We start from the raw sequence: 113403 nt of genomic DNA, 5'->3' as shown, positions 1-113403 counted from the left end.
CGCTCGTCAGTGGCTGGGTCCTGGTCAGCGTGCTGCGCCGCCCGCTCATCGCCGACGGCGCCGAATCGCTGGCCGTCGCCCGGGCCCTCCGGGTCGAGGCGATCTACGCGGCGTCACCGCTGATGGCGGTCCTGCCGCTGGTGATGGACCCGCTCCTGGGGAACCACCAGCCGCCGTCGTTCACGCCGTGGCTGGCCGGCTACGTCGCGCTGGTGCTGGTCCTGCAGGTGGTCGGCTACGTCCGGCACCTGCGCCGCTCCCGGACGCTGCCGCCGGGCCACTACGGCACGCCGCTGCCGGACCTGGACGTCCCCGTCGACTGGTCACCCCCGCAGGAGGCCCGATGATCGAGGTGACCGCGGCGACGGAGTCGGCCGCGCTGAGGTGGCTGGCGGGCCACGGTCAGCGCGTCGGCCGGCCGGCGCCGGTGCTGACCGCGCTGATCGCCACCAGGCAGCCGTCGCGCTGGTGGCGCTACTTCCTCTACATCGTGGTCGCCAGTTCCGCCGGGGTGGCTTATTCGCTGTTGTTCGGTCGCGGCATGACCGAGAGCGTCCCGATCTACTTCCTCTACTTCGGGATGCAGCTCTCGATGTGGGACGGCTTCCGCCGCAACGACCGGGCCCTGCGCGCGTGGGGCCCGTCGTGGAAGCCGGCGGAACTGTGGTGGCAGGTCGTCGGCGGCTGGTTCCTGGTGTCCCTCGTGGTCGCGTTCGGCGGCGGGATCGCGCTCGCCGTCGCGATGTACGCGACGGCCCGCACGTACGCGGCGAGCTGGCTGGGCCTGCTGATCTTGAGCGCGCTGTGCACCGGCTGGGTCCTGATCGGCACCCTCCGCCGTCCGCTCTTCGCCGAAACCGCCGAATCCCTCGCCGTCGCCCGGGCGTTGCGCGCCGACCAGGTCTACGTCGTGACGCCGATCCTGGTGGTCGTCCCGCTGGTGGTGGACCTGCTGGAGGACAGGCTGCCGCCGGGATTCGCGTCCTGGCTGGCCGGCTACGCCGCGGCGGTGGTGCTCCTGCAGGTGATCGCCATCATCCGGCATGTGCGCCGGTACCGGAGGCTGCCACCGGGCGACTACGGCACGCCGCCGGTCCCGGATCCGGGCACGCCCGTCGACTGGTCACCACCGGCACGATGAACCGATGACCGACGCCGAGTGGCGTCCAGCCCGGCTCGAACCGGACCGGACGCCACCGGGCAGCGCTAGCGGTTCGACGCCTTCTTGACGAACTTCCCGAGGTCCTTGGCCTGCTGCACCCGGGTCGGCTCGTGGACGTACATCATGTGCCCCGCCGGGTAGTACGCCGTGTCGATGTTGTCGCGCAGTTCCTCCGGGATCTGCAGGTGCGCCAGGACGTGCTCGGCCGCGAAGTACGCCGTCGCGCCGTCGTAGTGGCCGAACGCGACGTGGACCTTCAGGTGCGGGTTCGCGCGCATCGCCGCGCTCACCGAGTCGACCACCGAGATCGAGCGGCCCTCGAACTCCTTGTACGACCACGCCTTGAACGTGTCCTCGTGGATGATCTCGTACGGCAGGTCGTTCTCGTAGCCCAGCTCGGCCCGCACGTAGTGGTTGAACGCCGCCGAGTACGCGCCGATCACCCGGGAGATCGACGGGTCGTCGCTCATGTGCTCGCGGCCGCCGTCCGGCTCCCACGTCGTGAACCGGCCGTCCATCCGGCCGACCGTGAGGCCGCGGTCGCGCAGCAGCTCGGTGAAGAACCGCACGTGCTCGATCCGCAGGTTGACCCGGTCCACATAGGACTCGGTGAGCCCGGTCAGCGACGCCAGCGTGGCCACGGCGTCGGCCCTGTCCTGTGTGGACAGCCGGGCGCCGCGCGCCAGCGCCCACGGCAGGTCCTTCGCCGCGAAGTCCTCGGCGTCGGCGAGGACGTCGTCGAGCGGGCGCTCGCCGTGCAGGCCGTGGTAGTGCGCGATCGCCGCGTACGTCGGCACGTACAGCGAGTACGGCAGGTCGTTGCCCTCGCTGAACTGCAGCGTGCCGAGGTCGAGCACCGACGAGATGAGCAGCAGGCCGTTGAGGTAGAGCCCGTGGCGGTCCTGCAGGTGCGCGGCCAGCCCGGCGGCGCGCAGCGTGCCGTACGACTCGCCGGCCAGGAACTTCGGCGACAGCCAGCGCTCGTGGCGCGACACCCAGAGCCGGATCACCTCGCCGACCGACTCGATGTCGCCCTTGAAACCGTGGAAGTCCTTCGTCTCGCCGCCCTCGGCCGCGCGCGAGTAGCCCGTCGACACCGGGTCGATGAAGACCAGGTCGCTGTGCACCAGCAGCGTCTCGGGGTTGTCGGCCAGCCCGTACGGCGGCGGCTCCGGGTTGTCGACGTCGCCGGAGAGCACGCGCCGCGGCCCGAGCAGCCCCATGTGCAGCCAGATGCTCGACGAGCCGGGTCCGCCGTTGAAGGCGAACGTGACCGGCCGCGACCCGGGTTCGGCGTCGTCGAGGGTGTAGGAGGTGATGAAGACCTCGGCCTTCGCCTTGAGCCCTTCGGACTTGCCGTCCTTCACGACCTCCTTGCGGAGGACGATCCGCCCGGCCTTCGCCGTGTAGGACAGCGTCTTCCGCTTCACGGTGAGTGTGTGCTGGGTCGTGACGATGTCGTCGGCCGGCTCGGCCGGGAGCTCCTTGATCTCCGGAGTCGTCTTCTCGGGAGCCTCTTCGGGGGTCGTGTCCGCCATGGACCCCAACTTAGCCGGATCACTGTGACAGGGTGACTTGGTGCACACCGAGGACTGGCCGACGACGATCGCCGACGCGCTCGCCGTGCAGGAACGGCTGCGCGGCGAGGTCGACCTCACCGACGACGGCCCGGAGCTGCCGCCGACGGTGACCGGCCTCGACGTCGCCTACGACGAAGCCGACGGGATCGCCGCCGCGGTCGTCACGCTGGAGACGGCGGGGCTGACCGTGGTGGAGGAGCGGACGGTCCGCGCGAAGGCCGTCTTCCCGTACGAGCCGGGCCTGTTCGCCTTCCGCGAGCTGCCGCCGCTGCTGGCGGCGCTCGAGCGGCTCGACCACGAGCCCGACGTCCTGGTCTGCGACGGCCACGGCCTCGCCCACCCGCGGCGCTTCGGGCTCGCGTGTCACCTGGGCGTGCTGACCGGGCGGCCCGCGTTCGGCGTCGGCAAGACGCGGTTCGTCGGCGCGCACGACGAGCCGGACCACGCGCGCGGCTCGTCGGCGCCGCTGGTCGACGCGGGGGAGGTCGTCGGCGCGGTGCTGCGCACCCAGGACGGCGTCAAGCCGGTGTACGTCTCGGCCGGGCACCGGATCGACCTGGCCCACGCGTGCCGGCTGACGCTCGCGCTGGCGCCGCGCTACCGGCTGCCCGAGACGACGCGGCAGGCCGACCGGCTGTCCCGGGTGGCGCTGCGATGAGGACGCTCGCCCAGCTCGACGCCGCCGTCTCCGGGTGCCGCGCCTGCCCGCGGCTGGTCGAGTGGCGCGAAGGCGTCGCGGGCACGAAGGCGGCGTTCCGCGGCGAGGAGTACTGGGCGCGGCCGGTGCCGGGCTTCGGGCCGCCGGACGCCAAGCTCGCCGTGGTCGGGCTGGCGCCGTCGGCGCACGGCGCGAACCGCACCGGCCGGATGTTCACCGGCGACCCGTCGGGCGACTTCCTGTTCCGGGTGCTGCACGAGGTCGGGCTCGCGTCGCAGCCGACGTCGACGGCGATCGGCGACGGCCTCGAGCTGTACGGCACGCGGCTCGTCGCGCCGGTGCGCTGCGCGCCGCCGGAGAACAAGCCGACGCCGGCCGAGCGCGACACGTGCCGATCGTGGCTCGCGGAGGAGCTGACGCTGTTACGTCCGACACTGCGCTCGATCGTGGTGCTCGGCGCGTTCGGCTGGCAGGCGTTGCTGCCCGTGCTCGCCGCGGCGGGCTGGCCGGTGCCGTCGCCGCGTCCGGCGTTCGGCCACGGCACGGTCCTGAAGCTCGGCGACCTGCGGATTTTCGGCCGTTATCACGTCTCGCCGCGCAATGTCCAGACCGGGCTCCTGACCCACACGATGGTGGCCGACGTCTTCCGCGCCGCGACCTCGGTGACGGCCTCGGACTGAATCGTTACGGAAGGTGCAGCGACGCTGGTCACAGCGAGATGGGGTCCCCTCGCAAGGTCCGTGTGAAGGTGCGACTATGAGTTCATGGCTGCTGCGAAGTCGAAGTCGGAACCGATTCGGATCCTTGTCCTCGGTGGTGGGTACGTCGGGCTCTACACGGCGTTCGGCCTCCAGAAGATGCTCCGGGCCAACGAGGCCTCCGTGACCGTCGTTGACCCGCAGCCCCACATGACCTACGCGCCGTTCCTCCCGGAGGCCGCGGCCGGCGCGATCGAGCCCCGCCACGTCGTCGTGCCGCTGCGCCGCGTCCTCAAGCGCTGCCACGTGCTCACCGCGCGCGTCACCAAGATCGAGAACGACAAGAAGTCCGTGACGGTCGAGGCCGCCGACGGCCACATCGAGCAGCTCGGCTACGACGTCCTCGTGGTCGCGCTCGGCGCCGTCGCCCGCATCCTGCCGATCCCGGGCCTGGTCGAGCAGGGCATCGCCTTCAAGACCATCGGCGAGGCGATCTACCTCCGCAACCACATCATGACCAAGCTCGACGAGGCGGCCAGCACGCTCGACCCCGAGCTGCGCAAGCGCCTGCTGACGTTCACCGTCGTCGGCGGCGGGTTCGCCGGCATCGAGGCGCTGGCCGAGCTCGAGGACATGACCCGCTTCGCGGTGGAGAACTACTACCCGAACATCGATCAGGCCGACGTCCGCTGGGTGCTCGTCGAGGCCGCCGGGCGCATCCTGCCCGAGGTCCGCGAGACGCTCGGGGTGTACACGGTCGAGCAGCTGGAGAAGCGCGGCATCGAGGTCTACCTGTCGACGGCGGCGAAGTCGTTCGAGAACGGCCACGTCGAGCTCTCGGACGGCACCGAGTTCGACACCGACACGCTCATCTGGACCGCGGGCGTGAAGGCCAACCCGGTGCTGGCCGACTCGGACCTGCCGCTGGACAAGCGCGGCCGCCTCGAGGCCACGGCGGCCATGCAGGTCGTCGGTCACCCGGAGGTCTGGACCGCGGGCGACAACGCGGCGATCCCGGACCTCTCGCGCACCGAAGACGACCCGACGGCCACCTGCCCGCCGAACGCCCAGCACGCGGTCCGCCAGGCGAGGCTGCTGGCGAAGAACATCATCAAGGTGATCCGCGGCGGCCAGCCGAAGGACTACTACCACAAGAACCTCGGCGCGGTCGCGAGCCTGGGCCTGCACAAGGGCGTCGCCGACGCGCTGAACCTGAAGATCAAGGGCTTCCCGGCGTGGCTGTTCCACCGCGCGTACCACCTGAAGGCAATGCCGACGTGGAACCGCAAGATCCGCATCCTGTTCGACTGGATCCTCGGCGGCCTGTTCCGGCGTGAGGTCATCTCGCTGGGCCAGATCAACAACCCGAAGGACGAGTTCGCGCGCGTCTCGAAGTCCTGACGTTCCGGTCGGAAGAGCCCCTGTCCGCTTCGGCGGGCAGGGGCTCTTTTTGTTGGCGTCCTCGCGACGATCGAGCCCCCGGAAGAACTCGACGGCGAGGTCATCCGCGCGAAGTTCGGCGAATACCAGCGCATCTGGGACCTGGTCGGCGAGCGCTGGCCGGAGTATCGCCGGAGCGGGAAACGCACCACAAACCCGACTGATTCGGGCCTTTTGGGGCAGTTGCCAGGAAATGACCGACTGTGTGCCGGTGAGCGACATGGTCTGGACAACTGGGCCGTTGAGCGGGTATCCCTTTCTTCACTACGAAGAATAAGTCGGCGAACCTCCCCCTCGCCGACGGTCGTCGGATCGACTCCGCACCGCCCGTCCCCACGGTCCCAGGAGCTTTCATGCGCTTTTCCAAAACCCGAGCGGCACTCGTCGCGGCGTTGCCCGCCGTGCTGAGCGTCGCCGTCATCGCCGGCGTGCCCGGCACCGCGGCCGCGGCCGGCCCGGCTTTCCCGGCCCACTACTCGGCGCCCTACCTGCAGATCAGCGACTCCGACGCCGGCCAGATGGCCGCCGACATGAGCGCCACCGGCACCAAGTTCTTCACGCTCGCGTTCCTCACCCCGCAGTCCGGCTGCACGCCGGTCTGGGAAGCGAACGACACCGGCGTCGGCTCGTTCAAGTCCCAGATCAGCGCGCTGCAGGCCGCGGGCGGCAACGTCATCCCGTCGTTCGGCGGCGCGGAGGGCGGCGAGCTGGCCCAGACCTGCACGAACACCGCCAGCCTGACCGCGGCGTACGCGAACGTGGTCAACAGCTACGGCACGAACCGCCTGGACTTCGACATCGAGGGCGGCGTCCTCGGCGACACGGGCTCGAACCAGCGCCGCAACTCCGCGCTGGCCGCGCTGCAGCAGCAGAACTCCGCCGTCCAGGTCGACTACACGCTGGCCGTCGACCCGTCGGGCATCCCGGGCAACGAGCTGGACCTGCTGCGCGACGCCAAGAACAAGGGCGTCAAGGTCAGCGTCGTCAACCTGATGGTGATGGACTTCTACGACGGCCAGCCGGTGCTGGGCGACGCCCTGTCCGCGGCCCGCGCCAGCGCGTCGCAGCTGGCGAGCCTGTACGGCATCTCGACGTCGGCGGCCTACGCGATGATGGGCCTGACCCCGATCGCCGGCCGCAACGACGACGGCGCGCAGTTCAGCCAGTCCGACGCGCAGCAGCTGGAGACGTTCGCCGCCCAGAACGGAGTCGCGGAGCTGTCGTTCTGGGAGCTCCAGGACTACGACCGCGCGACGGGCTACGCGTACTCGAGGATCTTCAACGCCATCACCGGCGGCGGCACGACCACCCCGCCCCCGGCGGGTAGCGGCACGATCACCGGCTACGGCGGCAAGTGCGTGGACGTAGCGGGCGCCTCCTCGGCCAACGGCACGGCGGTGGACCTGTACACGTGCAACGGCACGACGGCCCAGAAGTGGACGTCGACCTCGGGCACGCTCCGAGCCCTGGGCAAGTGCCTGGACGTGAACGCGGCAAGCACTGCGAACGGCGCGAAGGTCCAGCTGTACGACTGCAACGGAACGGGCGCCCAGCAGTGGACCCACACGGGCAACCAGCTGGTCAACCCGGCTTCGGGCAAGTGCCTGGACGCCACGGGCCCCAGCTCCGCGGACGGCACCCTGCTGCAGATCTGGACGTGCGCGGGCAGCGCCAACCAGTCCTGGACGCTGAACTGAGCCACTAGGTCCACAGTAGACACGAGGCCGGCCGGGACACCCCCGTCCGGCCTCGTGGCTTGCGAGGGCGAGGATCGCCTAGAGTGTGCGGTGCCCCCGTAGCCCAACTGGCAGAGGCAGTCGACTTAAAATCGACCCAGTGCGGGTTCGAACCCCGTCGGGGGCACTGTGTGGTCAGGCGGCCGAGCGTTCGCTCATCGGGCGGCGGCGGAGAGGGATCTCCTGCAACGCCCGCGGTACGAAGTCCTGGTCCAGTTCGCTCACGTTCGTTCCCGGGGGGACGATCTCGTCGATTCGGTCCAAGACCTCGTCCGACAGCTTGACCTCCATGCCGGCCAGGAGGTCGTCCAGGTGGGCCATCGTTCGCGGGCCGATGATTGCGCTTGTCACTCCGGGGTGGGAGATCGCGAACGCCATCGCCAGGTGGGTCAGCGGGAGGCCGGCCGAGGCCGCTAGCGGGATCAGCTGCTCCACGACGTCGATGCGGCGCGAGTCGTTCAGGTGCTTCAGCATGCCCGCTCGGCGGAGGTCGTTCGCGCCGTCTCGGCGGACTCGGCCTGTCAGCATTCCCTGGCCTAACGGGCCCCAGACCAGGGTGCCCATTCCGTGGCGTTGCGTCGTCGGGAGGACTTCGCGTTCGATTCCTCGGCTCAGGATCGAGTACGGGGGCTGCTCCGTGTGGAAGCGCTCGAAGTTGCGGCGCGTGGCCGTCCACTGGGCCTCGATGAGGTCCGATACCGGCATCGCCGACGTGCCGATTGCGCGGACCTTGCCGCTGTGGATCAGGTCGTTCAGGGCCGAGAGCGTCTCCTCGATGTCCGTTGACGGGTCGGGGCGGTGGATCTGGTACAGGTCTATGTGGTCCGTCTGCAGGCGGCGCAACGAAGTCTCGACCGCGGTCATGATCCAGCGCCTCGACGTGCCCTGGTGGTTGGGGTCTTCGCCCGTCGGGCGGCTGAACTTGGTGGCCAGGACCACGTTGTCGCGGCGGCCTTTCAGGGCCTTGCCCACTACGTCTTCGACGTCGCCGTAGGCGTCGGCCGTGTCTACGAAGTTGATGCCCGCGTCCAGGGCCTTGTGGATGACGCGGATCGAGTCCTCGGGGTCGGGGTTGCCGATGGACGTCGCGAACATCAGGGTGCCCAGCGCGTACGGGCTGACCTTGATGCCGGTGCGGCCGAGGGTGCGGTACTGCATGGGGGGTGGCTCCTGGGGGTAGTCTCGAAAAACGTAAGCGGAAAGCTCTTCCGCTACTATACGGAAAGGCTTTCCGTTTATGCAACCGCGCAAGCTGCGCGCCGACGCCCAGCGCAACGTCGACGCCCTGCTCGAAGCCGCCAAAAACGTCTTCGCCACCTCGGGTGTGGACGCTCCCGCGAAGGAGATCACCGATCTGGCCGGGGTCGGCGTCGGGACGCTCTACCGGCACTTCCCGCAGCGCGCTGACCTGGTCGTGGCCGTGCTGCACCGGGGGATCGACACCTGCGCCGTCGCCGGGCCGGCGCTCAGTGCCGAGCACGAACCGCGGGTGGCGCTCGTGGAGTGGCTTCGCCGGTACACGGCGTTCGTCGGGACCAAACGCGGCCTCGCGACGGCCCTGCACTCCGGGGACCCGGCCTTCGACGGCCTGCCCGGGTACTTCATGGAACGGCTCGAACCCGTGCTCGCGGCCCTGCTCGACGCCGCGGTCGCGACCGGCGGGATCCGCGCCGATGTCAGCGCGAAGGACCTGATGCACGCCATCGCGCTGTTGTGCCAGCCCGTGCGCGGCGAGGACATCGAGTACAACCAGCGCATGGTCGGCGTGCTCGTCGACGGGCTCCGGCGCGCCTGAAACCCGATGTACGCCGGCTGTACCCGCCCTGGACCCTCCCCGCCCACGCTGCACGGAAACCCGCATTCCGCGAGGTCATCCGTACGGGGAGAGCAGCATGACAACATCCAGCAAGGTGGGCCGCGCGGCCGTGTACGGCGTCGCCGGGCTCGCCACCGCCGCGGTCGGGGCCACCGCCGCCGGGGCCTTCGCCTCCGATGACGTGACGCCGGTCGCCGCGGCCACCGGACGGCCCGCCGTCGCGCCGGCCGCCGTCGCGCCCGTCAAGGTCGCGCCCCTCGCGGCGCCGGCTGTGAAGGTCGCGCAGAAGGTCGCCCAGCCCGCGAAGCACGCTCCGGCCAAGCACGCCACGGCCAAGCCGGTGTCCCACAAGAAGCGGCCGGTCGTGAAACACCAGACCGTGCAGCCCGGGCAGGCCAACCACATCTCGCTGCCGCACCTCGTCGCCAAGCCCGTGGCGCTGCCAAAGCCCGTGCCGCCGCCGAAGCCGGCCACGCCGTCCGCGCTCGACCAGGCGACCGCCGAGGTCGGGGCGGCGAAGAAGGCCGTCGACGCCGCCGATCAGGCGCTGCACCAGGCGAAGGACCACCTCTCCAAGGCCGAGGCCCACCTCGCGGACGTCAAGCACCACACGCAGCACCGTAAGCCGCCCGCTAAGCCGACGCGCGATTCCGACCAGAAGCTGCTGGAGCAGGCCGGGTTCTCGCCCGCCATCGCGAAGAAGATCGCCGCCCACGAGCACAAGTCCGTGACGTCCACGTCGTCGACGTCCACTTCGGACAGTGGGCCGTCGTCGTGGTCGTCCTCGACGGTGGTGCACCGATGAGCGCACGCCGGGCGCTGCTCCACACGGCTTCCGGCGGCTTCGTCGCCCTCGGGTTCGGGCTGCTCAGCGCGGGCGCGGCCGAGGCGAAGCCGACGCCGAACCCGTGCGCGTGCACGATTCCGGGCGGGGGTGTGGGCGGGAAGCTGATTCCGAGCGGTCCCGGCGGGGCGCTGCGCGACGACGGCCCGCTGCGGAAGCTCGACGCCGAGACCAAGAACCAGCCGGTGAACCCGCCGCCGGCGCAGAAGAAGGATCCCGCGCCCAAGCAGCAGACGCCCAAGCAGCAGCCGAAGCCGAAGCCGAAGCAGGATAAGCCCGCGCCGAAGCAGGAGAAGCCGAAGCCGCGTGAGGACTCCGGGCAAGAGGACAAGCCGCGCAAGCAGCAGGACGACAACAACAAGAAGAACCAGGACGACAACAAGGACCGCGACAACCAGCAGAAGAAAGACAAGCAGGAAAAGCAGGAAAAGCAGGAAAAGCAGCAGAAGAAGCCCGACTACCGGCAGGTCCACAAGCAGGACGCCATCCCCGCCGGCTACCGCCACAAGGCCGACGACGGCGACGACCCGTGGCCGCAGCCGAACGCCGGTGATCCGTACCCCGAGGACCCGATCCCGATCACGCCCGCCTGCACACAAGGGGATTGCCTGCGCACCCAGGGCATTCTCCGCCGTTACGTGCAGGACGCGATGGACCGGCTCGACCAGCTCGGCGTCAAGGTCCGGTCGCAGGGGACCGACAGCGGGGCCGAGGTGACGGGCCCGGACAAGAAGGGCGGGATCGTCCACGCCGAGGCGCACTACGACTTCGACCACGGCACCTGGTCCGCCCTCGACGGCGGGATCCAGAACGGCGAATACGCGCTGACGGCCAAGGCGGAAGGCGGCGTCGAGGCCGGCAAGGACGGCGTCGGTGCCAAAGCCGAAGCCAAGGCCGGGCTCGACGTCAAACTGCCCGAGGTGTCGAGCGGCCCCGGCCCGGTCACCGTGTCCGCGCAGCCCGAGCTGATGATCGGCCCGGGCGTCACCGCCGAGGCCACGCTGGGCAAGGGCGAGGACGGGAAGTACCGCGTGCACGTCAAGGCCGGCTTCTCGCCGCTGGTCGGCGGGTCGCTGGGCCTCGACATGGAGGTCGATCCGCAGGCCATCGAGGACGGCGTGCTCACCAGCGACGTCTTCAAGGACTTCGTCTCCGCTGTCGCGGGCTGAGGAACCACCGGGGCGGGTGCCGATCGGCACCCGCCCCGTCAGGCTTCGTGACGGCGTTCGTACAGCTCGCCGGCCAGTTCGCGGCCCATCAGCCCGCCGAACAGCCCGGCCGCGACGCCGGCGACGATCCCGCCCGGCGCGCCGATCAGCATCCCCGGCAGGACGCCGGCGGCGATCGCGGCCAGCACGCCGCCGGCCGTGCTCGCCGCGGCCTGGCCCATTGGCGTCCGCACCGGGTGCTGGTAGTAGTACTCCTCCGCGGGCACCGCGTCGGACGCGTGTTCGTCGTCCTCCGGCGTGGCCGCCCGCTGGCCCAGCCAGACCTGCGCGGGCACGACGATGTAGCGCGGCGCGACCGGCCGCCGCAGCAGGCCGGTGCGGACCAGGGCGGACTGCAGCGACAGCCGCGGCCGCTCGGCGACGGTGGCGCCCACGTCAGCCCACCTTCACGGTGCCGTTGCCGCACACCGAAGCCGTCGACGCGCTGTGCCCGTCGGCCGACACCTTCCGGACGGTCTTGCACGGCCCGATGTCCCGCTGCTGCCCCGCCTTCAGGGTCGCGAGATCGGCCCGCGCCCGCGTCAGCTCGGCCTGCAGGTCCTTGACGCGCTGCTCGGCCTGGGCGACGCCCGGCCGGGTCGCGGCCCGCACGACGAACTTCTTCTGCGGCGCCGCCTTCGCGTGCTGAGCGGCGTGCCGCGTCGCGGGCTTCACCGCGTGGTGCCGCACGCCGGTGACCTGGTGCGCGGCCGGGGCGGCGACGTGCACCTTCGGCGCGGCCTTGTGCGTCGAAGCGGCCTGCTTCACAACAGGCTTCACGACAGGCTTCGAGGCGGGCTTCGAGACGGGCTTGGTTTTGGGTGCCTTGACCGCGGGCGCCTTCACCTCAGGAGCCTTGACGGTCGGCGCCTTCACCTCAGGCGCCTTGACGACCGGTGCCGGGTGCGCAGCCGGGGCCTTCACCGCCGGTGTCTTCACGGCCGGAGACGCGTGCGGCGAAACAGCCGGAGCTGCCGGTGCCTGCGTCATCGGGGCCTGGGCCGCCGCGGCCTGCGGAGCCGCCACGGTGTCGCTCTCGGCGGCCATGGCGTTCGCCGCGGTGGCGCCGATCGCGGCCGTCGCCAGGCCCGCGACGCCGTAGACCGCCGCCCGGCCGATCCGGTTCGGTTTGCTCATCACAGTGCTCCCGGGAATCGAAGAAAGTCCTACCCGGGAATGGTGCGCGATCGCCGTCCAACCGCGATACAGCGCCAATACATCAGGAAAGCGCGAAACCTGTTCCCCGCACGGTCCGCACGATCGGCGGCGGCCCGAGTTTGCGCCGCAGCTGCGCGATCACGACGTCGAGCACGTTGGACGTCGGCGCGACCAGTTCGTCCCACGCCGCCGCCTCCAGTTCGCGCCGCGTGACCGTGCTCCCGGCCGCCTCCAGCAACCGCCGCACCACGGCGAACTCCTTGGCCGTCAAGGAAACGAGCACGCCGGAACGATGGACTTCGTGCCGGTAGACGTCCAGGGAAAGGTCGCCGTGGCGCAGGACTTCGGGCCCCGACGCGACGGCGCGGCGGCACAGGTTCCGCACCCGCGCGATCAGCTCGGCGACGGCGAACGGCTTGCCGAGGTAATCGTCGCCTTCGGCCAGCCCGGCGACGCGGTCGGCGACGCTGTCGTGCCCGGTCAAGAACAGCACGGGAACCGTCCAGCCGGAATTCCGGTGGCCACGGACAAAGCCGAGGGAATCACCGTCCGGCAGTTTCCGGTCGAACACCGCGCAGTCGTAGGAATTGACGAACAATGCTTCGTCCGCGGTCGCCAGGTCGGGCGCCGTGTCGACGGCGAACCCGGCGTCGCGCAACGCCAGCTCGACGGCGAGGCGGATGTCCTCGTCGTCCTCGGTGACCAGTACCCGCACGGGCACCGAGCCTAGCCGGGTCATGCCACGTGCACCCCTTGGTCACCCGGCCGGGAAACCCGCGCCCGGTACCGCCCGGGGCCGGGCGCGGTGAGCAGGTGGACGTCGACCAGCCGTTCCAGCAGCCGCCGTGCCTCGGCCTGGCCCACCCGCAGCCGCCGCGCGACCAGCGGGACGCCGACCTCGCGCGGCAGCCCGGCGAACGCGCGGAACGCCGTCCGCTCGGCCGGGGCGAGCCGCTGCAGGGACGCGTCGAGCCGGGCCGGGGCGACCTCCGCCGCGAGCCACGCGACGACGTCGGCGATCCGCCAGTGCGGCCGCGCGGCGAGCCGGTCGCCGGCCGCGCGCAGCAGATCCGGTAGCCCGCCGCAGAAAGCGAGCAGTTCGCCCAGCGGCCGGGCGTCGCCCGCACACGCGCGGACCAGCGCAGTGGCGGCTTCGTCGTCGAGCGGTGCCAGGGTCAGCCGACGCGCGCCGGGGACGTGCCAGCCGCCGTCGCGGGTCGTGATCAGCGTCCGGGCCGGGCCCGCGCCCGGCAGCAGCGGCGCGATCTGGCGCGCGCTGACGGCGTCGTCGAGGACCAGCAGGATCCGGCGGCCGGCGATCTCGGACCGCCAGAGCGCCGCGCGTTCACCGAGGTCGGCGGGAAGGGCGTCGACGCCGATCGCGCGCAGCAGCCGGGCGAGCACCGCGCCGGGATCGCCGCCGGCACCCAGCTCGACGTGGAACTGGCCGTCCGGGAACCGCTCGGCCAGCTCGTGCGCGAGCCGCACGGCCAGCGCGGACTTCCCCACGCCCGGCATCCCTTCGAGCAGCACGACCGGCTCGGGCGCGTCCCGCAGCAGCGCGAGTTCGGCGTCGCGGCCGGTGAAGCCGGGGACGTCCCGGGGGAGTTCGCGACGCGCCGGAGCGGGCCCGGACAGCGCCCGCCGGTAGGCCGCGGCCAGTCCAGCGCCGGGCTCGACGCCGAGTTCCGCGGCGAGCACCCGCCGCGCGTCGCAGTACGCCGAGAGCGCCTCGCCCCGGCGGCCGGCGGCGGTGAGCGCGTCGACCAGGAGCGTCCACGCGCCTTCGCGCAGCGGGTCCTCGGTGACCAGTTCCCGAAGCAGCACAACGGCTTCACCCGCGCGCCCGGCCGCCTGCCGGGCGCGGGCCAGCAGCTCCCGCAGCTCCCAGCGCAGCTCGCCGAGCCGGACCGCCGCCGCGGCCGGCGGCTTCCCGGCCACCCCCTCGAACGGCCGCCCGCGCCACAGCGCGAGCCCCCGTCCCGCCAGCGCGGCGGCGGTCTCGTGCTCCCCCTCGGCCAGCGCGGCTCCCGCCCGCGCGGCCAGGTCGGCGGCCAGGTCCGCGTCGAGCTCCCCGGGCTCGACGCGGATCCGGTAGGCACCGGGCCGGTGCTCGATGCGCCCGCCGTCGCCCGGCGCCGGCAGGACCCGCCGCAGGCGCCAGATGTAGGTCTTGAGGTTGGCCTCGGCCGACGCGGGCGGGCGGCGGTCCGCCCAGGTCGCGTCCACCAGCTCGTCGACGCTCACCCAGGCGCCCGCGTGCCGCAGCAGCGTCGCCAGCACGGTGACCGGCTTGCCCGGCCCGAGCTCGAGCGCCGCGCCGTCGCGGCCACGCGCCGTCACCGGCCCCAGCACCTGGAAGAGCACCTTTTCCCCCTCGCGGTCCGGGCCGTCCGGCCCGTTGTGCCACCACCGTGCCGCGGCCCGCATGAGGTTTCGATGACATGATCGGCCGGTGAGCCGGGTGCTGGTGGTGGAGGACGACGAGGACCTGCGCACGGCCGTCGCGGTCGAGCTGCGGGCGGCCGGGTTCGACGTCGACGAGGCCGGCGACGTCGCGAGCGCCGACACGGCGTTCGCGCGCCACGCCTACGACTGCGTGGTTTTCGACCGCAAGCTGCCCGACGGCGATTCGCTCGGCTACATCGCCGAGCGACGGCGAACCGGCTGGACGGTCCCGGTGCTGTTCCTGACCGGCCACGCCGGGGTCGCGGACCGCGTCGCCGGGTTCGAGAGCGGCGCCGACGACTACCTCGGCAAGCCGTTCGCGGTGGCCGAGCTGACCGCCCGGGTGCACGCGCTCTGCCGCCGTCCGGCCACCCGGCCGCCGGTGCTGCGGGTGGCCGACCTCGAGGTCGACACCGCCCGCCACGAAGCCCGCCGCGGTGGCGCGCCGCTGGCGTTGAGCGCCCGCGAGTTCGCCGTCCTGGAGTTCCTGATCTCGCGGCCCGGCCGGGCCGTCGCCCGCGCCGACCTGGTCGAACACTGCTGGGACGCCGCAGCCGACCCGATGTCCAACGTCGTCGACGTCGTCATCCGCCGGATCCGCCGCAAGCTCGGCGAACCGGATCTCGTGCACGCCGTCCGCGGGCTCGGCTACCGGCTCGGGGCACCGGCGTGAGCGCGACGTCCGCGGCCCGGCTGCGCCGCCTGCGCTGGCTGCTCGTCTGGCTGTTCACCGGGCTCAACGCGGTCGGGCTCATCCTCTACTGCTGGCTGCTGGTCCGCGACGACGGCCGCAGCCGCGACCTCGCCCTGGACGCCCAGCTCCAGCGCGTCACCTCGACCGTTACCCGGCTGATCCACTACGACGGCGCGATCGTCACGGCCGACGTCGCGCGCGACCCGATGAACGCCGGCTGCCCGCAGTTCGCCGTGCTGCCCGGCGCCGACGTCCGGTTCACCGGCTACCAGTCGGCGCGCACCTGCGTCGCGGTCGACAACGCGACGCTGACCGGGCTCGCGCGCCAGGCCACCGAATCGGGGACGCTGCTGAGCGGCACGGTCCAGGGCGGCGACGGCCTGGTCCGGGTGTGCGCGCAGCCGTTCCTCGAGCCGGGCGGCCGGTACGTCGGCGCGGTCGTGGCCACCCTCGACGCCCAGGAGTCGGCCGACGCGCACGACGAGCGCGTGCTGCTGCTCATCGGCGGGTGCGTGCTGCTCGTCGGCGTCGCCGGGGTCGCGGGGTACCTGATCGCCGGGCGGGCATTGCGGCCGGCCACGAAAGCCCTGGCGCAGCAGGAAATCCTCATCGCCGAGACCGCGCACGACCTGCGGACGCCGGTCGCGGCCCTGCGCGCGCTGGCCGAGACGGCGTTGCGCAACCCCGCGCACAGCGCCGACCTGCTGCCGCGCACCGTGCGGCTGGCCGGGCGGATGGGCGAGATCATCGACGGCCTGCTCGTCCGGGCCCGGTTGTCGGCGGGCGCCGACCAGCTCGCCGTCCGGCGCGTCCGGCTCGACGAGCTCGTCGCCGGCGTCGTCCGCGAAACCCCGGCCGAGGGCGGCGAAGTCACGCTCACCGCGGCCCCCACCGAGATCGACGCCGACCCGGTCCTCGTGCAGCGGGCCATCGCGAACCTGCTCGACAACGCCCTGCGCTACGGCCACGAGCCCGGCGCGCGGGCGGTCGTGCACATCACCGTGGCGGGCGGCCGGGTCACCGTCGCCGACCACGGCCCCGGCGTCGACGCGGCCCGCGCGGAAGCGGCGTTCGAGCAGTTCACCGGCGAGGGCTCGTCGAGCGGGCTCGGGCTGTCGATCGTGCGGTGGGTCGCGCAGGCCCACGGCGGCGAGCTGCGCGTCTACAACGCCGAGCAGGGCGGCGCGATCTTCGAGCTGGTGCTGCCGCTCAGCGCACCGTGAACGGCGCCCACGGCGGCAGGCTCAGCGGGCCGTCGCCGGTGTCGTAGGCCAGGTAGGCGAAGTAGCGGCCGGGCGCCGGAAACGCCGTGGTGACCACGAAATCGGCGGCCGACGGCGTCAGCGGGAAGTCCGGGCGGGCCGGGAAGTCGTGGAACGCGCCGCGGTCGTCGCGGATCTTCACCACGAGCGTCCGCAGCCGGACCGGGCGATCGCCCGCGACGCGCACGCGGGCGGTGACCGGCTGCCCGGCGACGGGCGTGGCCGGCTCGAGCGTCACCGAGCCGACGACCGTCAGCGGGCCGGCCCCGGCGGTCACGGGCAGCACCGGATCGTCGGCGGCGCGGGCGAGCGCGAAGGTCAGCAGGCCGGTCAGCGCCGGCACGGCCAGCAGCCCGGCCACCGCCGTGACCGGCCGGTTCGCCGCCATCCGGCCCCCTCGGTGTACGCGGAATGGACCCGGACTGTATCCGATGGCTTACGCTGAGCGGGTGCAGGGAAGTGGCGTGAAGGGTGGCGCGCCGCGGGGGGCCGGCCGGGGTTTGCGGTCGAGACTGCCCGTGGCGCTGGTCGCGATCGGCGGGGTCGCGGTGGTCACGTTGGCGCTCACGGGAGCCGTGAGCCCGACGTCCGGCCTGTCGTTTTCGCCGTCCGGGCACTGGGTGGTCAACCCCGGGCTCGGGCTCGTGCTGCACGTCAACGGCGCTTCGCGCAGCGTCGACGCGAAGGCCGCCGTGCCCGGCCTCGCACCGGGGGATTCCGTGGTGCAGGGGGATTCCAGCGGGTACGTCGTCGGGCCGTCGCAGGCGACGCAGTTCGGCAAATCCGACCTCGCGGTGACCGGCAGCACCCCGCTCCCGGTCACCGGGGAACACCCGGTGCTGCTCGAAACCGACGGCGGGCCCTACCTCGTCTTCCGCGACGCCGGCAGCGTCGTGCGGCTCGGTGACACCATGACCGTCGTTCCCGCGGGCGGGAAGCTCGGCGATCCGGTGGCCGCGAAGGACGGCACGGTGTGGGTCAACCGCGTCGACACCGGCTCGGTCTGCGACCTGCCGAAGGCCGCCGATCAGCTCGTCTGCCCCGCCGCGGCGCCGCCCGGGCACGCCGGCGCCCTCACCCTGGTGGGGGAAAAACCGGTCTTCGTCGACACCACGGCCGGCACGTTCAGCGCGGTCGGTCCCGGCGGTCTCGAACCGGCCGTCGCGCTCGGCGTCGACGTCCCGCCCGGCGCGCGCGTCGCGGGCTCGGACGCGCAGGGCCGCGTCGCGATCTTCGACCCGTCCGCCAACCGGTTGCACCTGGTCGACACGGCCGCGCTGACCCGCGACCGGCCGGGCGTCCCGCCGATCACCGTCGACGTCCCGCCGGGCGACTACGCGACCCCGGCCGCCACCGGCGACACCGTCGCGCTGCTCGACAAGCACGGCCGGACGCTGCGCACCTACGGCGCCGACGGCCGCGGCCGCGACGTCACGCCGATCCCGGCCGAGCCGGGCGATCCGCGGCTCAGCAAGGGCGAGGACCAGCGGCTCTACATCGACGGCGACGCCGGCAAGCACGTCGTGGTCGTCGACCCGGACGGCTCGGCCGCCGACGTCCCGGTCGTCGCGGACCCGCCGAAACAGCCGCCGCCGGTCGCACCGCCGCCGGTCACGCCGACCCCGCCGCCGTCCTCCGGCCGGCCGGATCCGCCGCGGCCGCCCGCGCCCCCGAAGCCGGCTTCGACGCGCCCCGCGGCCCCGCCGTCGCGAACCACACCACCGGCACCGCCCGCACCACCTGCCTCGCCGCCGGTGGTCGCCGCGCCCGCGACACCGCCGGGCGTGCCGGGCGGGCTGTCCGCCTCGGTCAGCGGGTCGACCGCGGCGGTCCGCTGGTCGGCCGCGGCTCCGAACGGCGCCGCCGTCACGGCCTACCACGTCAGCTGGGCCCGCACGGACGGCTCGGGCGCGGGCTCGCTCGACACGGCCGGCCGCTCCGCGTCCATTCCGGGCCTGGTGGCGGGCGCGACCTACCGCGTCCAGGTCGCGGCGCAGAACAGCGCCGGGCGGGGCGCGGCGGCGTCGACGACCTTCACGCGGGCGGCGCCGAAACCGACCGTCAAAGTCAGTCAGGGGACCCGTCCCCAAGGTGCTGATCGAAACTGTGGCGAGTCCGAGGACATCCCGGACTGCGCGTACATGCACGTGGTGCTGACCGGGTTCGAACCGAACACGACCTACCACCTCATGCCGCACGCGACCAACGACGGCTACAGCAACGACGGCATCGACAAGACCACTGACAAGAACGGATCCTTGACCGTGAACTCGTTCTACTACTACGCCGTGGGTTACACGGTGTGGGTGACGGTCGGCTCGGTCAGCTCCAACCGCCTCGTCTGGCGGGCGTCTTGAGCGCTCGCGCCGCCGAGGTCTACCGCGCGATCGCCGACAACGTCAGCCAGGTCGTGCGCGGCAAGCCGGAGCTGATCCGGCTGACCGTCGCCGCGTTGTTCGCCGAGGGGCACCTGCTGCTGGAGGACGTCCCGGGCGTCGGCAAGACGACGCTGGCGCAGTGCCTCGCGCGCAGCGTCGGCGGGACCTGGCACCGCATCCAGTTCACGCCGGACCTGATGCCGGGCGACATCACCGGCGTCACCGTCTACCGGCAGAAGGACGAGGACTTCGTCTTCCACCCCGGCGGGGTGTTCGCGAACGTCGTCGTCGCCGACGAGATCAACCGCGGCACGCCGAAGACGCAGTCGGCGCTGCTCGAGGTGATGAGCGAGCAGCGGGTCACCGTCGACGCCGTCGGGCACGACGTGCCGCGCCCGTTCCTCGTGGTGGCGACGCAGAACCCGATCGAGATGGAGGGCACCTACCGGCTGCCCGAGGCCCAGCTCGACCGGTTCCTGATGCGGCTGACCGTCGGCTACCCCGACCTCGCCTCGGAGGTCCTGGTGATCATGAGCGAGGCGGCCGGGGTGAGCCCGCGCGACCTGCCCGCGGTCGTCGACCTGCCGACCGTGACGGCGGCGATCGCCGAGGTCCGGGCGTCCCACGTGGACCGTGGGGTGTGCGAGTACGCGGCGCGCCTGGCGGCGGCCACCCGCGGTCACCCGTCCGTGCGGTTCGGCGCCAGCCCGCGCGGCAGCATCGCGCTGGTCCGCGCCGGGCAGGGGCTGGCGGCCACCGCCGGCCGCGCCTACGTCACCCCGGACGACATCAAGGACGTCGCGATCCCGGTGCTCGCGCACCGGCTGGTGCTCACCGCCGAGGCCGAGCTGGGCCGGCGCGGCGCCGACGAGATCGTGCGCGAGGTGCTCGACGCCGTCCCGGCACCCGGGCCGCTGCCCGTCGCCGCGCGGTGAACGTGCGGCTCACGCCGCGTGGCGTGGCCTTCCTCGTCGTCTCGCTGCTGCTCTTCGGCGGCGGCCAATGGGGTGGGTACCCGCTGCTGCGGGCGCTCGGCGCGGCCGGCCTCGGTGCGGTCGCGGCGGCGATCGCGCTGACCGCGCGCCGGGTCCGGGTCGACGTCACGCGGGCGGTGCACCCGGACCGCGTCGAACGGGGTGAACCCGCGCTGGCCCGGCTGACCGCGACGGCGCCCGGCCGGCGGCAGAGCGGGTGCTACGCCACCGACCGGGCCGGCCGGTTCCGGCGGACCGTGCGGATCCCGCCGCTGCACCCCGGCGTCAGCCGGACCCTGCACTACGAACTGCCGACGTCGGTGCGCGGGCGCCAGACCGTCGGCCCGCTGAGCCTGCACCGGGCGGACCCGTTCGGGCTGGCGCGCAACCGCGTCGCGACCGGCGAAACCGCGACGTTGTGGGTGCACCCCCGCCGGTACGCGGCCAAGGCGCCGTCCGCGGGCAATCCGCGTCACCACCACGAAGGCGTCACCTCCGACGACTCCCTGCGCGGCTCGACCGACCTGCAGGAGATCCGCGAGTACCAGCCCGGCGACGAGGTGCGGCACCTGTACTGGAAGGCCACGGCGCGCACCGGCCGGCTGATGGTGCGCGACTACGCCGACCCGGAGCAGCCGCGGTTCACCCTGCTGCTCGACACCCGCCGGGACGTCTTCGGGCCGGAGCTGTTCGAGGAAGCCGTCGACCTCGCGGCGTCGCTGCTGGTGGCCGCCGCTCAGGCCGGCCGGCACACGCGGCTCGTCACGCCCGGAGGCACGGATCGGCCGTCCGCGGGCGGCATGGCCGCGGTGCTGCCCCTGCTGGACGAGCTCTGCGAACTCCGTCAGTCCGAAGTGGACACGGCGTTGGTGCCGGCCGGCCTGCTGCACGGGTCGGGTGGCGGCTGCCTCGCGGTCGTCACGGCGACGGCGGACCCGTCGACGCTGGCCGAACTGCGGCCGCGGTACCGCGTGGCGTACGTCCTCGAACTCGGCCCGCCCGCGCCGCCGCGCGCGGGTTCCGGCGTCCTGGTGCTCCGCGCGGGGCAAGCTCGCGAAGCCGTCGCGCGGTGGAACGAGGTCGCGTGACGACCCGGTTGGCCGTGGTGGCGGCCGTCGCCGTCGCGGGCCTGCTGTTCGGGCCGGTGTTCGGCTGGACGCCGCTGCTGCTGCCGGTGCTCGTCACGGCGGCCGTGCTGTTCGGCGTCGCGCAGCTGTGCGAACTGCGGCCCGGGCCGGCGACCTGGCGCCCGGTGCTGCTGGTCGTGGCGGGCCTGCTCGCGGTCGTCGGGACGGTGCTGGTCCCCATGTCCTTTGTGGACATTCCCGGTGCGCTCGGCACCGGCGTCACGCGGTCGTGGCGGCTGGTGCTGCAGTCGACGTGGCCCGCCCGGCCCGAGCCCGCGCTGCTGGTGTTCGTGCCGCTGCTGGTGGTGCTCGCCGGGACCGCGGCGCTGGAACTGCTGGCGCGCCTGCGCCGTCCGCTGCCCGCGCTCGCGCCGAGCGCCGTGGTCCTGGTGCTCAGCCAGCTGTTTTCGGCGGCGACCGGGCTGACGGCGTTGGTCGCCGCGGTCGCGTACTTCGCGTGCGTGCTGACCGCGTGTGTCACCGCGCGGGCCGGCGCGGTGGCGGTCCCGGTGACGGCGTTGGTGGCGGTGGTGCTGGCCGGAAGCCTGCCTTCGGCGGCGGCGTATTCGCTTCAGGAGCAGGAGGTGCCGCGCGTCGACGTCCGCACGGGCAGCCCGCTCGACGAGATCGCCGCCCGGCTCGCGCGGCCCGGCGAGCCGGTGTTCGACGTCCGCGGCGCGAGCCCGGACCGGTGGCCGCTGGTGGTGCTCGACGCCTTCGACGGCGTCGAGTGGACGGCCGGCCACGACTACCGCCGGCTGGGCCGCGAACTGGCACCGCCGCCCGCGGTGCCGGTGCGGCGGGACAGCGCGGAGATCAGCGTCCGGCCCGGGCAGGGCCCGTGGCTGCCTTCGCAGCCGCTGCCCGCGGCCGTGACCGGCGCCGATCCGCTGGTGGAGGCGGCCGAGGGGTCGCTGCTGGCACCGGTTCCCGACGCTCCCACGACGTACTCACTGAGCTGGTGGACGCCCGAGGTCTCCACCGCGGCCCAGCTGGACGGCGCCGCGCCGGGCGGGCTGGCCGACGTCGGCGCGGTCCCGGACGGCATCCCGGAGCTGGCCGCGCAGGCGGTGCACGGCCTGCGTCCGACGTTCGAGAGCGCACTGGTTCTGGAGCGTTTCTTCCGCGACGGCTACCGCCGCGCGACGGGCACCGCGCTGCCCGCCGGCCACGGCTGGCCGCAGCTGCGGGATTTCCTGCTGGTCACGAAGAGAGGAACAAGCGAACAGTTCGCGGCGGCGTACGTCGCGCTGGCGCGCATCCTCGGCATCCCGGCCAGGCTGGTCGTCGGCTACCGCCCCCCGCCGGGCGCGACGACGGTGCGCAACGGCGACGTCCTGGCGTGGCCGGAGGTGGCGGTGACGGGCGTGGGCTGGGTCCCCCTGGACCCCAGCGGCTCGGCTTCTTCGGCTACGGGTTTGGCCGCCATGACCGACCGGGCGCGGGCCGCGTTGCCGCCGTCGCAGGAGCTGAAGGACCCGCCGGTGGCCCCGCCGACGGCTGTGAGTTCCCCGTCTCCGGTCTCCGGTTCTTTCACGTTCCCGTTCGGTGTCTTCTTCGTGGGTCTGGGCCTGCTTCTGGTGCTGTGGCTGGTGGGCGTTCCGCTGGCGAAGACACTGCGGACTTGGCGACGCCGTTCGCGGCCCGGAGCCGGGGCGGTGCGGGGGGCGTGCGAGGAGGTCCGCGACCGCTTGCGAGACCTGCGGGTCCCGCTGCGGCCGGGGATGACGCTCCGGGACTACGCCGGGTTGGTCCCCGCCGCCGGGGGCGGTCTCACGGAGCTGAGTTCCATTGTGGACAGTGCTTTGTGGTCTGGTAGCCCGGCGGGCGACGAGGGCTCCCGAGCCTGGGCGGCGGTTCGCGCGGTACGCGCCGGGCTGCGGGGCAGTGGTTTTGTGGCCCGGGTACGGGGTGCGCTGAACCCGAGGTCGTTGTTCACGCGGGGTTGACGCTCACCGGCCGCAGGTGGCGCCGCGGAGGGGCTGGGGCTGGCTCTCCACGGTGTGGGTCCCGTCGGTGGCCTGAACCAGGAAGCAGTACTTGCGCCCCGGATCGACGGGGATCCGCAGCGTGCGATTCCGGTCGGCGTACCGGGTTTTCGCCGGTTCACCTTCGGCCGCCACGATGACCGCGAACTCCAGGGTGCCCGTCGCATGCCAGGCGAGGTCGACGTAGCTGCCGCCGTCGGCCGGGGGATCGAGCACCAACGCCGGACCGCTCGCACTGCTGGCGGCCGCAGAGCTGGCCGCGGGCGCCGCCGGCGGCGCCGGGGTGAGCGGGGCCGGATCGTCACGCAGCAGGACGACGGCCACCACCACGACAACCGCGACCAACGCGGGAACGCCGAGCAGCACCCCGAGCCGCCCACTACGCCGAGGCCGCGAGGCCGGCCCGGAGACGGCGACGAGCGAACGCCCGGATTCACCCCGGTCCCTGCCGAACGCCCGGGCGGAGTCGCCACGGTCCCCAGTGAGTGCACCACGGTCGCCGCCGGGCGCCCGCCCTGGTTCCGGACCGGAACCGGCGGCTGAGCGGTCGGATTCGAACCGGTCGCCGTTGAACGAGCGGGTGAGTGCGCCGCGGTCGCCGCCGGGCGCTCGGCCTCGCTCCGGACCGGATCCGGTAGCCGAGTGGGTGGAGTCGGCTCGGTCGCCAGTGAACGATCCGGTGTGTGCACCACGGTCGCCGCCGGGCGCTCGGCCCGGTTCTGGACCGAATTCGGCGGCCGAGCGGGCAGATTCGCCGCGGTTGCCAGTGAACGAACCGGTGAGTGCGCCGCGGTCGCCGGTTGGTTCGGCTGGTGTCTGGCCCGGTTCCCCGCCGAACCCGGAGGACGTGCGGCCGAAGTCAGGCTGCTCGCCCGCGACCGAGCGCCCGAGCCCGAAACCGTTCTGATCCCCGGCGAACGAGCGGCCCGGCCCGGCAAGCGGTCCGCCCAAGGTCGGAGCCGCTGTGCCGCTCGGCCTCTGCGTCACCGGGGTTCCCGGCGTCGAAGCCTGGTCCGCCGCCAACTCCGCCAAGCGCCCGGCGACGTACGCGGCGTCGATCGGCCGGTTCGCCGGGTCGGGCGAAAGCAACCCCGTCACCAGGTTCTCCAGCCCCGGCGGCAGGTCCGGCCGTCCGATCGGCGCCGGAAAGCCGTGCAGGATCCGTAGTACGTGGTCCGGCGAGCCGTCGCCGGAGAACGGTGGCCGGCCCGTTGCCGCGTAGTACAGCAGCGCTCCCAGGCCGTACAGGTCCGCGCGCTCGTCGGTGATCGCGTCGCGGACCGTTTCCGGGGCGCGGAATCCCAGCGCCGATGTCTCGCCGCCGAACGCTGTTCGCAGGGCCAGGCCGGCGTCCGTCAACACCGGTTCGCCGTCCGGGCGGAAGAGGACGTTCCCGGGGGTGAGACCGCCGTGGACTACGCCCGCCGTGTGGATGGCTGCCAGAGCCGTGGCCAAGGCCTCGCCCAGGGCCGTTGTGTCCGCCGCGTCCAGGGGGCCCAGGTCCGCCAGGGACTGTGAACACAACGGCAGCCGCAACACCGCGCGGCCATCCGGCAACGCGTCGATGTCCGGGAGCAGTACGGAAGTGCCCCGCAGCCGGGCCAGTTCGCGCTCCAGCGCACTCCGCGTCGGGCGGTCCAGCGGGCCGGGGAAGATCTTCAGTGCGAATGCCGTGTCCCCCTCGACACCCGCGTAGACCTCGGCGACCGGTCCGGTCCCGACCAGCACCAGGTCGTCGAACGGCGTGTCGATCGTCATCGTGAGCGCGGTCCCCCGGGGTCGTGCGAAAGTTTCACCCCGAATTCTCCCACGGCGACCCCCGTGCGCCATACCGTCCACAGTGGTCGATCAAGAGTCCGGTTTGTCGGGTATGCGCACCCCGGAAAACGCGGTTTCGAGGTAGCAATCTGCACTTTTCTGGCTTCTTCTTGCCCTTCTGCACAACACATTCGAGTTAACGGGGACACCGGAAGTGGCCTCTGTGAGGTCCATGTATGCTCCGGTGTCGCTTGACCGGGTGATCAGTCACCCGAATTGGTGGCCGTCGTGATCGGGGCTGGTCTCACGCGGTCATTGACTTCGTGATTCGGGCTTGGATAGGAGATTTATGCAGGTCAGGTCAGGACTCGTGCGTGGCGGGATCGCGGCTCTCGCCGCGGCCGCCGCTGTCATGGTCGGCGCTCCGGCCGCCCTCGCCGACGACGGTGCCGCTCACGGCCGGGTCGACGGAAACGGTGGCACCGTCGGTTACCGGCTCAACCTCGGGAAGGGCGGCGACTACATCGCCGAGCTGTTCTCGATGAAGCTGTCCGACGGCAGCACCCTCAAGCTCTACTGCGTGCAGATCACCGTCGGCCTGCGGACCGACGTCGACATGGTCGAGCGCCCGTGGAACAAGTACCCCGCCAAGGGCCCGTTCAACGAGAACAGCCCGAAGATCAACTGGGTCCTGCACCACGGCTACCCGGGCACCGGCCTCGACGCGCTCGGCAGCGCGCTGGGCAAGGCGGGCGTCACCGTCCACGGCGGCGTCTCCGAGCGTGAGGCCATCGCCGCGACGCAGGCCGCGGTGTGGCACTTCAGCGACGGCGTGAACCTCGACGCCACCAAGCCGCTGGCCGAGGAGAACTCGGCCGACGCCAACGCCGACGTCGCCGCGCTGTACGGCTACCTGACCGGTGACCAGAACAAGGGTCTCGCCGCGCAGCCGAAGCCGACGCTGAACGTCGCCGCGGACAAGACCGAAGGCACCGCGGGCAGCAAGATCGGCCCGTTCTCGGTCGCGACCTCCGGTGACATCACCGCGCTGACCAGCCAGCTGCCCGACGGCGTCAAGATCACCGACGCCGACGGCAAGGAGCTGAAGGCTTCGGACGTCAAGGACGGCACCAAGCTCTACGTCGACATCCCGGCCGGCACCAAGCCGGGCAAGGGCGCCTTCGAGCTCAAGGCCAGCGGTGAGCTGGACACGGGCCGTCTGTTCGTCTCCGAGAACTACGCGCGGCAGCCGGCCCAGTCGCTGATCGTCGCCGACTCGGAGAAGACCGAGGTGACCGCGAACGCGGCCGCCAGCTGGACCGAGGCCGGCGCGCCGGCCACGAGCCCCGCGCCGACCACCCCGGCCGGTTCCCCGGGCGGTGGCGGCGAGCTCGCCAACACCGGTGTCGACGCGGCCGTGCCGTTCACCGTCGGCGGCCTGCTGCTCGGTGGCGGCGCGCTGATGCTGCTGGTGAGCCGTCGCCGCAGCCGTGCGTGAGCTGAACTGAGCTGAACCGAACGAAGCGGGGCCGGTCCACAGTGGACCGGCCCCGTTTTCGCACCCGACGAACGGATTGCGACCTTCGGGGCGAAAGCGGCGAACCGTGCACGCAGTGGTCTAGACTTTTCCGCCGACCGGCGAAGGGACGAGACCATGCGCGGTACGACCGTTCCGCCCGGGACGCCGTGTCCCTCGCCGCGCGCGGGGGAGCTGCCGGTGCACCGGCTGGAGCTGCCGGCGCCGCACGCGGTGCCGTTCGCCGTCGGGACGTTCGACACGATCGGGCCGCTGTCGCGCGCGGAGTTCCCGCACCGGCACACCTTCCACGAGCTCGTGCACGTCACCGGCGGCACCGGGACGCACGTCGTCGACCTGGCCCGCTGGCCGCTGCGGCCGCCGCACCTCGGCGTCATCGCCGCCGGCCAGGTGCACCACTGGGCCGGCGTCCGGGGCCTGTCCGGGCACGTCGTGCTCTTCACCGACGACTTCCTGCTCGACTACCCGGCCGACCGCGAGCTCCTGCGCCGGCTGGGCGAACGGCCGTGGCTGGAGCTGGACGACCGCGCCGACGCCGACGTCACGCGGCTCGTCACCGAGCTGGAGGCGGAACACCGCCGCGGCGCGGACTCGGTGGTGCGGGCGCTGCTGCACGTCCTGGTGGTGCGCGTGGGACGCCTTCCCGGGACGCCGGACGCGCCGCCCGTGCGCGCCGGGGCGGTGGCGGCGGAGTTCGCCCGGCTCACCGGACGCGCCGACCTCGGGCTGTGGTCGGTGCACGCGCACGCCGAACGCATCGGCGTCACCCCGGGGTACCTCACGGAAGCGGTCAAGGCCGCGACCGGCCGCACGGCCGCGCAGCTCGTGCGGGAGGCGCGGGTCCGGGAGGCCAAGCGGTTCCTGCTCCGGACGGACCTGACCGTCCGGCAGGTCGCGAGCCGCGTCGGGTTCGCCGATCCGGCGTACTTCTGCCGGTTCTTCCGGCGGGAGACCGGGCTGAGCCCCGGCGACTTCCGCCGCACCGGCGAGAAGCACCACGACTGACGGCGCCAGTCCATCGTCGGCGGCCCGGGGCGCTCCTACCGTCGAGAGCATGGACGAAGAGACCAAGCTGAGCCGCAAGACGGTGCTGCGGGCCGCGTTGGCCGCCGGTGTCGCGGCGCCCGTCGCGCTGCTCGGCGGCCCCGCGCTCGCCCGCACCGCGGCCGTGGGCGGCCAAGCGCCGGAGCTGACGCCGTCGTGCCACGACGACGACGATCCGACGCCTGAACAGACCGAAGGCCCGTACTTCAAGCCGAATTCGCCGGAGCGGACCTCGCTCGTCACGCCGGGAACCCAGGGCACGCGGCTGACCGTGACGGGTTACGTCTTCGGGCTCGCGTGCCTGCCGGTGAACCGCGCGCTGCTGGACTTCTGGCAGGCGGACGTCAACGGCGCCTACGACAACACCGGCTTCACCTTCCGCGGCCACCAGTACACCAACGCTCAAGGCGCGTTCACGCTTTCGACGATCGTGCCCGGCCTCTACCCGGGCCGCACCCGGCACATCCACGTGAAGGTCCAGGCGCCGGGCCGGCCGATCCTGACCACGCAGCTGTACTTCCCGAACGAGCCGCGCAACAACACCGACACGATCTTCGACGCGCGGCTGCTGATGACCGTGCGGGACAACGGGAGCGCGAAGGAGGCCGCGTTCGACTTCGTGCTGAACGTGCCACAGACGCCGACCACCACCGGCACGCCGCCGACCACGTCCACGACGTCGACGCCGCCCGGCGGCACCACCTGGGCGGCGGGCACCGCCTACGCGGCCGGCGCCCGCGTCACCTACAGCGGCCGGGATTACGTGTGCTTACAGGGGCACACGGCCCAGCCGGGCTGGGAGCCCCCGAACGTCCCCGCGTTGTGGCGGACGGCCTGAGGCTCCCAGTGTGGGGCGTGAGTGCGTAACGGTGTTCTAGCACTGTTACGCACTCACGACCGGGGGTCAGCAGTAGAGGTTGGCGCCGGGGTCGACGCCGAGGACCGAGCTGATCGAGCGGTACTTGGAGACGCGGCTCTCGACCTGGGCCGGGTTGCCGCCGTTGCACTCGATCGAGCCGTTGATGCTGCGGATGGTCTCGCCGAAGCCGCGGCCGTTGACGATCGCGTTGTGCGGCGTCATCGTGCCCGGGCCGGTCTGGGTGTTCCAGTACCAGAGGCCGGTCTTCCACGCGACGGCCGAGTTCTGCTCGACCTGCCAGGGGTTGCCGAGCAGGTCGATGCCGAGCGCGTCACCCGCGGCCTTGTAGTTGAAGTTCCAGCTGAGCTGGATCGGGCCGCGGCCGTAGTACGCCGCCTGGCCGGCCGGGCAGCCGTAGGACTGGCTGTAGTCGCAGTAGTGCGGGTAGTTGGCCGTGTTCTGTTCGACGATGTAGACGAGGCCGCCGGTCTCGTGGTCGACGTTGGCCAGGAACGCGGCCGCCTCCTGCTTCTTCACCGTGTCACTGCCCGTGTTCGCGAAGCCGGGGTAGGCGGACAGCGCCGCGGTCAGGCCGCTGTAGGAGTAGAAACCGTTGCGGCCCGGGAAGATCTGGTTGAACTGCGCTTCGCTGACGACGAACGAGCCCGGGTTGCCGGGGTTCGTGCCGCCGCCGTCGCAGCTGTAGGGCTCCCAGTACCAGGTGCTGATGATCGGGTCGTAGCCCGGGTTCGCGTTCTTGGCGCGGTAGTAGCCGCCGTTGGTGTACTTGACGACCGCGCCGACGTCGTACCACTGGCCCGCGACCCAGTTGGGCGCGTTGCAGGTCGTCCCGCCGCCACCGCCGCCGTCGCAGCTGTAGGGCTCCCAGTACCAGGTGCTGATGATCGGGTCGTAGCCCGGGTTCGCGTTCTTGGCGCGGTAGTAACTGCCGTTGGTGTACTTGACGACCGCGCCGACGTCGTACCACTGGCCGGCGACCCAGTTGGGCCCGCTGCACGCCGCGGCGGCGGCCTGCGGGGCGGCGGTGGACAACGCGGGGACACCGAGCACGAGCGCGGCTGCGGCCGCAAAAGCGGAAATCACCGCGACAAGACGTCTTCTCAAGGCTCGCTCACTCCTTCGGCCACGACAGGGTCCGGACGTGGGGAGGCGTCCGGGTGTCGAAGAGGGGGTGCTCATCCGGCCGGGAAGAACGTGACACCAGTCACTAGAGCAGATTGGTCTAGTCCAGTCAAGAAACCCGGCCCGCGCGGGCAACGGGTGTGCGCGAACGGCCCTGGCATGATGCGGCCATGACCGGACATGTCACGCGCGCCGCCGCGGGCAGCGACGTCGGACGCCGCTACTCCGCCAACTTCGATGTCGTGCACCTGACCGAGGATCCGTTGCTCGCGGTGGTCGCCGACGGAATGGGTGACGGCGAAGGCAGCCGAATGGCCGGACGGACCGCGGTCGACGTCTTCGTCGCGGGCGCAGGTGATTCCGCGGACTCGTTGCGGGAAGCGGTCGCTTCGGCGCAACGGCAGGTGACCGAGTCCGGCGGCGGGCACTGGCTCGTCCAGATCGGCGACTCGCGGGCCTACCGGCTGCGCGACGGCCTGCTGGAGCTGCTCACCACCGACCACACGATGGCCTGGCTCGGTGCGGTCAACGGCTGGTACGCGTTCGACTCGCCCCAGGCGTCGGCCGCGCGGTACCAGCTGACGCGCTACATCGGGCACCCCGCGCACCCGGAGCCGGACGTGCTTAGCCTCGCGCTGCGCCCGGGCGACGTCCTGCTGCTGTGCAGCGACGGTGTCGCCGAGCAGGTGCCCTACGAGCGGATCCGCGAGATCCTCGGGCGGCTCGCGCCGCCGGACGAACAGGTCCGGCAGCTGCTGGCCGTCGCGGAGGAGGCGGGCGGCCAGGACAACGCGACGGCGGTCGTCGTCCAGGTGGCCTAGCTCTCCCTCGTCACAGCGAACGCGGGCCGCACGGTGTTCTCGAAGCGGGTCGTGGCGCTGATCCGGTCGCCCGCGAGCGTGAGGACGTACGGGCCGGTGGCGTGCCGGACGCCGGTGGCGGCGCGCAGGTAGGACCCGAACGCCGGCCGGCCGTTGGCGCGGGTGGGCACGAGACGGTCGTGTCCAGTACGCCGGGCGCCCGCTCGCCGCGCGAAGCGTGCTCAGGCACCGGTTGGTGGCGATCCGGTAGAGCGAGGCGCGGCCGTCGAAGCCGCCGAGCGGCCGGCCATGGGGAAGATCGTCATCAGCGAGAACGTGTCGCTCGACGGGGTCGTCCAGGACCCGGTCGGGCCGGCGAGGACCGCGACGTCCAGTGCGGTTGCCGGACACGCCCCTCGACGTGTCCGGCAAGTCCGCGGTCATCGCGTTTGCGGGATCCGCACCTTCGCCGGCGGCGCGAGCAGCAGCAGCCGCTGCAGCCGGGCGCGGCCCAGCCGGTGGAGCATCTCCCCGAGCTCCTCCGGCGCGATGCAGCTCTCGAGGTCGATCCGCGTCACGTGGATGACGCGGTCGATCTCCGTGACCGGGAGCCGTGCGCCGAACTCCCCGGTCAGCCACACCCCGACCTCGTCGACGACGTTGTCCGCCCGGTGGCTTCGTACGGTCATCGCTTTCCTCGTTTCGGCTCGCTGGGCACCCAGGTCGAGGCCGGGAAATGCCGGCCTGACGCGGGTTCGACGACCGAGTGCGGGAGCCATGACGCGGAACGGCGAAATTGGTCGCGAGAAAGCTTTCCGTGGTCGAGCGGGTGGGATCCGTGACGACCTGCGTCACTCACATGGGCGGAACTCCGACCCCAGTTGTCGGCCGATCGGGTGGAAATCCGGGGAACGTCCCCGATCGGCCGTACGTCCCAGGACGCTGGAGAGGTCTGGTGGGGTGCGGGTGTTCCCTTGCGGGACGCGGAAACGGAGACACGATCGATGGGCCGGTACGACCGGACCGACCTCGGGGCCTACAGCCTGGGCCTGCTCGACGACGCCGAGACGGCGCGGGTCGAGCGGCACCTGGCGTCGTGCCCGGACTGCCGCCAGGAGGTCCGGGAGTTCGAGTCCGTCCGCATCATGCTGGACAGCCTGGGGAAGTCCACTTAGGACACTCGTCGGAAACTGTCGGTGCCCGCCGCTAGCTTGCGGGCGTGACCGATGACCAGTTCCTGAGCCCGACCCGGGCCACCTACGCCATTGTCGCCGAGAACTACGGCGAGTTCGTGCCACCGGTGCGCGACGACATCGAGGACCGCGCGCTGCTGGCGGCGTTCGCCGACCTGGTCCGCGGCGGCCCGGTCGCCGACCTCGGCTGCGGCACGGGCCTGGTGACGGCGTACCTGGCGTCGCTCGGCGTCGACGTCTCGGGCATCGACCTGACGCCGGAGATGCTCGCGGTCGCCCGCCGCACCTACCCGGAGCTGCGGTTTTCCGAGGGCTCGCTGCTGGAACTCGATCTCCCGGACGGCGGTCTCGCCGGAGCGGTGGCGTGGTACTCGATCATCCACACCCCGCCGTCGCGGCTCCCGGTGGTGGCGGCGGAGCTGTTCCGGGTGGTGCGCCCGGGCGGCCACCTGCAGCTGGGGTTCCACGTCGGCGACCGGCGTCACCACCTGTCGCGCGGGTACGGGCACGAAGGGTTTTCGCTGGACGTCTACTGGCTGCCGGTGGACGAGGTCAGCGACCTGCTGAGCGCCGCGGGCTTCGAGATCCTGACCAAGGTGGTGCGCAACCCGGCAGCACGGGTGCCGCAGGGCAGGGTGCTGGCCCGCAAACCCCGCCTGACGTGCGGTGCGGGTCGAAGTCCGTGAATGCCACATTGACGGACACTAGGTCCCTCAATGTGGCATTCACGGACCTCGGAAGTGCGGGTCAGCGGGTCGCGGCGGCCTTGAGGGTGCGCAGCACCGGCGCCGTCTCCAGGGTCCGGATCTCCTCCAGTGAGCCCAGTCGTTCGGTCAGGTACCGGTGCAACGCCGCCGCGTCGGGGCAGAGTGCGTGGGCCACCAGGTTCGCCGGGCCCGTCGTGGCCAGGACCACCGCCAGTTCCGGGTGGGTCGCCAGCGCCCTCCCGACGCGCTCGACGTACGCCGGCGCCACCGACATCCACAGCAGCGCCTGCGTCGTCGCGCCGAGGACCGCAGGGCTGATCTCCAGGTCGAAGAACATCGTGCCGCCGGCCTGGAGGTCCGCCAGGCGGCGGGCGACCGTCGCCGGGGACCAGCCCGTGGCCGTGGCCAGCTCGGCCAGGCCCGTGCGGCCGTCGTGCTGCAACGCGGCCATCAAGGCGTCGTCATCCGGCGTCAACGGGCGGCCGGCAGCGGACGGGACCGGCGTCAGCGCCTCGATCTGGGCCGGGGACAACGTGGCCGTCCGGCCCGACCACGCCGTCGGGCCGCCGAAGTAGCGGTGCAGGACCTGGTGCGCCGACACCGCCGTGATGCTCGCCGTGCGCGGGATGTCACGCAGCAGCAGCGCGTGCGCGCCCACCGGGGTCTGGACGTTCACGCAGATCTCCGTGCCCCCGGACATCAGCTTGATCCACGCCGTGTCGGCGCGCCGCGCGAGCTGGTGGGCGAGGTCCTGCGCGGTGTGCGGGGTCGCCGTCAGCCGGACCATCCACTCGGCGTGCCCGGCGCGGTGCGGGTCCGGCAGGCCGACCACCCGCAGCGCGGCCTCCGCGCGGAGACGGCGGTAGCGCCGCGCGACGGTCTGCGCCGACACCCCGAGGACGTCGCCGATCTTCGTGAACGGCGCCCGGCCGTCGAGCTGCAGCGCGTGCACGAGGGCGTAGTCGACCTCATCCAAGGCGGTGGTCATATTTCTCATTCAAGCGCACCCGGTGGCAGAAATCAGCCAAGTCGAACCAGTACGTGGAACCAATCGACGCCCGGACCGCACAGTGGGCCCCATGCTGACCAAGACCCGCTGGGCCGCGCTCGCCGTGCTGCTCACCGCCGAGGCGATGAACCTGCTCGACGCCACGATCGTCCAGGTCGCCGGCCCGGTGATCCACGCGCACCTGCCCGGCCCCGCCGCCGACGTCCCGTGGTTCAGCGCGGCCTACACCCTGCCGTTCGCGGTCTTCCTGATCACCGGCGGCCGCCTCGGCGACGTCCTCGGCCGCGCCAAGGTCTTCAAGCTCGGCGTGACGGCCTTCGTGCTCGCCTCTCTCGCCTGCGCGGCCGCTCCCGGAGCGGGCTTCCTGATCGGGGCACGCGCGGTGCAGGGCGCGGCGGCGGCGTTGATCATCCCGCAGACCATCGGCCTGATCCGCGCGCTCTTCGACGGCGACGAACTCGCGAAGGCCCTCGGCACCATCGGCCCGGTGATGGGCCTGTCCGCCGTCTCCGGCCCGCTGCTCGGCGGCCTGCTGACGCAGGCGGTGTCGTGGCGGGCGGTGTTCCTGGTGAACGTCCCGCTCGGCCTCGCGGTGCTGATCGCGGCGAGGCTCCTCCGGGAGGACCGCGCCGAGACGCGGCCGAAGCTGGACGTCGCCGGCACCGTGCTCGTCGTCGCGGGCACTGCTCTCCTGGTGTATCCGCTGATCCAGCCCGGCGCGACGCCGTTGCTCGCGGCCGGCGCCGTGATCCTCGTGGCGTTCGGCTTCCACCAGCGCCGGACGCGCGCGCCGCTCGTCGAGCCGAGCCTGTTCGCCCACCGCGGGTTCCCGGCCGCGCTCGCCGGGTCGCTGCTGTTCTTCGCCGTGATGACCGGGCTGATGCAGGTGGTGCCGATGCAGCTGCAGCTCGGCCTCGGTGTGGACGTCCGCACGGCCGGGCTGACGCTGCTGCCGCTGTCGGCCGGGCTGGCCGCGTCGTCGTGGTTCGCCGGGACGTGGCTGGTGCCGAGGTTCGGCGCGCGCGTGATGTACGCCGGGCTGGCGCTGCTGCTGGCCGGGCTGCTCCTCGCCCTCGGCGGCTACCCGTGGCCGTTGCTCGGGGCGATGGCGTTGTGCGGCTTGGGGATGGGGACGTTCACGGTGCCGTTCTTCAGCACCGCGCTGCACCGCGTCCGGCCGCACGAGACGGGCTCGGCCGCCGGGCTGCTCAACGCCGTGCAGCAGCTCGGCGGCACGCTCGGCGTCGCGTTGCTGGGCGGGCTCTACCTGAGCAGCGGGACGGCGACCGCGGCGCTCGGCCTCGCGGCCGGGCTCACCGTGGCGGCCGCGGTCGCCGTGACTCCCATGCTCAGTGACATCCGGGGCGCCGCCGCGAGCCGGGGGCTTCGCCACCCGGACCCCCGAAAGCCTCAGTAGTCGTCGCGTCCGGTGAACTGCTGCTCCAGCAGCTCGGCCGCACCCGCGACGAGTTCCAGCGGGTCGATGAACTCGTTGATGTCCAGGTTGATCAAGGGCAGCGAGTGCCGCAGCACGATGTGGTCGCCCATCACCGCGACCCCGCCGACGATGGTCGACTCGCCGACCTCGGTGAGCACCGACAGCAGGTCGACCTCGTCGTGCCGGGCGAACGGCGTCGCGATCTGCACCCAGTCCTCGCGCTGGTCCAGGATCTCCCGGGCGATCACCATGATCTGGGCGCGGTTCTCGGTGTCCGGCTCGTCGCCGAAGATCAGCCGGATGCGGATCTCGTCGGGCTCGTCGCGCACCACCCGGTACGCCTGCCTGATGTACGCGACCAGGTCGCCCCACTCGGCCATCAGACGGCTCCGATCCGGTCGAGGTCGGCGAGCACGTCCGCCGGCAGCTCCAGGTCCGCGGCCGCGAGGTTCTCGCGCAGGTGCTCCGGCGACGACGTGCCCGGGATCAGCAGCATCGACGGCGACCGCTGCAGCAGCCACGCGAGCGCTACCTGCATCGGCGTCACGCCGAGACGGGCGGCGCAGTCGTCGAGCCGCCCCGACTGCAGCGGGCTGAAGCCGCCGAGCGGGAAGTACGGCACGAAGGCGATCCCTTCGGCCGCGCACTTGTTCACGAGCGGGTCGTTTTCGCGGTGCGCCAGGTTGTACTGGTTCTGGACGCACACGACCGGCGCGATCGCCTTGGCCTCGTCGAGCTGCTCCGCGGTCACGTGGCTGACGCCGAGGTGCCGGATCAGCCCTTTCTCCCGCAGGTCCGCGAGCACCCCGAACGGCTCGGCCAGCGACATCGCCACGGGGTAGCCGCCGGTGGCGTCGCTCAGCCGCAGGTTGACGACGTCGAGCGCGTCGAGGCCCAGGTTCCGCAGGTTGTCGTGCACCGCCTGGGTGAGCTCGCCGGCCGACAGCGCGGCCGGCCACCCCTTGTCCTCGCTGCGCCGCGCGCCGACCTTCGTGACCAGGTGGACGGCTTCGGGGTACGGGTGCAGGGCTTCCTTGATCACGGCGTTCACGGTGTGCGGGCCGTAGTAGTCGCTGGTGTCGATGTGCGTGACACCCGCTTCGACGGCCTCGCGCAGCACGGCGACCGCGGTGTCGTGGTCCTTCGGCGGTCCCCACACGCCGGGGCCGGCCAGCTGCATCGCGCCGTAGCCCATCCGGGTCACGGAAAGTTCGCCGCCGAGAAGGAAAGTACCGCCGGGATCGGACATGTCACTCCTTGCTGTAGGTGCCGCGAAGGAGTCTAGGGAGGATCCGGCTCAGCCGCAGACACCCTTGCCGCGCAGCACCCGAGTCACCGACTGCTGGACGCGCGTCTTCGGCAGCTCGCCCGAGGCGACGGCCTTCTCCAGCCGGTCCAGCACCTCGTCGACGCGGCCGCCGGAGGACCACAACGCCTGGTCCGCGCCGGCTTCCAGGGCCTTCAGGACGGCGTCCGGCAACGTGTACTGCGCCGTGATGGCCTTCATCGCGCCCAGGTCGTCGGTCAGGATCGGCCCGGTGAAGCGGAATTCGCCGCGCAGCAACTGGTAGGCGGGCGGCGAAAGTGACGCCGGGACGCCGTTCGTCAAGTCCGGCACGTCGAGGTGGCCGACCATCACGGCGACCGGGCCGTAGTCGGCGATGTTCCGGTAGGGCGCGAGGTCGACCGCGCGCAGCTGCGCGAGCGGCGGCGTGACGACGGTGCCCTTGTGGGAGTCACCCGAGCCGTGGCCGTGGCCGGGGAAGTGCTTCAGCACCGGCTGGACACCCGCGTCGCGCAAGCCCGCGGCGAAGGCCGTGGCGTACGTCTTCACGCGGGCCGGGTCGGGGCTGAAGGACCGGTCGCCGATCACGTCGTCGTCCGGAGCGTCCGTGACGTCGGTGTCGGGCGCGAAGTCCACCGTGACGCCGCGGGCCTTGAGCTCGCGGCCGCGGTCGGCGGCGATGCCGCGTACCTGCTCCGGCGTCTTGGTCTTCGCCAGTTCGCGCGCGGACGGCATGTCGCCGTCGAGATCGTCGATGCGCTGGACGCGGCCGCCCTCTTCGTCGACCGAAACGGCCACCGGGAGCTTCGCGACGCCCTGCACCGCGTCGAGTGAGTGATCTTTCAACAACGCTGTTGCGTTACCCCCGATGAAGATCCCGCCGACCTGGTTTTCGCGCACCAGCGCGACCGTCGAGGCCGGGTTGTCCCCGGTCACGCCGACGACGACCAGCTGCGCGACCTGCCGGCGGACGTCGAGGCTCTTCACCAGCGACGCGCAGTCGCCGGGACGCGCGAGACCCGAGGTCGGCGCGGGTGCGGAGGTCGCGGCGGGGACGGGCGGAGCCGCGGAAGGCGGCGTCCGCGGGATCGCCAGACCGGACACGATCCGCGGTTGCAGGCCGATGACCAGCAGACTCACGATCACGACGCACAGGGCCGCCCCCAGGGCGGCCAGACTTCGGCGGTTCATCGGTCCCTTCACTCGTCGGCGGGCCCCACGACGGTAGTCGACGCCCCTTCTTCACCGTGTGAAGGACCGTGAAGAGGACCGTGAAGAAGACTCTGAAGAAGCGGCACTACGCCGTTAGAGAATTCGTGAAGGCGGTCTCACCAGACTGGGCGACGTCAAGAAAATCGATGACGGTTACTCAGGAGGCACGATGGACCAGGTGCGCGTGGCGGCGTGGGCGTCCGACCCGATCGCCCTCACCGGGCTGATCAACCACCTGCGATCCCGCCCCGAGCTGCTGGTCGTGCCGCGAGCCCGCCGTGGCGAGGCCGCCGTGCTGGTGTTCGCCGCGAACCAGGTCGACCGGGACGTCATCGCCGCGCTGCGCGCCGCGGCCGCCGAGTCGCCGGCCGCGATCGTGCTGGTCGCCGGGCACGTCGACCCGGCGCACCTGAGCCTGCTCGCCGACTGCCACGTCTCCGCCGTGCTGCCGCGGACCGCGCTCGACCGCGTCACCGACAGCGTGCTCGCCGCCGCGCGGGGCCGGACGACGTCGCTGCGTGACCAGGTCGAGGCGCTGGCCCACGAAGGTGCCGGGGCGTCGCTGACGCCGCGCGAGGTGGATGTGCTTCGCTTGATGGCGGAAGGCTGGGACACTGCCGAGATCGCGGGCAAGCTGTGCTACTCCGAGCGGACCGTGAAGAACGTCATCTACGCCATGACCAACCGGCTCAACTTGCGCAACCGGCCGCACGCGGTCGCGTACGCCGTGCGCGCGGGTGTGATCTGAGGGAAGCTCACGCACGTGGGAACGATCATCCGCCGGACCGCCGCGGCGGCTGCCGCGCTGGCCCTGCTCGCCGCCTGCAGCCCGAGCGACGCCGGGGGCAAGACCAAGCTCACCATCGCGACCTTCGGTGAGTTCGGCTACGCGCCGCTGATCGCGGAGTACGAGAAGCTGCACCCGGACGTCGAGGTGCAGAACCGCGTCACCGACTTCGACACCCACCACAAGGGCCTCGCGACCCAGCTCGCCACCGGCCACGGTGCCGCCGACGTCGTCGCGATCGAAGAGCAGTACATCCCGCAGTACCGGAAAGCGAAGGACAAGTTCGCCGACCTCGCCCAGTTCGGCGCGCGGGATCTCCAGAGCCAGTGGGCGCCCTGGAAGTGGGCGCAGGGGACGGACGGCGACTACGTCCTGGGCCTCGGCACCGACATGGGCAGCCTCGCCCTCTGCTACCGGCGTGACCTGTTCCAGGCGGCCGGGCTGCCGACCGACCGGGACGCGGTCGCGAGGCTGATGCCCGACTGGGCCGCCTACGCCGCCACCGCGCAGCGGTTCACCGACAAGACCCCGAACGTCAAGTTCGCGGACTCCGCGGGCACCGTCTACACGGCGATGCTGAACCAGGCGCCGGAGAACTACTTCGCGGCGAAGGACGACTCCTTCATCGGCGGCACGAACCCGTCCGTGCGCAACGCCTTCTTCCTCTCGGGCGGCATCGCCGCGAAGGGCCAGACGGCCGCCGCGACCACCTTCACGCAGGCCTGGAACGTGGCCATCAAGCAGGGCTCGTTCGCCACGATCGCGTGTCCCGCGTGGATGCTCAGCCAGATCAAGCAGGCCGGCGGTGACGACAACAAGGGCAAGTGGGACGTCACCACCGTGCCCGGCGCCAGCGGCAACCAGGGCGGCTCGTTCCTGACCGTGCCGAAGCAGAGCGAGCACCCGCAGCAGGCGTACGACCTGGCCCGCTGGCTGACGGCGCCGGAGCAGCAGAAGAAGCTGTTCCTCTCCGACGGCATCCTGCCCAGCGAACCCGCCGTCTACAAGGACCCGCAGGTCGTCGCGCACACCGACCCGTACTTCGACGACGCGCCGACCGGCCGGATCTTCGCCGCGTCGGCCGACTCCCTGCGGCCCAACTACCGGGGCCTGCACGACGCCGACGTCCGGCCGGAGTTCGGCCGCGCGCTCGGGCGGATCGAGGACAGGACCGAGAACGTCGACCAGGCCTGGGCGGACGCCGTCCAGCAGGCTCAAGCAGCACTGAAGTAGCTCCGCGTGCAGCACCGGCTCGCCCGTTTCGACCGCAAGGTCACGCCGTTGCTGCTCATCGCGCCCTTCTTCGGGCTGTTCGTCGTCTTCGGCGCGTTCCCGCTGCTCTACACGATCTGGGTGTCGCTGCACGACTGGAACCTGCTCGACGGCGACCAGGGCTACCTCGGGCTCGCCAACTACGGCGAGCTGCTCACCGACCCGCGGTTCTACAACGCGCTGGCCAACACGGTCGGCATCTTCGTGCTCGCCGCCGTCCCGGAGTTCCTGCTGGCGCTGGGGATCGCGGCGCTGCTCGACCGGCCGCTGCGGGCCGCGACCTGGTGGCGCACCGGGATCCTGCTGCCCAACGTCGTGTCGGTGGTCGCCGTCGGGCTCGTGTTCGGGCAGCTGTTCAGCCGCGACTACGGCGTCGTCAACGAGGTCCTCGGCTGGTTCGGCGTCGCGCCGGTCAACTGGCAGGCGAGCACCTGGTCGTCGCACGTCGCGGTGGCGTCGATGGTGCTCTGGCGCTGGACCGGCTACAACGCGCTGATCTACCTGTCGGCGATGCAGGCCGTGCCGGCCGACCTGTACGAGGCCGCCGCGCTCGACGGCGCGTCGCGGTGGCGGACGTTCTGGTCGATCACCGTGCCGGGCATCCGGCCCGCGCTCGCCTTCACCGCCATCGCCGGCACCGTCAACGGCCTGCAGCTGTTCGCCGAGCCGCAGCTGTTCGACTCCGGCGGCTCCGGCGGTACCGGTGGCAACGACCGCCAGTTCCAGACGGTGACGATGTACTTGTACGAGAAGGGGTTCACGCACTTCGACGCCGGTTACGCGGCCGCGCTGACCTGGGTGCTGTTCGTCGTCTGCGTGCTGTTCGCGCTGGTCAACTACCGGCTGGTGCGCCGGTTCGTGCGGTCGGCGTGACGGCCAGGCGGCGGCCGGGCGCCTGGGTCTACGCCCTGCTGATCGGCGTGCTCGGCGCGTCGGTGTTCCCGCTGTACTGGTCGTTCGTGGTGTCCACAAGGGACAACTCGGCGATCGGGGAGACGTCGCCGCTGCTGCTGCCGGGCGGGCACCTCTTCGAGAACGTGCGCCGGGTCTTCGACACCGTCGACTTCTGGCTCGCGATCGGCAACTCGCTGATCGTCTCGAGCACGGTGATGGTGTCGAACGTGGTGCTGGCCAGCCTGGCCGGGTTCGCCTTCGCGCGGTTGCGGTTCCCCGGCCGCGACACGCTGTTCCTGCTCGTCGTCGGCTCGGCGATGGTGCCGGCGCAGCTCGGCGTGATCCCGCTCTACCTCGTCGTCGGCGACCTCGGCTGGTACGGCCGGCTCGAAGCGGTGATCGTGCCCGGGCTGGTCAGCGCGTTCAGCGTGTTCTGGATGCGGCAGGCCTGCGAGAACGCGATCAGCGCCGACCTCGTCGACGCCGCGACCGTCGACGGCTGCTCGATCCTGCGCACCTACTGGCACGTCGCGGTGCCGTCGTTGCGCCCGCAGGCTGCGGTGCTCGCGATGCTGACGTTCATGGCGACGTGGAACGACTACTTCTGGCCGCTGGTGGTACTCGACCCCAACGAGACACCGACCGTGCAGGTCGCGCTGTCGCAGCTGGCCAGCGGGTACTACACGGACTACGCGCTGATGCTGACCGGGGCGACGGTGGGCGTGCTGCCCGTCATCGCGGCGTTCCTGCTGCTCGGCCGGTACGTCGTCCGGGGGATCCTGAGAGGGGCGCCAGTGTGACGGAGTTTCCGGCGGGTTTCCGGTGGGGCGCGGCGACCGCGTCCTACCAGGTCGAGGGCGGCGTCACCGAAGGCGGCCGGGGACCGTCCATCTGGGACACCTTCGCGGCCACCGAGGGCAAGGTCCTCGGCGGCGCGTCCGGCGAGGTCGCCTGCGACCACTACCACCGCTACCCCGAGGACGTCGGCCTGCTGGCCGGCCTGGGCCTCGGGGCGTACCGCTTCTCGGTGGCGTGGCCGCGGGTCATGCCGGACGGCGTGACGACGTCCGCTGCCGGTCTGGGCTTCTACGACCGGCTGGTCGACGAGCTGCTGAGCCGCGACGTCACGCCGGTGCTGACGCTGTACCACTGGGACCTGCCGCAGGCGCTGGAGGACGCGGGCGGCTGGCCGGCGCGGGACACGGCGTTCCGGTTCGCGGAGTACGCGGCGGTGGTCCACGACGCGCTCGGCGACCGCGTCGACCAGTGGACGACGATCAACGAGCCGTTCTGCGCGGCCTTCCTGGGTTACGGCAGCGGCGTGCACGCGCCGGGCGTCCAGGACCACGACACGGCGCTGGTCGCGGCGCACCACCTGCTGCTCGGCCACGGCCTGGCGACCCGCGCGTTGACGGAGCAGGCGCGGCCGGGCCACGAGTTCTCGCTGGCGCTGAACTTCGCCCCGGCCATCGCGGACGGCTCGTCACCGGCCCACGTCGAAGCGGCGCGGAAGTTCGACGGCATCCACAACCGGTTCTTCCTCGACCCGGTGCTGGGCCAGGGCTACCCCGCGGACGTCGTGGCGGACGTCGCGCACCACGGCGGCCGCTTCGCCGCGGCGGTCCGGGACGGCGACACGGACACCATCGCGGCGGCCGTCGACTGGCTCGGGGTCAACTACTACGCCCCGGCGCGGGTGACACCGCTCGCGGACCCGTTGGCGCCCGGCAACTGCCCGTTGCCGGGCTTGCGGGGCCTGGACGTGCTCCCGGCTCGGCCGCCGCTGACGGCGTTCGGCTGGGAGCAGTCACCCGAGACGCTGACTTCGCTCCTGAGCTGGATTTCCACCCGCTCCGGCGGGCTGCCGCTGGTGGTGGCCGAGAACGGTGCGTCCTTTGTGGACGAAGTGGTCGACGGCCGGGTCCACGACGCCGCCCGCGTCGCGTACCTCGACTCCCACGTCCGCGCGGTCTACGCCGCGATCGTCGGTGGCGCGGACGTGCGCGGCTACTTCGCGTGGTCCCTGCTGGACAACTTCGAGTGGGCGATGGGCTACTCACAACGCTTCGGCCTGGTCCACGTCGACTTCGAAACGCAGGTCCGGACGGTCAAGGACTCGGGGCGCTTCCTGGGGCGGATCGCCACGGCCAACGCTCTGCCAGACTCAAGAACGCTGGCGGAAAGCGTCCGCGACCCCAGACCGTGACGGCGTCTCCAGCTTGCCCAGCAGCCTCGCCACGTGGGCCTGGACCGTACGTCGAGGCAGCGACAGCTCCGCCGCGATGTCCGGGTTCGAGCGGCCCTCCGCGACCAGGCTCGCGATGCGGACCTCGATCGGCGTGAGGGACTCCCAGCCGTGGCCCGGGCGGATCGGCGAGAACATCGCCCCGCGGCGGACGCCCAGGCGGCGCAAGCGCGTCTCCGCACGGCGCAGGTCCCAGCGGGCCGACAACGCCGTGTACAGCTCGGCCGCCTCCTCGTACGCCGCCTGGGCCGCGTCCAGCCGGCCCGCGCGAGCCAGCAGCACGGCCGCGTCCTCCAGCGCCGACGCCAGTTCCGGGCGGCGGCCGACCGAGCGGAAGTGCTCCGCCGTGTCGAGCACCGGGCTCGGGTCCTCCTCGATCAGGCCGCGGCACCACGACGCCGCGGCGAGCGCCCGTGCCGGCCGGCGTTCCTTCGCCGCCTCCTCGTCGCAGACGTCCAGCGCCCGCACCGCGCGGTCGCGGTCGTCCTGCTCCATCGCCAGCCGGACGAACGCCGGGAGCCACTGGTGGCGCAGCATCATCTGCGCGTACGTCGGGTTCAGGATCGGCTCGAGGATCCGCAGCGCCCGCACCCGGTCGCCGCGCTGCTCGGCCGCGAGGGCGTCGGCGACCAGCAGGAAGTCGAAGCTCTCGCGCTCGGCACCGGTCGCCGGGGCGTACTCCTCCGCCGCGTCCAGGTGGGCCGCCGCCTGGGCGCGGTCGTCGCGCCTTCCGGCGATCAGCGCCGCGACGCCGTGCAGGAGCAACGCCGCCGGGCCGGGTTCGCGCAGGCCGTAGAACGTGATCGCCGGGCCGTCTTCGGTGACGGTGTCCAGCTCGACCAGCGCCTCGTCCCAGCTCCCGTCCCAGTACCGGTGCACCGCGACGGAAACCTGCAGCCCGACCGGCATCGCGTGCCGCGCCGCGACGTCGCCCGCCGTGCGCAGCGCTTCGCCCGCCTCGGCGAGCCGGTCGAGGTTCTGCAGCGTGAAGACGCGGTTGTCGAGCAGGTCGAGGTGCAGGTCGGCCAGTTCGTGCTCGTCGCCGACGGCCTCGATCGCCGCGTCGATGTGCTCGAGCGCGCTGTCGTGCTCGCGGCGCACCGAGTCCACCAGCCAGAGCGACTGCAGCGCGTGCGCGGTGAGGTAGCGGTCGCCGCCGGCCTGCCCCTTCGTCTCGTGCGCCGCCTTCTCGGCAGTGTCCAAATCGGACAGATCGCCGCGGCGGAAGTTCGCCAGCAGCTGCCGGTGCCGGACGCGCCAGAGCTCCGGCACGGCCGGGTCGTCGGCCGACGCGCCGAGCGTCGCGACCGCGCCTTCGGTGTCCCCGCGGCGGTGCCGCAGGGCCGCGAGCACGTGCCGCATCTCTTCGACGGCGTCGGGCTCGGTGGCGGCTTCGAGTGCTTGCTGCGCCAGGGTTTCCGGGTTGCGCTCCAGCCGGAACAGCACCTTGACCAGCGCGACGAGCAGGACCTCCCGGCGCGGGTCGTCGCTCGCGCCGTCGGCCAGCGCGCGTTCGAGCAGCTCGACGGCGATCAGCGGCGCCCGGTTCGAGACGGCCGCGTGGTGCCCGGCCAGCCAGTCGAGCACCCATTCGTCCACTGTGGCCGGTGCGGCCACCAGCTGCTCGGCGACCCGCTTGACCGGCGCGCCGATCCGGGCCAGCGCCTCGGCCGCCTGCCGGTGCAGCGCCGCGCGCGTCCCGGGCAGCAGCCGGTTGTACAACGCCTGGCGCAGCAAGGGGTGCCGGAACGCGAGCTGGGTGCCGGTGTCGATGAGCACGTTCGCCGCGACGGCTTCTTCCAGCGGCTCCAGCAGGTCCGACGGCCGGGAGCCGAGCACCGCGGCGATGTCGCCGACGGCGAACTCCATGCCCAGCAACGCGCCCCAGCGCAGCACCTCCTGCGTCCGCGCGGGCAGGAAGTCGAGCCGCCGGTCGACCGCGGCGACCAGCGACCGCGGCGCCTCGAACTCCTCGGGATCGTCGACGTCGGCCTCGCCGCCGGTCACCTCGACCGCGCCGGCGCGCAGCAGGACGTCGACCATCTCCTTGACGTACAACGGGTTTCCCGCACCACGAGCGGCCAGCTCACGCAGGCCGGGCCCGGGTACCGCGCCGATCTGGTCCTCGATGAGGCGGCCGACGTCGTCGCCGCTCAACGGCGTGAGGTCGAGCACCACGCCGTCGCGCGCCTGGACGCCGCGGCGCAGCTGGGCGAGCTCGGCGCGGTCCGGCGCCGGCCGGGTCGCGGCCACCAGCAGCAGGGGGAGCTGCCGCGTCGCCGCGCAGAGCCGGTGCCAGACCAGCACGGACGCCTCGTCGGCCCACTGCAGGTCGTCGACCACCAGCACCTGCGGCGTCTGCGCGCACAGCTCGTCGACCAGGACCAGCAGCCGGTCGACGGCGCCGAGCACCGGGTCGGCCGGGCCCCAGCTGCGTCGCACCGGGCCCTCGCCCGCGAGCTCCTTCGCCACCCGCGCGCGCCGCGGGTCGGGGGAGTGTGCGTCGATCTCCAGGCACTCCATCATGACCTGCAGCGGGAAGCGGGTGCTCAGCTCGTCGGCGGCCGCCCACAGCAGCTGGAAACCCGGGCCGCCGGTCAGCGAGTCGGCGAGCAGCTCGGACTTGCCGATCCCGGCTTCGCCCTCGATCCAGACGGCGCGGCCGCGCCCGGCCCGGACGTCGGTGACGAGCTCCGCGAGCCGCGCGGTTTCTGTCTCCCGGCCGAAAAGCCGGTGCCGCGGCGCCGGAACGGGCGCGGGCGGCGCGACCACCGCGGGCGCGTCGAGGGCCGGGTCCTGGGCGAGGATCTGCTGCTGCAGCCGCTGCAACGCCGGCCCGGGTTCGACGCCCAGCTCGCCGATCAGCGTGGTGCGGGCGTCGCGGAAGACGTCGAGGGCGTCACCGTGGCGGCCGCTGCGGTAGAGCGCGAGCATGAGCGACTCGCGCAAGGACTCCCGCAGCGGGTTCTCCCCGGCCAGCACGGCCAGCTCGGGCGCCAGGTCGAGGTGGCCGCCGAGCGCGAGCAGGGCCTCGGCCCGCTGTTCCAGGGTGGCCAGCCGCAGCTCGGCGAGGTACTCGCGGTGCCGCTCGGCGAACTCGCCCGGGACGCCGGAAAGCGCTTCGCCCTGCCAGAGCGCCAAGGCCGCGTCCAGCTCGGTGACGGCGGCCCGCGGGTCGCCGTCGTCGAGGTGCCGCTGCGCGCGCTCGCGGTGACGCTCGAACACAGCCGCGTCGAGCGCGTCGTCGTCGAGCAGCAGCGAGTACCCGGCCGTTTCCGACACCAGGACGCTCGACGCCGACCAGCGCGACCGGTCTGGTTCCAGCGCCCGGCGCAGGCCGGAGACGTAGGTGTGGACGCTGCCTTCGACGCTCGCGGGGGCGGAATCGCCCCAGACGCCGGCGATCAGCTCGGCACGCGGGACGGGGCGGCCGGCGTTGACCGCGAGCACGGCGAAGATCGCGCGCTGACGAGCGGGGCCGAGGCCGATCTCGGCCGTCCCGCGCCAGGCCCGCAGCGGGCCGAGCACGCCCACTCGCAGACCGGTGTCCGCATCCCCTGGCATGTCGTTCCGTTCTCGGTACCGACTTCTCCGTCGACTTTACCGACGTGGCAACACCCGATCGGGTTGACCTACTCCGGGGAGCTTACTGACCTGGCAAGCCCGCGATCACGCCCCGGCGGCCGGAAAGCCGCAAGCGGTCGTCACCGGCGTATGCCCTGGTGGACGGCCCAGGCCAGGGCCCTGACCGCCCCGTGACGGAAGGGTCGACACGCGTGCTGAGCACGCCTGGCGGGACATCGATGACGTCGTTGTCACTCGCCGGCGGCCCGCGACCGGACCGAGTTGGCCCGGCGGATCCCGAACGGCTGCATCCGGGCCTCCGCGCGCCGGACGTCCCAGACCGCGCCGATGCCCGTGTAGATCGTCAGTGCGGCGCGGAACGCCGTGCGGGCGTCGTCCAGGCGGTCCGACTCGGCCAGCAGGATCGCCGCGTCCTCGGTGGCCTTGGCCTGCTTGAGCAGCCGGCCCGCCGCGCGGTAGTGCTCCGCCGCCGTCAGGACCGGTTCCGGGTCGCCCGTGACCAGGCCCCGGCAGTGCGCGGCCGCGGCCGCGTGCGCGGGCGGGACGTCGCCCTCGGGTTCGAGCAGCCGCAACGCCTGGTGCGCGTGCTGCTGGTCGCCGAGCGGCCCGGCGAGCCGGACGAGGTCGGGCAGCCACTGGTGCCGCGCGGCCGGCGGGTAGTTCTCCTCCAGCAGCGGCAAGAGCGCGGCCAACGCTTCTTCGGGCCGGCCGTCCTGCTCGGCCAGCAGCGACCGCGCCGCGAGCAGGAAGTCGCCGCCGTCGGGTTCGAGCCCCTTCGGGAACTGCTGCCGGCTCGCGGCTTCGAGGTGCGTCCGGGCCTGCCCCGGCTCGCCGCGGTGCCCGGCGATCAGCGCGCCGACGCCGTGCACGAGCAGCGCCGAACCCGGGCTGCGCAACACGTAGGAAGCGGTTTCCGCGCCGTCGCGGATCACCGCGTCCAGCTCGGCCAGCGCCTCCGGCCAGCGGCCCAGCCAGTAGTAGTGCACCGCGCCGGCCAGGTGCATCTCGCCCGGCACCGCGCGGGTCGCGGCGAGCCGGCGGGCGGCGTCGAGCGGCTCGGCGGCTTCGTCGAGGCTGTCGAGGTTCGGCACGGACAGCGCCGCGTCGTCGAGAGGGTGCAGCCCGGCCGGCACCAGCACCGCGCCCGGGTCGTCGCCCAGCCGTTCCAGCGTGGTCAGCAGCGACTCGTGCCGCCCGCGCCACATCTCCGGGACGTCCACGTCGTCGAGGGTCCGCTTCACCTCGGCCGTCGCCTCGGCGAAGTCGCCGCGGCGGTAGTAGATGTAGGCTAGGATCCAGCGCATCTCGGCCGCGCGCCTGCTGTCGGACGTCCGCGCGACGACCGAGCGCGCCTCGGCCTCGGGTTCGCGGCCGAGCCAAAACAGCAGCCGGGCCAGCGTCGCGGTGAGCGTCTCCCGCGCTTCCTGCTGCAGCGCCCCCTGCGTGACGGCGTGACGCAGCAGATCCACCGCGACGCGCGGGGTTTCGGTCGCGACCGTGCCGATGTTCTCCAGCAGCCAGCCGACGACCCACGGGTCGACCTGGGCCGGCGCCGCGGCGAGCTGCTCGGCGACGCGGTCCGCGGGCGCGCCCGCCGTCGCGAAGGCCTCGGCCAGCTGCCGGTGCAGCGCGACGCGCATCGCCGCGGGGGTCTTTTCGTAGAGCACGCGGCGCAGCAACGGGTGCCGGAACGCCACCCGGTCACCGGACTCGACGAGCACGCCGGAGGTGATCGCCTCGTCGACCGCGCCCACGAGCGACGTCGGCGGCCGCTCGGTGGCGACCGCGATGTCGGACAGCGAGAACTCGCGGCCCAGCAGCGCGGCCCAGCGCAGGGTGTCGCGCGTGCCGCTGGAGAGGAAGCTCAGGTACAGCGTGATCCGCGACCCCAGCGGGGACGGGATGTTCTGGCACGAGTTGCCGTCCAGGTGCGCGTGCACGCCGTCGAGCACGATCATCGACTGCGCCAGCAGCGTCTCGACGACTTCGCGGACGTAGCGCGGGTTCCCGGCCGCGTACGACACCAGCAGCTGCAGCCCGGGCCCCGGCGGCGCGCCCACCAGCTCGGTGGCGAGCTCGAGCGTGGCGCTCTCGGCCAGCGGCGGCAGCGCGAGCACGGTGGTGGTGTCGGCGTCCAGCTCGCCGCGCAGGTCGTCGAGCGCGGACAGCCGCGGCACCGGCCGGCACGCGCCGACGAGCAGCAGCGGCAGGTCCCGCGTCTCCCGGCTCAGGTACCGCCAGACGCGCAACGTCGAGTCGTCCGCCCACTGCAGGTCGTCGACCGCGAGCACCAGCGGCGCCTCCGCGCACAGCTCGCGGACGAGGCCGAGCAAGCCGTCGACCGGGTCTTCGCCGGGTTGCTCGGAGAGGCGGACGGCGAGGTCCGAGCGGCGCTCGTCGGTGGCCCGCGGGTGCACGCCCAGCGCGTCGAGCAACGGCCGCAGCGCGAACCGCTGATCCAGCGCGTCGGCGGCGGCGAACGCGGGCTTCACGTCGGCTTCCTGCGCCGTGGCGAGCACTTCGGCCAGCAGCGCGGTCCGGCCGCTGCCCGGTTCGCCTTCCAGCCACAGCGACCGGCCGGTGCCGTCGAGCAGGCCGGCGACGGCCTCGCGCAGCAGCGCCAGCTCGGCGTCCCGGCCGACGAAGACGTCCGTGCGGTCCGGAAGTGACGCGACCGGGAACCGTGTCACGCGGACGGGCGGCGCCGGCCTCGGGGCCGGCGGCTCGGCGAGCTTGTCCAGCAGTTCTTCGTACAATCGCCGCAGCGCCGGGCCCGGCTCGGTGCCCGACGACTCGACCAGCCTGTCGCGGACGTCGGCGTACACCGCGATCGCCTCGGTCCGGCGGTCGGACCGGGCCAGCGCGCGCATGAGCAGGCCGCGCAGCGTCTCGCGGAAGGGGTGCTCGCGGGTCAGCGCGGTCAGCTCGGCGACGAGCTCGTGGTGCCCGCCGGACTCCAGCACGATCTCGGCGCGGCGTTCGATCGTCGCCAGCCGCACCTCGCCGAGCCGGGCGCGCTGGGCGGCCGCGAACGGCCCGGGCAGCCCGGACAGCGGGACGCCGTGCCAGAGGCCCAGGGCTTCGTCGAGGGTTTCGCGCGCGCCGCGCAGGTCGCCGGCGGACTGCCGGCGCTGGGCCTGCTCGCGCAGGGCCTCGAAGCGGTGGACGTCGATCGCCTCGGCGTCCAGGCAGAGGGAGTAGCCGGACCCGATCGACGCGAGCAGCTGCGGGCCCTCGCCCTTGGCGCGGCCGGGCTCGAGCGAGCGCCGCAGCCCGGAGACGTAGGTGTAGATCGAACCCTGCGCGCTCTGCGGGGGCGCCTCGCCCCAGACGGCGTCGATCAGCTCCTCGCGCGAGACCGTGCGGTTGGGGTTCATCGCCAGTGCGGCGAGGACCGTGCGCCGGTGCGCGGAGCCGAGGTCGAGCTCTGTGTCGCCTCGCCAAGCTTGTACGGGACCCAGCAGCTGGAGTCTCGGTGCGGCGCTGTCCGCAGCCGACATCGGTCTCCCTTCGTGCGCTGACGTATCGTCACGCGCCGGATGCCTGAGGTGAGCATACGCGGCGGTCGTGAACCCGCAGGCAAGGATGGCGGACATTCGGGCAACGGCTACCGGGCGGGGTTTCGTTCGGCTGCCCGGTAGGCCACCCTCGGGTGCCGGACACGTGAGGAGCCGCGAATGAGTTCAGCCGCGCCGACGGACGACATGAAGTGCGCCGCTGTGCGTTTCGCGTCCGCCATCGAGGCCGCGAACTCCCAGCTCCGCGACGTCAACAGCGAGATGGCGACCCTGCAGGCGGCGTGGCGCGGCGAGGCCGCGGTGCGCTTCGGCCAGGCGATGAACGACTGGGAGCAGGAGTTCGACGTGATCCTCACCCGGCTCGCGTGGCTGCTGGAGGCCACCGGCGGCCGGGTCCCCCGGCAGCGGTCCGGCGGGCCGGGCGGGACATGACCGTGTCCCGCCAGCGGTTCGACTTCACCCTCGCCGACCTGGTGCTCGACCGGATGGGGTCGATCACCGGCGGCCTCGGCGACCTGCTGGCCGAGCTGGAGTCCACTGTGGAGCCGGGGCTGGCCGGCTGGACCGACGAGGCGCGGGAGCGGTACCTGCGGGCCAAGAGCGACTGGGCCCGGGCGGCCGAGCGGATGCCGGACTGCGTCGACCGCGCGCGGGAGGCGTTCGGCGAGCTGGCCCGCGGCTACGACGAGGCCGGTTCTTGAGCCGTCTTCACGGGCCTTCGGGCCGGCGTGAAGACGGAATAGGGAGGGCGTGAAGACCCACAGGTCATGCTCGGGGCATGAAGCCCGTCGAAGTGACCGTCCTCGCCTCGGACCCGATCACGCACGCCGGCGCGGTGAGCCTGCTGGAGTCCCATCCGGACGTCCGGATCACCGACCTGGTGCCCGACGTGCTGCTGGTGATGGAGGAGCACGTCACCGAGGCGGTGCTGGGCGAGATCCGGGCGGCCAAGGCCTCGCACGTCGTGCTGGTCGTGGAGCACTTCCGCGAGAGCGACCTGATGTCGGTGCTGGAGAGCGGCGTCGTGGCGATCCTGCCGCGCCGCGACACGGGCGGGTCCGAGCTGGTCACAGCGGTGATGGCGGCCGGCGACGGCACGGCGAACCTGCCGCCGCGGCTGCAGGGGGCGCTGCTTTCGCAGGTCCAGCGCATGCGCCGGGACGTCCTCGAGCCGAACGGGCTCACCCTCTCCGGGCTGGCCGCCCGTGAGTGCGACGTGCTGCGCCTGGTCGCCGAGGGCTTCGGCACCGAGGAAATCGCCGCGAAGCTGTGTTATTCCGAGCGGACCGTGAAGAACGTCCTCTACGGCCTGATGACCCGCTGCGGGCTCAACAACCGCGCCCACGCCGTCGCCTACGCGCTGCGGGCGGGCGCGATCTGAGGCCTTTTCGTGGGCTAGGGTCGCGATCATGGTGCTGACTGCCGCGGAGATCGCGGCTTCCGTGCGGGCCGGGACGCTCGATCCGGTGAACGTGGTCAGGGAAGCCCTCGACCGGATCGCCGCCACCGACGGCGTGGTCGGCGCGTTCCGCCGGGTGCGCGTCGAGGAGGCGCTGGCGGAGGCCGCCGAGGTCGCCGCGCGGCCCGATCTGGCGTCGCTGCCGCTGGCGGGGGTGCCCGTCGCGGTCAAGGACGTCACGGCGATCACCGGCGAGTTCGCATCGCACGGTTCGGTGGCGGGCCCGTCCACAGCGGTTCTCGAAGACGGCGTGATCGCGGCCCGGCTGCGCGCGGCCGGCGCGGTGCTCGTCGGGCTGACGCGCGTGCCGGAGCTGTGCGTCTGGCCGATGAGCGACACCCCGGACGGCATCGCCCGCAACCCTTGGGAGCCGACGTACGCCGCGGGCGGCTCGTCCGGCGGCAGCGCGGCGGCGGTGGCGTCCGGCCTGGTCCCGCTGGCCCACGGCACCGACGGCCTGGGCTCGATCCGCCTCCCGGCGGCGATGTGCGGGCTGGTCGGCCTGAAACCGGGCGCGGACCGGCTGGCCGAAGGCGGCTGGTTCGGCATGTCGGTACACGGCCCCCTGGCCACGACGGTCGCCGACGCGGCGGTCCTGCTGTCAGTACTGGCCGCGGACCCTTCACTGGCGACCGTGCCGACGCCTTCCGCGGTGCGCATCGGCACGTCGACGACGGTGCCGGTCCTCCACTCGCCGGTACCCCGCGAGCTGGTCGCGGCGGTCTCGCAGGCGGCGGACCTGCTTGCGGCGGTCGGGCACACGGTCGCGCCGGGCGCGCCGAAGTACCCCGTGTCGGCGCTCCTGGGCATCTCGGCCCGCTGGTGCGCCGGCCCGGCCGAGCAGGCCCAGGACTTCGACTTCTCCCGCCTGCAACGCCGGACCCGCACGCACGTCCGCCTGGGCCAGCTGTTCCGGAAGGCGGGCTTCATCCGCGAGCGCACGAAGCAGCGCTGGGTAGCGCGGGCGGAGGAGTTCTTCACGGACCACGACGTCCTGATGACGCCGACGCTGTCCCACTGGCCGGCGAAAGCAGGCCGCTGGCACGAGCGCAGGTGGGCGTCGAACGTGGTGCCGTCGCTGCGCTTGGCGGGCTTCACGGGCCTGTGGAACTTGGCGGGCTACCCGGCGATCTCGGTCCCGGTGAGCAGGGCGTCGACGTCGGGCCTGCCGACGTCGGTGCAGCTGGTGGCAAGGCCGGGAGGGGAGTCGCTGCTGCTGGGCCTGGCAGCCCAGCTGGAGGCGGCGAACCCCTGGCCCCGCACGACCCGCGCCTGACCGCCCCAATGTGGCGTTGGGTGCGTAGGACGCACCCAATGTGGCGTTCGGTGCGTCTGACGCACCCAACGCCACATTGGGGCGCTTGAGCCGTGCTGTCCACAACCGCCGGCGGTTGTGGACACTGCGGCTGCGCCGCCGCGCGGAGGTCCGGAACTGTCGGTGCCCGCCGGTAGCGTGGAATCGGGGGCTGCTCAGGCGGAAAGTCGCGCTGTCGGGCGGGCTTGTTCGGCTGGGCGGGTCCGCGCAACCGGCTGGGGCCGGCTCTGGTGGAGGCTGCGCGATCGACCGGAGGCGGCGAGGGCGCCGCTCAGGCAGAAGTCCACGCGATGAGCCCGCTCGGCAGGATGCCCGCGCCGTTGGTCGGGCTCTTCAGGAGGGTTCCCCCCATGGGACCGCACAGCACGAAGGCCGCGCCACCGACTTCGGCAGCGCGGCCTTCACGGCACTTCAAGACTTCAGGAGCTGGGCTTGCCCGCCGCGGGCGTCAGCGGCTTCGCGGCGCCATTGCCGTTCCCGTTCACCGGCTTGGTCGCCGGGCCGTGCTGCTTCGCCGGGGCGTTGTTGCCCGGCTTCGCCGCCGCCGGGGCCTGCTTGGCCGCCGCCGGGGGCTGCTTCACCGGAGGCGCCTGCTTCGCCGGGGGTGCCTGCTTCGCCTGCACCGGCGCCTTCGTCGCGCCCGAGGGCGCCGGGGGCTTGGCCGGCGTCGGCTGGACCACCGGGACCACCGGTGCGGCCGGGGTCGTCGGGGACTCGGCCGGGGAGTCGCCGCCCACCAGCCTGGAGGCCTGCGGGATCACGGCCTCCTCCGGCAGCGTCGCCAGCTGCGTCTCGCTGCGGTTGAGGATGTCCTCCGCCGCCGCCAGGCTCTTGCGGGCCTGCTCGCGGATCTCCGCCAGCCGCTCGACCTTGCGGTTCGCCGCCGTCGTGCGCTGGGCGGCCTGGGTCGTCGCCTCGTCGAGGCGGCGCTTGGCCTCGCCCGTGGCCTCGTCGAGCCGGCGCTTCGCCTCCGCCGTTGCTTCCGCGAGCCGGCGCTCGGCCTGGTTCTTGCTCGCCGTGCGCTGGTCGGCCACGTGCTTCTCCAGCGCCGCCTTCTGGGCCGTCTGGGACGCCTCGAACTCGCGCTCGAGCTTGCGGCGCTTGCGCTCCGCCTCGTTGTCGAGCAGTTCCCGCCGCTGGGCCGCCTCGACGGTGAGCCGCTGCACCTCCGCGCGCGTCTCGGAAAGCGCGTTCTCGTGCTCCGAATGGAGCAGATCGGCCTGCTTGTCCAGTTCCGTGACGAGCCGCGTGTAGCGCTCACGCAGCTTCGTCGACGCCTCGGTCGAGCCGGCCCACGTCTTCTCCGCGGCGGCTTCGGCGCGCTTGACGATCTCGTCCGCGCGGGCCTGCGCGAGCGTGACCGTCCGCTGCATCCGCTCGTCGAGGTCCTCGAGCCGCTCCGGCGGTTTCTTCAGCTCCTCGACGCGCGCTTCGAGCTGCCCGACCTGCTGCCGGACGGACTCCAGCTCGCGCGCGACCGCGGCGGTCTGCGCCACCGCGGCGTCACGGTCGCTGACGACCCGGCGCAGCTGCGCCTCGACGTGGTCGAGGTACTGGCGCACCTCGTTCCGGTCGAAGCCGTGCCAGGCCTGGGTGTACTCACGACGGAGGGGGAGCAGGCCGTTGAGGGCGCTTGCGGCATTCTCGCGCTCAGGAACCATGGGCCCGACCGTACCCGGGCACGCTGCGCTTCCGCCGTCCGGCTTGACAAATCACCAACACGTGTCGTGGCCTTGGCGGCGCGTCGCCGGAATGGCCGCACCCGGAAAACGCAGAGTCACCAGTGGAAGATCACCAGTGGAAGCCGCGGGACAGCCGGGCCAGCGCGGTCGCCGCGCGGGAGAGGTGTTTCTCGCCACGTCCGATCTTGAGCCCGCCCGAACCGCCCGCCGCGGTCGAATCCGGGAAGATCCGGAAACCCTGGTACGCGACGGCGTCGGTGAGGCCCGGCGTGAGCGTGTAGGCCAGCCCGATCGCCTGCCCGGCCGGCGTCCCGATGTGCTTCGGCCGCTCGAGGAGCGCCTTCATCACCATGTCCGCGGCCTGCTCCGGCGACTTCGTCGGGAACGCGTCGTAGATCTTCGTCGGCCGGATCATCGGCGTCCGCACGAGCGGCATGTGGATCGTGGTGAACGTGATCCCGTCGCCGTGCGTCTCGGTCGCCGCGATGCGCGAGAAGTAGTCGAGCGCCGCCTTCGACGCCGCGTACGCCGAGAAGCGCGGAGCGATGCCCTGGACGCCGATCGACGACACGTTCACGATGTGCCCGAACTTCCGCTCGGACATGTGCGGCAGCACCGCGAGGATCAGCCGGACCGCGCCGAAGTAGTTGATGGCCATCGCGCGCTCGTAGTCGTGCATCCGGTCGTACGACAGCCTGATCGACCGGCGGATCGACCGGCCGGCGTTGTTGACCAGCATGTCGATCCGGCCGTGCTCGGCGAGCATCGCGTCGACGGCCTTGTGCACCGAGTCCTCGTCGGTCAGGTCGGCCGGGTACACCGACGCCGTACCGCCGGCCGCGATGATCTCGTCGCGCACCTCTTCCAGCTCGTGCTGGCGCCGCGCCACGAGCAGCGGGATGCCGCCCGCCGCGGCGACCTTCAGCGCCGTCGCGCGGCCGATGCCCGACGACGCGCCGGTGATGATCACGCGCCGGCCGTCGAGCTCGCCGCGCGGGCCGTGCTTGCGCGCGCGGAACGGGTCGAGGTGCTCGCGCCAGTAGCGCCACAGCGTCGCCGCGTAGTCCTCCAGCGGCGGCACCTCGACGCGGCCGGCGAGGGCCTTGCGCGTCGCGGTCGAGGAGAACACCGACGGGAACGCCATCGTCTCCAGCAGCACCGGCGGGATGCCGAGGCGCTCGAGCACGGCGTCGCGCGCGATGGTGAAGCCGGGGATGTGCTCGGACAGCTTGACCAGCCCGACGATGCCCCGCGAGAGGCGCTCGTTGAGCTGCACCGTGATCGTCGGGGCGCCCGCGGCCTTCGCGAAGGCGTTGTACACCGAGACGACCGGCTGCGGCTCGGGGTTGACCAGGTGGAAGGCCTGGCCGTCGAGGCCAGGGCGGATCACCAGCTCCAGCAGTGCCTTGGCGACGTAGTCGACCGGGACGACGTTCGTGTCGCCGAGGTCGGGCCCGAAGATCGGCAGGTCGGGCAGCCCGGCGAGGCGGCTGATCGCGGGGAAGAGGTAGTACGGGCCGTCGACCTTGTCCATCTCGCCGGTGACGGAGTCGCCGACGACGACGGCGGGCCGGTACACCCGCCACGGCACGCTGTCCTGCTCGCGGACGATCTTCTCGGCCTCGAACTTGGTCCGGTGGTACGGCGTGACCAGCCGCTGGCCGGCGTCGAACATCTCCTCGGTGAAGACGCCGTCGTGGTCACCCGCGACGGCCACCGACGAGACGTGGTTCAGGCAGCCGGCGCGCAGGTCCGCGGCGAGGTCGACGACGGCGCGCGTGCCGTCCACATTGGCCTTGACGCTGGCTTCGTCGTCGGCGGTGAGGTCGTAGAGCGCGGCCAGGTGCACGACGTGGTCGACGTGCCCGCGCAGCTCGTCACGGTCCGTTTCGGACACCCCGAGCAGCGGCTCGCCGAGGTCGCCGGTGACCAGCGTGACGCGGTCGGAGTGTGGCCATTGGTCGACGAGCGCGGCCAGCTTGGCCCGCGAGGAGGCGCGCACGACCAGCGCCACGCGGTCGTCGTCGGGGCGGGAGAGCAGCAGCCGGGTGAACTGGCGCCCGATCAGTCCGGTCGCCCCGGTCACCAAGAACGTCGCCATCGTCGTCGCCTCACCTCTCGCCGCACACGCTGCCTGCCCCTGGGCATTGTGCTGCATCCGGACGTCGGTGACCACCGTGGCACCACGTGATGTTACCCACGAGTAACTTAGGCCGGGTCCGCGATGACGACGCGGTTCTCCTCGTAGCCGTCCGAACCGCCGACCCAGCGGCCGCCGCAGGTGACCAGGACGACCCGGTGCGGGCCGGACTGGCCGAACAGCTCGTCGGCGCGGGCGGCCAGGTCGTTCTTGTGCACCGTGACCAGCTGGGAGACGGTGTACCGCCAGGTCTTGCCCGCGCCGTCCACAATGGACACCTGGCCGCCGATGCGGTCGGTCCACAGCTCCGCGAACGGCCCGGTCGCGCCGCGCCAGTTGACGTGGCCGGCGAACACGCTCGCCCCGCCCGCCGCGTCCAGCTCGGCGCCCCACCAGGTCGCCTGGCCGAGGTCGGCGGGGATCGGCAGCTCGGCGCCCGGCCCGAGTTCCTTGCGCACCAACGTCGCCGTGCCGCCGCCGGGCAGCCGGACGGTGCCCGGCTGCTGCGGCGCGGGCACCCGCGGGGTCTCCGCCGCCGGAGCCGCCGCGGTCGACGTCGGCGGCGCAGGAGGCAGCGGTTGCACAGAAGAAGGTGGCGTCGAAGTCGCCGGCGCCCCGCCCGGCGACCGCCCGGCCGCGGGGGCGGGCAGCGCCGTCCCCGCGACGACGGTCGTCGACGGCGGCGCGTCGATCACGCCGGTGGCGACCTGCACCGCCAGCACCGTCACCGCACCCGCTGCGAAACCGGCCAGCAGCCGGGCTTTGCCTGCCATCTCGCTACCCGCGCGACGCCCGCCGAGCGGCGAAGCCGACCAGCGCGGAACCCAGCAGGGCGAGCAGGCCGAGCCCGGCCACGCCCAGCCCCGAGTAGCTCGTCTCGACCGTGCCGTGGGCCAGCGCGACCGGCTGGTCGCCCGCCGGGATGGCGTGCGGCACCTCGTTCGGCTTGTTCGACACGGTCAGCGCGAGCGTCTTGCCCGGCTCGATCTTCCCGCAGGCCGACGGCGGGTTCTGCGGGTCGTACGCGTTCGTGTAACCCGGCGGCGGGCTGACCTCGACGACGCAGATGTCCTGCGGTGCCCGCAGGTTCTCGACGGTGACCCCGCCGGTCTTCCCGTCGGTGGTGACGACGGCGGGCTTGCCGTCGGCGCCGTTCAGCGGCTTCCCGTCCTGGCCGAGCGCGGCCGACGTCTTGTCCGCGCCGGTGATCCGCAGGACCGCGCCGCCGACGCCCTTGCCGCTGTTCGCGTCGACCTTGGTCACCTGCACCACGCCCGGCTTCGCGACGTTGACGACGCCCTGGGCGGTCAGTTCCTTCTCGCCGCCGGTCGAGACGACCCGCTGGACGCCGGTGTTGACCGGAGCGCGCACGTACGGCCGGTCGGCGGGAGCGGTGAGCGACGCGGCCAGCTCGGGCTTGTCCCCGGTCGGCGTCAGCGACACCTTCACCGTGCCGTCCTCGCCGGTCTTGATCGTGACGTCCTTGGCCGCGGCCTGCGGGCTCGCGTTGCCCGCGGCCGTGGCGGCCTTCTGTTCGCCGAGCGTCGCGGCGGTCGCCGTCACCTTCACCGGGACGTCGGCGACGCCCTTGCCCTTGGCGTTCTTGACCGTCACCGTCCACTCGCCGGCGGTGCCGACGTGCTGGTCGTCCTTCGGCGTCGTGACCGACGCGGTCCACGGGCCGCGGTTGGTCTCGGCCTCGGTCGTCAGCCGCTCGACGGCGGCGACGGCGTCCGCGGGCAGCTTGCCCAGGTGGAAGTCCGCGTCGTAACCGATCTTGTCGGCGGTCAGCGACGGGTCGAGGTCGGCGGCCGAGCGCGGCGCCGCCGTCCAGGAGTGCAGCAGGTGCGCGAGCGCCGCGGCTTCCTCGGGCTTCTTCGTGTCGCCGTAGCGCAGCAGCAGGTAGGAGATGTTGGCCGCCTGGTCCGCGGGCAGCTTCGTGCCCCACTTCGTCAGCAGCTCGTCGCCGGGCTTGTACTCCTCGTCCGTGTTCGGGGCCTTGAGCTGGAAGCTCACGCAGAACACCTGCTGCCCGCCGACGATGTAGGAGCCCAGCCAGTTGCGGCTCGGCGTCGGTTTCATCGGCTGCCCGGGCTTGACCTCGTAGCCGATGCCCTCCTGGGACGCCGCCGACGCCGCCGGGGCCCCGACCGTCACCGAGAGGGCGCCGAGCAGGGCGGCCGCGACCAGGCCGGTGAGCGCGCGTCGACCCGCGCGCGGGCGTGCAGACCACCCCATGGTGTTTCGACTCCTTCGACGGTCCCGCGCCGACGTCGGGGTGTCGTCGCAGGTCACACGTTTGATCAAGTCTCAGGTGCGCTTTCGGTGAAGATCCGAACACGCCAAGTGAGGGTCGCTCGAACTGGTTGGGGATGTCTAGCGTCCATCGGGTGCCTGTCGGCGAACGGTCGTGACGTCGGTCGCATACGGTGTGCGCGAGGACCGCTGACCAGGCGTCGAGTAAAGTCGTCTTTACTCGACGGGAACCGCGCGTCCCCGACGGTCGTTGGACCCGATGCAGCGTTGATTCACGCAGCTTGATTGACAAAGCAGCAGATCCAGGAGGATCAGGTGCGTTCCAGTAGCAACCCGGCGTTCCGCAACCTGCCAAAGGGCGGAACGCAGACTTACGGCCAGTACGGCCCCCCGGTGGGCTTCAACCAGCCCCAGGGCGGCGTGCCCGGGTACGGCCCGGGACAGGTCTCCTCCGGCGAGGGCGACCGCCCGATGACGGTCGACGACGTCGTCGTCAAGACGGGGATGAGCCTCGGCACCACGCTGCTCGTCGGGATCGTCACGGCGATCTGGGCGCAGAACCAGCTGGCCGACACCGGCCGGCTGTCCGGCGCGCTCATCGGGGCGATGCTCGGCGGCCTGGTCGTCGGGCTCGTCATCTCGCTGGTGATCATTTTCAAACAGAAGGCGAGCGCGCCGCTCACGCTCGTCTACTCGGCCGCCGAAGGCCTGTTCCTCGGCGCGCTGAGCGGCGTGTTCGAGGTGATCTACCCCGGGATCGCGCTGCAGGCGATCGTCGGCACCATGGGTGTCTTCATCGGCATGCTGGTGGTCTACAAGACCGGTGCTGTCAAGGTGACGCCGAAGCTGACCAAGTGGATCGTCGGCGCCGTCGTCGGTGTCGCGATCCTGATGCTGTTCAACCTGATCAGTGCGCTGGCCTTCGGCTTCAACCCGCTGCGCGACGGCGGCCCGATCGCCATCATCTTCAGCATCGTCTGCATCGGCATCGCGGCCTTCAGCTTCCTGCTCGACTTCGACCAGGCGGACCGGATGATCCGCGAGGGCATGCCGTCGAAGTGGGCCTGGTACGTCGCCTTCGGCCTGATGACCACCCTGGTCTGGCTGTACCTGGAGATCCTGCGGCTGCTGTCGTACCTCCGCGAGTAAGCTGGCTCACAGTCCTGCAGTGAAGGCGCTCCGTAATCGACGGGGCGCCTTTTCTGTCGGTAAATGTCTCATCCGTGGACCCCGCTGCGGACGCTGATCACCCTGCGTGTTTGATGTGCCGGTCAGTTCTCTTTCACATGTGTGAGGTTCACAGTGAGCGTTCCCCCTCCGGCCCCCGGGGGCCAGCAGCCGGTGGGTCAGCCCGATCCCTACGGGCCGCCTCCCGGCGGCCAGCAGCAGCAGTACGGCCAGCCGCAGTACGGCACGCCGCCGCAGGGTCAGCCGCAGCCGCAGTACGGCACGCCGCCCCAGGGCCAGCCGGTCCAGGGGCAGCCGGGCCAGTACGGCCCGCCGCCCGGACAGCCCGGCCCGTACGGCCCGCCGCCCGGCCAGCCCGGTTACCCGCCCGCGCCGCCGGCCCCGCCGAAGAAGTCGAAGGCGCTCTGGATCCGCCTCGCCATCGTCGCGGTGATCGTGGTCGTCGGCGGCACGCTGGCGATCGTCAACTTCGCCACGTCGCCGGCCAGCTCGAACGCCGGTGACTGCCTGTCGGTCACCGAGTTCACCTCGGGTGGCGACGAGCCGAGCAAGGCCGACTGCAACGATCCGAGCGCGAACGTGAAGATCGCCAAGAAGCTGGACAGCTCCAGCGACTCCTGCCCGGGCGGCAGTGACGCGGCGTACGACACCTACACCGTCAGCGGCCGCAGCTCCTACAAGCTGTGCCTGATGATCAACGCCAAGCAGGGCGACTGCCTGACGAACTTCACCTCGAAGACGCAGGGCTACAAGAAGGTCCCGTGCTCCGACCCGTCGAAGGACGGCGAGCTCGTCAAGGTCGTCAGCGGCCAGGCCGACCAGAGCGTCTGCGAGGGGACCGACGCCACGCGCGTCGCGGTCTACCCGGAGCCGGCGACGACGATGTGCGTCAAGACGAACGAGTAACACCGCAAGACCGGAGAAGGCCCCTTCGCCTCGGCGAGGGGGCCTTCTCGGCGTTCAGGGCTACTGGACTGCTCCATTCGTCCCACACTGTGCGACGGGCTGCGACGGACCCGGCCCCGGTCCTAGCTTTGATCGTCCTGCTCCGCCGACCCGAGCCTGGAGTACTGGTGGCGACGACCGAATCACCGGCCGGTGACAAGAAGTTCCTCGAGTTCCCCACCTCCTGCGCCGCGCCCGTGCCGCGGCCGGAGGAGCCCGTCCGCGTCGTCCCGCTGGCCGTCGCCGGTGTCCTGGCGGTGGGCCTGACCTGGTACGTCTGGGCGGCCTACGGCGCCAAGTCCGGCGTCCTCCTGCTGCTCGGCCTCGGTCTCGGGCTCGCGCTGTTCCACTCGCGGTTCGGCTTCACGTCGGCGTGGCGGCAGCTGATCGCCGTCGGCAACGGCCAGGGCCTGCGGGCCCACACCGTCCTGCTCGGCACGGCCGCGACGCTGATCGCGCTGATCGCCGGCACCGGCAGCGGGCTGTTCGGCAGCAAGCCGGCCCCGACGGCCAGTCCGCTCGGGCTCGCCCTCTTCGCCGGCGCGACGCTCTTCGCGATCGGCATGCAGCTCGGCGGCGCGTGCGCGTCCGGCACGCTGTTCGCGGTCGGGTCGGGCCAGTCGGCCATCGTGCTGACGCTGGGCGGGTTCATCACCGGCTCGGTGCTCTACACCTGGGCGTACCCGGTGCTCAGCGGCTGGCCGGAGGTCAAGGGTGTGCTGCTGGCCGACCACGTCGGCTGGTTCGGCTCGTGGGCGATCACCATCGCCGTGCTCGCCGGGATCGTGGTGGTCACCCGCGCGGTGCAGAAGCGCCGCACGCCGCCGCCGGTGGACGCCGTGCCGACCGCGCGCGGCTTCGCGCGGGTCTTCCGCGGCTCGTGGCCGATGCTCGCCGGCGCGCTCGTGCTCGGCGTGCTGGCCGGCGCGGTGTTCCTGGTCTCGGGCGGGATCTGGGGCGTCACCAGCGCGTTCTCGTTGTGGGGCGCGAAGGTCCTGCAGGTGTTCGGGCTGCACCCGGAGAGCTGGGCGTTCTGGCAGCAGAAGGCGAACGCGACGTCGCTGGCCAACCCGATCTGGAAGGACAAGAACAGCCTCACCGACATCGGGATCATGATCGGCGCGGCGGTGGCCGCCGCGGCCGCGGGCGCGTGGAAGATCCACAGCTCGATCCCGTGGCGCACGGCGGTCGCGGCGATCCTGGGCGGGATCATGATGGGCGTCGGCGCACGGATGGCGGGCGGCTGCAACATCGGCGCGTACCTCGGCGGCATCTCCACCGGCAGCCTGCACGGCTGGCTGTGGGGCGTCTTCGCGCTCGGCGGCACCTGGATCGGGCTGAAGCTTCGGCCGCTGTTCGGGCTCGCGAACCCGGTTCCGACCGACAGCATCTGCTGAGACGTTTTTGTCGGTGGCCCCCGGTAGTCTCGCGGACGAAACCACTACCTGGGGGAATCGTTCCTGATGTCAACGCAAAGTACGGCCGCCGCGCCGCAGGGTGACGCGCTCGACGCGGGGGTGCTGAAGGTCGCGTCCGTGGTGGTGCTGGGCGCCATCATGGCGATCCTCGACACCACGGTCGTCAACGTGGCGCTGCAGAAACTCACGATCGAGTTCTCGACGTCGTTCGACGTCATCCAGTGGGTCGCCACCGGCTACCTGCTCGCGCTCGCCACGGTGATCCCGATCACGGGCTGGGCGTCGGACCGCTTCGGCACCAAGCGGCTCTACATGGTCGCGATCGTGCTGTTCCTGGCCGGCTCGATGCTCGCGGGCCTGGCGTGGAACATCGAGACGTTGATCGGATTCCGCGTCCTGCAAGGCTTCGGCGGCGGCATGCTGATGCCCTGCGGCATGACGATCCTGACCCGCGCGGCGGGCCCGCAGCGGATCGGGCGCGTGATGGCGGTGCTGGGCGTGCCGATGCTGCTGGGCCCGATCGGCGGCCCGATCCTCGGCGGCTGGCTGGTCGACGCCGTGAGCTGGCGCTGGATCTTCTTCATCAACGTGCCGATCGGCGTCGTCACGCTGCTGCTGTCGTGGCGGCTGCTGCCGAAGGACGAGCCGGAGGCGGCGTCCCGCTTCGACTTCGCGGGCATGCTGATGGTGTCGCCGGGGCTCGCCGCGCTGATCTTCGGCGTCTCGAAGATCCCGTCCGCGGGCGGCGTCACGGCCGTCGAGGTCTGGCTGCCGGCGCTGGGCGGCCTGGCGCTGCTGGTGGCGTTCGTGCTGCGCGCGCTGCGCGTGGCCAATCCGCTGGTCGACCTGCGGCTGTTCAAGAACCGCGCGTTCACCTCGGCGATGGTGACGATGTCGCTGTTCTTCGTCGCGTTCCTCGGCGGGATGATGCTGCTGCCGACGTACTTCCTGCTGGTGCGCGGCGAAACGACGCTGCACGCCGGGCTGCTGCTGGCCCCGCAGGGCTTCGGCGCGATGATCACGATGCCGATCGCCGGCCGGCTCGCCGACAAGGTCGGGGTGCGCAAGATCGTGCTGCCGGGCATGGTGCTGCTGGTCGGCTCGATGGCGATGCTGACCCAGGTCACCGCGACCACGCCGTACTTCGTGCTGCTGTCGGCGCTGTTCGTGATGGGCCTCGGCATGGGCTGCACGATGATGCCGATCACGACGTCCGCGCTGCAGACGTTGCAGCCCAAGGACATGGCCCGCGCGTCCACGGCCACGAACATCGTCCAGCAGACCGCGGGCGCGATCGGCTCGGCGGTGATGGCGACGATCCTGGCGGCCCTGCTGGCGGGCAAGTTCGGCGTCCCGACGGCCCAGGGCCAGCTCGCGGCCACAGCGGCGATCATGAACCCGGCCACCCACGAGGCGGCCACCGGCCTGGCGGCCGACGCCTTCTCGACGACGTTCGTCTGGTCCCTGGTCCTGGTGGTCCTCTGCGTGATCCCGGCACTCTTCCTCCCGAAGTCCCGCCCAACCGCCCCGGCAGTCCCGGAAGGCGAGGAACTCACCCCACCAGTAATGCTCCACTGACCAGCCACGCGCCCAACCACGCGAGTGACGAGCCCAATCACGCGAGTGACGAGCCCAATCACGCGAGTGACGAGCCCAATCACGCGAGTCACGCGCTCGATCACGCGAGATACGCGGCTGATCACGCGAGCCGACCCCGGTCCACGGGTTCGGCTGGGGTCACGTCGGTGGGTGGTGATCACAGGGTCGACACGCGTGATCGGAGAGCCGACACGCGTGATGGAGAGGTCGACACGGCCCCGCCGTCCGGGTTCGCCGTGTCGACCCTCTGATCACGCGAGTTGACCTCCCGATCACGTGTGCCGGCTTCCGGATCACACCTCCGGACACGCCGAAGGCCACCACCGGGACTCCCGGTGGTGGCCTTCGGCCGTTCAACGACTCAGGAGAGGCGTTCGATGATCAGCGCCATGCCCTGGCCGCCGCCCACGCACATCGTCTCCAGGCCGAACTGCTTGTCGTGGTGCTGCAGGGAGTTGATCAGCGTCGACGTGATGCGCGCGCCCGTCATGCCGAACGGGTGGCCCACCGCGATCGCGCCGCCGTTGACGTTCAGGCGGTCCAGGTCGATGCCCAGGTCGCGGTACGACGGGATGACCTGCGCGGCGAACGCCTCGTTGATCTCCACCAGGTCGATGTCGCCGATCGACAGGCCGGCGCGGGACAGCGCCTGCTTCGACGCCTCGACCGGGCCGTAGCCCATGATCTCCGGGGACAGGCCCGTCACGCCCGTCGACACGATCCGCGCGAGCGGCGTCAGGCCCAGCTCGCTCGCCTTCGTGTCGGACATGACGACCAGGGCCGCCGCGCCGTCGTTCAGCGCGCAGCAGTTGCCCGCCGTGACGCGGCCGTCCGGGCGGAACACCGGCTTCAAGCCCGAGACGCCTTCGACCGTGACGCCCGCGCGGGGGCCGTCGTCCTTCGAGACGACCGTGCCGTCCGGGAGCGTCACCGGGGTGATGTCCTTGGCCCAGAAACCGTCGGCGATGGCTTTCTCGGCCAGGTTCTGCGAGCGGACGCCGAACTCGTCCATGTCCTCGCGCGTGACGCCCTTCTGCCGCGCCAGGTTCTCGGCGGTCTGGCCCATCGCGATGTAGACGTCGGGGACGTCCCCGGCGGTGCGCGGGTCCGTCCAGCTGTCGGTGCCGGACTCCGCCGTCGACGCCGTCCGCTTCTCGGCGTCGGCGAACAGCGGGTTGTGCGTGTCCGGCCAGGAGTCCGAGCTGCCCCGCGAGAAGCGCGACACGGTCTCGACGCCGGCCGAGATGAAGACGTCGCCCTCGCCGGCCTTGATCGCGTGGAACGCCATCCGGGTCGTCTGCAGGCTGGACGAGCAGTAGCGCGTGATGGTGCAGCCGGGCAGGTGGTCGTACCCGAGCTCGACGGCGACCGCGCGGCCCATGTTGAACCCGGACTCGCCGCCCGGCAGGCCGCAGCCCAGCATCAGGTCGTCGATGTCGGTGGGGTCGAGCTGCGGCACCTTGGCCAGTGCCGCCTGGATCATCTGCACGGTCAGGTCGTCGGGTCGCATGCTGACCAGCGAGCCCTTGTTGGCGCGCCCGATCGGCGAGCGCGCGGTGGAGACGATGACGGCTTCAGGCATGACGTGACACATCCTCGTATCGCGAGCTAAGCGTGCTAAGCGGTTGCTCACCATAGTGCCGTGAACCACGCCCGGGACAAAGCCGAACGCGACCAAGGCAACAGCCGAGCTGGCAGGATCACCCGGGTGGGGACCGAGGCGCGGGTGCTGGGCACGAGGACGATCCTGCTCTGGGGCGCGGGCCTGCTGCTGCTCGCCGGGCTGGCGGCGACGCTGTTGCTGTCGCTGCTCGGCGGGGGCCGGCCCGAGGACTCCGCCCGGCTGGACGCGCTGCGCACCGCGGCCAACATCGTCGTCGGCACCGGGGGTGCGGCCGCGCTGCTGCTGGCCGCCCGGCGGCAGCGCTCCGCCGAGCTGGACCTGGTGCAGAAGGACCACGACGCCACCGAACGCCGGGTCACCGAGATGTACAGCAAGGCCGCCGACCAGCTCGGCAGCGAGAAGGCGCCGGTCCGGCTCGCCGGGCTGTACGCCCTCGAACGGCTCGCCGGCGGGTACGCGCCGCACCGGCAGACCATCGTCAACGTGCTCTGCGCGTACCTGCGGATGCCGTTCAAGCACACCGCGAAGAACGCCGAGGAGCTGCAGGTCCGCAAGACCGCGCAGCGCATCCTGCAGCTGCACCTGCGCGCCGGGTCCGTCGAACAACCGAACGAAGGGTTCTGGCCGGACGTCGACCTCGACTTCTCCGGGGCGACGCTCGTCGGGCTGAACCTCACGCACTGTTCGATCCGGTCGATCGTCTGCTACGGGACGACGTTCCTCGAACTCGTGTCGTTCCGCGGCACCGAATTCCGCACCAAAGCCGACTTCAACAAAGCGGCTTTCAAGGACCGCGTCGATTTCCGCGGCACCGTTTTCGGTGGGGACCGTGACTCCTTCAACGGCGCCGTCTTCGCAGGTCCGGTCGATTTCGGGACGAAGACCGCGGCGCGGCTCGCCGGGGCCGAGGCGCAGCGCGGCTTCGCCAGGACCTGGCCCCCGGACTGGGAAGAGCGCCCGATCGCCGACCGGCCGGACCGCACGCGATTGACTCGAAAGGACGCACCGCCGGACCCCGGCACCCGATAGGATCCGTTCAGGAAAGAGCTTCGTCATTCCGGAACCGGGGGAGGTGAGCCGGATGGTCGAACATCGAGGCACTCGCTGGGCCTTCTTGCCTTCTCTGATGGGTCGCGACCGCGCGCACGGCGCCGGGCGGGACCTCCGGGACGGGATGACGGCTCAGCGTGCGGCGACCCTCGGGTACGGAATCGGCACCGGTAGCGGCTTGGTGGCTTAGCGACACGCCGGCGCCGGAACGGCCCCGACCTCGCGCACAATGCCCGGCATTTCCGACGCGCACCCGGAGACCGCCCGGAGGCCTTGCCACGTGCTGAGTGGACAACGCCACCGGTAGGCCGTTTAGGCTGACGGCGTGGAGTACGCAGAGCACATCGCAGACCTCGTGGGCAACACCCCGCTGGTCAAGCTGAACTCGTTGACCAAGGGGCTCAAGCCGCTCGTGCTGGCCAAGGTCGAGTACCTGAACCCGGGTGGCTCGGTCAAGGACCGGATCGCGCTGCGGATGATCGAAGCGGCCGAGAAGTCCGGCGCCCTGCGCCCCGGCGGCACGATCGTCGAGCCGACGTCCGGCAACACCGGCGTCGGGCTGGCCATGGTCGCCCAGCGCAAGGGCTACAAGTGCGTCTTCGTCTGCCCGGACAAGGTCAGCGAAGACAAGCGCAACGTGCTCAAGGCGTACGGCGCCCGCGTCGTGGTGTGCCCGACGGCGGTCGCGCCCGAGCACCCGGACTCCTACTACAACGTCTCCGACCGCCTGGTCCGCGAGATCGACGGCGCCTGGAAGCCCAACCAGTACGCCAACCCGCAGAACCCGGAGAGCCACTACCTCTCGACCGGCCCGGAGCTGTGGAAGCAGACCGACGGGAAGATCACCCACTTCGTCGCGGGTGTCGGCACCGGCGGCACCATCTCCGGCACCGGCAAGTACCTCAAGGAGGTCAGCGACGGCGCCGTCCAGGTCGTCGGCGCCGACCCCGAGGGCTCGGTCTACTCCGGCGGCAGCGGCCGTCCCTACCTGGTAGAAGGCGTCGGCGAGGACTTCTGGCCGGACACCTACGACCGCAACGTCGCCGACGAGATCATCCCGATCTCCGACGCCGACTCGTTCCAGGTCACCCGCCGCCTCGCGCTCGAAGAGGGCCTGCTGGTCGGCGGCTCGTGCGGGATGGCGGTCGCGGCCGCGCTGAAGCTCGCCGAACGCCTCACCGAGGACGACGTCGTGGTCGTGCTGCTGCCCGACGGCGGCCGCGGCTACCTGACGAAGGTCTTCAACGACACCTGGATGTCCTCCTACGGCTTCCTGCCCCCGGACTCCTCGGGCGCGACGGTCGCCGACGTGCTGACCAAGAAGAGCGGTCAGCTGCCGGCCCTGGTGCACTCGCACCCGAACGAGACGGTCGCCGAGGCCATCGCGATCCTGGCCGAGTTCAGCGTCAGCCAGATGCCCGTGGTCAGCGCGGAGCCGCCGGTGATGGCGGCCGAGGTCGTCGGCGCGGTCAACGAGCGTGACCTGCTCGAAGCGCTGTTCACCGGCAAGGCCCAGCTGGCCGACCGGCTCGACCGGCACATGTCCCCGCCGCTGCCGACGATCGGCGGCGGTGAGCAGGTGGGTTCCGCGATGACGGCGCTCGAGGGGGCCGACGGCGCTCTCGTGCTGGTCGACGGCAAGCCGGCCGGCGTCGTCACGCGGCACGACCTCCTGGGTTTCCTGGCCGGTCGGTGACCAGGAGCCGAAAAGGGTCTTAATCGGCGAACCCGGCTGGGGCGTTACGAGCGCCCTGCCGGGTGATCCGATAGCGTGGGCGCAAATAGAACACTTTCGCGTCCTCGTCAAGGGGGTTCAAGACCCACATGAGTGCACCGCAGCCACCGAACCAGCCGTGGGGTGGCAACCAGCCACCTCAGGGCCCGCCGAGTGGCCCCCATCCGCAGCAGGACAACCCGTTCGGTAGTCCGGAGCCGACGCAGGTCGTGCAGCCACAAGGCGGTTCCCCGTTCGGGGAGACGCCGGAACCGACGCAGGTCGTCCAGCCCGCCCAGCCGGGTGAGGGCGGGGCGGGCGCGACCCAGGCGCTGCCGCCGGTCGACGCGAACGCGACGCAGTGGGTGAACCCGGCCGGCGGTGACGCCCCGGTTGCGGACTCCACGCAGCTGGTCCCGCCGGGATCCCAGCCGCCGCCGGCGATCCCGTACAACCCGCCGCCGAGCGCGGCCGACAACCCGGCCGCGGCGTTCGGCCAGCAGCAGGGTGGGTACGGCCAGCCGGGTGGCTACGGGCAGCAGTCTGGCGGCTTCGGCCAGCCGGGCCAGCCGCCGCAGGGCTTCGGCGGGCCGCCCGGGTTCGGTGGTCCCCAGCAGCAGTTCGGGGGGCCGCCGCAGCAGCAGTTCGGCGCGTCGCCGGCCGGCGGCGGCAACCCGCTGTTCGGCTACATCGCGGCCGGTCTGCTCGCGATCTTCGGCCTGCTCGCGGTGGTGTTCTTCTTCGTCGACATGTTCGACAGCGATTTCACCACGTACTCCGACGCCGTCGGCAAGGTCACCGACCAGCAGATCCAGGCGGCCAAGGACGCCGGGCAGTACATCTCGCCCGGCGCGTTGACCATCTACTACATCCTGGTGCTGGTCGGCGGTCTGGCCGCGCTGGGCGCCGCCGTGTTCACGTTCCTGAAGAACAAGATCGCCTCGTTCCTGGCGGTCGGCGGCGGCGCGGTGCTGCTGATCTTCGCGATCCTGATCATGATCGAGCTGAGCATCGACGTGCCGGACGGCGCGACGATCAAGTTCGGCAACGGCCAGGCGCTCTACCTCGTCGCCGGGATCTTCGTGCTGGCGATCGGCGTGCTGGGGCTCCTCCCGGCGACCAAGCAGTTCGTCGGCCTCGGTGACGGCGCGGCCGCGTCGACCGGTCCGCAGGGCTTCGGCGGTCCGCCCGCGGGCTTCGGTGGCCCGCAGCAGGGCTTCGACGGTCCGCCGCAGGGCTTCGGTGGCCCGCAGCAGCAGCCCGGGTTCGGCCAGCCGGGGCAGCCCGGCCCGCCGCCGCAGGGCTTCGGCCAGCCGCCGCAGGGTTACGGCCCGCCCCCGGGCTACGGCCAGCCGGGCGGCTCCAACCCGGCCAGCGGCGGGTTCCCGCAGCCGCAGGGTGGCGGGTTCCCGCCGCCGCACCAGCAGCCGCAGCAGCCGGGTGGCTTCGGCCAGCCGGGTCAGCCGCCGCACGGCTACCCGCAGCAACCGGGCCAGCAGCCGGGTCAGCCGCCGCAGGGCTGGGGACAGCCGCCGCAGCAGCAGGGCCCGCCCAGCGGAGGGTTCGGTCAGCCGCCGCAGCAGTGGTGAGTGAACACCGTTTTCGTGCCCCGGAGCCATTTCGGCTCCGGGGCACGCTGCATTTATAGCGAAGCGTGCAATTGTCCGAATAGGACAAGCGGTCGGTGAATCGCGCGCCGTGATCGCGTGACAGGATTTCCGCCTCTAGCGCAGGAAAATGATCTTGGGTTCCGCCGTCCGGCCGAATTCCCATATTTTTTAGGACTACTTCCCCAGGTGCAGACTAGGCTGAGCGCCGATGTTCGTGTTCTGTCGATGGGGGATTCGTGGCCGGTCCGCTCGGTTACCCGGTAGCTCATTCGCATTCGTATTCATCCGCTAGGCCGTCCGGAGTAACGGCCGTTCTCGCCGGATTGCTCGGTTTGCCGGCCGCCGTCGCCGCCGGGTTCGTGCCGGTCAAGATCTTTCTCGACATGCCCGCCGAATTCAGTCTCGGCATGCTGCCCGCGTTGGTGCTGGTCGATCTGGGCGCGTTCCTCCTCGCCGGGCTCGTGCTGTTGCTCGGCTCGCTGGCGACGTTGTTCCGCGCGACCGCGGGGGCGGTCCTGCTCGGGCTCGGCGCGTTGCTGGCGATCGGTGCCCTGCTGACCGAGCCGCTGTCGGCCGGGGTGCCGCTGGCGCGGTTCGTCGACGCGATGTTCACCCACGGCGGCCTCGCCATGGTCGACCGGGTCGGCCTCGCCGGGCTTTCGGTGTTCGTGCTGGTACTGGCCTTCCTGCCGCCGACCTTCCGGTACCTGCGCTACCGCACGCCCACGCTGCCCGTGTTCACCGGCCAGGGCGCGTACACGTCCGAGAGCTGGTGATCGCGCGGTCACCCGCCGTGGCCCTATCCTCGGCGCGTGATCTTCTCCGCGCTCACCTCCGCCACCGGCCGGACGGCGCGGGCCGCCGCGGCCCTCGCCGTCCTCGGCGGGCTGCTCTACCTGGCCGGCCTGCTCCTCGACGTCGTCGCGCTGGTCCGGTTCCCGGGTGACGCGCCCCGCACGGCCGTCCACGCGGCGGTCGACCTGCTCCTCACCGCGGTGCTGCTGCCCGGCGGCGTCCTCCTGCTGCGCCACGACCCGCTGGGCCGCCTCGGCTGCATCGCGGGCAGCGCGACGGCGATCGTCGCGACGCTGACGTCACTGCTGCTGGCGGCGACCGGCCTGGCGTACGTCGACCTCGGCGGCCCCGGTGACCTGGCGGCCGGCGGGGTGCTGGCGCTGGTCCTGGTGCTGCCCCCGGCCGTCGCGACGCTCGCCCTTTCGGCGGCGGTGCCGACCGCCCGCTGGTGCGGCCTTCCGGTCACTGGACGTGAGTGACGAGAGCCATCCCACCTGCCGGGAATGGACGGCCCGGGCCGTACGCTGAAGGGATGGTGGACGACTACTCCGAACTGGGCTTCGAGACCCGCGCGATCCACGCCGGTCAGAAGCCCGACCCCCGCACCGGCGCGGTGATCGTGCCCATCTACCAGACTTCGACCTACGCGCAGGACGGCGTCGGCGGCACTCGCGAAGGCGATTACGAGTACTCGCGCACCGCGAACCCGACCCGCAGCGCGCTAGAAGAGGCCCTCGCCTCGCTGGAGGGCGGCCGGCACGCCCTCGCCTTCGCGTCCGGCATGGCCGCGTCCGACGTGGTGCTGCGCAGCACGCTGCGCCCCGGCGACCACCTCGTGCTCGGCAACGACGCCTACGGCGGCACGTTCCGCCTGATCGACAAGGTGCTCAGCCTCTGGGGCGTCGAGCACACCGTCGCCGACCTCGGCAACCTCGACGAGGTGCGCGCCGCGATCCGGCCCGAGACCAAGCTGATCTGGTGCGAGTCGCCGACCAACCCGCTGCTCGGCATCGCCGACATCGCCGCGCTGGCCGGGGTCGCGCACGACGCCGGCGCCCGCCTGGTCGTCGACAACACCTTCGCGACGCCGTACCTGCAGAACCCGCTGTCGCTCGGCGCGGACATCGTGCTGCACTCGACCACCAAGTACCTCGGCGGCCACTCCGACGTCGTCGGTGGCGCGATCGTCACCAACGAGGACGAGCTGCGCGAGCAGTTCTTCTACCTGCGCAACGCCGCGGGCGCGGTCCCCGGCCCGTTCGACGCGTGGCTGACCCTGCGCGGCATCAAGACCCTGGCCCTGCGCATGGAGCGGCACAGCGACAACGCCGAGCTGGTCGTGCAGGCGCTGCTGAAGCACCCGAAGGTCGCGAAGGTCTACTACCCGGGCCTGCCGGAGCACCCCGGCCACGAGATCGCGGCGAAGCAGATGCGCCGCTTCGGCGGCATGGTCTCGTTCAGCCACGTCGACGGCGAGCAGGCGGCACTGGACGTCGCCGCGCGCACGAAGCTCTTCATCCTTGCGGAGTCCCTCGGCGGCATCGAGTCGCTGATCGAGCACCCGGGCAAGATGACGCACGCGAGCACCGCGGGCTCGACCCTGCAGGTGCCGGCGGACCTGCTGCGCCTCTCGGTCGGCATCGAAGACGGCACCGACCTGGTCGCCGACCTGCTGACCGCCCTGGGCTGACGTCCCGAAGACAGCAAAACGGCCCCGGAACCGACTGGTTCCGGGGCCGTTTCGCGAAGGCTTTCCGCAGGTCAGGGGTTGTAGTTGCCGTGCACCACGGTGCCGGATTTCGGGGTGCCCGCGGCGGGCAGGTCCGCGCCGTCGACGCAGCCGCCGACCAGCTCGACGTGGCTGTCGTGGCGGATGTACTGGGCCGGCGACGCGCACGAAGCGCTGTCCACCGTGATGTAGGCGGCTCCGGTGAGGGCGGCGGCCGACGCCAGCCCGATCACGAGCGGGACCAGCCCGGCGGAGCGGGTGGCGCGCGCCCGTTTAGCGGCGTTCGCGGGTTTCCCCCGTGCCATGGTTGCTCCCTGTTTACCGCAAGTTGACACGCCAAGGGTACCCGGCTCCCGGTCCGATCAACCTGTGGATCTCCTGAGTGGCATCATCCGGCTCATGGAACTCGTCACCATCGAGCGGATCCAGGCCGCCCGCGAACTCCTCAAAGGAGTGACCCGGGTGACGCCGATGGAGCACGCGCGCGACCTGCGCCGGCTCCACGGCGGTCCGGTGCACCTGAAGTGCGAAAACCTGCAGCGCACGGGCTCGTTCAAGATCCGCGGCGCCTACACCCGCATCCACGGCCTCACCGACGAGGAGCGCGCACGGGGCGTCGTCGCGGCCAGTGCCGGCAACCACGCGCAGGGCGTCGCGCTCGCGTCGTCGCTGCTCGGCGCCCGCTCGACGGTCTTCATGCCGCTGCGGGCGCCGCTGCCGAAGCTGGCCGCCACGCGCGGTTACGGTGCCGAGGTCCACCTGCACGGGGCGCTGCTCGAAGAGACCCTCGCCGCCGCGATCGAGTTCGGCGAGCGGACCGGCGCGGTGTTCATCCACCCCTTCGACCACCAGGACGTCATCGCCGGCCAGGGCACGGTCGGGCTCGAGATCCTCGAGCAGGTGCCCGGGGTCAAGACGATCCTCGTCGCCACCGGCGGCGGCGGGCTGGTCGGCGGGGTCGCCTCGGCCGTCAAAGCCGTGCGGCCGGACGTCAAGGTCATCGGCGTCCAGGCCGAGGAGGCCGCCGCGTACCCGCCGTCGCTGGTCGCGGGCGCGCCCGTCCGACTGAGCCAGACGTCGACCATGGCCGACGGCATCGCGGTCGGCGAGCCGGGCCCGGTCAGCTTCGCCCACGTCGCGTCGCTGGTCGACGACGTCGTGACGGTGTCCGAGCAGTCGCTCTCGCGGGCGGTGCTGCTCTGCCTGGAGCGGCGCAAGCTGGTCGTCGAGCCCGCCGGCGCGGCCACCGTCGCCGCGCTGCTGCAGCACCCCGGCGCGTTCGAGCCGCCGGTCGTGGCGATCCTCTCCGGCGGCAACGTCGACCCGGTGCTGCTCCTGCAGATCATCCAGCACGGCATGACCGCCGGCGGCCGCTACCTGCGGCTGCACCTGCGGGTCCCGGACCGGCCGGGGTCGCTCGTGGGCGTGCTGTCGTGCGTCAGCGGGCAGGGTGCGAACGTGCTCGACGTCGAGCACTCCCGGATCTCCGGCAGCCTCGACCTCGGCGAGGCCGACGTCGCCCTGGCCCTGGAGACCCGCGGTCCCGAGCACTGCAAGGAGATCGAGATCGCGCTGACGAACGCCGGGTACACCGTCGTCTGAGGCTGTTACTGCCGTTCGCCGGTGATCGCCGCCAGCGCCAGGACCGTGGCCTCGGCGGAGACCTCCGACGGCGCGGCGAACCGCCGGGCCCGGATGTGGGCGACCAGGTCCGGATCCGGCGGCACCCCGTGCTCACGCAGGTAGTACCCGACGGCGCCGGGCCAGGCCCACGCCCCGTCGGTGCGGAAGTTCATCGGCACGGCGTCGGTCCGCTCCGGCGCGAAGACGTCGGCGCCGTTGCTGCGGGACGCCAGGATGACCGGCGCCGCCTCCAGGTAGGCCAGCAACCGCTCGATCTCGGCCGGGACGAGGGCCGGCCGCCGGATGACCGGCCGGCCCGACGCGTCGAGACCGTCGTGGACGCGGGGCGTGCGCACCTTCTCGTCCGGGCCGAGCGGCGCCTGCGGGACCTGGGTCGGCGCCGGCAGGCCGGCCCGCTCCCGCAGCCAGCCGGGGATCTGCTCGTCGGCGCGCGGGAAGAACCGCAGCTCGTCCTGAAAACCGATGGGCGGGGGCTGGTGCCGGAACGGCGGTTCGAGGTCCGGCCGCCCGAAGTCGGCGTCGGCCGGCCCGCCGGGGTCGAACACGAGGACCGCGCCGAGCCAGGTGCCGAGCCCGGGCTGGTACATGCCCGCCCGCAAGACGCCGAGCAGCCGCACCGCTTCCGGGTGCGGCGGCAGGGTCCGGGGGAGCCCGTCCGGGGCGGTCACCAGCAGGTCGGCCTCGATGTGCCGCCCGGCCGCGCGGTACTCGACCCGCAGCTGCCGCCAGCCCGGTGGCACCTGTCCCGTCAGCACCGCGCCGATCTGCCGGACGAGCTCATGCTGCTGCTCGGGCCGCAACGGTCCTCGTGGCTGGCTCACGGTTCATCCCCCTCCGGGTTCACTGACGAGCGGTCTCGCCGGCCCGCGACCGGTCCGGCACGCGGGTGCGCTCGAGCCCTCCGGCCGCGGTCACGAACCGAGCTTCGCCCGGAACCACGGCGGGGTGTTTTCGGGGGTGCGCGGGTAGCGCTCCTGGTCCAGCGCGTACTGCTCGGGCGCCGGCGGGGTCCGGAACGGCGGCTCGTCGTCCCGGTTGAACCGCGCCTGGAACCGGTCGGGCCGGTCGATCACCATGTCCATCGAGTACCACGTGCCGAGGCCGTCGGCGTACATCCCCCGGCGCAGTTTCGCCAGCGGCTTCGACACTTCCCGCGGCGCGGGCACCGGCTGCCGGGCGCCGTTGTCCAGCGCCGCGCCCAGCCCGACATCGACGTGCTTGCCGACGGCCATGAAGTCGAACACCAGCCGCTGCCAGTTCGGCGGGGCCGCCGCGATGAGCGACTCGGCGATCTCGCCGAGCAGCTCGTTCTGCTCGATGGGGGTCAGCGTCATGCTGTCCGGTCCTCCGTTTTCGTTCACCGGTGGGGGATTCGTCGTGGTGACCCTAGTCTTCCGGCGCCGCCACGGCCGCCGCGTCGGCCAGCAGCGCGCGCAGCCAGTCCGGGATCCGCTCGTCCGCGCGGGGGAAAGCGGCGACGTCGCGGGCGAACGCCACCGGCGGCAGCTCCGGGAACCACCGCGGGTCCTGGTCGTAGTTGAACGACGCCTCGGGCTCTTCGCCCGCGCGCAGCCGGAAGCTCGCGGAGAACCAGGTGCCCCGGCCCGGCTGGTACATCACCTCGCGCAGCGCGGCGATCAGGTTCGTCACCGCGGGCGGCGCGACCTCCGGCGAGCTGCCGTCGGCCATGGCGACGGTCAGTTCGGTCTGGTACGCCACGACCGTCGCCCACACCCGGAACGTGACGCGCCGCCAGTTCGGCGGCAGCGCCTGCCCGACCGCGTCGAAGATCGCCGGGACCAGCTCATCAGGGCTCGCCATAACGCCTCACCGTCGCGTTGGGGTCGATGTTCTCCGGCACGTTGACGAACACCCGCTCGTACACCCGGGAAACGCGCTCGCCCGTCTCCGGGTCGACCTCGGTGACCCGCCACCGCATGACGTCCTCTTCGGACAGTCCGTCGGCCCGCCGCGGCGTGCTCACCTGCAGCAGTTCGACCTCACGGTCGGGCGGGTTGTGGTACGAGGCGAGCTGTTCCTCCTGGCGCCGCCAGGTTTCCGGCGGATCCCAGCCGTCGCGGGCGTGCCCGCTGTTGGACGCGGCCATCTGCCCGTGCATGTTGCCGTAACCCGGGGGGCCACCGCCCTCGGTGGAGACGAGGTGACCGCCCGCCCACCGGACTTCGCCGTGGTCCGGGTCGCCGCGGTAGGCGTTCTGGCCTTCGTGGCCCGCACGGCCCTGCCCGGTGAACCGGCCGCCGGCGTCGCGGTAGTCCTCGTTCGACTCGCGGTACTCCGGCTGCCCCGTCGCGGCGTCCGTCTGGCCACGGGCATCCGTGTGGTAGTCCAGTTTCTTCGCCGGGTCGTTGAAGTTGTCGACGCGGTACTGGCAGTCGGGCAGCAGCGGGTAGTTGAAGTCCGGGTTCGCGGGCAGCTTGACGCCGTCGGCCGTCCGGCCGCCACCGGGCGTGCACTCGACCCACTTGACCTTGCCCTCGGAGTCGGTGAAGAACCGCGTCTCCGACGCGATCTCCCCGGTCTTGGTCTTGTTGACCACCCGGTATTCGGTGTCGGGCTTGAGCTCGACGTCGCCGAGCACCCGGGGCTGGGTCGGCACCGGCGTCGAGAAGTCGCCCGGCGTGGTGCGGTCCCGCGGGCGCGGCCCGGACTCGATCGTCTGCGGCGAGTCGGGCGGCCGGTGGTACGGGTTGGCCGGCGAGTCGTGCGGGTGCTCGTGCCCGGGGCGGTCGAAGTCGACGAGCCGTTCGTCGTACCTCGGGTCCGTGGGCGAGATTTCGTGCTCGCCCCAGCCGTCGAGGTCGAACTCGTCGTCGTCTTCGTCCGCGTGGGAGGGCGAGCCGTCGCCGTCGCCGTCGCCGCGGTGCCGGGCACTCTCGGCGTCGACGTCGTGCGGGTCACCGTGGTGGCTGTCCGGCGCGAAGCCGTCGTCGCCGGCGCGGTGGGCGGTGCCGTCCGGGTGGTGGGTGTTCCACTCGCCGTCCGGCGGGATGCGCGGGCGCATCTTCCCGTCCGGGCCGATTTCGTAGTCGGACGAGAAGACCCGGCCGTGTGCGTCGGTCCACGCCGGTTTCGTCGGTGCCATCACCTCGGTGTCGAGCTCGCGCGAAAGCCGGTGCGCGAAGTCGTTGGAACTCGCGTCGCACCCGATCAGCCGGACGGGCCGGCCGTCGTAGTCACCGTTGCGGCGCAAGACATCCGCGAACTCTTCCGGCGTGTAGAGCCGATCGCCGATGCGGGCGTGCCCATCCGGCGTGACGTGCACGTCGACGGTGTAGCGGCCGTCCGGGTCGGGCTGCACGCGGTGCGGCAGGTCGCCCATGTCGGGGTCACCGGCGTGGTAGGAGCTGCCGGACGGCGTGCTTTCGGCGTGCCGCGCGTTGACCTCGTCCGGGCTGAGCGGCTCGCCGTGGTGGGGCGGGCTGCCGTCCGGGTCGTGGTGACCGCTCTCCTGCGGACGGTGTTCGTGCGGGCCGCTTTCGTGCGGGCTGTGGCCTTCGGGACTGTGCGGACCGCCGGGGCCGGTGTGCCCGGGACCGCCCGGCCGGGTGCCGGGAGCGTGCCCACCGGGGCGGGTGTCGGGCCCGTGGGTGCCGGGCCCGAAGCCACGCGCCGCCGGCGCGGGCGCATCCGGCGTGCGCGGCCGCGGGGCGTCACCAGGCCGCCCCTCGGGGAGATCGCGGCCGGGACGCGGACGTCCATCGGGAATGTCAGTGCGCGGGCGGCCTTCGGGAAGGTCGGTGCGCGGCCGTCCATCGGGAAGACCGGTGCGTGGGCGGCCTTCGGGAAGGTCGGTGCGTGGGCGCCCCTCGGGAGTGCCGGTGCGTGGGCGGCCTTCGGGAAGGTCGCCGCCGGTGCGGGGCCGCCCGGGCGCGTCGACGTGCGGCGAGTGCGCCCCGGGGCTGCCCGCGGTACCGGTCCAGCCGGCACCGCCGCCGGTGCGCGGGGAACCCCCGCCGGGACCACCGCCACCGCCGGGCCCGCCACCGGGCGGCACACCCCCACCCATCGGCGCGCCACCCTGCGGCGGAACACCGGAGGCGGCACCGTCCCCACCGCGCGGCGACGGGAACTGACCCCCCGGATCACCGGTGCGCGAGGGAGCGGGAGCGGTACCACTGGCGGAGGTGGTGCCATCGCCCCGCGGCGGCGCGGCACTGCCAGGACTGTCCCCACCGGCGTGCGAGCCGGGCCCATCAGCCCGCCCAGCGGGCGACGAGTGCGAAGGACTCCCCGAGCCGGACTGACTGGGCGCCCCGGAGTGCGTCGGTGCGGGGCCGCTGTCGGCGGCCCGCACGGAGGGGCTGGAGTCGCCCGCGTGCGAGGGCGAACTATCGCCAGCGCGTGCCGAGGGGCTGGAATTTCCGACGTGGGAGGGCGAGTTGTCGCCCGCATGCGTGGAGGGGCTGCTGTCGGTGGCTCGTGCGGATGGGCTGGAGTCACTTGCGTGCGAGGGCGAGCTGTCGCCCGCCCGGGTCGGCGAAGGGCCGTTGTCTACGGCCCGCGCGGAGGGGCTGGAGTCTCCGGCATGGGAGGGTGAGCTGTCCCCCGTGCGTGCCGAGGGGCTGGAGTTCCCGGTGTGGGAAGGCGAACCGTCCGGGGCGCGGGAGGGCGAGCTGTCGCCCGCGTGTGCGGAGGGGTTGGAGTCCCCGGCATGGGAGGGCGAGCTGTCCCCCGTGCGTGCCGAGGGGTTGGAATCCCCGGCATGCGAGGGCGAACCGTCCGGGGCGCGGGAGGGCGCGTTGTCGCCCGCGTGTACGGAAGGGCCGCTGTCCGCGGCCCGCGCCGACGGGCTGGAGTCGCCCGCGTGCGTGGGTGAGCTGTCCCCGGCGTGGGAAGGCGAACCGTCCCCAGCGCGGGTCGACGGGCCAACGTTCCCCGCCTGTGAGGGAGAGTCGCCGCGCGCCGTCGAGGGGCTCGAGTCTCCGGTCGGCGAGCCGCCGTCGCTCGCCGATGTGTCGCCGGCGGGGGCGTGGGTACTGTCGCCGCTTTGGGAGCCGGGCTCCTCGCGGCTCGGACTCCGGCGGGAGCCCGCGTCCGGCGAGGAGTCCGTGTTCATCGGGTCCGCGCTCGGCGAGTCCGAATCCCCATGGCTGCCACCGGAATCGCCTGCGGAGCCGTCAGAGCTGTCGCCGCCCGAGGAGCCGTCGGAGCCGTCCGGTGAGTCCTCCGCGCCGCCGTGGGCTCTTGTGTGGACTCCTCCCTCGCCCTTGGGGACCTTGTGGACGAAGCCGCCCTCCTTGATCTTCAGCCCGTCCAGGCCGCTGACCTTGCCCAGCACCTTGCCGAAGACCTTGGCGATCTTCTCGAAGATGTCGACGAGCTTCGACAGCAGCGGCGAGACCTTGCGGATCGTGTCGGTCAGCTTCTTGAGCAGGTCGCCGATCTTCTTGCCCCACTTGGCGATCGCGGCCGACGCCTGCGCGACGACGACCGGCGTGCCGAAGCCCAGCGAGAAGACTTCCTCCATCACCCACGCGATGAGCTTGCCGACCAGGTCCGCGATCAGCTGGCGCACGGTCTCCCGGACGAACGAGACGACCTGGCCCATGATCATGGTGACCGTGCTGATCGCGCCGGCGACCGTCGCCGCGCCGGACAGGGCGTCGCTGTGCTCGGTGGCGAACTTGCGGTAGGCGTCGGCGCCCGCGCCCTGCCAGCCCGCGGTGCCCGTCTTGACCGCGTTGTCGAAGTCGGTCTTCCGCTCGCCCAGCGCCTTCGAGACGTTGCCCCAGGTGTCCGCGTACGACTGGATGACCGGCGGGTTGCCCGCCAGCGAGTCCAGCATGTCCTTCAACGGCTGGATGTGCTCCATCAGGAACGACGCCACCGACGACATCAGGTACCCGAACGGGTCGACGGCCGCGCCTGCGATCTCGCCGGCCAGGCTCAGCACGCCCAGGCCGCCGGAAACCCAGTCGCCGTCCTTGATGCCGTTGAACGCGTCCATCGACGACTCGGCGATGCCGATGCCGCCGGCCCAGCCGTAGTCGCCGTTGCCGGCGGTCAGCGCGCCCGGCCCGTCGGGGTCCTGCTTGGCGTCCGCGACGAGCGGGTTGCCCTCGGGCATCAGGCACCGTCCGTGGACTTGGTGAGATCGTCGGCGACCCCGGCTTCGTAGGTGTGGTACGCCGCCGCGGCTTCGCGCACCTTGCCGGAGACGGCGGTCATCGCCTGCACGGCGTCCTTGAGCGCGTCGATCCCGTACTGCTCCACCGGGTCGAGCAGCATCCGGAACGGCTGGCAGAGGATGCCGTAGGCGTCCGTCGGCATGCTGACCTGGTTCGCCGCGTCGACGGCCTGCTGCAGCCCGTCACCGATGGCGTCCAGCTGCTTGGCGTGCGCGGTGAGGTCGGTGCTGAGTTCCACGTCTGACACGGTTTTCCCCCTCAGGAAAGGATCGGGCCGCCGAAGTCGTCGTCATCGTCGTTGTCGGCCGGACGACGGCGCCGGGGCGGCTGCGGCGGTGCCGGCGGCTGCGGTGGTGCCGGCGGAGTGCGCGGCGGCTGCTCTTCGTTGTCGTCGGGCAGGAACCGGCGGACGCGGTCGGGTTCCGGGAACGCGGGTTCGGGCTCCGGCGGCGGCTGCGGGAACGTGCTCTGCGCCTCGCGGACGATCTCCACGGCGGCCTGGTCACCCGTGCCGGTGGTCTCGGTCATGGCCTGCTGCAGCAGTTCCGGGATCCGCGCCTGCGCGCGCTGCACCAGCTGCAGCACCTGCGCCGAGACCTCGGCCATCCGCTTGGCGCCGGCGGCGGACTCCGCGATGACGAGGTTCTTCAGCAGGCCGCGCGAATCGACCGTCACCGTGACGAGGCCGTCCTTCGACCGCTCGGTGACCGTCTGGCCCTGCATGCGATCGGCCAGCGCCTGGTACCGGGCGGCGTTGTCCTCGAGCCGCTTGGTCCAGTTGTCGATCATCTCGTCGCTCGCGTCGACGCTGTCCGGCATCCCGGCCCTCCCTCTCGACGTCTCCACACTGACGGATCGGAGCCGCTCGCGGTTCCGTGAACACACCAAAGGCCACCATAGGGGACCCGGAGGTGCCCGATGGTGGCCTTCGCCGATTCGCGGTTTACAGGTTGCCGCGCAGTGCTGATGCCGCCTCGGCGTTAAAGATTGCCTCGGCGGTCCTGTTCACGCTCGATGGCTTCGAACAGCGCCTTGAAGTTGCCCTTGCCGAAGCCGAGCGAACCGTGACGCTCGATCAGCTCGTAGAACACGGTCGGCCGGTCGCCGATCGGCTTGGTGAAGATCTGCAGCAGGTAGCCGTCCTCGTCGCGGTCGACGAGGATGCTGTGCTCCTTGAGCGTCTCGATCGACACGCGGACGTTGCCGATCCGGGCGCGCAGCTCCGGGTCCTCGTAGTACGACGCCGGAGTGTCGAGGAACTCGACGCCGGCGGCGCGCATCGCGGTGACCGTGGCGATGATGTCGTTGGTGGCCAGCGCGATGTGCTGGCAGCCCGCGCCGCCGTAGAACTCGAGGTACTCGTCGATCTGCGACTTCTTCTTCGCGACGGCGGGCTCGTTCAGCGGGAACTTGACGCGGTGGTTGCCGTTCGAGACGACCTTGCTCATCAGGGCCGAGTACTCGGTCGCGATGTCGTCGCCGACGAACTCCGCCATGTTCACGAAGCCCATGACGCGGTGGTACCAGTCGACCCAGTAGTCCATCTTGCCGAGCTCGACGTTGCCGACGCAGTGGTCGACGGCCTGGAACAGCCGCTTCGGCGCGCCTTCGGGGCGCTTGACGGTGCTCTCGCGCGGCTCGTAGCCGGGCAGGTAGATGCCGGTGTAGCGCGACCGGTCGACCAGCGAGTGGCGGGTTTCGCCGTAGGTCGCGATCGCGGCGACGCGCACGGTGCCGTGCTCGTCGGAGACGTCGTGCGGCTCCTCGAGAACGGTCGCGCCCTGCGCGCGGGCGTGCTCGATGCACTTGTCGACGTCGGTGGTCTCCAGCGCCAGGTCGATGACGCCGTCGCCGTGCTTGCGGTGGTGCTCGAGCAGCGGCGAGTCCGGGCGCACGCCACCGGTGATGACGAACCGGGCCGAGCCGGACTTGAGCACGTAGGACTTGCGCTCGAAGTTCCCCGTCTCGGGGCCGGAGTAGGCGACGAGCTGCATCCCGAACGCGATCTGGTAGTACCAGGCGGTCTGGGTCGCGTTGCCGGCGATGAACACGACCGCGTCCATGGCCTTGACCGGGAACGGGTCTGTCGAGGCGTCGTGGTCGACGAGGCCGACGAGCTGACGCAGCTGGTCGTAGCTGACGTCGTCGAGGGCACCCTGGTGGGGTTCGGCAGTCTGGGTCATACCTCGAAGGATCCGCCTCGTGAGGCAAGATGTGCAATGGTCTCAGTTTTTGCTGGACAATATGATCGGTGTTTGCGGGACATCGGCTGTCATCATGGACAACTTGTGCAGGGAAGAGGGCAATGTCGGAGAACCTCGACGCATTGGACGCGCGGCTGCTGCTGTTGCTCACCGACACCCCGCGGCTGGGGGTGCTGGAGTGCGCCCGCCGCCTCGGGGTGGCCCGCGGCACGGTCCAGGCGCGCCTCGACCGCCTGGCCGAGCGCGGCATCCTCGGCGGGTTCCCGCCGGAGCTCGACCTGGCGGCGATGGGCTACGGCCTCACGGCGTTCGCGGTGATCGAGATAGCGCAGGGCCGCCGCGCGGAGGTGGCGCAGGCCCTGGCGGCGATCGACGAGGTCTGCGAAGTCCACGCGACAACGGGCCAGGGCGACTTGTTCGTCCGCATGGTGGCGCGGGGCAACGACGACCTGCAGCGGGTGATCGACGAGGTGGTCGGCGTCCCGGACGTCCAGCGGACGTCGACGTCGATCGCGCTGTCGACGCCGGTCCCGCCGCGGGTCCGCCCCCTGCTGGAGCGGACCGCGCGGGAGTGAGCGTCAGTCCTTGTCGACGACCTGGTCCAGGTAGCGCTTCGCCGAGCGCTGCACGACCTCGAAGCCGTCGGTGCGCACGATCGCGTCCCACCACGCGCCGTAGATCGCCTCGAAGTGGTAGCCCGCCAGCAGTTCCGCCGCGCGGCGGACGATGTGCGGGCGCTCCGGGACGAGGTTCGGGTAGCTGTACATGAAGCCGACGTGCGTGCGGTCGGGGATCACCTGCACGATGTCGCCCGACAGCAGCGCTCCGCGGCCCTCTTCGCCCGCCGGCCAGTGCAGGACCGTGCCGCCGTCGAAGTGGACGCCCAGGTTGATCAGCCGCAGGTCGGGAGCGACGTCCAGGGTCGTGCCGGACCACAGCTCCACCGACGGATCGGGCCGGCCGATCCACTGCTGATCGCCCTCGTGCAGGTGGATCGGCGCGTCGAACGCGTGCGCCCACTCGACCATCGTCGTGTAGTAGTGCGGGTGGCTGATCGCGATGCCGGTGATGCCGCCGAGGGCGCGGACCCGCTCGACGAGCGCGTCGTCGAGGTACGCCGCGCAGTCCCAGAGGAAGTTGCCGGACTCCGCCTGCACCAGCAGAGCGCGTTCGCCGATCGCGAACCCGGGGTTCGAGCCGACACCGACGATGCCGGGGCCCTGTTCCTCGACGCGCGGGGTGTAAGTGCCGCTCGCGCAGAGTGCGGCCAGGTTCGTCCACTGCTGCCCGGCCGCCGGGACGTACTGGCGTTCGTCCTCGCAGACCGGGCAGTTGTCCCGGGCCTCGGCGTACTGCATGCCGCAGGCCTGGCAGATCGGTTCCGTGCTCACTGACGTCCTCCCGGAATGTGGCTCCTGGGAGGACACGCTAGCTGCGGGGATGCGCGCCCGGCGACGGATAAACCGGGCGCGCCCGGACCGCTACTTGCCGTCGCTGTAGGGAACGGCCTTGACGAGGGTCACCTTCTGGGACTTGCCGTTCGGCAGTTCGTACTCGCGCGACTCGCCCTCCTTGGCGCCGAGCAGGGCCTTGCCCAGCGGCGACTCGGGGGAGTAGACGTCGAGGCCGCCCTCGGCGCCCTCTTCGCGGGTGGCGAGCAGGAACTTCTCCTCGTCGTCGTCACCGTCGTACCGGACGGTCAGCACCTTGCCCGGGCCGGCGGTGCCGTCGTTGGCCGGCGCCTCGCCGACCTTGGCCCCGCGCAGCAGCTCCTGCAGGTGCCGGATGCGTGCCTCGGCCTGGCCCTGTTCCTCACGGGCGGCGTGGTAGCCGCCGTTCTCCTTGAGGTCGCCCTCTTCGCGGCTGTCGTTGATGCGCGCGGCGATAACCGGCCGATTCTCGATCATCTCGTCGAGCTCGGTCTTGAGCCGGTCGTAGGCATCCTGGGTCAGCCAGGTCACCTTGGTGTCGCTCACGGTCACCATCTCCTCGTCGGGCCTGCCAGGCTTGCGTGTTCAAGCCGGCCCACACGGGCCTAGGTGCCCGCGTGGCTGAGATAAAGGAAAAACACGGCCCGTCGTGGGCCGTGCTGAGGGGTCAGACTATCACGGCAGGACAGGGCCAAGCCCCTTATTTCCGCGCGTCGTGGGCGTTGAGCGCGCGGTTCACCCCGTTGGCCGCTATGGGGTTGACAGGTACCGTGGTATGTCGTACGAGCAGCCGTACACGTCGGCGGTCACCGGAGCCCCGATGCTCTTGATCGTGGTGGTGATGGTGCTGTACTTCGCGCCGGCGGGGATCAGGAGCTCTTTGCGGCCGCTCTCGGCGCCGGTCTTGTCGCGGACGCGGACGACGCACACGCCCGGCCGGTTGTTGTCGTCACGGGTCACGTTGAGGGTGATTTCCATCGCGTTGCCCGGTTTGCCGCTGAAGGCGACGCGCTCGGCGTCGATCGGCGCGGACCCGAGGTTGACGTAGGCGACGTAAGCGACCACTCCGCTGACGACCAGGGCGATGGCCAGGAACAACCAGCGCCGCCAGCGCCGGGACGTCGGTGCGCGGCCGGTGCCGTAGCGGCCTTCGGGGAGCGTCGACGCGCTGCTCCCGACGACCGTTTCCGCCGGTCCGCCTGCCAACCCGGGGCCTCCTGCTCGAACTCGTCGTACCCCTGGGGACAATGGGTGTCGTCCGGCACGGGTACCGCCTACGGGAGTCGAGTATCCGCTGGCCGGGTGCGCGGCCCGCAGGTGGGTCCCGGTGCGGATGCGGAATAAGGGTCGAAAGGGAGTCGTTCGGAGCATGGTGGAAGCTGACGAGCTGAGGAACACCGCCGGGCCGCGCCTGCGCATGATGGCCGTGCACGCGCACCCGGACGACGAGTCCAGCAAGGGCGCCGCCAGCATGGCGCGCTACGCCGCCGAGGGCCACGAGGTGCTGGTCGTCACGTGCACCGGGGGTGAAGCGGGGAGCATCCTGAACCCCGCGATGGACCGTCCCGAGGTGCTGGCGAACATGAGCGAGGTCCGCCGGGAGGAAATGGCCCGCGCGGCCAAGATCCTCGGCGTGAGCCAGCGCTGGCTGGGCTTCGTCGACTCCGGCCTGCCGGAGGGCGACCCGCTGCCGCCGGTGCCCGAGGGCTCGTTCGCGGTGGTGCCGCTGGAGGAGTCCACCGAGGCGCTGGTGCGCGTGATCCGGGAGTTCCGCCCGCACGTCATCACCACCTACGACGAGAACGGCGGCTACCCGCACCCCGACCACATCCGCACCCACGAGGTGTCGATGGCGGCGTGGGACGCGGCGGCCGACCCGGACCGCTTCCCCGACGCCGGCGAGCCGTGGCAGCCGCTGAAGCTGTACTACATGCACGGGTTCTCGAAGGCCCGGATGGTCGCCTTCGACGCCGCCTTGAAGGAGGCCGGGCTCGAGTCGCCGTACACCGAGTGGCTGGCGAAGTGGGACCCCGACCGGGCCGATGTGATGGAGCGGGTGACGACCCGCGTCGAGTGCGGTGAATACTTCGAGGTGCGGGACGAGGCGCTGAAGGCGCACGCCACGCAGATCGACCCGAACAGCCGCTGGTTCTTCGTCCCCCTGGAGATCCAGCGGGCGACCTGGCCGACCGAAGAGTACGAGCTGGTCAAGTCGCAGGTGGACAGCACGTTGCCGGAGGATGACCTGTTCGCCGGCATCACGGAGAAGGTGAACACATGAGTCTGACGCTGCCGGCCGTCGTGGCGCTCCCGGTGACCGCGTCGGCAGTGGTGCTGGCGCAGCAACCCGGCGACGGCGACAACGGCGGGCAGGGGGAGGACTTCGGCAAGTCGTCCCCGGTCGGCTTCCTGGTGCTGATCCTGTTCCTCATCGCGGTGGCGTTCCTGGTCCGCTCGATGACGAAGCACCTCAAGCGCGTCCCGGCCAGCTTCGACGAACCGGCCGAGAAGGCCGAACCGGCTCCGGCCGCGGGCGAGCCCGCCAAGTCCGAGGCCGAGCCGGTCGTGGAGAAGAAGGCGGCCGAGGACACCTCGCCCGCCAAAGCCGACTGACCCGCGGCGACCGCGTCATCGCGGCCACGGCAGCCAGGCCCGCAGCCGGAACTCGCCGCCGGTCCGCTGGTGGTCGAGCTGCCCGCCGGCCGGCCGGACGCGCTCGGTGAGGCCGACGAGCCCGTGCCCGGCCACCCGCTGGGGATCCCCGGCCGGGCCGAGCGGGTTGGTGACGTCGATCTCCAGCCGGGCCCCGGCCTCCCCGCCCAGCGCGATCCGCACCGGCTGGCCCGGCGCGTGCTTGCGGGCGTTCGTCAGCGCTTCCTGGACGACGCGGTAGGCCGTGCGCCCCGCCATCCCCGGCACCCCGCCGACCTCGCCGGTCACCTGCACCGCCGTGCCGACCGCGCGGGACTCCTCGACGAGCCCCGGCAGGTCGGTCAGCTCGGGCACGGGCTGTTCCGTGCCGTCGGGCACCGGGTCGTCGTGCAGCAGCCCGATCACCTCCCGCAGCTCGCCGAGCGCCTGGTGCGCCGCGGCCCGCACCACCCCGGCCGCCTGGGCGAGCTTCTCCGGCGGGGCGTCGGGCCGGTGTTCGAGCGCGCCGGCGTAGGTCGCGAGCAGCGAAAGCCGGTGCGCGAGGACGTCGTGCATCTCCCGCGCGATCGACGCGCGTTCGGCCGCGCGCGCCTCGGCGATGCGCCGGCCCTGCTCGGCTTCGGCGCGCAGGGCCCGTTCGTCGAGGGCGATGAGCACGGCGTCGCGGCCCGCGGAGAGCGCGCCGAGCCCGGCGACGGCGACGTGCGCGAGCACCGCCAGCGCCAGCCACCAGCCGTAGGGCAGCCCGTCGGTCGGCCGCCAGAGGCCGCGCAGGGCGTGGGCCGCGACGCCGGCCACGGCGACGGCGACCGCGTGGCTCCACGGCCGGGACCGCGCGACCTGCAATACGCCGAGCACGGCGGGCGGCGTCGCGAGCGGCGAGAGGACGGCCAGCACCGCCAGCGCGAGCGTGCTCCGCACCGGCCGGCGGAACACCAGCGGCACGAGCGCGCAGCCGAGCAGCCCGGCCAGGACGTCGTAGGCCCGCAGGTCACCGGACGCTTACTGCCCCCACGCCGTCGCGGCCGCACCGACGACCGCCGCGGTCGTCAGCGGGCCCGGGCGGACGCAGGTCGCCGAGCCGGTCATCACCCGAGCGTACGACCGGAGGGAGGGGCCGCACAGCGACCTGAGTCCACACGGCCGCGGATCGAGCCGGCCGGGCGGACCACTAGAGCCGCGGGTCCACCGGGTCCGACTCCAGCGCCAGCACCGCGAAGACGCACTCGTGGACCCGCCACAGCGGCTCACCCCGCGCCACGCGCTCCAGCGCCTCCAGCCCGAGCGCGTACTCCCGCAGGGCCAGCATCCGCTTGCGGTTGAGCCCCCGCTTGCGCAGCCGCTCGAGGTTCTCCGGCAGCGTGTAGTCGGGGCCGTAGATGATCCGCAGGTACTCGCGCCCGCGCACCTTCACCCCCGGCTGCGCCAGCCCGCGCGCGCCGCGGGTCAGGTTGGCCGCCGGCTTGACGACCATGCCCTCGCCGCCCGCGCCGGTCAGCTCCTCCCACCACGCGACGCCCGCGGCGACCGACGTGTCGTCGAGGACGTCCACCGCCAGCGTGCGGGTGCGCTGGAACCGCGGCCCGGCCAGCTTCTCCAGCACCGACAGGTGCCACGCGTGCGGCCGGTCGTGGTAGCTCGCGCCCTCCGACGCCAGCAGCTGGAACGGCGCCAGCCGCACGCCGTCCAACCCCGTCGTCGGCCAGCAGTAGCGCCGGTACGCCGCCCGGTAGGAGTCCACAGTGGACTCACGGGCAGCCGTCCGCGCCAGCAGGTCCGTGACGTCGATGCCGCGCGCGGCCGCCGTCGCCAGCGCGGCGACGGCGGCGGGCAGCACGGCCTGGGCGGCCGCGCCGACCGACGCGTACTGGTTCGAGATCAGCGAACCCGCCTTCGCGCTCCAAGGCAGCAGTTCGGCGTCGAGCAGCAGCCAGCCGCTGTCCAGCTCCTCGAACAGCCCGGCCGCCGCGGAACGCACGTCGGCCAGCAGCTCGAGATTCTGCGCCGTAGAGAAGAACGGCCGTCCGGTGCGCGTGTACACCGCTCCGCCGCCTTGGACGCCGAAGCGCTTGTAGGCGACGTCGTCGTCCCGGCAGACGAGCACGACGGCCCGCGAGCCCATGTGCTTCTCCTCGCACAGCACCGACTGCACGCCGGCCGCGCGGTACTCGGCGAACGCCTCCTCCGGGTGCTCCAGGTAATCCTCGCGCGAAGACGTCGAACACGGCGCCATCGTCGGCGGCAGGTAGGCGAGCCAGCGCGGGTCCACCGCGAACCGGCTCATCACCTCCAGCGCCGCGGCCGACTGCTCCGCCGAGACGCCGACCCGGCCGTGCTGCATGGTCTGCACGACCCGCTTGCCGGTGACGTCGGCCAGCTCCAGCACGGCAGGCTCACGCCCACCGAGCGGCCGCGACGCGTCGAGCGGCTTGGTCGGCTCGTACCAGACCTGGTGGGCCTGCACCGAGACGACGTCGCGTTCCGGGTACCGCAGCGCCGTCAGCTTCCCGCCGAAGACGGCCCCGGTGTCGAGGCACATGGTGTTGTTGACCCACTCCGGTTCCAGCGTCGGCGTGTGCCCGTAGAGGACCATCGCGGACCCGCGGTAGTCGCGCGCCCACGGCAGCCGCACCGGCAGGCCGTACTCGTCGGTCTCGCCGGTCGTGTCGCCGTAGAGCGCCATGCTGCGAACCCGCCCGGACGCGCGCCCGTGGTAGCGCTCGGGCAGCCCGGCGTGCGCGACGACGAGCTTGCCGCCGTCGAGGACGTAGTGCGCGATCAGGCCGTCGCAGAACTCGTGCGCCTGCCGGCGGAACTCCTCGGTCTCGGCGCCGAGCTGTTCCAGCGACTCGGCGAGCCCGTGCGCGACGTTCACCTTGCGCCCGTGCAGCGCGCGCACCAGCTTCTGCTCGTGGTTCCCGCAGACGACCAGGGCGTTCCCCGACGAGGCCATTCCCATGACGCGCCGCAGCACGCCCGGGGTGTCCGGCCCGCGGTCGACGAGGTCGCCGACGAACACCGCGGTCCGCCCTCCGGGGTGCACGCCGTCGGCGTACCCCAGCTCGGCCAGCAGTTCTTCCAGCTCGGCCGCACAGCCGTGGACGTCGCCGATGACGTCGAACGGCCCGGTCAGCTCGCGCTTGTCGTTGCGCAGCGGCTCGACGTCGATCTCCGCCTCGGCCACCTCGGTCTCCCCGCGCAGCACGTGCACGCGCCGGAAACCCTCGCGCTCCAACGACTTCAGCGACCGCTGCAGCTCACCGCGCTGCCGCCGGATCACGTGCTCGCCGAAGTCGCGGTCGGGCCGCCCGGCGTTGCGCGCCGCGCACACGCCCAGCGGCAGGTCGAGCACGATCGCCGTCGGCAGCACGTCGTGCTCCTTCGCGAGCTTCACCAGGCTCGCCCGCGACGCGCGCTGGACGTTCGTCGCGTCGATGACGGTCAGCCGCCCGGCCGCGAGCCGCTTGCCCGCGACGTAGTGCAGCGTGTCGAAGGCGTCGGCGGACGCGGACTGGTCGTTCTCGTCGTCGGCGACGAGCCCGCGGAAGAAGTCGCTGGAGAGCACCTGCGTCGGCGCGAAGTGCGTGCGCGCGAACGTCGACTTGCCGGAGCCGGAAGCGCCGACAAGCACGACGAGGGACATCTCGGGAACGGTCAGCTTCACGCGGCCACCTCCTTGTCACTGGTCGTGAAGACCGCCATCTGGGTCGGCGGTCCTGAATCCTGGTCCTCCGGTCCGACCGGCAGGTGACGAACGGCGTAGCGGTTGCGGGCCGCGACGCCGTCCGCCCACGCGCGGAACTGCGCCCGGGTCCATTCGAACCGGTGATCGGCGTGCCGGAAATGCCCCATCGGGAGGAATTCGAACAGCCGGTTGTACTCCGCGTTGGGCGTCGTGACGATCACCGTGCGCGGCGCCGCGACCCTGAACACCGCGTGCTCCAGGGCCGGCAGGCGCTCTTCGTCGACGTGCTCGACGACCTCCATCAGCACGGCCGCGTCGTACCCGGCCAGCGCCGGGTCGGCGTAGGTCAGGGCGGACTGCCGCAGCGTCACGCGGCTGCGGTCCTTGAGCCGCTTCGCCGCGATGTCCAGCGCGGAGGACGAGACGTCGACGCCGACGATCTCGGTGAACGACGGCTCCTTCTCGAGCACGCGCAGCAGCGCGCCGGGACCGCAGCCGAGGTCGAGGACGCGCTGGGCACCGACGGCCCGGAGCGCGGCGAGCACGCTGCCGTGCCGCTGCGTGGACAGCGGTTCGGGCCGGTCGGGAACCTCGGTGACCAGGGCTTCGGCCTCGGCCGGGACGTCGTCCGCCTCGGCGAGCCGCGACAGCGCGTAGTTGACGACCGGACGGCGTCGCTCCAGGTAGCGGTTGGTGATGAGCGTCCGCTCGGGGTGCCCGCCGAGCCAGCCGTCGCCGGCGCGCAGCAGCTTGTCGGCCTCGTCCTGGCCGACCCAGTAGTGCTTGTCGCCGTCGAGCGCGGGCAGCAGGACGTAGAGGTGGCGCAGCGCGTCGGCGACGCGCTGGGTGCCGGCCAGCCGCAGGTCGACATAACGGCTCTCGCCCCACTGCGGGAACTCCGGGTCGAGCGGGATCGGCGTGGCCGTGACGCGCCAGCCGAGCGGCTCGAACAGCTTGTGCACGACCTCGGCCCCACCGCGCGCGGACAGCGACGGCACGTGGATCTCCAGGTCGAAGGCCTCGTCGACCAGCTCGGGACGCGCGGCGCAGCGTCCGGCGAGCGCCGTCGTGAACGCCGCCCGCAGCGCCACCGCGAGGTACGAGCCACCGGCGTAGGGCCGGTCGTTGACGTACTGCGTCAACGACGTCCCGCCGCCGCGCACGAGCTCGATCGCGTCGATGTCGACGAACAACGCGGCGGTGCACTTCTCCGGCATCGCCTCGGGGTAGAAGACGTGCGCGGTGCCGGCGGAGAGCGCGACCGACTGGGCTTTCTCCGGGTGCTTGTGCAGGAGGAAGCCCAGGTCGGTGGCGGGGGTACGGGTGGTCGAGATGGTCAACAGCACCGCGCAAGTGTGGCTGACGCCCCGGTGACCGCGCGCCCGGTTTTCCGGAGTGCGACCCTGAAGGCATGAACCGCCTCGCCAGCGCGACCAGCCCGTACCTGCTTTCCGTGGGTTATGCCGCGTGCCACTGGTGCCATGCGATGCATTAAGGAAGCTAGTGGTCGCGCTGGCAATTCGACGAACTGGGAGGGCTCGTCACGAGGGCCTTCTCACGCGAGGTTGCCAATCCACGTCCTTTAGATGGATCGAGTCCGTGTGTACCCGGTGTCGATCCAGTTCTATGGTCTTCTTCTGTATGGTATAGTGACTGCCATTGTGTGGCCAGTCCGGCCTTTCGAGCAAATCGATGACATCTGTTAGAGTGTCGACTCCGTTTAGATTTGCGAGGTATCTCATGGAGATTGCCGTCATTTTGGCTTCCGGCAACGGTCGTGCAGTCAACTGCTGCGGAGTGCCTACGCACCACGTCCATTTGACATCTCGAAACGCAGGCCACCCCTATGGTAGTTCCACTTTCGACTCGCCAGCTCCGAGAATCTCGCGAATGTGACCTAGTTGTCGCGCTGCGGCGGCGATGTTCTCTTCGATCTTTAGTGTCTCAGGTAGAGTCACGGCATCGATGGGCGATTTCACTTCGAATACCACGCCGCGCATGGTCGTAGCGTCAACTGCGACGACATCCAGATCGCCAACGATCCTGCCGGTGGCGTTCCGCACCTTGAGTCGTTCGGCTACTCGGGTTCCGTCGATTTTGCGAAGCCATGTTGCCCACACGTTCGCTCGATTCCCCTGTCGCTGACCGATCGGCCCGTACAAGGCTGGATCGTAGGCGGCGGTCCGCAGCATCAGCGAGTCGAACGCGCGCGGGAATAGGAGGAGAGGTAGGATGGTAATGATCTCGCCGTTTGGTATAAGGAGCGATCTACGGACTGAGCGACCTGTCCCTGCGGTCAAGCGATCGAGGGCCTCGTTGATTACCGGTATGGTAGAGCTGCTGCAGAGATTCTCCATCCAATCAATTATTGTGCTGCGAGAAGCATGCATGAGTGTTACTCCGGGAGCCTGAACCCCCGCGTGTGCCAGCTCTCCGAGCTGGGCTGTTGCCATTAGCACGCTGAGAATCTCGGCCATGGATCCGACTGTCAACCCCTGGCCCAGATCAAAATCATCCGCGAGAGGGCCCTCTGTTGGTGGGGCTTGCCACTCCCTGATCGCAGCCAAAGCCCGGTCGGCGGCCATCTGCATAAGCTCAAGCGGCGGTTCGAAATTGTTGAGCTGCTCTCGGGTCTGCCTTGCTGCCCATTCTAGTTCTGCTGCTGACGGCGTCGAAGGTGTGTGCGTACTCGACCTCTGCTCTAGGTAAAGGTCCGCGACCTCGGGTGCAACGTTCCACTGATGAATGACTCGAAATTCATTTCCGGTTTTCCTAACTCTGTAGGCACCTGTTCGAATTCCGATTTCGAGCGGTATAATTCTCGTGAACTTCAAAGCCAGGCGCAATGCGTCGAAAACTTCTCCCTCGGCGATGCTCTTTTCTCCCAGTGGTTGATCGTAGTGCCATCCCGGTAAAATATCGACAAGCGTCTCCCAGGGGAACTCGGTGAAGTTGACGCCGTGTCTGAACGACTCGGCGCGCGGGCGAACGGCCATCTGTAGCAGTGCATGAACCCTGGTGGCATCCATGGACCAAATGGCTAAATCGTCGACCTGTCTCTGATAGTCGGCAATGATTTCCAGAAGCTCTGCCTCAGGTGTCATGTCGCTCCGAATCGCGTAGCCTGGGTCGCAAGAGTCAAAGATACGCGAACAAGCCAATGGCGCGGTCTGTGGTCACCTGTCCGGTGCAGACTGGGGGTACAGATGCTGTGGTCTGGCCTATTCGGTCGACGAATACAAGATGTGAGCGTGATGTGAGACGCTTGGAGCCATGAACCGCCTCGCCAGCGCGACCAGCCCGTACCTGCTCCAGCACGCGGAGAACCCGGTCGAGTGGTGGCAGTGGGGCGCGGACGCGCTCGCCGAAGCCCGCCGGCGGAACGTGCCGATCCTGTTGTCCGTGGGCTACGCCGCGTGCCACTGGTGCCACGTCATGGCGCACGAGTCGTTCGAGGACGCCGAAACCGCCGCCGTGATGAACGCGAACTTCGTCAACATCAAGGTCGACCGCGAGGAGCGGCCGGACATCGACGCCGTCTACATGGCCGCCACGCAGGCGATGACCGGGCAGGGCGGCTGGCCGATGACCTGCTTCCTCACCCCGGACGGCGAGCCGTTCCACTGCGGCACTTACTACCCGCCGACGCCGCGGCCGGGCATGCCGTCGTTCCGGCAGCTGCTCGGCGCCGTCAGCGAGGCGTGGCGGGAACGGCCCGACGAGCTGCTGGAGGGCGCGAAGCAGATCGTCGCGCACATCGCCGAGCGGACCGGGCCGCTGCAGGAGTCCATTGTGGACGAGGCGGTGCTCGCGGCCGCCGTCGAAAAGCTCCAGGGGGACGCCGATCCGGTCAACGGCGGGTTCGGCCGCGCGCCGAAGTTCCCGCCGTCGATGGTGCTGGAGTTCCTGCTGCGCCACTACGAGCGCACCGGCTCCGAGGCCGCGCTGTTCCTGGCGGATTCGACGGCGGAGGCGATGGCGCGCGGCGGGTTGTACGACCAGCTCGCCGGCGGCTTCGCGCGGTACTCCGTGGACGCCGAGTGGATCGTGCCGCACTTCGAGAAGATGTTGTACGACAACGCGTTGCTCCTGCGCTTCTACGCCCACCTCGCCCGCCGCACCGGCTCGCGGACCGGATCGCGCGTCGCCACCGGGACGGCCGAGTTCCTCGCCGCGGAGCTGCGGACACCTCAGGGTGGCTTCGCGTCGTCGCTGGACGCGGACACCGAAGGCGTCGAAGGCCTGACGTACGTCTGGACGCCGGCGCAGCTGCGCGAGGTGCTCGGCGACGAGGACGGCAAGGTGGCGGCCGACCTGTTCGGCGTCACACCCGAGGGCACCTTCGAGGACGGCGCGTCGACGTTGCGCCTGCTCGCGGACACGCCGTTCGAGGACATCCGGTACACGCTCCTCGACGAGCGCGCGAAGCGGCCGCAGCCGGGCCGGGACGACAAGGTGATCGCGTCCTGGAACGGCCTGGCGATCACGGCGCTGGCCGAGGCGGGCGTCGCTCTCGATCGTCCACAGTGGATTCAGCAGGCGGTCGACGCGGCCGAGCTGCTGCTGCGCGTCCACGTCGTCGACGGCCGTCTGCGCCGCAGTTCGCGCGACGGCGTCGTCGGCGAGTCGGCGGGCGTGCTGGAGGACTACGCCTGCGTCGCCGACGGCTTTCTGGCCCTGCACCAGGCCACGGGCGAGGCGAAGTGGCTCACCGAGGCGACCCGGCTGCTCGACCTGGCCTTGACGCACTTCGCGTCCCCGGACGTCCCGGGCGCGTACTTCGACACGGCCGACGACGCCGAGACGCTGGTCCAGCGCCCGGCCGACCCGGGCGACAACGCGAGCCCGGCGGGAGCGTCGGCGCTGGCCGGCGCGCTGCTGACGGCGTCCGCTCTCGCGGGCCACGAAAGCGCGTCGCGGTATCGCGAGGCCGCGGAGCAGGCGGTGCGCCGGGTCGGGGTGCTCGCCGGCCGGGCGCCGCGGTTCACCGGGCACTGGCTGTCGGTCGCGGAGGCGATGCAGGCCGGTCCGGTGCAGGTCGCGGTGGTCGGCGCGGACCCGGCGTTGCGCCTCGCCGCGGCGCGCGGCGTCCACGGCGGCGGCATCGTGCTGGCGGGTGCGCCGGACACCCCGGGCGTCCCCCTGCTGGCCGACCGCCCGCTGGTCGAGGGCGCTGCGGCGGCGTACGTCTGCCGCGGCTACGTCTGCGACCGCCCGGTCACCACCCCGGAAGCCCTCGCCGCCCAGCTCTGACGAATGCCGTGAAGGCCTCCTTACCGGCCATAAGAGCCGGTAAGGAGGCCTTCACGGCATTGCGCTCTGGGTGAACGACGTCCACGTTCGCGTGTTTCCGGCGTAGCGTCGGTTGCGTTGTAATCATGTAATCGGAGGTGCGACATGGGACGAGGCTGGAGAGGCGGCGGCCGCGGCTGGCAGCAGGCCGAGGTGCCGTCGGCGGACGACGCGGCGGCCTGGTTCGGCGGGCGCCTGCCCGACGGCTGGTTCACCGGAGCGCCGGAAGTCACGGTCGACCGGGAAGAGATCATCGTGGTCGGCGAGCTGCCGGCGCTGACCGAAGAGCACGCCGACGACGCGGCCCGCGCCGCGGCCGAGGACGGCCGGATCAGCCGGTTCCGCGAGGAGACGCGCGACGCGCGCATCGAGATCGCGCGCCAGGCCGAGCACCGCTACCAGCGGAAAGTCGCCTGGGGCGCCAAGCTCGGCGGCACGACCGCGCTGTTCACCACCCACTCGGCGCCGGTGATGACCCGGCTCCGGCAGCCGGAACGCCTGGTGCTCGACACACTCGTCGACGCCGGCGTCGCGCGCTCGCGGTCGGAGGCGCTGGCCTGGGCCGTGCGCCTGGTCGGCGAGCACGCCGACAGCTGGCTCGGCGACCTGCGGGAAGCCATGACCAAGGTCGACGACCTGCGCACGAAGGGCCCCGACCTGGCCTGACAGGCGGTTGGCGTGTCGCCACGCGGCGACACGCCAACCCCGCCACTCACCGTCAGTCGGCGACCAGGATCGCCTTCCGGAACCCGAAGCCCGCCTCGCGCTGCCGGCGCACGACCCAGCAGCCCGGGGCGATGCCGGTCGCCCCGTGCTCCGGGTGCACGAGGTACACCGGCAGGGCGTTGCGCACCACCGCGATCGCGAGGTTTTCGGGGTCGCTCACCCAGGTCGTCAGGCGGCACGAGCCGTGGTCGGCGACGAGGGTGTGCGGGTTGTTGCCGTCTTCGCCCCGCACGAGTTCGATGCCCTCGTCGGGCAGCGAGCGCCAGCCCCGGGCGTCGACGCCGGTCATCTCCTGCGGGACGACGATCAGGTCGCCCTGGGCCTGGAGGCCGTCGATGACCGGCACGGCGACCTGCCGGTCGAGGTGGCCGAGGACGTCGAGTCCGGTGTGGTCGAGCAGTTCCGCGAGATACATGGGATCACCTTTGGGGTTCAGGTCCGACGGCTCAGCTGCGCGTACTGGGCTCCGCTGAGCCCGTACGTCCAGCCGGCGGCGTCGAGGGGATGGTCGAATCCGGCGGGGACGCGCAGTCCGTAACGACGGCGGGTGCCGTCGCGCTCGACAGAGCCGTTCACCGCCAGCAGCAAGCGCGCCGGGGTCCGCCACGGCTCCGGCCACGCGTCGTAGAGCAGCAGTTCCGAGCCGGGGTTGCCGGGATCGTCGGCGCGGGCGAGGAGCTGCAGGCCGGCGTCTTCGATGAACGCCGTCCAGCCCACGTGCTCGATCGCGCAGCGGCGCACTTCGACGTTGCGCTCACCGGTGATCCGGTCCGCCGTGGGCGCGTCGATCACCCACGGCGGCACCCGCGTCCCGTGCCACGCGTGCACGGTCCAGCCGTCGGGGAACGCCAGCGCCGGCCCGTTCCCGTTGTGCAGCCGGGCTTCGCCGTAGTCCGACGGCAGCTGCTCGGTGCGCACGACGAGCGGCCGGTCGGCGACGACGCAAACGTTTTCGCGGGGCCACCACCAGCCGCAGGACCGGGCGAGCGTGGCCCACAGATCCAGCTGCGCGACGTCGCCGGCGGCGAACCGCGCGCCGTCGACGCGCTGGTGGAGGTCGTAGTGCGCGACCCAGTAGGCGTCCTGCTGGCCGTACCAGTGCAGCCCGGACGACGTCGCGAGCTCGCCGCGCAGCGCCCCGGCGACGGAGTCCCGGATCGTCCGGCGCAACGCGGGCGCGACACCGTTGTTGAGGAATCCACGCACCGAAGCGTCGTCGCGTGGTGGATCAGGCTGCCGGTACCGGTTTCGCCAGGCCCCGATGTACTGGTCGAGCCGATCGCGCAAGGACGTCACAAGCGTCGCGATCCGCGATTCGACCGGCAGGTCACCGCCGAGCGAAAGCGTTTGCGCGGGCGGGATCAGCGCGACGGCGGCCGCGGGCGAACTGACCTGGACGAACTCGGGCGGCGACTGCCCGGCCAGCGCGTACAGCTCGCTGATGACGGCTTCCGCGGTCCCGCGCTCGGCGGGTTCGGTGCTCAGCGCGTGGCGCAGCCACTCATCGCGGACTTCGGGGACCCGGGAAACGTCGCCCGGGACGGGGATGCGGCGGGGTTCCCACCGCGGGGTGCTCAACGCACCAGGGCGCGCACGCCCTTTCGAATCGACATGATCCGATGATTACAGGTGTTCCGTGGACCACGCAAGGGTGATCTGAACCTGCGGGATCCGCGCGTCTGGGGCACGCTGACTACTAACGAGTAGCAAGTACTTTTCGGAGGAAGCCGTGGACGTGCCCAATGTGCCCGCGAAGGTGGATCCGGACGCGCTGACCGCCGTCCTCGACGGCCGCTGGGCCGAGTTGCGCCGCGGCGTGCGCGCCGAGATGAGCGGCTCGGAGTTCCGTGACCCGATCGACCTCGACGTCGAGGCCCACCGCGCCCAGGTGCTCGACCAGCTGCACGCGCTCGCCGCGACCGACCGGCCCGGGCTGGGTTTCGACCCGGCCTACGGCGGGGGCGGCGACGTCGGCGGCTCGGTGACGTCGTTCGAGATGCTCGGTTTCGGCGACCTGTCGCTGATGGTGAAGGCCGGTGTCCAATGGGGACTGTTCGGCGGCGCCGTCCAGCTGCTGGGCACCGAGCGGCACCACGCGAAGTACCTGCGTGACACCATGACCCTCGACCTGCTCGGCTGCTTCGCGATGACCGAGCACGGCCACGGTTCCGACGTCCAGCACCTGCGGACCACAGCGACCTTTGTGGACGGTGGGTTCGTGGTGCACACACCGGACATCATGGCCAAGAAGGAGTACATCGGCAACGCGGCCCGCGACGGCCGGATGGCGGTGGTGTTCGCACAGCTGGTCACCGGCGGCGAATCCCGCGGCGTGCACGCGTTCCTGGTGCCGATCCGGGACGAGGACGGCAATCCCGCGCCCGGAGTGTCCATCGAGGACTGTGGGCCCAAGGCGGGCCTGAACGGCGTCGACAACGGACGGCTGAGCTTCGACAACGTCCGCATCCCGCGTGAGGCCCTGCTGAACCGCTTCGGGGACGTCGACGACAACGGCGCGTACTCGAGCCCGATCGAGAGCGACAGCCGCCGCTTCTTCACGATGCTGGGCGCGCTGATCCGCGGCCGGGTGAGCGTCGGCGGCAGCGCGGGCAGCGCGACGAAACGCGCGCTGGCGCTGGCCGTCCGCTACGGCGAGGTCCGCCACCAGTTCACGAAACCGGACGGCGACGAGGTCGTCATCCTCGACTACCTGGCGCACCAGCTGAAACTGCTGCCCGCGCTGGCGAAGACGTACGCGCTGCACTTCGCCCAGGAGGAGCTGGTCTCGAAGCTGCACGACATCGATTCGTCGGCGCCGGAGGAGCAACAGCGCGAGCTGGAGTCCCGCGCCGCGGGGCTGAAGGCCTTGAACACCTGGCACGCGACGGCGACGATCCAGACCGCGCGCGAGGCGTGCGGCGGCTCGGGTTACCTCTCGGAGAACCTGCTGGCCGGGCTGAAGGCCGACACGGACGTCTTCACGACGTTCGAAGGTGACAACACGGTGCTGCTGCAGCTGGTCGCGAAGGGCCTGCTGACCAGCTTCAAACAGGACTTCGAGGACCTGAGCCCGCTGGCGACAGCACGCTTCTTCGCCGAGCAGGTGGTCAGCACGGTCCTGGAGCGCACGTCCGCCCGCAAGGCGTTCGAGCGGCTCACGGAGGCGTCCGATTCGGACGTGTTCTTCCGCCGCGACTGGCAGCTCGGGCTGTTCGAGGACCGCGAAGAGCACGTCGTCGAAGGCGTGGTGAAGCGCTTGCGCAAGGCGGGCGACGACCCGTTCGGCGTGTTCAACGCGGCCCAGGACCACGTGTTGCGGGCGGGCCGGGTGCACGTCGAGCGCCTGATCCTGACGGCGTTCGCCGCGGCTGTCGAGCGCTGCGAAGACCCGGAGGCCCGCTCGGTGCTGGAGCGCGTCTGCGACCTGTACGCGCTGTCGGCGATCGAGGAGGACCTGGCCTGGTTCCTGGGCCACGGCCGCCTGTCGGCGTCCCGTGGGAAGGCCGTGACGGCGGCGGTGAACAGCCTGTGCGCGGAGCTGCGGCCGCACGCCCGGACGCTGGTGGACGCGTTCGCGATCCCGGAGCAGTTCCTGCGCGCGCCGATGCTGACGTCCTGACCGGCGGTACCGCAGGTCGGTACCGACCTGCGGTACCGACGAAAAGGGGGCGGCGCGCGATGCGCGTCCGCCCCGGTTCCCGGAGTGACCCCGGGCGGCCGGCTTCGGGGAGCCGGCCGCCCGCTCAGGGTTACGACTTGCGGTGCTTGCCGTTGTCGTCGGTGACTTCGAACTGCTCCTTGCGGACCTTGCCGGACACCGTCTGGTCTTCGGTGACCGTCTCGGTCTTGAGGCGCGCCCGCTCGACGGCGACGGTTTCCTTGTTCACGACCGGCTTTTCGGCGTGCAGGATGATGTCCTGCTCGTCTTCGCCGATCTCGGCCCGCCCGCCGCGGCCGTCCTTGATCGGCTCGCGCTCGATGCGCACCTCTTCGTGGCTCACCGGCACGGTGATCTGCTGCTCTTCGGTGACGACGTACTTGCGCAGCCGCACGCGCCCGGTCTCGACCTGCTCGGTCCCGACGTTCAGCCGCTCCTCGGAGCGCGTCATGGTCCGGTCGTCGTCGCGGCCCAGCTTGTCGCGGCCGGCCTTGTCCCGGCCGTCCATCCCCGACCGGCCGTCCATTTCGGACCGCCCGCGGCCGGCGTCGCCCATGGCGGCCTGCCGGGTCCCCGCACTGTCCATTCCGGACTTCTCGCGGCCCGTGCCCTTGCCCTGGGCCGCGCGGTCGTCCATCTGCCCGTCGGGCGACATCCGCGGCACCGGCAGGCCGTAGTGCTTGTAGAGCTGCGCGCTCTCCTCCGGCGAGAGGTGGCCGTCGGCGTCGATGCGGGGCGCGTCGGAGACGCTGTCCTTGTCGACCTGGACGTGCACGCCGTCCTGGTCGGTGTGCGCACCGGAAAGCGGGACGAAGCTCTCCTTGGTCCCGAAGAGGCCGGTCTTCACCGTGATCCACTCCGGCTGGTGCGTCGCGTCGGCGAGGTAGACGTTGCCGACCTTCCCGAGCTTGTGGCCGTTCGGGTCGACGACGGCACTGTCGATGAGCTCCTGGGGCTGCATGGTCTTGGCCATCGCTGTGCTGCTCCTTCCACGCGTTGAGTGTGTCTGGGGCAACGGTCGGCCGTGGCCTTGATCACGGCAACCGTCGTGGTGTCCCTGTGGGTGACCCCCGAAGGTGCGGGTTTGAAGCACCGCCCGCGGGCTAAGTCCGAGGTGTCGCCGCAGGTCAGAGCCATGGCCCGAGACGCACTCCGCGGGCCCGGGGTTGGTGCGAAGGTGTGTAACCCCGGGCGGCTGGGAAAGACAGGGCATGGACGAGTGCGAAGTGATGTGGCGCGTCCCGGCCGACGCGGACGCCGTAATGCAGTTCGTCGGCTGGGACCACCCGCTGCCGGCGGTGGTGCTGAAGCTCGGCGAGGTGACGGTGACGCTCGCGCCGCCGCGCAACCGAGCGGAGGAGTCGGAGTTCGCGCGCTTCCTGGTCAAGCTCGCGGCGGCCGCCCGGGAGGCGGCGAGGCAGGTCGTGTGACCGGCACCACTGTCACAACCGCGCGCGCTGCTTCGTCAAGGTTGCTGAAACCGGACGGCGAAAGGGAAACCATGGAAGCGCGCATCAACCTGTTCGAGAACGAGGTCGCCGGCAAGTTCGTCAAGCGCCTGATCGCGGCGTCCCGCCCGGTCGAGGAATCGACGCTCCCGAAGGCGACGCAGGAGCTGGTGAAGATCCGGGCCAGCCAGATCAACGGCTGCGGCGTCTGCCTGGACATGCACACAAAGGACGCCGCGCACCAGGGCGAGACGGCGCTGCGCCTGAACCTGGTGGCAGCATGGCGCGAGGCGACGGTCTACACCGAGGCAGAGCGCGCGGCCCTGGCCTTGGCGGAGGAAGGAACGCGCCTAGCGGACACCCACCACGGCGTCACGGACGAAACCTGGGCCGAGGTCCGCAAGCACTACGACGACGAGCAGATCGGCGCGTTGATCGTCCTGGTGGCGACGATCAACGCCTGGAACCGCTTGAACGTGATCGCCCGCAACCCAGCGGGCGACTACGAGCCCGGAATGTGGAGCTGACGTCGCGGGAGGGGACCTTCGCGAGTCCCCTCCCCGCGCGTGCGTCAGGACTCGGCTAGGCGTACATGGCCAACCAGATCGCGATGATCTGCTCCTGGCATCTTCTGCACCTCGGCGTCTCTGCCTATTAGGTACGCTGAGCTGCGGTTTTGTCTGTCATCAGTTCTCGCGGTTGCCCGCCTCTTCCTGACCTCTGACGACCTGGAAACGGCCTGGCGACCGAGGCCACACCCTGCCCTGCATCCCGATACGAAGCCTCCACGCGGCCGGTGGTGCCGGGTCAAGACACACTTCATCGTCTTGACGCGGTGCTACCGGCCGTTGTCACGATCAGGCTTCGGGATGGAGGTCCCTAACGACGGCGCGTAACAGAGATCGACTCCCAAACGACCCGATTGTCACTACCGCTCGTAGCTCGTCGAGGAGGCCGAGATGCCCCAGGGGAGAAGCGTCCCGCCGCCGCGCGGCGCTACGCCAGCTGACCCGCTGGCGGCCGCACCGCCCGGCCGGCGGGCGAAGCGGAGCGGCAGCCCGCCGTGCCGGAAGCGGATGTGGCCGCCCAGGCGAGGGGCTACGTAGGCGACAGGCGCGCCGCCACCGACGGCGCACCCTTGATCCCATAGAGCCAAGTTCGGCAAGGAAGTTGGAGGTCGAGGTTCTTCGTGTACATCCGTGAGATTCGAATCTTGCGTTATCGTCATTTGGTCGACATCAAGATTGAGGCACCTCGGCAGGACAAGGCTTCATCGGCAATCGTATTCGCCGGGCCCAATGGTGGCGGCAAAAGTACGCTGCTAGAAGTAATCGCACTTTCTAATGCGTCTTCGGGCGGATATGGCTACAATGGTTCTGGGCTTACGGGTGAAGATCTTTTTGAAGTGGACTACGAGGTAACCGCAGGCGAAGCAGAAATCGTTCGCGAGTACCTTGAAGGAAACTCGGCATCAATCGGTGCTAACGAAGCTGACTTGGCGGGATTAGCGAAGACTCGAAAGTTTACTAGATTCTTTAGCGGTCATCTGGGGATGCCTGTTGAGTACCAGGAAAACTCTCGCTTGTTTGACATAGTGCAGGCCGTTCTGCGACAAGGGTATGGTCGTCCGATCGGATTTGCCGTACGCGCTGACCGTAGTTACGGAAATCTGGGATTCTCGCAGCAAAGTCTGTTCAATCCTCAAGATAACGCATCGCGCACTCAAGGCAATGCATTCCAGCTTCCCGGCCAGCAATATAAAGATCTTTTCGACTACCTTATTGAAGAGCAGTATCATTATGTTCACGCTATGGGTATCCGATATATCGGAAATCGAAATGGTGAATCCCTAGAACGAGAGCCGCAAAACCCAATAGATCCATACAATCGGATGATCGATCAGATCTTGCCTGGCTATAGCATAGTCTCGAATGAGTCCGAGCGAACGCCGACAAACCTTTACGTTCGCATTCCTGGAGGCCTCGTTCTTCCTTTTGGAGAACTATCTTCTGGCGAGAAGGAAGCGTTCTTTATTCTGGCAAATTTTATTAGGCGGAATGTGAATCATGCGATAATTGTCATCGACGAGCCTGAGTTGCATTTGCATCCAGAGTTGGCGAGACGCCTTGTGACTGCGATGCTTGAGCTGGGTAAGGGGAATCAGATCTGGCTCGCGACTCACAATAGTGAGATATTCGAGCAGCTTGGTCGTGATCGCACGTTCTTTATTGATCGAGCGGAGGGGGATCCTTCGAAGAGCCGGGTTATTAGAGCTACCGAAGCCGGCGACTCGGAACAATTGCTTAGAGAGTTCTTCGGGCACTCTGGATATATTGGAGTAGGTCGCTCTCTGGTATTTCTTGAAGGGGAACAGTCTAGCGTTGATCGAAGCACGTTTAGTAAGCTTCTTGGCGCAGATTCTAGTAAGGTGAAGTTGGTGCCGGCGGGCAGTGTCAGTTCGGTTACTAGAGTAAATGATGCGGTTCTGAAGATTATCGAGAGCGGAATCGGGCATCTAACCTTCTATGCGCTTCGAGATCGCGACTTTCTCACTGACGATGAGGTTGCAGCTTATAATTCAAAAAGAGGCGGACGGCTCCGCGTCTTGACAAGGTGTCATATTGAGAATTATCTACTTGTGGACTCTGTCATATCCTATGTACTGACAGAACAATGTCAGATAGCAAAAAGCCCTGATGAGGTTGCGGCAGGCCTGTACCAGGTTGCGCAAGGCATATCGGCCGAAGTGCTAGCTTCGATGATCAAAGCCCGACTGCAGGCATTGACTCAGTCCGAGGACTTCGGATCCGGATCGAGCTTCAGGGGTGTCGACTTATTTGATGATAAGGGTGACCTGAAAGAAGAGTTGAAGGATGCGATTTTCGATCAGTTTAAGGGTAACTCGGATAACGTCTTAACGGATATCTCGGCTCGACTGAGTCGTGAAAGTGTCGAAGGAGTGATCGAAGACTGCTGGCGTACTGTGTCAGGTGCCCTCGCTGCTCCGGTGGACAGTCCGGACTCCTGGCGATCAATATTTCCGGGCAAGAAAATTTTGTCAGTTTATTCGTCGAGGCTGGGTATGCGCCAAGCGCTCTTGCAGAATCTAATTCTGCATAGGTTGTCCGAGCAGTCAGAAAGTGTCCCGGAGGACCTGCGAAAACTTCTTTCCTCTATTGTTTCGGGCGAAGATTTCGCAAGCGAATAAATGATCATGTGAAATATGCTTCTGAATCTTGAAGTGCATGCTTGATTCGCAAGGAGATGGATGGGTGTATCCTAAGATTGTGAAGGTTTTCCATATCCGCCCAAACGACTTCTTTGCTTTCGCTGCTAGTTTTTGGAAAACCGTCGGTCGGACGGGCCCGGAAACAAATGGAAAACTCTTGCCGAACTTCGCCGTCGTCGTAGGCGATGACGTGCTTGGGGTCTGAGTACAAGCCGATAACTCCCGTGACCTCGCACTCGATACCGGTCTCTTCGTGGACCTCCCGAACTGCTGCCTCAGCCAACGTCTCGCCCAGTTCCAGCTGGCCTCCAGGAATCGAGTACAGGTCGTTGTCAGTCCGCCGGATCATTAGGATCCGGCCTTTGTCGTCCTGGATGAACGCCGATACCGCTACGGCGATGCTGTTGGCCTTGGGTGCGTTCGGGTCGTTGTAGTAGTCGACTCGGGTCATGCTGCCTCCTAGAAGGTGGCCGGCTTGGCGAGGTTCCAGGCTGACTCGAAGCTCTCCGAGTACGTCTCGAAGAGGTCCCCGGCGGACAGTCTTCGCAGGTGGAGGGACGGGGCGTGGGCTCCCTGGAACCCGTACACGTGCGTATTGATGATCACCTCGTCGTCGAACCGGAAGATCGAGTTGTAGAGCGTCGTGTTGTGGAACCGCATCTCCACGCCGTCGACCCCGACCAGCGGCCGGTAGGACGCCAGTGCATTACGGATACGTGCCGCAAGCGTCCCGTCGCCGAGCTGCTCTTCCTTGCCGCGCAGGGCGACGCTGTCACTCTCGGGGTCTCCGAACATGAGCCGGATTCGGGCGCCGGCTGCTGCCTTGGCTGTCAGGTCCTTGATGAACCGCGGGCGTTCCACCAGGAACAATGCCGCGTGTACCAAGATCTCGACGGTCTCCGATGCTTCCTTGATCAGCCGGTCCCACAGCTCGACGGGCACGGCGTTGCGATGCGGGAAGACCTGCACGACCTCGGCGGCGGCCGTCTCGGCCTTGCGTTCCGGGGTCACGGAGTCCGGCCACAGGTAGGTCTCTGACTCGCGCGCCATGGCGGCGATCTTGTGCCGGTGTTTGGGGTAGGGCGTCCGGTTCTTGGTGATCCAGCGCTCGACGGTCTTCTGATCGACTCCGACGGCCTTGGCGACCTGCTCCAGTGTCAGGCCGTTGCGCAGGAGCGCGTCACGCAGGCGTTCGTTCGGCATCGTCACCCCTTGGGACGTGTAGGGACGTCTTCGACGGTACCAGGGACGTCCCGAGATGTCCTGCCACGTTGTGATCACGTCCCTCGTTTTGGCGGAGTCTGGGTGTCAGGTTGCCGGGGCAGGCCCGGTGCCAGGACACCGAGGAGGTAGGCGTGACCATTGCAACCGCCGTTCGGCCAGCTGGCTTGGGCAAGCGGGCGGTCCCTCGCCGACGTGCGGCGTAGGCGCGGCGTGGCATGCGCGACACGGTTCAGATCCACGTCACGGCTGATCTGCCGATTCGTGTCCGGGCGCTGACGTACGCAAACCGCGCGGAGGTCCGGTTCGGTAAGGCGTTCCCGGTGGTTCTGCTCGTGGACTGACGCCATCGCCGTACTGCGGAGGGAACTGGACAAGGCGAGCGCGGCATTGCACGCCGCAGCAGCACGAGGCGGAGAACCGCCGGAAGTTGCCAACTAGCAGACGACACAAGGGATTCAGCATGGCTATCGACAAGGGACACCGGTTCAGCATCGACTTTGACGACGCGTTCACGCAGGGCCTCGTCATGGTGGGCGAAGTGTCGCCGGACAACGAGTATTAGTCGCGTGAGGACCGGGCCGCGAATCGTCCGGTACGGCAGCGGGTGGACGAGGTGACTGGTAAGCGGCAGTGGAAGGTTATGGTTACCGACCCGGCCGAGACGCGAGCGAAGCGGGCTTCGTTCGAGATCACGCTGCTCGCCGATGTTCAGCCGGTGCCGACCACTTCGGAGGCGCTGCCGGGGATGCGGCCGATCGAGCTGGACGGGTTGACGGCTGAGCCGCGTGTGGCGGGGCAGGGTGAGTTCAAGTACCAGTCCTACGTGTTCCGCGCGAACGGTTTCAAGCAGGCCGCGAGCAGGCCGTCCCGGTCCGGTGGGTCTGGTGAGACGCCGAAGGCCGCGTGAGCGAGATGGGCTTCCACGAGCGGGTCGAGGCGTGGGAGCAGGCGTATCGGGACTACATGGCCACGTGGGAACACGGGCGCGCGGTCCTGACGCCGATGAGCGCTACCAACACGGCCAATGCTGCGCGGCGGGTGTCGCGGGCGTGGCAGGAGCTGGCGCAGGCGCGCGGGTTGCCGTGGTGGTGTGTGGCGGCGCTGGAGTCGGCGGCGGAGGGGTTCGCCGAGTTGGCAAGGGATTGGGCGAGTGAAGCAGGACACGGCAGTGATGGATGGGCTGGGCGTGCGCTGGGCGGTGGGGCCGGGTATCGAGGTGACGGTGGAGGAGACCGGCCCGGATCGGTCGGCCCCGCCGGTTCTGGTGTTGGCCGGCGCGCCCTTCGTGCTGACGCTGGTCCCTCCGCAGGACCAGGAAGCGTGGCCGGAATGCGTGGCGTTCCTGCGCCGGCTCCGCGACCACGCCGAGGACCTGGCGGCGCTGCTGGAAGCCCGCGCGGGGAGGTGTGATCGTGCGGAAGGGTGAGCCGAAGACGCTGCGGGAGGCCCACGAGGTCGTGATGGATCGCCGGCCGGCGAACAACGCGAACCCGTCGGTGTGGCTGGCGTTCCGGCTCGGCAACGCGCGGTTGTACAGGGTGATCGCGGACGTCGACCGGGGTCATCACCACGAGGCGCTGTACTGGGCCGGATACGAGGAACGGCAGGCAGGTGAGATCTCGGCCGAACTTCAAGCGGAAGGGAAGACCGCTAATTAGCCACGAGCGGACCCGCAATGCCATCGACGGCCTGACGAAGATCCACAAGGGTAAACCGCAGCTAGGCGTACATGGCCAGCCAGATCGCGATGTAGTGGCAAATCGCCGCCAGCACGGTGCACGCGTGGAAGTACTCGTGGTACCCGAACGTATCCGGCCAATGATTGGGCCACTTGAAGCCGTAGAACGCCGCTCCCAGTGTGTAGAACAGCCCGCCCACGCAGAGCAGCACCAATGCCGCGACTCCCGCGTGGGACAGCAGTTCCGGGAAGACGAACACCGCGACGTAGCCCAGTGCGATGTAGATCGGCACGCCCAGCCAGCGCGGTGCGTGCGGCCACAGCATCTTCAGCGCCACGCCGAGGACAGCGCCGCCCCAGACGATCGACAGGACCACGTAGCCCGTGGGCTTGGGCATCGCCAGCAGGGTGAACGGGGTGTACGTGCCCGCGATGAACAGGAAGATCATCGAGTGATCCGCGCGCTTCATCCACTTGTACGCGCGGGGGCTCCACAGCCGGCGGTGGTACAGCGCGCTCACGCCGAACAGGCCCAGGATCGTGAGGCCGTAGATCGACACCGCCAGGGTGGCGATCGCGGACACAGTGGACGCGGCCAGGGTGATCAGTGCGGCCGTCGCCGCGAGGGCGCCGAAGAACGTCCAGAAGTGGATGTGGCCCCGGAGACGGGGGCGCAGGTCCACTACGGGCTCTGGGGGTTCGGTCTGCACACTCACTCAACCAGGTTACGGGACCGTAGGTTCCCGGACAGCGGTCGAGTCACACGCCTCACACCGGGTGCGTACTCTTCCTCGACGTGAGTGTTCGCTCCTTCTTGTCCGACGTCGTGTACAGCGCCTACGGCAGGCGCCTCATCCAGCAAGCCCGCGGCCGGCATCCCCGGCACATCGCCATCATGCTCGACGGCAACCGCCGGTGGGCGCGTGAAGCGGGCTTCGCGGACGTCGCGGACGGCCATCGGGCCGGCGCGAAGAAGATCGCGGACTTCCTGAGCTGGTGCCACGAGGCCGACGTCGAGGTTGTCACCATGTGGCTGCTCTCGACCGACAACCTCAACCGCGACCCGGACGAGCTCACGCCGCTGCTGAAGATCATCACCGACGTCACCGACGAGCTCGCCGCGCCGGGCACGCAGTGGCGGCTCCGGATCGTCGGGGCGCTCGACCTGCTACCCGCCGAAGTCGCCAAGCGACTCAGCGAAGCCGCCGCCCGCACCGAAGGGCGCACCGGCATGGAGGTCAACGTCGCGGTCGGTTACGGCGGGCGCCAGGAAATCGCGGACGCCGTGCGCAAGCTGCTGCTCCACCACGCCGACGAAGGCACCAGCATTCACGAGCTGGCGAAGATCCTCGACGTCGACCACATCTCCGAGCACCTCTACACCTCGGGGCAGCCGGATCCGGATCTCATCATCCGCACTTCCGGAGAACAACGCCTTTCCGGATTCCTGCTCTGGCAGTCCGCGCATTCGGAATTCTGGTTCACCGAAGCTTATTGGCCGGCATTCCGCCGCGTCGACTTCCTGCGGGCGATCCGCGACTACGCCTGGCGGCACCGCCGGTTCGGTTCCTGAGCACCCCTGGCACGGCGAAAGGCCCCGGAGCGGACTCCGGGGCCTTTCGCGCGACCTGACTCAGTGGTGGTGGTGCTCCAGCGAGTGCAGCACCAACGCCGGCGAGGTCAGCACACCGGCGTAGGCACCGGCGACCAGGGACGCGGCGCCGTAGCCGAGCGCGCCGCCGCCCTCGATGAACGTGGCGTACGCGTCGCCGAACGTCGGGTCCGGGGTGTAGCCGTGGTCGCCCCCCGTGGCGGCGAACGCGGTGCTGCCGATCATCATCAGGCCCGCAGCGGTGGCGGCCACGAAACCAGCCTTCTTCAGCACTTCGCACACTCCTAGGTAGAACTGTTGGGGTCCGGGCACCGGGTGAACCGGTGGTGTGTCCCGCAGTCAAAAAATTACTCGCTTATCGGGCTTCTCGTACGTCTTGTACGCCCATTGTGTGAGCCCGCTGCAGGGCCTTTCACCCGGTACGGTTCTCTCTTCGCTACGCAAAATGCATTCCTCAAGCGAACGTGGTAGAACCCCGAAGCCGATCTTGTAAATACGCCGAGTCAGTGAACTGACCAAGATCATCCGGGCGGGTAGGTATCGATCGAGACGGCGGCTACTCAGAGCCACCGTCACCAGGCGTTGATGTCGGACGACCGACAGTGAGGTGACGATCTGGCGAATCACCGGGTTGGCTTCCTGCGCGATCACCGATTCGTAGGTACCTTCCGAGTTGAGGGCACGCGATCCGTGCGGGTCCTCGCGGGAGGCCCTGGTCGTGACGGTGATCGAGGGGGCGGCACAGCCGCCCACGAGACGCACGAGGGGGCCGGCACCCGGCCCTCGTGGCCGCGTCGCCTGACAGCTCGTCAGGCGGAGTGGTCCAGCCAGGGAGGTGCCCGGCCCAGCGAGTGCGGGCGTGAGGTGCACACGCCCTCGAGGGAGATGCCGTCGTGACTGCGCAGCGTTTACCCCGTAAGGCCTCTGGCCGTTCTTCGACCGGTGCCGTTCCTGGCCCGGAGAAAGCCTCGACCTCGCCACAAACCCAGCAGCACATGTACGTGCTCGACACGTCGGTCCTCCTTTCGGACCCGTGGGCGGTGACCCGGTTCGCCGAACACGCAGTCGTGCTTCCGCTGGTCGTCATCAGTGAACTGGAGGCGAAGCGCCACCACCCGGAGCTGGGCTGGTTCGCCAGGGAATCCCTGCGCATGCTCGACGACCTGCGCCGGCAGCACGGCAGGCTCGACGCGCCGCTCCCCATCGGGGACCACGGCGGCACGCTGCAGGTGGAGCTGAACCACTCGGACCCGACGGTGCTCCCGATCGGGTTCCGCACGGACTCCAACGACCACCGGATCCTCGCCTGCGCGCTCAACCTGGCGGCGGAGTTCCCGGCGGTCACGCTGGTGACCAAGGACATCCCGCTGCGGGTCAAGGCCGGGGCCGTCGGCCTCGAAGCGGACGAGTACCGCGCGCAGGACGTCACGCCGTCGGGCTGGACGGGCATGGCGGACGTCGACGTCGAGCACGAGGTGCTGGACACGCTCTTCAGCGGCGGCACCGTCGACCCGGTCGAGTACGGCCTGGACGAGCTCGCCGAGCTGCCCTGCCACACCGGGCTGCGGCTGCTCGCGGGCAGCTCCAGCGGGCTCGGGCGGATCACGGCCGACAAACGCATCCGGCTGGTCCGGGGCGACCGCGAGGCGTTCGGCCTCCACGGCCGCAGCGCCGAGCAGCGCATCGCGCTCGACCTGCTGCTCGACGCCGACGTCGGCATCGTCTCCCTCGGCGGCCGCGCCGGCACCGGCAAGTCGGCGCTCGCGCTGTGCGCCGGGCTCGAAGCCGTGATGGAACGCCGGCAGCACCGCAAGGTCGTGGTGTTCCGGCCGGTCTACGCGGTCGGCGGCCAGGACCTCGGCTACCTGCCCGGGTCCGAGAGCGAGAAGATGCAGCCCTGGGCGCAGGCGGTGTTCGACACCCTCGGCGCGCTGGTCAGCCAGGAAGTCCTGGACGAGGTGTTCGACCGCGGCATGCTCGAGGTGCTGCCGCTGACGCACATCCGCGGCCGCTCGCTGCACGACGCGTTCGTCATCGTCGACGAGGCGCAGTCACTGGAGCGCAACGTCCTGCTGACGGTGCTCTCCCGCCTCGGCACGGCGTCGCGCGTGGTGCTCACCCACGACGTCGCCCAGCGCGACAACCTGCGGGTCGGGCGGCACGACGGCGTCTCGGCGGTGATCGAGAAGCTCAAGGGCCACCCGCTCTTCGCGCACGTCACGCTGACGCGCTCGGAGCGTTCGCCGATCGCCGCCCTGGTCACCGAGATGCTGGAGGACCACGGCTGAGCTTGAAGGTCCGTGAAGGCCTCCTTACCGGCTCTTATGGCCGGTAAGGAGGCCTTCACGGCGTTTACCAGCCCGAGGGGAGCGGGCGGCCCTCCGCGAAGCCGGCCGCCGACTGGACGCCCAGCAGGGCGCGCTCGTGGAACTGCTCCAGGGTGCGCGCGCCCGCGTAGGTGCACGAGGACCGGACGCCGGAGCCGATCGAGTCCAGTAGATCCTCGACGCTCGGGCGCGCCGGGTCGAGGGACATCCGCGACGACGAGATGCCCTCCTCGAACAGCGCCTTGCGCGCGCGGTCGAACGAGCCGTCCGTGCGCGTGCGCGCGCCCACCGCGCGCTTCGACGCCATGCCGAACGACTCCTTGTACGGCCGGCCCTGCTCGTCGAACCGCAGGTCGCCGGGGGATTCGTAGGTGCCGGCGAACCACGAGCCGACCATCGCCGCGGACGCGCCCGCGGCCAGCGCCAGCGCGACGTCGCGCGGGTGGCGGACGCCGCCGTCGGCCCAGACGTGCTTGCCCAGCTCGCGCGCGGCGGCCGCGCACTCGGCGACGGCGGAGAACTGCGGGCGGCCGACGCCGGTCATCATCCGGGTCGTGCACATCGCGCCCGGCCCGACGCCGACCTTGACGACGTCCGCACCGGCCTGGATCAGGTCGCGCGTGCCCTCGGCGGTGACGACGTTCCCGGCGACCACCGGGACCTGCGGCGACACCGACCGGACGGCCTTCAGCGCGGCGATCATCTTCTCCTGGTGGCCGTGCGCGGTGTCGACGACCAGCACGTCGACGCCCGCCTCCAGCACGGCCGCGGCCTTCGCCGCGACGTCGCCGTTGACCCCGACGGCGGCCGCGACGCGCAGCTTGCCGCCGTCGTCGACCGCCGGGGTGTAGATGTCGGCGCGCAGCGCGCCGACCGCGGTCAGCACGCCCGCGAGCTTGCCGTCGGCGTCCAGGCCCAGCGCCAGGTGGGCGCCCTGGGCGTGCAGCAGCTCGAAGACGTGCCGCGGCGGCGTGTCCAGCGGGACGACGGCGGTCGGCGGCTGCGCGACGTCGGCGAGCCGCGCGAAGCGGTCGACGTTCGCGCACGCCGCTTCGGTGACGATGCCGGTCGGGCGGCCTTCGCCGTCCACGACCACGACGGCGCCGTGGGAGCGCTTGTGGACCAGGTTGAGGGCGTCGGCGACGGCGTCACCGCCGGTCAGCACCAGGGGCGTGTCCCAGACGGTGTGGCGGCTCTTCACCCAGCCGACGATGTCGGCGACGGCCGCGCTGTCGACGTCCTGGGGCAGCACCACCAGGCCGCCGCGGCGGGCGACGGTCTCGGCCATCCGGCGGCCGGCGACGGCGGTCATGTTCGCCACGACGATCGGGATGGTGGCGCCGGTGCCGTCCGCGGTGGACAAGTCGACGTCGAAGCGGGACTCCACGTCCGAACGGTTCGGCAACAGGAACACGTCGTCGTAGGTCAGGTCGTGGGCGGGCCGGTGGCCGTCGAGGAAACGCACGAGTCCCCAGGCTACGTGGCTCGGCGGGAGACGGCGAACGCGGCCGGGTGCGTGGGAGGATCGGGGCATGAGCCGCCGCGACCGGGACGCCGAGGGGCGAGCACGCAACGCACGGCCGCGCGACGGCCTCGGCCGCCCGCTGCCGTACGGCGCCGACGGCGTCGAGCGGCAGCCGGAGGGCATCGTCCGGACGCCGGCGCAAACGCTTGCGGAAGCGCAACGGCTGCTCGACGACGGCAAGCCGTTCCACGCACACGAGGTCTTCGAGGACGCCTGGAAGACGTCGGACGGCCCGGACCGCGAGCTGTGGCGCGGCCTCGCCCAACTGGCGGTCGGCCTGACGCACGCGGCACGCGGCAACACGTCCGGAGCGGCATCTCTGCTGGAGCGCGGCGCGGCGAACATCGAGCCGTTCCGGAGCGAGCCGCCGCACGGAATCGACGTCGCGGGGCTGCAGCGGTGGGCGCGGAACCTGGTGGAAGAGGCGAAGCAGCGGGTCCGGGTGGAGCCCGTCCCGCCGCGGCTGACGTGCTGACCGCGCTGGGAGCCGCGCGCTCGGGCTACGAGGACGCCTACCTCGTCGCCCGGAAGCACACTTCCTGAGGCGGCACTTTCACGTGAAAGTGCCGCCGCTTCTCAGGGCTGTTCCCAGCCGCTCGAAGCGGACTTCTCGGCGCCGAGCTTGGTGCCCTCGCCGTGGCCCGTGTGCACCTTGGTGGCGTCCGGGAGGGTGAACAGCTTCTCGCGGATGGACTTCACGATGGTCGGGTAGTCCGAATAGGACCGTCCGGTGGCTCCCGGGCCGCCGTGGAACAGGGTGTCGCCCGTGAACAGGACGCCCAGCTCTTCGGCGTAGAGGCAGACCGCGCCCGGTGCGTGGCCCGGCGTGTGGATGACGCGCAGGTCCGTGCCCGCGATGGTGATCGCTTGGCCGTCGGCGAGCTCGCCGTCCGGTGCGCGGTCCGGGTGCGTGAGGTCCCAGACGACCCGGTCCGCCGG

103 protein-coding genes, 1 tRNA gene and 2 pseudogenes (2 of these 106 only partly in view) are annotated in these 113403 nt (G+C 71.1%); 59 read left to right on the top strand and 47 right to left on the bottom strand.

All coding sequences use genetic code 11. The features are described from left to right. Positions 1 to 347, top strand: partial view of a hypothetical protein gene (locus tag MUY22_RS05790; RefSeq protein ID WP_247057838.1) — the end only. Its footprint begins 472 nt before the window's first position; the window shows 347 of its 819 coding nt (coding positions 473–819); the start codon falls outside the window, past its left edge; its stop codon occupies positions 345 to 347. After that, complete coding sequence (locus MUY22_RS05785; protein WP_247057836.1) at positions 344 to 1141, top strand: hypothetical protein; 798 nt, start codon at positions 344 to 346, stop codon at positions 1139 to 1141. The genes MUY22_RS05790 and MUY22_RS05785 overlap by 4 nt, the downstream gene beginning before the upstream one ends. A 65-nt stretch (positions 1142 to 1206) precedes the next feature. Here MUY22_RS05785 and MUY22_RS05780 read toward each other — a convergent pair whose 3' ends face one another. Beyond that, positions 1207 to 2700, bottom strand: a complete 1494-nt coding sequence (locus MUY22_RS05780) for a S10 family peptidase (protein ID WP_247057834.1) — start codon at positions 2698 to 2700, stop codon at positions 1207 to 1209. Positions 2701 to 2740: 40 nt separating this feature from the next. Between MUY22_RS05780 and MUY22_RS05775 the strand changes: the two genes are divergently transcribed. The 5 genes from MUY22_RS05775 (at position 2741) to MUY22_RS05755 (ending at position 7401) form a co-directional block, all read left to right on the top strand. Then, positions 2741 to 3400 (top strand): endonuclease V, encoded by a 660-nt coding sequence (locus tag MUY22_RS05775; protein WP_247057832.1) that lies wholly within the window; start codon positions 2741 to 2743, stop codon positions 3398 to 3400. Further along, entirely contained in the window at positions 3397 to 4080 is a 684-nt protein-coding gene (locus tag MUY22_RS05770; protein WP_247057831.1) for a uracil-DNA glycosylase, read from the top strand. Before MUY22_RS05775 ends, MUY22_RS05770 begins: the two co-directional genes overlap by 4 nt. Before the next feature lie 84 nt (positions 4081 to 4164). After that, positions 4165 to 5499 carry an NAD(P)/FAD-dependent oxidoreductase gene (locus tag MUY22_RS05765; RefSeq protein WP_247057830.1) on the top strand — a complete coding sequence of 445 codons (1335 nt, stop codon included), beginning with the start codon at positions 4165 to 4167 and terminating at the stop codon, positions 5497 to 5499. 392 nt (positions 5500 to 5891) lie between these two features. After that, positions 5892 to 7235 carry a ricin-type beta-trefoil lectin domain protein gene (locus MUY22_RS05760; protein ID WP_247057828.1) on the top strand — a complete coding sequence of 448 codons (1344 nt, stop codon included), beginning with the start codon at positions 5892 to 5894 and terminating at the stop codon, positions 7233 to 7235. Positions 7236 to 7327: 92 nt separating this feature from the next. Further along, positions 7328 to 7401: transfer RNA gene (locus MUY22_RS05755), tRNA-Leu, on the top strand. A gap of 8 nt (positions 7402 to 7409) precedes the next feature. Here the strand turns inward: MUY22_RS05755 and MUY22_RS05750 are convergent. After that, positions 7410 to 8432, bottom strand: a complete 1023-nt coding sequence (locus tag MUY22_RS05750) for an aldo/keto reductase (RefSeq protein ID WP_247057826.1) — start codon at positions 8430 to 8432, stop codon at positions 7410 to 7412. A gap of 79 nt (positions 8433 to 8511) precedes the next feature. On the opposite strand from MUY22_RS05750, the gene MUY22_RS05745 reads away from it, so the two are divergent. The 3 genes from MUY22_RS05745 to MUY22_RS05735 all read left to right on the top strand — a co-directional run bounded on the left by MUY22_RS05745 (position 8512) and on the right by MUY22_RS05735 (position 11103). Next, complete coding sequence (locus MUY22_RS05745) at positions 8512 to 9069, top strand: TetR/AcrR family transcriptional regulator (protein WP_247057824.1); 558 nt, start codon at positions 8512 to 8514, stop codon at positions 9067 to 9069. A gap of 97 nt (positions 9070 to 9166) precedes the next feature. Beyond that, a complete protein-coding gene (locus MUY22_RS05740; RefSeq protein WP_247057822.1) occupies positions 9167 to 9895 on the top strand; it encodes a hypothetical protein in 729 nt (242 codons plus the stop codon). Further along, the gene (locus MUY22_RS05735; RefSeq protein WP_247057820.1) at positions 9892 to 11103 is read left to right on the top strand and encodes a hypothetical protein; all 1212 of its coding nucleotides are present in this window, start codon (positions 9892 to 9894) and stop codon (positions 11101 to 11103) included. The genes MUY22_RS05740 and MUY22_RS05735 overlap by 4 nt, the downstream gene beginning before the upstream one ends. A 38-nt stretch (positions 11104 to 11141) precedes the next feature. Here MUY22_RS05735 and MUY22_RS05730 read toward each other — a convergent pair whose 3' ends face one another. From MUY22_RS05730 to MUY22_RS05715, 4 genes are all read right to left on the bottom strand, one after another. Then, positions 11142 to 11537, bottom strand: coding sequence for a hypothetical protein (locus tag MUY22_RS05730; RefSeq protein WP_247057818.1), 396 nt, complete (start codon positions 11535 to 11537; stop codon positions 11142 to 11144). Between the two features lies 1 nt (position 11538). Next, on the bottom strand, positions 11539 to 12279 hold the full coding sequence (locus MUY22_RS05725; RefSeq protein WP_247057816.1) for a hypothetical protein: 741 nt from the start codon (positions 12277 to 12279) through the stop codon (positions 11539 to 11541). A gap of 82 nt (positions 12280 to 12361) precedes the next feature. Further along, the gene (locus tag MUY22_RS05720) at positions 12362 to 13039 is read right to left on the bottom strand and encodes a winged helix-turn-helix domain-containing protein (RefSeq protein WP_247057814.1); all 678 of its coding nucleotides are present in this window, start codon (positions 13037 to 13039) and stop codon (positions 12362 to 12364) included. Next, the gene (locus MUY22_RS05715) at positions 13036 to 14730 is read right to left on the bottom strand and encodes a BTAD domain-containing putative transcriptional regulator (protein ID WP_247057812.1); all 1695 of its coding nucleotides are present in this window, start codon (positions 14728 to 14730) and stop codon (positions 13036 to 13038) included. Before MUY22_RS05715 ends, MUY22_RS05720 begins: the two co-directional genes overlap by 4 nt. Before the next feature lie 25 nt (positions 14731 to 14755). On the opposite strand from MUY22_RS05715, the gene MUY22_RS05710 reads away from it, so the two are divergent. Further along, entirely contained in the window at positions 14756 to 15421 is a 666-nt protein-coding gene (locus MUY22_RS05710; protein WP_247057810.1) for a response regulator transcription factor, read from the top strand. Beyond that, positions 15418 to 16665 (top strand): sensor histidine kinase KdpD, encoded by a 1248-nt coding sequence (locus MUY22_RS05705; protein ID WP_247057808.1) that lies wholly within the window; start codon positions 15418 to 15420, stop codon positions 16663 to 16665. Before MUY22_RS05710 ends, MUY22_RS05705 begins: the two co-directional genes overlap by 4 nt. Here MUY22_RS05705 and MUY22_RS05700 read toward each other — a convergent pair. Then, on the bottom strand, positions 16652 to 17092 hold the full coding sequence (locus MUY22_RS05700; RefSeq protein ID WP_247057807.1) for a hypothetical protein: 441 nt from the start codon (positions 17090 to 17092) through the stop codon (positions 16652 to 16654). The two genes, MUY22_RS05705 and MUY22_RS05700, sit on opposite strands and share 14 nt — an antisense overlap. 130 nt (positions 17093 to 17222) lie before the next feature. Here MUY22_RS05700 and MUY22_RS49600 point away from each other — a divergent pair, with 130 nt between their 5' ends. Genes MUY22_RS49600 through MUY22_RS05675 form a run of 4 tightly spaced genes read left to right on the top strand, consistent with a single transcriptional unit; the run spans position 17223 to position 23132 of the window. Then, positions 17223 to 19061, top strand: coding sequence for a fibronectin type III domain-containing protein (locus tag MUY22_RS49600; protein WP_305879355.1), 1839 nt, complete (start codon positions 17223 to 17225; stop codon positions 19059 to 19061). Further along, positions 19058 to 20017: a MoxR family ATPase gene (locus tag MUY22_RS05685; RefSeq protein ID WP_247057804.1), complete on the top strand. Its 960-nt coding sequence runs from the start codon at positions 19058 to 19060 to the stop codon at positions 20015 to 20017. The genes MUY22_RS49600 and MUY22_RS05685 overlap by 4 nt, the downstream gene beginning before the upstream one ends. Before the next feature lie 23 nt (positions 20018 to 20040). Next, positions 20041 to 21144 carry a DUF58 domain-containing protein gene (locus MUY22_RS05680; protein WP_247057802.1) on the top strand — a complete coding sequence of 368 codons (1104 nt, stop codon included), beginning with the start codon at positions 20041 to 20043 and terminating at the stop codon, positions 21142 to 21144. Next, positions 21141 to 23132: a DUF3488 and transglutaminase-like domain-containing protein gene (locus tag MUY22_RS05675; RefSeq protein WP_247057800.1), complete on the top strand. Its 1992-nt coding sequence runs from the start codon at positions 21141 to 21143 to the stop codon at positions 23130 to 23132. Before MUY22_RS05680 ends, MUY22_RS05675 begins: the two co-directional genes overlap by 4 nt. Positions 23133 to 23135: 3 nt before the next feature. On the opposite strand, the gene MUY22_RS05670 is transcribed toward MUY22_RS05675, so the two are convergent. Beyond that, entirely contained in the window at positions 23136 to 24899 is a 1764-nt protein-coding gene (locus MUY22_RS05670; RefSeq protein WP_247057798.1) for a serine/threonine protein kinase, read from the bottom strand. A gap of 379 nt (positions 24900 to 25278) precedes the next feature. Here MUY22_RS05670 and MUY22_RS05665 point away from each other — a divergent pair, with 379 nt between their 5' ends. The 3 genes from MUY22_RS05665 to MUY22_RS05655 all read left to right on the top strand — a co-directional run bounded on the left by MUY22_RS05665 (position 25279) and on the right by MUY22_RS05655 (position 28348). After that, entirely contained in the window at positions 25279 to 26427 is a 1149-nt protein-coding gene (locus MUY22_RS05665; protein WP_371827584.1) for a thioester domain-containing protein, read from the top strand. 156 nt (positions 26428 to 26583) lie between these two features. Further along, positions 26584 to 27471: an AraC family transcriptional regulator gene (locus tag MUY22_RS05660; protein ID WP_247057794.1), complete on the top strand. Its 888-nt coding sequence runs from the start codon at positions 26584 to 26586 to the stop codon at positions 27469 to 27471. 49 nt (positions 27472 to 27520) lie between these two features. After that, the gene (locus MUY22_RS05655) at positions 27521 to 28348 is read left to right on the top strand and encodes a carbohydrate-binding protein (protein WP_247057792.1); all 828 of its coding nucleotides are present in this window, start codon (positions 27521 to 27523) and stop codon (positions 28346 to 28348) included. A gap of 66 nt (positions 28349 to 28414) precedes the next feature. Here MUY22_RS05655 and MUY22_RS05650 read toward each other — a convergent pair whose 3' ends face one another. Then, entirely contained in the window at positions 28415 to 29440 is a 1026-nt protein-coding gene (locus tag MUY22_RS05650; protein ID WP_247063667.1) for a chitinase, read from the bottom strand. 242 nt (positions 29441 to 29682) lie between these two features. Between MUY22_RS05650 and MUY22_RS05645 the strand changes: the two genes are divergently transcribed. Beyond that, positions 29683 to 30333 carry a PP2C family serine/threonine-protein phosphatase gene (locus MUY22_RS05645; protein ID WP_247057790.1) on the top strand — a complete coding sequence of 217 codons (651 nt, stop codon included), beginning with the start codon at positions 29683 to 29685 and terminating at the stop codon, positions 30331 to 30333. Here the strand turns inward: MUY22_RS05645 and MUY22_RS05640 are convergent. Both MUY22_RS05640 and MUY22_RS05635 read right to left on the bottom strand, forming a co-directional pair. Then, complete coding sequence (locus tag MUY22_RS05640) at positions 30330 to 30503, bottom strand: hypothetical protein (protein ID WP_247057788.1); 174 nt, start codon at positions 30501 to 30503, stop codon at positions 30330 to 30332. The two genes, MUY22_RS05645 and MUY22_RS05640, sit on opposite strands and share 4 nt — an antisense overlap. A gap of 249 nt (positions 30504 to 30752) precedes the next feature. Next, complete coding sequence (locus MUY22_RS05635) at positions 30753 to 31001, bottom strand: hypothetical protein (protein ID WP_247057786.1); 249 nt, start codon at positions 30999 to 31001, stop codon at positions 30753 to 30755. A gap of 315 nt (positions 31002 to 31316) precedes the next feature. On the opposite strand from MUY22_RS05635, the gene MUY22_RS05630 reads away from it, so the two are divergent. Both MUY22_RS05630 and MUY22_RS05625 read left to right on the top strand, forming a co-directional pair. Then, positions 31317 to 31487, top strand: a complete 171-nt coding sequence (locus MUY22_RS05630) for a zf-HC2 domain-containing protein (protein WP_247057784.1) — start codon at positions 31317 to 31319, stop codon at positions 31485 to 31487. Between the two features lie 44 nt (positions 31488 to 31531). Continuing rightward, positions 31532 to 32191 carry a class I SAM-dependent methyltransferase gene (locus MUY22_RS05625; RefSeq protein ID WP_247057783.1) on the top strand — a complete coding sequence of 220 codons (660 nt, stop codon included), beginning with the start codon at positions 31532 to 31534 and terminating at the stop codon, positions 32189 to 32191. A 61-nt stretch (positions 32192 to 32252) separates the two neighbouring features. On the opposite strand, the gene MUY22_RS05620 is transcribed toward MUY22_RS05625, so the two are convergent. Continuing rightward, positions 32253 to 33200, bottom strand: a complete 948-nt coding sequence (locus MUY22_RS05620) for an Lrp/AsnC family transcriptional regulator (protein WP_247057781.1) — start codon at positions 33198 to 33200, stop codon at positions 32253 to 32255. 91 nt (positions 33201 to 33291) lie between these two features. On the opposite strand from MUY22_RS05620, the gene MUY22_RS05615 reads away from it, so the two are divergent. Beyond that, positions 33292 to 34638: an MFS transporter gene (locus tag MUY22_RS05615; RefSeq protein ID WP_247057779.1), complete on the top strand. Its 1347-nt coding sequence runs from the start codon at positions 33292 to 33294 to the stop codon at positions 34636 to 34638. On the opposite strand, the gene MUY22_RS05610 is transcribed toward MUY22_RS05615, so the two are convergent. Genes MUY22_RS05610 through MUY22_RS05600 form a run of 3 tightly spaced genes read right to left on the bottom strand, consistent with a single transcriptional unit; the run spans position 34632 to position 37135 of the window. Then, positions 34632 to 35039, bottom strand: a complete 408-nt coding sequence (locus MUY22_RS05610; protein ID WP_247057777.1) for a hypothetical protein — start codon at positions 35037 to 35039, stop codon at positions 34632 to 34634. The genes MUY22_RS05615 and MUY22_RS05610 overlap by 7 nt on opposite strands. Then, positions 35039 to 35908, bottom strand: coding sequence for an oxidoreductase (locus MUY22_RS05605; protein WP_247057775.1), 870 nt, complete (start codon positions 35906 to 35908; stop codon positions 35039 to 35041). Before MUY22_RS05605 ends, MUY22_RS05610 begins: the two co-directional genes overlap by 1 nt. Before the next feature lie 48 nt (positions 35909 to 35956). Continuing rightward, positions 35957 to 37135, bottom strand: coding sequence for a glycoside hydrolase family 3 N-terminal domain-containing protein (locus tag MUY22_RS05600; protein WP_247057773.1), 1179 nt, complete (start codon positions 37133 to 37135; stop codon positions 35957 to 35959). Between the two features lie 190 nt (positions 37136 to 37325). Between MUY22_RS05600 and MUY22_RS05595 the strand changes: the two genes are divergently transcribed. From MUY22_RS05595 to MUY22_RS05575, 5 genes are read left to right on the top strand one after another with little or no spacing between them, the layout of a single operon-like run. Continuing rightward, positions 37326 to 37904, top strand: a complete 579-nt coding sequence (locus MUY22_RS05595) for a LuxR C-terminal-related transcriptional regulator (RefSeq protein ID WP_247057771.1) — start codon at positions 37326 to 37328, stop codon at positions 37902 to 37904. 15 nt (positions 37905 to 37919) lie between these two features. Continuing rightward, positions 37920 to 39176, top strand: a complete 1257-nt coding sequence (locus tag MUY22_RS05590; RefSeq protein WP_247057769.1) for an extracellular solute-binding protein — start codon at positions 37920 to 37922, stop codon at positions 39174 to 39176. Positions 39177 to 39182: 6 nt separating this feature from the next. Then, the gene (locus MUY22_RS05585) at positions 39183 to 40088 is read left to right on the top strand and encodes a carbohydrate ABC transporter permease (RefSeq protein ID WP_247057767.1); all 906 of its coding nucleotides are present in this window, start codon (positions 39183 to 39185) and stop codon (positions 40086 to 40088) included. Further along, a complete protein-coding gene (locus tag MUY22_RS05580; protein WP_247057765.1) occupies positions 40085 to 40909 on the top strand; it encodes a carbohydrate ABC transporter permease in 825 nt (274 codons plus the stop codon). The genes MUY22_RS05585 and MUY22_RS05580 overlap by 4 nt, the downstream gene beginning before the upstream one ends. Beyond that, positions 40906 to 42315 (top strand): GH1 family beta-glucosidase, encoded by a 1410-nt coding sequence (locus MUY22_RS05575; protein WP_247057763.1) that lies wholly within the window; start codon positions 40906 to 40908, stop codon positions 42313 to 42315. The genes MUY22_RS05580 and MUY22_RS05575 overlap by 4 nt, the downstream gene beginning before the upstream one ends. Here the strand turns inward: MUY22_RS05575 and MUY22_RS05570 are convergent. Next, on the bottom strand, positions 42274 to 45918 hold the full coding sequence (locus tag MUY22_RS05570; RefSeq protein WP_247057761.1) for a BTAD domain-containing putative transcriptional regulator: 3645 nt from the start codon (positions 45916 to 45918) through the stop codon (positions 42274 to 42276). The two genes, MUY22_RS05575 and MUY22_RS05570, sit on opposite strands and share 42 nt — an antisense overlap. 251 nt (positions 45919 to 46169) lie before the next feature. Beyond that, positions 46170 to 49439, bottom strand: a complete 3270-nt coding sequence (locus tag MUY22_RS05565; protein WP_247057758.1) for a BTAD domain-containing putative transcriptional regulator — start codon at positions 49437 to 49439, stop codon at positions 46170 to 46172. 177 nt (positions 49440 to 49616) lie between these two features. Between MUY22_RS05565 and MUY22_RS05560 the strand changes: the two genes are divergently transcribed. From MUY22_RS05560 to MUY22_RS05545, 4 genes are all read left to right on the top strand, one after another. Further along, positions 49617 to 49889 (top strand): WXG100 family type VII secretion target, encoded by a 273-nt coding sequence (locus MUY22_RS05560; RefSeq protein ID WP_247057756.1) that lies wholly within the window; start codon positions 49617 to 49619, stop codon positions 49887 to 49889. Next, a complete protein-coding gene (locus MUY22_RS05555; RefSeq protein WP_247057754.1) occupies positions 49886 to 50158 on the top strand; it encodes a WXG100 family type VII secretion target in 273 nt (90 codons plus the stop codon). Before MUY22_RS05560 ends, MUY22_RS05555 begins: the two co-directional genes overlap by 4 nt. Positions 50159 to 50235: 77 nt before the next feature. Further along, positions 50236 to 50838, top strand: coding sequence for a response regulator transcription factor (locus MUY22_RS05550; protein ID WP_247057751.1), 603 nt, complete (start codon positions 50236 to 50238; stop codon positions 50836 to 50838). Between the two features lie 28 nt (positions 50839 to 50866). Then, positions 50867 to 52192: an amidase family protein gene (locus tag MUY22_RS05545; RefSeq protein WP_247057749.1), complete on the top strand. Its 1326-nt coding sequence runs from the start codon at positions 50867 to 50869 to the stop codon at positions 52190 to 52192. A gap of 458 nt (positions 52193 to 52650) precedes the next feature. Here the strand turns inward: MUY22_RS05545 and MUY22_RS05540 are convergent, their stop codons facing one another. From MUY22_RS05540 to MUY22_RS05525, 4 genes are all read right to left on the bottom strand, one after another. After that, a complete protein-coding gene (locus tag MUY22_RS05540; protein ID WP_247057747.1) occupies positions 52651 to 53892 on the bottom strand; it encodes a cell division protein DivIVA in 1242 nt (413 codons plus the stop codon). 130 nt (positions 53893 to 54022) lie between these two features. Next, positions 54023 to 56014 carry an SDR family oxidoreductase gene (locus MUY22_RS05535; RefSeq protein WP_247057745.1) on the bottom strand — a complete coding sequence of 664 codons (1992 nt, stop codon included), beginning with the start codon at positions 56012 to 56014 and terminating at the stop codon, positions 54023 to 54025. Positions 56015 to 56121: 107 nt separating this feature from the next. Further along, positions 56122 to 56826 (bottom strand): class F sortase, encoded by a 705-nt coding sequence (locus MUY22_RS05530; protein ID WP_247057743.1) that lies wholly within the window; start codon positions 56824 to 56826, stop codon positions 56122 to 56124. A gap of 4 nt (positions 56827 to 56830) precedes the next feature. Continuing rightward, positions 56831 to 58291, bottom strand: a complete 1461-nt coding sequence (locus MUY22_RS05525) for a hypothetical protein (protein WP_247057741.1) — start codon at positions 58289 to 58291, stop codon at positions 56831 to 56833. 333 nt (positions 58292 to 58624) lie between these two features. On the opposite strand from MUY22_RS05525, the gene MUY22_RS05520 reads away from it, so the two are divergent. The 4 genes from MUY22_RS05520 to MUY22_RS05505 all read left to right on the top strand — a co-directional run bounded on the left by MUY22_RS05520 (position 58625) and on the right by MUY22_RS05505 (position 63438). Beyond that, entirely contained in the window at positions 58625 to 59458 is an 834-nt protein-coding gene (locus MUY22_RS05520; RefSeq protein WP_247057739.1) for a Bax inhibitor-1/YccA family protein, read from the top strand. Between the two features lie 153 nt (positions 59459 to 59611). Further along, positions 59612 to 60403, top strand: a complete 792-nt coding sequence (locus tag MUY22_RS05515) for a hypothetical protein (protein ID WP_247057737.1) — start codon at positions 59612 to 59614, stop codon at positions 60401 to 60403. A 167-nt stretch (positions 60404 to 60570) separates the two neighbouring features. Continuing rightward, positions 60571 to 61839 carry a YeeE/YedE family protein gene (locus tag MUY22_RS05510; RefSeq protein WP_247057735.1) on the top strand — a complete coding sequence of 423 codons (1269 nt, stop codon included), beginning with the start codon at positions 60571 to 60573 and terminating at the stop codon, positions 61837 to 61839. Positions 61840 to 61905: 66 nt separating this feature from the next. Further along, positions 61906 to 63438 carry a DHA2 family efflux MFS transporter permease subunit gene (locus MUY22_RS05505; RefSeq protein WP_247057733.1) on the top strand — a complete coding sequence of 511 codons (1533 nt, stop codon included), beginning with the start codon at positions 61906 to 61908 and terminating at the stop codon, positions 63436 to 63438. A 382-nt stretch (positions 63439 to 63820) separates the two neighbouring features. Here MUY22_RS05505 and MUY22_RS05500 read toward each other — a convergent pair whose 3' ends face one another. Continuing rightward, complete coding sequence (locus MUY22_RS05500) at positions 63821 to 65041, bottom strand: acetyl-CoA C-acetyltransferase (RefSeq protein WP_247057731.1); 1221 nt, start codon at positions 65039 to 65041, stop codon at positions 63821 to 63823. A gap of 126 nt (positions 65042 to 65167) precedes the next feature. On the opposite strand from MUY22_RS05500, the gene MUY22_RS05495 reads away from it, so the two are divergent. The 6 genes from MUY22_RS05495 to MUY22_RS05470 all read left to right on the top strand — a co-directional run bounded on the left by MUY22_RS05495 (position 65168) and on the right by MUY22_RS05470 (position 71942). Continuing rightward, complete coding sequence (locus MUY22_RS05495; protein ID WP_247057728.1) at positions 65168 to 66112, top strand: pentapeptide repeat-containing protein; 945 nt, start codon at positions 65168 to 65170, stop codon at positions 66110 to 66112. A gap of 346 nt (positions 66113 to 66458) precedes the next feature. After that, positions 66459 to 67829, top strand: a complete 1371-nt coding sequence (locus MUY22_RS05490) for a cystathionine beta-synthase (protein WP_247057726.1) — start codon at positions 66459 to 66461, stop codon at positions 67827 to 67829. 128 nt (positions 67830 to 67957) lie between these two features. Next, complete coding sequence (locus MUY22_RS05485) at positions 67958 to 69436, top strand: hypothetical protein (RefSeq protein ID WP_247057724.1); 1479 nt, start codon at positions 67958 to 67960, stop codon at positions 69434 to 69436. A gap of 404 nt (positions 69437 to 69840) precedes the next feature. Then, positions 69841 to 70233 (top strand): hypothetical protein, encoded by a 393-nt coding sequence (locus MUY22_RS05480; RefSeq protein ID WP_247057722.1) that lies wholly within the window; start codon positions 69841 to 69843, stop codon positions 70231 to 70233. A 36-nt stretch (positions 70234 to 70269) separates the two neighbouring features. Then, a complete protein-coding gene (locus MUY22_RS05475) occupies positions 70270 to 70731 on the top strand; it encodes a hypothetical protein (protein WP_247057720.1) in 462 nt (153 codons plus the stop codon). A 53-nt stretch (positions 70732 to 70784) separates the two neighbouring features. Further along, positions 70785 to 71942, top strand: coding sequence for a cystathionine gamma-synthase (locus tag MUY22_RS05470; protein WP_247057719.1), 1158 nt, complete (start codon positions 70785 to 70787; stop codon positions 71940 to 71942). Between the two features lie 71 nt (positions 71943 to 72013). Here the strand turns inward: MUY22_RS05470 and MUY22_RS05465 are convergent, their stop codons facing one another. Beyond that, positions 72014 to 72286: a hypothetical protein gene (locus MUY22_RS05465; protein ID WP_247057716.1), complete on the bottom strand. Its 273-nt coding sequence runs from the start codon at positions 72284 to 72286 to the stop codon at positions 72014 to 72016. A 94-nt stretch (positions 72287 to 72380) separates the two neighbouring features. Between MUY22_RS05465 and ilvA the strand changes: the two genes are divergently transcribed. Further along, a complete protein-coding gene (gene ilvA / locus MUY22_RS05460) occupies positions 72381 to 73583 on the top strand; it encodes a threonine ammonia-lyase (RefSeq protein WP_247057714.1) in 1203 nt (400 codons plus the stop codon). A 5-nt stretch (positions 73584 to 73588) separates the two neighbouring features. On the opposite strand, the gene MUY22_RS05455 is transcribed toward ilvA, so the two are convergent. From MUY22_RS05455 to hppD, 7 genes are all read right to left on the bottom strand, one after another. Continuing rightward, entirely contained in the window at positions 73589 to 74446 is an 858-nt protein-coding gene (locus tag MUY22_RS05455; RefSeq protein WP_247057712.1) for a ferredoxin, read from the bottom strand. A gap of 90 nt (positions 74447 to 74536) precedes the next feature. Next, entirely contained in the window at positions 74537 to 74959 is a 423-nt protein-coding gene (locus MUY22_RS05450; RefSeq protein ID WP_247057710.1) for a hypothetical protein, read from the bottom strand. Positions 74960 to 75011: 52 nt separating this feature from the next. Further along, positions 75012 to 75446: a hypothetical protein gene (locus tag MUY22_RS05445; protein WP_247057708.1), complete on the bottom strand. Its 435-nt coding sequence runs from the start codon at positions 75444 to 75446 to the stop codon at positions 75012 to 75014. Further along, positions 75433 to 79713, bottom strand: a complete 4281-nt coding sequence (locus MUY22_RS05440; protein WP_247057706.1) for a hypothetical protein — start codon at positions 79711 to 79713, stop codon at positions 75433 to 75435. The genes MUY22_RS05445 and MUY22_RS05440 overlap by 14 nt, the downstream gene beginning before the upstream one ends. Next, a complete protein-coding gene (locus tag MUY22_RS05435; RefSeq protein ID WP_247057704.1) occupies positions 79713 to 80021 on the bottom strand; it encodes a type VII secretion target in 309 nt (102 codons plus the stop codon). Before MUY22_RS05435 ends, MUY22_RS05440 begins: the two co-directional genes overlap by 1 nt. 11 nt (positions 80022 to 80032) lie before the next feature. Continuing rightward, on the bottom strand, positions 80033 to 80593 hold the full coding sequence (locus tag MUY22_RS05430) for a YbaB/EbfC family nucleoid-associated protein (protein WP_247057702.1): 561 nt from the start codon (positions 80591 to 80593) through the stop codon (positions 80033 to 80035). A 161-nt stretch (positions 80594 to 80754) separates the two neighbouring features. After that, complete coding sequence (hppD, locus tag MUY22_RS05425; protein ID WP_247057700.1) at positions 80755 to 81957, bottom strand: 4-hydroxyphenylpyruvate dioxygenase; 1203 nt, start codon at positions 81955 to 81957, stop codon at positions 80755 to 80757. Between the two features lie 122 nt (positions 81958 to 82079). Between hppD and MUY22_RS05420 the strand changes: the two genes are divergently transcribed. Next, the gene (locus MUY22_RS05420) at positions 82080 to 82553 is read left to right on the top strand and encodes an Lrp/AsnC family transcriptional regulator (RefSeq protein ID WP_247057697.1); all 474 of its coding nucleotides are present in this window, start codon (positions 82080 to 82082) and stop codon (positions 82551 to 82553) included. A gap of 3 nt (positions 82554 to 82556) precedes the next feature. Here MUY22_RS05420 and MUY22_RS05415 read toward each other — a convergent pair whose 3' ends face one another. The 3 genes from MUY22_RS05415 to MUY22_RS05405 all read right to left on the bottom strand — a co-directional run bounded on the left by MUY22_RS05415 (position 82557) and on the right by MUY22_RS05405 (position 84614). Continuing rightward, entirely contained in the window at positions 82557 to 83369 is an 813-nt protein-coding gene (locus tag MUY22_RS05415; RefSeq protein ID WP_247057695.1) for an MBL fold metallo-hydrolase, read from the bottom strand. Positions 83370 to 83459: 90 nt separating this feature from the next. After that, positions 83460 to 83963, bottom strand: a complete 504-nt coding sequence (gene greA, locus MUY22_RS05410; protein ID WP_247057692.1) for a transcription elongation factor GreA — start codon at positions 83961 to 83963, stop codon at positions 83460 to 83462. Between the two features lie 195 nt (positions 83964 to 84158). Next, the gene (locus MUY22_RS05405) at positions 84159 to 84614 is read right to left on the bottom strand and encodes a DUF4307 domain-containing protein (protein WP_247057690.1); all 456 of its coding nucleotides are present in this window, start codon (positions 84612 to 84614) and stop codon (positions 84159 to 84161) included. Between the two features lie 163 nt (positions 84615 to 84777). Here MUY22_RS05405 and mca point away from each other — a divergent pair, with 163 nt between their 5' ends. After that, complete coding sequence (mca, locus tag MUY22_RS05400) at positions 84778 to 85689, top strand: mycothiol conjugate amidase Mca (protein WP_247057688.1); 912 nt, start codon at positions 84778 to 84780, stop codon at positions 85687 to 85689. After that, a complete protein-coding gene (locus MUY22_RS05395; protein WP_247057686.1) occupies positions 85686 to 86021 on the top strand; it encodes a hypothetical protein in 336 nt (111 codons plus the stop codon). The genes mca and MUY22_RS05395 overlap by 4 nt, the downstream gene beginning before the upstream one ends. 15 nt (positions 86022 to 86036) lie before the next feature. Here the strand turns inward: MUY22_RS05395 and MUY22_RS05390 are convergent, their stop codons facing one another. The 3 genes from MUY22_RS05390 to MUY22_RS05380 form a co-directional block, all read right to left on the bottom strand. Then, entirely contained in the window at positions 86037 to 87005 is a 969-nt protein-coding gene (locus tag MUY22_RS05390) for a sensor histidine kinase (RefSeq protein WP_247057684.1), read from the bottom strand. Between the two features lie 226 nt (positions 87006 to 87231). Further along, positions 87232 to 89724 carry a polynucleotide kinase-phosphatase gene (locus MUY22_RS05385; protein WP_247057682.1) on the bottom strand — a complete coding sequence of 831 codons (2493 nt, stop codon included), beginning with the start codon at positions 89722 to 89724 and terminating at the stop codon, positions 87232 to 87234. After that, positions 89721 to 91091 carry a 3' terminal RNA ribose 2'-O-methyltransferase Hen1 gene (locus MUY22_RS05380; RefSeq protein ID WP_247057680.1) on the bottom strand — a complete coding sequence of 457 codons (1371 nt, stop codon included), beginning with the start codon at positions 91089 to 91091 and terminating at the stop codon, positions 89721 to 89723. The genes MUY22_RS05385 and MUY22_RS05380 overlap by 4 nt, the downstream gene beginning before the upstream one ends. 65 nt (positions 91092 to 91156) lie before the next feature. On the opposite strand from MUY22_RS05380, the pseudogene MUY22_RS49700 reads away from it, so the two are divergent. Continuing rightward, positions 91157 to 91234: pseudogene (locus MUY22_RS49700) on the top strand (DUF255 domain-containing protein); the annotation flags it as partial. A gap of 355 nt (positions 91235 to 91589) precedes the next feature. Here MUY22_RS49700 and MUY22_RS05375 read toward each other — a convergent pair. Then, positions 91590 to 92849, bottom strand: coding sequence for a hypothetical protein (locus tag MUY22_RS05375; RefSeq protein ID WP_247057677.1), 1260 nt, complete (start codon positions 92847 to 92849; stop codon positions 91590 to 91592). 169 nt (positions 92850 to 93018) lie between these two features. On the opposite strand from MUY22_RS05375, the gene MUY22_RS05370 reads away from it, so the two are divergent. After that, positions 93019 to 94998: a thioredoxin domain-containing protein gene (locus MUY22_RS05370; protein ID WP_247057675.1), complete on the top strand. Its 1980-nt coding sequence runs from the start codon at positions 93019 to 93021 to the stop codon at positions 94996 to 94998. A gap of 144 nt (positions 94999 to 95142) precedes the next feature. After that, positions 95143 to 95703: a hypothetical protein gene (locus MUY22_RS05365; RefSeq protein ID WP_247057673.1), complete on the top strand. Its 561-nt coding sequence runs from the start codon at positions 95143 to 95145 to the stop codon at positions 95701 to 95703. A 52-nt stretch (positions 95704 to 95755) separates the two neighbouring features. Here the strand turns inward: MUY22_RS05365 and MUY22_RS05360 are convergent, their stop codons facing one another. Next, on the bottom strand, positions 95756 to 96178 hold the full coding sequence (locus MUY22_RS05360) for a hypothetical protein (RefSeq protein WP_247057671.1): 423 nt from the start codon (positions 96176 to 96178) through the stop codon (positions 95756 to 95758). Between the two features lie 17 nt (positions 96179 to 96195). After that, the gene (locus MUY22_RS05355; protein WP_247057669.1) at positions 96196 to 97341 is read right to left on the bottom strand and encodes a DUF6745 domain-containing protein; all 1146 of its coding nucleotides are present in this window, start codon (positions 97339 to 97341) and stop codon (positions 96196 to 96198) included. A 151-nt stretch (positions 97342 to 97492) separates the two neighbouring features. Here MUY22_RS05355 and MUY22_RS05350 point away from each other — a divergent pair, with 151 nt between their 5' ends. After that, positions 97493 to 99382, top strand: a complete 1890-nt coding sequence (locus tag MUY22_RS05350; RefSeq protein ID WP_247057666.1) for an acyl-CoA dehydrogenase — start codon at positions 97493 to 97495, stop codon at positions 99380 to 99382. Between the two features lie 130 nt (positions 99383 to 99512). Here MUY22_RS05350 and MUY22_RS05345 read toward each other — a convergent pair whose 3' ends face one another. Then, positions 99513 to 100394 carry a DUF2382 domain-containing protein gene (locus MUY22_RS05345; RefSeq protein WP_247057665.1) on the bottom strand — a complete coding sequence of 294 codons (882 nt, stop codon included), beginning with the start codon at positions 100392 to 100394 and terminating at the stop codon, positions 99513 to 99515. A 238-nt stretch (positions 100395 to 100632) separates the two neighbouring features. Between MUY22_RS05345 and MUY22_RS05340 the strand changes: the two genes are divergently transcribed. The 3 genes from MUY22_RS05340 to MUY22_RS05330 all read left to right on the top strand — a co-directional run bounded on the left by MUY22_RS05340 (position 100633) and on the right by MUY22_RS05330 (position 104077). Continuing rightward, positions 100633 to 100851 (top strand): hypothetical protein, encoded by a 219-nt coding sequence (locus MUY22_RS05340; protein ID WP_247057662.1) that lies wholly within the window; start codon positions 100633 to 100635, stop codon positions 100849 to 100851. A 71-nt stretch (positions 100852 to 100922) separates the two neighbouring features. Then, positions 100923 to 101396 carry a carboxymuconolactone decarboxylase family protein gene (locus tag MUY22_RS05335; RefSeq protein WP_247057660.1) on the top strand — a complete coding sequence of 158 codons (474 nt, stop codon included), beginning with the start codon at positions 100923 to 100925 and terminating at the stop codon, positions 101394 to 101396. A 662-nt stretch (positions 101397 to 102058) separates the two neighbouring features. Then, positions 102059 to 104077, top strand: a complete 2019-nt coding sequence (locus tag MUY22_RS05330; RefSeq protein ID WP_247057658.1) for an AAA family ATPase — start codon at positions 102059 to 102061, stop codon at positions 104075 to 104077. A 4-nt stretch (positions 104078 to 104081) separates the two neighbouring features. Here MUY22_RS05330 and MUY22_RS05325 read toward each other — a convergent pair whose 3' ends face one another. Together MUY22_RS05325 and MUY22_RS05320 are read right to left on the bottom strand one after the other, a co-directional pair. Further along, positions 104082 to 104549 carry an NUDIX hydrolase gene (locus MUY22_RS05325; protein ID WP_247057656.1) on the bottom strand — a complete coding sequence of 156 codons (468 nt, stop codon included), beginning with the start codon at positions 104547 to 104549 and terminating at the stop codon, positions 104082 to 104084. A gap of 8 nt (positions 104550 to 104557) precedes the next feature. After that, a complete protein-coding gene (locus MUY22_RS05320) occupies positions 104558 to 105301 on the bottom strand; it encodes a DUF5919 domain-containing protein (protein WP_247057654.1) in 744 nt (247 codons plus the stop codon). Between the two features lie 481 nt (positions 105302 to 105782). Between MUY22_RS05320 and MUY22_RS05315 the strand changes: the two are divergent. The 3 genes and pseudogenes from MUY22_RS05315 to MUY22_RS05305 all read left to right on the top strand — a co-directional run bounded on the left by MUY22_RS05315 (position 105783) and on the right by MUY22_RS05305 (position 106980). Next, positions 105783 to 106229 (top strand): annotated as a pseudogene (locus MUY22_RS05315) (hypothetical protein). 243 nt (positions 106230 to 106472) lie between these two features. After that, positions 106473 to 106748 (top strand): hypothetical protein, encoded by a 276-nt coding sequence (locus MUY22_RS05310; RefSeq protein ID WP_247057652.1) that lies wholly within the window; start codon positions 106473 to 106475, stop codon positions 106746 to 106748. Beyond that, entirely contained in the window at positions 106729 to 106980 is a 252-nt protein-coding gene (locus tag MUY22_RS05305; protein WP_247057650.1) for an AMED_5909 family protein, read from the top strand. Before MUY22_RS05310 ends, MUY22_RS05305 begins: the two co-directional genes overlap by 20 nt. Positions 106981 to 107041: 61 nt before the next feature. Here the strand turns inward: MUY22_RS05305 and MUY22_RS05300 are convergent, their stop codons facing one another. After that, positions 107042 to 107683, bottom strand: coding sequence for a hemolysin III family protein (locus MUY22_RS05300; RefSeq protein WP_371827657.1), 642 nt, complete (start codon positions 107681 to 107683; stop codon positions 107042 to 107044). Between the two features lie 113 nt (positions 107684 to 107796). Between MUY22_RS05300 and MUY22_RS05295 the strand changes: the two genes are divergently transcribed. Further along, positions 107797 to 108573 carry an isoprenyl transferase gene (locus MUY22_RS05295; RefSeq protein WP_256475555.1) on the top strand — a complete coding sequence of 259 codons (777 nt, stop codon included), beginning with the start codon at positions 107797 to 107799 and terminating at the stop codon, positions 108571 to 108573. A gap of 60 nt (positions 108574 to 108633) precedes the next feature. Here MUY22_RS05295 and MUY22_RS05290 read toward each other — a convergent pair whose 3' ends face one another. Together MUY22_RS05290 and MUY22_RS05285 are read right to left on the bottom strand one after the other, a co-directional pair. Then, positions 108634 to 108885 (bottom strand): hypothetical protein, encoded by a 252-nt coding sequence (locus MUY22_RS05290; RefSeq protein ID WP_247057646.1) that lies wholly within the window; start codon positions 108883 to 108885, stop codon positions 108634 to 108636. Positions 108886 to 108951: 66 nt separating this feature from the next. Further along, positions 108952 to 109263 carry a hypothetical protein gene (locus MUY22_RS05285; protein ID WP_247057644.1) on the bottom strand — a complete coding sequence of 104 codons (312 nt, stop codon included), beginning with the start codon at positions 109261 to 109263 and terminating at the stop codon, positions 108952 to 108954. A gap of 344 nt (positions 109264 to 109607) precedes the next feature. Between MUY22_RS05285 and MUY22_RS05280 the strand changes: the two genes are divergently transcribed. Beyond that, the gene (locus MUY22_RS05280; protein ID WP_247057643.1) at positions 109608 to 110900 is read left to right on the top strand and encodes a PhoH family protein; all 1293 of its coding nucleotides are present in this window, start codon (positions 109608 to 109610) and stop codon (positions 110898 to 110900) included. A 64-nt stretch (positions 110901 to 110964) separates the two neighbouring features. Here MUY22_RS05280 and MUY22_RS05275 read toward each other — a convergent pair whose 3' ends face one another. Continuing rightward, the gene (locus MUY22_RS05275) at positions 110965 to 112404 is read right to left on the bottom strand and encodes a GuaB1 family IMP dehydrogenase-related protein (protein WP_247057641.1); all 1440 of its coding nucleotides are present in this window, start codon (positions 112402 to 112404) and stop codon (positions 110965 to 110967) included. 67 nt (positions 112405 to 112471) lie between these two features. On the opposite strand from MUY22_RS05275, the gene MUY22_RS05270 reads away from it, so the two are divergent. Further along, positions 112472 to 112939 carry a DUF309 domain-containing protein gene (locus MUY22_RS05270; RefSeq protein ID WP_247057639.1) on the top strand — a complete coding sequence of 156 codons (468 nt, stop codon included), beginning with the start codon at positions 112472 to 112474 and terminating at the stop codon, positions 112937 to 112939. Positions 112940 to 113040: 101 nt separating this feature from the next. On the opposite strand, the gene MUY22_RS05265 is transcribed toward MUY22_RS05270, so the two are convergent. Further along, a protein-coding gene (locus MUY22_RS05265; protein ID WP_247057636.1) for an MBL fold metallo-hydrolase crosses the window boundary here: on the bottom strand, positions 113041 to 113403 show its 3' portion. Its footprint extends 261 nt past the window's final position; the window shows 363 of its 624 coding nt (coding positions 262–624); its start codon lies beyond the right edge, outside the window — the gene reads right to left on this strand; its stop codon occupies positions 113041 to 113043.

Source organism: Amycolatopsis sp. WQ 127309 (assembly GCF_023023025.1).
Classification (GTDB): domain Bacteria; phylum Actinomycetota; class Actinomycetes; order Mycobacteriales; family Pseudonocardiaceae; genus Amycolatopsis.
Note: the sequence above shows the minus strand (reverse complement) of the source record. Positions and strands in the feature narration are given on the sequence as shown.

Coding starts and splice junctions, on each gene's coding strand:
- MUY22_RS05645 (WP_247057790.1), top strand. CDS start 29,683: ATGACCGGACATGTCACGCGCGCCGCCGCGGGCAGCGACGTCGGACGC.
- MUY22_RS05395 (WP_247057686.1), top strand. CDS start 85,686: ATGAGTCTGACGCTGCCGGCCGTCGTGGCGCTCCCGGTGACCGCGTCG.
- MUY22_RS05570 (WP_247057761.1), bottom strand. CDS start 45,918: ATGCCAGGGGATGCGGACACCGGTCTGCGAGTGGGCGTGCTCGGCCCG.
- MUY22_RS05715 (WP_247057812.1), bottom strand. CDS start 14,730: ATGCGGGCCGCGGCACGGTGGTGGCACAACGGGCCGGACGGCCCGGAC.
- MUY22_RS05445 (WP_247057708.1), bottom strand. CDS start 75,446: ATGGCGAGCCCTGATGAGCTGGTCCCGGCGATCTTCGACGCGGTCGGG.
- MUY22_RS05545 (WP_247057749.1), top strand. CDS start 50,867: ATGGTGCTGACTGCCGCGGAGATCGCGGCTTCCGTGCGGGCCGGGACG.
- MUY22_RS05765 (WP_247057830.1), top strand. CDS start 4,165: ATGGCTGCTGCGAAGTCGAAGTCGGAACCGATTCGGATCCTTGTCCTC.
- MUY22_RS05770 (WP_247057831.1), top strand. CDS start 3,397: ATGAGGACGCTCGCCCAGCTCGACGCCGCCGTCTCCGGGTGCCGCGCC.
- MUY22_RS05630 (WP_247057784.1), top strand. CDS start 31,317: ATGGGCCGGTACGACCGGACCGACCTCGGGGCCTACAGCCTGGGCCTG.
- MUY22_RS05720 (WP_247057814.1), bottom strand. CDS start 13,039: ATGACCCGGCTAGGCTCGGTGCCCGTGCGGGTACTGGTCACCGAGGAC.
- MUY22_RS05605 (WP_247057775.1), bottom strand. CDS start 35,908: ATGTCCGATCCCGGCGGTACTTTCCTTCTCGGCGGCGAACTTTCCGTG.
- MUY22_RS05505 (WP_247057733.1), top strand. CDS start 61,906: ATGTCAACGCAAAGTACGGCCGCCGCGCCGCAGGGTGACGCGCTCGAC.
- MUY22_RS05750 (WP_247057826.1), bottom strand. CDS start 8,432: ATGCAGTACCGCACCCTCGGCCGCACCGGCATCAAGGTCAGCCCGTAC.
- MUY22_RS05430 (WP_247057702.1), bottom strand. CDS start 80,593: ATGCCGGACAGCGTCGACGCGAGCGACGAGATGATCGACAACTGGACC.
- MUY22_RS05340 (WP_247057662.1), top strand. CDS start 100,633: ATGGACGAGTGCGAAGTGATGTGGCGCGTCCCGGCCGACGCGGACGCC.
- MUY22_RS05560 (WP_247057756.1), top strand. CDS start 49,617: ATGAGTTCAGCCGCGCCGACGGACGACATGAAGTGCGCCGCTGTGCGT.
- MUY22_RS05655 (WP_247057792.1), top strand. CDS start 27,521: ATGGACGAAGAGACCAAGCTGAGCCGCAAGACGGTGCTGCGGGCCGCG.
- mca (WP_247057688.1), top strand. CDS start 84,778: ATGGTGGAAGCTGACGAGCTGAGGAACACCGCCGGGCCGCGCCTGCGC.
- MUY22_RS05480 (WP_247057722.1), top strand. CDS start 69,841: ATGCCCGCCGAATTCAGTCTCGGCATGCTGCCCGCGTTGGTGCTGGTC.
- MUY22_RS05610 (WP_247057777.1), bottom strand. CDS start 35,039: ATGGCCGAGTGGGGCGACCTGGTCGCGTACATCAGGCAGGCGTACCGG.
- MUY22_RS05485 (WP_247057724.1), top strand. CDS start 67,958: ATGAGTGCACCGCAGCCACCGAACCAGCCGTGGGGTGGCAACCAGCCA.
- MUY22_RS05525 (WP_247057741.1), bottom strand. CDS start 58,291: ATGGGGTGGTCTGCACGCCCGCGCGCGGGTCGACGCGCGCTCACCGGC.
- MUY22_RS05550 (WP_247057751.1), top strand. CDS start 50,236: ATGAAGCCCGTCGAAGTGACCGTCCTCGCCTCGGACCCGATCACGCAC.
- MUY22_RS05725 (WP_247057816.1), bottom strand. CDS start 12,279: ATGAGCAAACCGAACCGGATCGGCCGGGCGGCGGTCTACGGCGTCGCG.
- MUY22_RS05280 (WP_247057643.1), top strand. CDS start 109,608: ATGTACGTGCTCGACACGTCGGTCCTCCTTTCGGACCCGTGGGCGGTG.
- MUY22_RS05740 (WP_247057822.1), top strand. CDS start 9,167: ATGACAACATCCAGCAAGGTGGGCCGCGCGGCCGTGTACGGCGTCGCC.
- MUY22_RS05745 (WP_247057824.1), top strand. CDS start 8,512: ATGCAACCGCGCAAGCTGCGCGCCGACGCCCAGCGCAACGTCGACGCC.
- MUY22_RS05565 (WP_247057758.1), bottom strand. CDS start 49,439: ATGTCGGCTGCGGACAGCGCCGCACCGAGACTCCAGCTGCTGGGTCCC.
- MUY22_RS05760 (WP_247057828.1), top strand. CDS start 5,892: ATGCGCTTTTCCAAAACCCGAGCGGCACTCGTCGCGGCGTTGCCCGCC.
- MUY22_RS05270 (WP_247057639.1), top strand. CDS start 112,472: ATGAGCCGCCGCGACCGGGACGCCGAGGGGCGAGCACGCAACGCACGG.
- MUY22_RS05620 (WP_247057781.1), bottom strand. CDS start 33,200: ATGACCACCGCCTTGGATGAGGTCGACTACGCCCTCGTGCACGCGCTG.
- MUY22_RS05420 (WP_247057697.1), top strand. CDS start 82,080: ATGTCGGAGAACCTCGACGCATTGGACGCGCGGCTGCTGCTGTTGCTC.
- MUY22_RS05325 (WP_247057656.1), bottom strand. CDS start 104,549: ATGACCCGAGTCGACTACTACAACGACCCGAACGCACCCAAGGCCAAC.
- greA (WP_247057692.1), bottom strand. CDS start 83,963: ATGGTGACCGTGAGCGACACCAAGGTGACCTGGCTGACCCAGGATGCC.
- ilvA (WP_247057714.1), top strand. CDS start 72,381: ATGGAACTCGTCACCATCGAGCGGATCCAGGCCGCCCGCGAACTCCTC.
- MUY22_RS05450 (WP_247057710.1), bottom strand. CDS start 74,959: ATGACGCTGACCCCCATCGAGCAGAACGAGCTGCTCGGCGAGATCGCC.
- MUY22_RS05320 (WP_247057654.1), bottom strand. CDS start 105,301: ATGCCGAACGAACGCCTGCGTGACGCGCTCCTGCGCAACGGCCTGACA.
- MUY22_RS05665 (WP_371827584.1), top strand. CDS start 25,279: ATGCAGGTCAGGTCAGGACTCGTGCGTGGCGGGATCGCGGCTCTCGCC.
- MUY22_RS05440 (WP_247057706.1), bottom strand. CDS start 79,713: ATGCCCGAGGGCAACCCGCTCGTCGCGGACGCCAAGCAGGACCCCGAC.
- MUY22_RS05370 (WP_247057675.1), top strand. CDS start 93,019: ATGAACCGCCTCGCCAGCGCGACCAGCCCGTACCTGCTCCAGCACGCG.
- MUY22_RS05555 (WP_247057754.1), top strand. CDS start 49,886: ATGACCGTGTCCCGCCAGCGGTTCGACTTCACCCTCGCCGACCTGGTG.
- MUY22_RS05595 (WP_247057771.1), top strand. CDS start 37,326: ATGGACCAGGTGCGCGTGGCGGCGTGGGCGTCCGACCCGATCGCCCTC.
- MUY22_RS05540 (WP_247057747.1), bottom strand. CDS start 53,892: ATGGTTCCTGAGCGCGAGAATGCCGCAAGCGCCCTCAACGGCCTGCTC.
- MUY22_RS05615 (WP_247057779.1), top strand. CDS start 33,292: ATGCTGACCAAGACCCGCTGGGCCGCGCTCGCCGTGCTGCTCACCGCC.
- MUY22_RS05530 (WP_247057743.1), bottom strand. CDS start 56,826: ATGGCAGGCAAAGCCCGGCTGCTGGCCGGTTTCGCAGCGGGTGCGGTG.
- MUY22_RS05735 (WP_247057820.1), top strand. CDS start 9,892: ATGAGCGCACGCCGGGCGCTGCTCCACACGGCTTCCGGCGGCTTCGTC.
- MUY22_RS05660 (WP_247057794.1), top strand. CDS start 26,584: ATGCGCGGTACGACCGTTCCGCCCGGGACGCCGTGTCCCTCGCCGCGC.
- MUY22_RS05700 (WP_247057807.1), bottom strand. CDS start 17,092: ATGGCGGCGAACCGGCCGGTCACGGCGGTGGCCGGGCTGCTGGCCGTG.
- MUY22_RS05470 (WP_247057719.1), top strand. CDS start 70,785: ATGGTGGACGACTACTCCGAACTGGGCTTCGAGACCCGCGCGATCCAC.
- MUY22_RS05465 (WP_247057716.1), bottom strand. CDS start 72,286: ATGGCACGGGGGAAACCCGCGAACGCCGCTAAACGGGCGCGCGCCACC.
- MUY22_RS05535 (WP_247057745.1), bottom strand. CDS start 56,014: ATGGCGACGTTCTTGGTGACCGGGGCGACCGGACTGATCGGGCGCCAG.
- MUY22_RS05365 (WP_247057673.1), top strand. CDS start 95,143: ATGGGACGAGGCTGGAGAGGCGGCGGCCGCGGCTGGCAGCAGGCCGAG.
- MUY22_RS05375 (WP_247057677.1), bottom strand. CDS start 92,849: ATGACACCTGAGGCAGAGCTTCTGGAAATCATTGCCGACTATCAGAGA.
- MUY22_RS05345 (WP_247057665.1), bottom strand. CDS start 100,394: ATGGCCAAGACCATGCAGCCCCAGGAGCTCATCGACAGTGCCGTCGTC.
- MUY22_RS05335 (WP_247057660.1), top strand. CDS start 100,923: ATGGAAGCGCGCATCAACCTGTTCGAGAACGAGGTCGCCGGCAAGTTC.
- MUY22_RS05785 (WP_247057836.1), top strand. CDS start 344: ATGATCGAGGTGACCGCGGCGACGGAGTCGGCCGCGCTGAGGTGGCTG.
- MUY22_RS05500 (WP_247057731.1), bottom strand. CDS start 65,041: ATGCCTGAAGCCGTCATCGTCTCCACCGCGCGCTCGCCGATCGGGCGC.
- MUY22_RS05360 (WP_247057671.1), bottom strand. CDS start 96,178: ATGTATCTCGCGGAACTGCTCGACCACACCGGACTCGACGTCCTCGGC.
- MUY22_RS05635 (WP_247057786.1), bottom strand. CDS start 31,001: ATGACCGTACGAAGCCACCGGGCGGACAACGTCGTCGACGAGGTCGGG.
- hppD (WP_247057700.1), bottom strand. CDS start 81,957: ATGACCCAGACTGCCGAACCCCACCAGGGTGCCCTCGACGACGTCAGC.
- MUY22_RS05780 (WP_247057834.1), bottom strand. CDS start 2,700: ATGGCGGACACGACCCCCGAAGAGGCTCCCGAGAAGACGACTCCGGAG.
- MUY22_RS05600 (WP_247057773.1), bottom strand. CDS start 37,135: ATGAACCGCCGAAGTCTGGCCGCCCTGGGGGCGGCCCTGTGCGTCGTG.